This window comes from Nitrospirota bacterium, assembly GCA_013388455.1.
Classification (GTDB): domain Bacteria; phylum Nitrospirota; class Thermodesulfovibrionia; order Thermodesulfovibrionales; family SM23-35; genus JACAFF01.
Genome location: JACAFF010000005.1, coordinates 57672 through 146178, shown reverse-complemented (window position 1 = coordinate 146178; position 88507 = coordinate 57672). Strand labels below are relative to the sequence as shown.

Below are 88507 nucleotides of genomic sequence, written 5' to 3'. Positions count from 1 at the left end.
AGTGTCGCTGTAATCTTAGGAATTGGAACAATTATTGGGGAAACGATGATTGTGCTTATGGCAGCAGGTGGAGCTGCGGTTGTTCCGCACTGGATTTTTGATGCCGCACGTCCGATGCCAGCAGCAATAGCTGCTGAAATGGCAGAAGCACCATATCAGAGCCTTCATTACCATGCACTATTCGGCGTTGGCGCAATACTTTTTCTTATTACATTTGTTCTAAGTTTAATATCAGATTTTATTTCCAGAAAGTATCGCAGTGTAAGGATTGGAGAGAAAGTATAATGTATGATATTGAGACAACGAAAGAATCTTTCAAAAAAGTCCGTAAGAAAAAAAGAAATATAAAACATGGTATTTTTCTTTCTTTAATTAGAATGTTCGGGTTTTCTGGTGCGATAACACTATTTGTAATACTATTCTTTGTGTTCTATAACGGTTTTCAAGTTTTAAGCTGGAACTTCATTACACAGCCTCCTTTAGATGCTATGACCAAAGGAGGTATCTTTCCTGTTATAATGGGAACAATTTTACTTACTACTTTGTGCATGATTATTGTTGTCCCTATAGGTGTGACAACTGCAATCTTTCTCGCCGAATATTCAAAACCTGGATATATGCTTAAATCAGTAATGATGTCAATTTACACACTTGCAGGGGTACCATCAGTTGTTTTCGGATTGTTTGGGCTTGGAGTGTTTGTCGTGATGTTTAATTTTGGAATGAGTTTACTCGCTGGTTCAATGACTCTCGCAATAATGATTCTGCCATATATTATCTCGACTTCTGAAGAAGCTCTAAAGGCAGTACCATACAGTTTCAAAGAAGCATCTTTTGCATGTGGGGCAACTAAATGGCAGACTATAAGAAAAATAGTTCTTCCAACTGCAATGCCTGGAATTTTAACTGGTGCAATTCTTGGCACTGCCAAAGTTTCTGGTGAAACAGCTCCAATTATGTTTACTGCTGCTGCCTTTTTTACACCAGGGGTGCCGAGATCATTATTTGAGCCGGTTATGGCGCTCCCCTATCACATTTATGTCTTAGCTACAGCAGGCACACATATAGAAGAGACAAGACCTATTCAATACGGAACTGCATTATCGTTGATCGTTCTGGTTTTGGGAATGAACCTCCTCGGGATTATATTCAGGTCAAGACAAAGGAAGAAAAAGGCATGGTAAGTAATGAACACATATTTGAGATAAATGATTTCAACATTTTTTATGGAGATTTTAAAGCAGTTTCCAATGTCAACCTAAATATAAGAATAAATAAGATTACAGCTATCATTGGACCTTCGGGATGTGGAAAATCTACTCTTTTGCGGTCTCTTAACAGAATGAATGACCTTATTATAAATTCACGGGTTGAAGGCAAGGCATTTTTTAAAGGAATAGATATTTATCACCGGGATACAGATGTAATCGAACTAAGAAAAAAAATCGGGATGGTTTTCCAAAAACCAAATCCATTCCCGAGTTCTATTTATGAAAATGTTGCTTATGGACCTAAAATTAGAGGTATTAAAAAGAAAAGCCAGCTTGATGAGATAGTTGAAAATGCTCTGGTAAAAGCTGATTTATGGAAAGAGGTTAAGGATAAGCTTAATGAATCTGGAATGAGTCTTTCAGGTGGACAGATGCAAAGACTTTGTATTGCAAGATCACTTGCACAGGAGCCCGAGGTTATTCTTTTCGATGAGCCAACATCTGCACTGGATCCTATATCAACTGCCAATATAGAAAATTTATTACAGGAATTACAAAAAACTATTACCATAATCATAGTAACCCATAATATGCAGCAGGCTGCAAGGATATCAAATTATACTGCTTTCATGTATCTTGGTGAATTGATAGAGTTCGCAGAGACTGATACAATATTTGTGAATCCATCAAATAAGCTTACAGAAGAATATATTACAGGAAGGTTCGGATAATGACTATCTTTGATGATGAATTAAATGCTTTGAAACAAAAAGTTTTAAAACTTGGTCTGATGGTTGAAGACGCAATAAGGGATTCAGTAAAGTCTCTTGTTGACAGGGATAGTAATCTTGCTCAGGAAACAATAAAAAAGGATCATCTGATTAATGCACTTGATGTAGAAATAGACGAAGAATGCGTGCGACTTATTGCTTTAAGACAGCCTATGGCGAGAGATTTGCGATTCATAACAACCACCATGAAAATAACTACTGATCTCGAAAGGATGGGTGACCTTGCTGTAAATATTGCTGAAAGGGCGATTGAATTGAATAAAGTTCCACTGCTGAAGCCTTTTGAAAATATTCCCAAGATTGCAGAAATTACACAGGGAATGGTCAAGGATTCTCTTGATGCTTTTGTTACTGGATGTTCAAGGCTACCCTACGAAGTTTTAAAGAAGGATGATGAAGTTGATGCTCTAACTGTGAAAAATTTTGAAGAACTTATGGCACTTATGATAAAGGACCCAAAAATCATTCCTCTGGCTGTTAAAAGAACCTATGTTGCAAAATATCTTGAAAGAATCGCAGATCATGCAACAAATATTGCAGAGATGACTATATATATGTGCAAGGGAAAGATTATCAGACATACGGTTTTACCGTCTAATGAAGAGTTATAAGTTTGTTTTTAAAACTTTTTTCTTGACAAAATAACATGATTTTAGCTTAAAATTTAACTGTTATGATTTGCTTTAGGCAATTTATAGCAGTTTTTATTGTTTTGTTATTTATTTCCCCAGTTTTTGCATCAGAAATAAATCAAACAATATCTATAGAAAAGCCACTGGTTATTTCTATACCTCCAGATGAGACAGTATACAACGTACCATCTATAATAGACGACTACAGTTATAATGAAATGGCTGTAAATGCAATTAAGAATCATATAACCCTATTTACTGAAAAAATCAAAGAAAAATTTTCTCTCTGGCTTAAAAGATCAGGAAAATATATGGAATTGATGCGCAACATTTTAACAGAAAACAATGTGCCTGAAGAGATTGTTTTTATACCGCTGATAGAAAGTGGATTTAATGCCAATGCTTACTCACCTGCACGGGCGGTAGGATACTGGCAGTTTATTGCGTCAACTGCAAAAAGATATGGTCTTGAAATTAGCTGGTGGAAGGATGAAAGGAAAGATCCTGTCAAATCAACAAGGGCTGCTGCAAATTATCTGAAAGATCTTTATGAGATGTTTGGTTCATGGAATCTTGCAATGGCTGCATATAATGCTGGAGAAGGGAAAATCCTCAAGGCATTAAACAAATCAAAAGCAGAGGATTACTGGACATTGCTCGATACAAATTACATCAAAGCAGAAACAAAAAACTATGTTCCCAAATTTATTGCAGCAAGTATGATTGCTAACAGACCAGAAGACTTTGGTTTTGAAAATCTTGAGTACTATCCTCCCCTTAATTATGACGAGGTGTTAATAAATCATCCCCTTGACCTTGATGTTGCTGCTGAATGTGCAGGTACCAGTTTAAAAGAAATAAAAGAGTTAAATCCTGAGTTGAGGAGATGGTGCACACCACCTGATATATCTGAATATACTTTAAGGATTCCAGCAGGCACAAAAGATTTATTTATTGAGAACCTTGCCAAGGTTCCTGAAGAAAAACGCTTTACAATTCATAAATATACTGTGAAGAAGGGAGATACATTTAAGAAAATCTCAAATAAGACTGGAATCCCAGTACAGGTAATTCTTGATTTAAATGACCTCGAAAAGATAATACCTTTAAAAGCAGGAATGAAACTCTATCTTCCCCCAAAAGGGAAATTTGAGTTAGACAGGGATGATAAAATTATCAAAAAAAATAAATCTATAAAAAAGGCATCATATAAACATAAAAAGAAAAATCATAAATCCAGAAAGAGAAGGATTTAACCTTCTTTCTTATCAGACTTATTAGAGATTTTTGATTTTGCCTCTTCAAGAAAAGGTGAAGTAGGGTATTTATTTACAAGTTCTTCATATTTTTTCTTAGCTTCTTCATTTTTACCAGATTTTTCGAGAAGCCTTCCATATTCTATTAGTGCAAGGTCTTTGTATATATCAGATTTGAGATTTGAGAGTGAGTCTAAAGTCTTCATTGCTTCATTTACATCACCTTTCTCTATATAGATCATTGCCATTTTGTGGTATACAAGAGGAATAAACTTATCTTCATCTGAGTACTTCTTAATAAATTCTTTGAGGGTCTTTAAGGCTTCATCATAATTTCTGAGCTCAGAATAACTTGCAGCAATGTAAAAAAGGGTTATTGGAGACTTTCTTGTTTCATATGCCTTTTTGAATGTTTCAAGAGCTTTTTTCAATTGTTCATCTTTATTGGTAGCTTCAATTCTTTGAGCACTATGGTATATCTTATAAGCTTCATATTGCAATGATAGTGCTTTTTTTTCTGATGTGTATGAATAAATTAAATATATTACTAAAGTAATGAGTATAATAAGAAAGATACCAATATATTTTAAGGCAGTCTTCTGCCTTTCTTTTAAGGTATTTTTAAAACTCGAAATTTTTTCTTTTACGTCAGCCTCAGTATCGAGAGACTTTTTCGGTATTTTCTTTTTTATAGCCTTTGGCATCAATCCCTCCTGCGGATTTTTTCTACAAATGCCTGTGAATTTTCAAATACCTGGTTAATGCGATTTTCTTCTATTCCTGAAGCACGCAGAATTTTTCTTGCGAACTCTTCTGTTATTAAGTCAGATGGGCAGTGTGTATCTGTATTGATGCAAAGAGGAACTCCAAATTTAACAGCTTCTTTTGCAACATAGCCATTGGATAGTGAATGACCTTTCCGGGAGGTAATCTCAAGCATAACATTCTTCTCTTTTGCAAAAAGGAGGTCTTCTTCAGAAATTATTCCTGGGTGGGCAAGAATATCAGCGTTTGCCTCGATTGCAGCTTTGTTTGTGCCTGGTAAAACCGGCTCGACTAATGTTTCACCATGGACGATTACTATTTTTGCACCAAGGTGCCTTGCCTCTTTTACGAGCTCCGGTATCATGTGCGGAGGGACATGTGTAATCTCAGCACCCGGAATAACATCTATTGAAACATGTCCTTTTAATTTCTTTAATACACTTACTATTCGTGGTATAACAAGATCGATATTTGAAGCATCAACATGATCTGTTATGGCAATTGCCTTATATCCGATTGCTTCAGCCCTTCTGACCAACTCCGAAGGAATCAGTTCGCCATCACTAAAAAAACTATGTGTATGAAGGTCAATCATTATTTTGTTCGCTATTTCACAAGAAGTATAAATATTCTATCAAAAATTTTTTCAATTCACCATCTTTTATTTTTTAAATATCTCAATCAAAATATCGATGCAATTTATTTAAATGTAGAAATTACATTATCCCTGCTCGTGCAAGAGTAAGAACGACTACTTCTGCTGCTCCTGATTTCAAAAGTTCTTTTGAGCATTCTGTTACTGTTGCTCCAGTTGTCATCACATCATCTATCAACAGCAGATGCATTCCTTTTACATAACCCTTCACCTCGAAGGCATTTCTTAAATTGACTAATCTATCATGAGCAGATAATCCAACCTGCGGCAGAGTTTCTCTTTTTTTCAAGAGTATATTCATTAAGAGAGGGATTCCAGTTTTTTTTGCTACGATTCTTGAAATGAGGAGTGACTGATTGAAACCTCTCTTGAGTAAACCTTTTCTGCTCAAGGGGACAGGGATAATTCCATCATTATCCGGGATATCGAGATCAAGCAACAATTTACCAAGAGGTTGTGATAATCTTTTGACCCCGCTAAATTTTAACTGGTTGATTGCTTCTGCAAGAACTCCTTCATACAGGCCGTAACTTATAACTTTAGAAAATGGAGGCATCTGCTTCAGACACTGACCACATACATTAGAGTATGCTGAAGACAATGGAAGAGCGCAAATTCTGCATGACGCGCCAGCATATCGCTTAATCTGGTTCCAGCATGATTTACATATTGGTGCGTAATGGAATGAATCTGTAAAGTTTCCGCACAGAGGACATCTGGAAGGATAAAGTATATTTGTGAGTTTTGAAGTCAGGAATTGGAAATATTTAAGGGTATTCCACATTTACCACATTTTGGTCCGAGAGAAAGTTTGCTGGTTAAAACTTTATTCTTTATGTTGCAATTTGGACAGATTATTATCTGATATTCAGGTTCAGTTGCTCTCAACTCTATATTTTGACTGCTTTCAGAGGTTTCTCCATCTTCAGAATGATCTTGAAAAAATTGGATATAAGTAGGGTCTTTTTCTATAAGTTCGATACCCATGCCGTTTTTCTGGGTTAACATAGGGGTCTTTATTGTTCTTCGGACTATCCCCTTGAGATAAGATATCCTGCCATCGGGTAGTAAAATTTCTATGTTCAATATTGTATTTGGAGCAAAACCGCGATTTGTTCTGATAAATAGTCCATTTATTGAAAAATTACTTAGAATACCTCTATAGCTTAAACCTCCGGAACTGAAAGTAACCTCAAGCCTCTTTGTATATCTTTTATGTCTGCTATATCCTCTTTCTCGTTCCATTAGAATAACCCTTTAATCTGAATGAGTTCTTCTCTTCTCTGACCTGTTGAGATGAGGTGCACTTTAACTTTGAGCATGCGCTCAATTTTTTTTATATATTTTTTTGCTGCTTCTGGAAGCTTGGTAAAATCCTGAATACCGAGTGTGCTTACATTCCAACCTTTAACCTCTTCATATTCTGGTACACACTCTTCAAATATATTTATCTCTTTCGGAAACTCATCAAAAATTTTATTTTTATATTTGTAAGATGTGCAAATTTTTATCCGATCTAATCCATCAAGGATGTCAAGTTTTGTTATAGCTATTCCCGTAACGCCATTGATCCTTACCGAGTGTCTAAGAATTACCATATCAAGCCATCCGCATCTACGTGGCCTTCCTGTTGTTGCCCCATATTCACCGCCTTTTTCCCTGATCTTTTCTCCAAGATCATCTTTGATTTCTGTAGGGAATGGGCCACTTCCAACACGTGTTGTGTAGGCCTTAACAACACCGAGGACCTTGTTAATCTTTGTAGGTCCGACACCAAGTCCGGTGCATGCACCACCTGCAATAGAATTCGAAGATGTTACATAAGGATATGTCCCATGATCGATATCGAGGAGAGTGCCCTGTGCTCCTTCAAACAATAAGTTTTTCTTTTTAGAGATCATATCATTAGCAATTGTATCAGTATCAGCAATATAGGGAGCTAACTTATCTGCGTAACCCATGTATTCATTATATATATCTTCAAGATTCAGAGGATTAATCTTATAAAGATTTTCAAGTAGAAAATTGACATGAAAAAGGTTAGCTCTTAGCTTCTCTTTGAATACCTCAGGTTGAAGAAGGTCTGCTACCCTTATGCCTGATCTGCCAATTTTATCACAATAAGCTGGACCTATTCCTCGACCTGTTGTGCCTATACTCTTTGCACCTCTCAACCTTTCATTCTCTCTGTCAATTATTAAATGATAAGGCATGATAAGATGGGCATTTTTGCTTAAATATAAATTCTTTTTTACTTCTATACCCCTTTGTTTAAGCCCGTTTATTTCCTCTATAAGTGCAGCAGGATCTACAACAACACCATTTCCTATAAGGCATAATTTGTCCTTATAAAGAATTCCTGATGGAATTAGATGTAGGATGAATTTTTCATTATTAATGACAACGGTATGACCTGCATTATGGCCTCCTTGATATCTTGCTACTAAGTCTGCCTTACTTGAAAGATAATCAACAATTTTACCTTTCCCTTCGTCTCCCCATTGTAATCCTACAACTATAACATTAGGCATTTTATATAACCTCTCTTTATAGACTTATTTGTTTGATTGAAAGAATATTCGGAAGTCTTTTAATCTTATCTATAATTTCAGGTGAAGCAGGGGTATCAATTGTAACAACAGAAATAGCAGTGCCACCCGGCGTTTCCCTACCAAAGTGCATTCTTGCTATATTGATAGCATTATCTCCAAGAATTTTTCCGATATTACCTATTACACCTGGTTTATCATTATTGAACATAAACAATAATTCCCCATCAGGGATGATCTCTACCTTGAAGTTATCAATCATCACAATACGAGGGTCCCTTTTACTGAAAAGAGTACCAGCAACATAACTCTCCTTGTCTTTTGCTTTCAGCCTCATTGCAACCATACTCTGATAATCACCTTCATCTGTGGACTTTGTCTCCTTTACTTCAATCCCGCGCTCCTTTGCAATAACAAGAGCATTTACGAAATTAACCGTTTCTTCAAGAATCGGTGCAAGAAATCCCTTGACTGCTGCTATTGATACAGGCGCTGTGTTTATAGAAGATGCATCTCCATGATATTCGATTGTTATCTCCGTAACACCACCTTCAAATATCTGTGAAGAGAAACCGCCGAGTTTCTCAGCAAGATTTATATATGGTTGTAACCTTGCTATCTGGTCAGATGGGATAGATGGGAAATTCACTGCGTTTCTTATAGTATTGAAAACGAGATAATCAACTATCTGTTCAGCAATAGCAATTGCAACATTTTCTTGTGCCTCTTTTGTTGATGCACCAAGATGAGGAGTAGTAATGACATTATCAAGAGTAAGGAGAGGATTGTTTTCCGGTGGTTCTTTCTCAAATACGTCAAGAGCAGCACCGGCAACTTTACCTTCCACAAGTGCATCATAGAGGTCTTTTTCATTAATAATGCCACCTCTTGCACAGTTGATTATTCGAACTCCAGTTTTCATCATTTTTATCGTATCTTTATTAATTAGATATTTTGTTTCCGGAGTTAGAGGAGTATGAACTGTTATGAAATCAGAGCGTCTGAATAATTCTTCAAGTCCTACCTTTTCAACACCCATAGTTGTTGCCTTTTCTTCACTCAGGAAGGGATCATATGAAATTACATTCATTGAGAAAGATTGCATTCTTTTTGCCACCTGACTGCCTATATTACCGATACCGATAATTCCTAATGTTTTATTGTATAATTCAACACCCATGAATTTTTTCTTCTCCCACTTGCCCGATTTCATTGATATTGTTGCCTGCGGTATCATTCTCGCAAGTGCTACCATAAGCGCAATCGTATGTTCTGCTGTGGTTATGGTATTCCCGCCTGGAGTATTCATCACGACTATACCTTTTTTTGTAGCTGCAACCCGATCAACATTATCCAGACCCGACCCAGCCCTTCCGATTACTTTTAAATTTTTTGCATTATCGATAATATCAGCAGTTACCCTGGTTGCTGATCTTATTATGAGTCCTTGGTATTCGCCGATGCAGTTTTTCAGTTCATCTTGTGTCATCCCAGTTTTTACAGTAACATCAATGCCGGATTTCTGAAGTATTTCAATACACTTTGGTGAGATATTGTCACTGATCAGTACCTTCATTAATCCTCCTTAACCATGAGAAGTTCTTGAGCAACAGATACACCGGTCCCAAGTTTAACAGGATAGCCCATGCCTTTCAATACCATTTCGATTCCTGCAATAGCTGTTATAATGTCAAATCTATCAGCATATCCTAAATGAGCTATTCTGAAAATTTTGCCTTTTGCCTTATCCTGTCCCCCTGCTGCTGTAATACCATATTTTTCTCTGAGATTTTTATACACAGCCTGACCATCTATCCCCTTAGGTGCTTCTATAGCAGTTACTGCATTCGAAGGTGATTCTTTTGGATAAAGTTCCAATCCGAGTGCAAGAACTGCCCTTCTCATAGCATTCGCAAGCGTTGAATGTCTATTAAAGATGTTCTGTAATCCCTCGGACTGCAATATTTTCAGGCTTTCATTTAGTCCAACGATCAATGTAACAGGAGATGTAAAGTTAGTCTGATTTTTAGAAAGATTTTCTCTCTCTTTTTTAAAATTAAAATAAAATCTGGGCATTTTTGAAGTTTCTGCTTTAGCCCATGCTTTTTCACTAACACTGACAAATGCTATGCCTGGAGGCAGCATTACACCCTTTTGTGACCCTCCTACCATAATGTCAATTCCCCACTCATCTGTTCTTAGGTCATGAGCAACAAGTGCGCTTATAGCATCTACAATAAATAATGTATCATCATTTTTTCTGACTATTTTACTGAGTGCCTCTATATCATGATAAACACCTGTTGATGTTTCAGAAGCCTGGACAAAAACACCTTTTATTTTCTTATTTTTTCTGAGCCGTTCCTCTACTGCCTCAGGCTTTACTGAATATCCCCACTCGACTATTAATTCATCAACCTTAAGTCCATAAGACTGGCATATCTTTGTCCATCTCTCACCGAATTTACCGCCGTTTATTACAAGAACTGAATCTCCTTTATTAAAAAAATTATTTACTGCTCCAACCATTCCTCCAGTGCCTGTTGAACATAAGATGAGCACATCGTTTTTTGTCTGGTATAACCACTGTAGTCCTTTCTTTGCTGCATCAAGTACGGGTAGAAAGTCTGGTGAACGGTGATGTATTATTGGTGCTGCCATTGAGAGAAGAACCTCAGATGGAACTGGTGTTGGTCCAGGTGCTAAAAGATAACGTTTAAGCATTAAATCCCTCCTGAAAAGCAGATTGCTTTATTTTGGAAATAAACAGAATCCAGATTTGAAAATTAGCACAATATAGCTTATTTGGTCAAGGTGTTATACTTTACAATATTCCGAGTTGATTATTATAATTTAATATATGAGAAAAAAGGTCATATTTTTAATAGCTATTCTAATGATTGCTTTTCTGTTAGGAGGCATATCTTTTTACGCACTTGGAAAGTTTACAGGCAGATATACGAATGTGCCTTATACACATACGCCAAGCGTTCCACAACAGATGATGGAGACAGGGAGGGCATTTTCAGATATTGTAAATGCAGTTTCACCGGCTGTTGTTAACATATCCACAACAAAGACAATAAGACGAGAAACAAATAGATTTTTTGAAGATCCATTCTTTGACTTTTTTGATCCATTTCATGAATTTACTGTCCCAAAGAAATGGAAAGAAAGAAGTCTTGGTTCAGGAGTAGTGATTTCTTCTGATGGGTATATAATCACAAATAATCATGTTGTTGAAAAGGCAGATGAAATACGAGTGACCTTGCTGGACAAGAGGACATTCAAAGGTACTATTATTGGTGCTGATCCAAAAACAGATATTGCCATTGTAAAGATAGATGCAAATAATCTTCCTACCTTATCTCTTGGAGATTCTGATAATCTCCAGGTTGGTGAATTTGTTCTTGCTATAGGTAACCCTTATGGTCTTAGCCATACAGTTACCATGGGTATCATCAGTGCAGTTGGAAGGGCAAATGTCGGGATTGCTGATTATGAAGACTTTATTCAGACTGATGCTGCAATAAACCCGGGGAATTCTGGCGGGCCTCTTGTGAATATTAAAGGAGAAATGATTGGTATAAATACCGCTATATTTTCGCGGACCGGTGGTTATCAGGGGATTGGATTTGCTGTGCCAAGCAATATGGTAAAACTTGTTATGGACCAATTGATACAAAAAGGAAAAGTAGTTAGAGGATGGATAGGAGTGACTATTCAAGAACTTACGCCTGAATTATCTCAGAAATTCGGATTAAAAAGCACAAAGGGTGCACTTGTAAGTGATGTAATGAAAGATAGCCCTGCTGCCAAAGCTGGAATAAAGCGGGGTGATATTATTGTTGAGTTTAACGGAAAGGACGTAAGAGATGTAAGTAGTCTGAGGAATATGGTTGCACAGAGTAAAACTGGCAATGAGATTACTTTGAAAATTATCCGATCAGGCAGGGAATTAACTTTAAATGTGTTAATTATGGAGTTGCCGAGGGAAATTGCTGCAATTAAAGAAGATAGCGAGTCAGATACTTCAGAAACACAGGTGCTTTCAGGAATTACTGTTATGGATCTAACAAGGGAAATGCTAAGGCAACTCGGTTTTAATAAAGATGAGAAAGGAGTGGTGGTAGTCAGGGTAGAACGCGGAAGTCCTGCTGATGAGGCAGAGATTAAAAAAGGGGATATTATTAAAGAGATAAATAAAAGAGAGATAAATAATCTTGAAGACTTCAACAGAGTTGCTGGAACAGTGAAAGATAATGACTCAGTTCTTCTTTTTATCAACAGAGGTGGTAACAAATTTTATGTTATTCTTAAGGCGTCTTAATAAAATCATACCCCTGTAATTTTCCCCCATTTACTTCTTCAGTGAGGATTTTTTGCATTTTCATATTTAAAAGGATATTATCAATAAATGAAAGGAGGTGATTAGGGTTGTTAATTATAAGGTTAATTGTTTTATTGCTGTTTTCAATTTCAGGATATATCATAGGTCTTAAATATAATTACGGTAACTATGGTATCCTGATTGGTACATTCTTAGGTCTCTTCGCATTAATAACTGAAATAGTCTTCAGAAAAATTGAATTAGGGGTATTGATAGGAGGATTAACAGGTATCACAGGTGGCTTATTATTTGCTTATCTTCTCATGCTTCCTCTTAAAATATTTTTAAAAGAGGATGCAGGAATTCTATACTTTGGGTTAATGGCTATTTTTGGTTATGGTGGTTTACTACTCGGCCTCAGCAGAGGAAAGGCACTTTCAATATCAGAGATTTTGAGGATTTTCAGAGGAAGAGGTATCCTTCAAGAAAATCTTAAAGTTCTTGATACGAGTGTTATTATAGATGGACGGATTGCAGACGTATGTGAGACTGGTTTCCTTGAAGGAGGGTTTATTATTCCACAGTTTGTTCTTCAGGAGTTACAACATATAGCAGATTCTTCTGAGCCAATGAAACGCGCCAGAGGAAGACGCGGACTTGATATACTCCATAAAATGCAGAAGATGTCAAATATTACAGTAAAAATAGTTGATGAAGATTTTCCGAATATTAAAGAAGTTGATGCAAAGCTTGTTGCTTTATCAAAGTTGTTACATGCAAAGGTAGTTACGAATGATTTTAATCTTAACAAGGTTGCTGAGCTTCAGGGGGTATCCGTTCTTAATATCAATGAGCTGGCTAATTCATTAAAACCTGTTGTTTTACCAGGTGAGACAATGAGGATTTTTGTATTGAAAGAGGGGAAGGAATATAATCAAGGAGTTGCATATCTTGATGATGGCACGATGGTTGTTATTGAAAATGGCAGAAGATTGATCGGAAAAAACGCAGATGTTACTGTTACAAGTGTATTACAAACAACAGCCGGCAGGATGATATTTTCAAAACTCAAGGATGATTATGAGAGAGAAGAATTAAGGGTAGCGAAATAAGGTGTGAAAAGGAATGCAAAACACTTAATTGCAGTTGTCCCGGCTGCCGGTCTGGGTAAGAGGTTTGGCCAGGGGTTAAATAAGCCATTTCTGAAACTCGGAGGCAAACCTCTTCTCATATGGCCGCTTGAAATTATGGAAGCGATTCCTGCGATAAAAGAGATAATCCCTGTGCTTAAAAAAGAAGACATGGATAAAGGTAGAGAAATATTCAAACGATACGGGATTAAAAAAATAAAAAAAATAGCTGTTGGTGGCAAAGAGAGGCAGGATTCTGTTTATAATGGTCTCAAGTTAGTAGATGACAGAAACAGTATCGTAATAATACATGATGGGGTGAGACCTCTTATAGAAAAGGATTTGATTGAAAAGGCGATACAGGAATTCCTGGATGCGAATAAAGAAAGTGAAAAAAATATTGATGGTCTTATTTTTGCAGTGCCTCCAAAAGATACAATAAAAGAGGTAAAAAATGGAATCATTAAAAAAACATTAAAGCGGGATTCGTTATGGGCTATTCAGACGCCACAAATATTCCATTACAAAACTATTTTTTTGGCATATAAAAAGGCATTAAAAGAAGGTTTCTACTCAACAGATGATGCTGCTTTAATAGAACGATCTGGCGGAAAAGTAAAAATTATTATGGGTGCATATGAAAATATTAAAATTACTACTCCAGAAGATCTTTATTTCGCAGAATTTCTTGTTTCGAGAAAACATTCATGAGCATGCGAATAGGTATTGGATATGATTCTCACAGGCTTGCCAAAGGCAGAAAACTTATAATAGGGGGAGTGCAAATCCCTTTTGAAAAAGGACTGCTTGGTCATTCAGACGCAGATGTCCTGGGCCATGCTATTATAGATGCCATTGTCGGGGCTCTCGGTCTCGGTGATATAGGAAAACACTTCCCTGATACAGACCCCGAATGGAAAGATGCTTCAACAATGGAACTTTTAGCATACATTGTTGAACTTGCACGCATAAACGGATATGAAATCTCGTGGATAGATTCAATTATCATCGCAGAAAGCCCAAGGGTTTCTTTATATATAGAATCCATGAAAGAGTCTCTCTCGCAATCAGGAATACCTCCAGGTGCAATAAATATCAAGGCAAAGACGAATGAGGGGATGGGATTTATAGGCCGTGGCGAGGGGATTGCTGCTTATGCTGTATGTTTACTTCAGCGTTTCGAGTGAGAAAAATAAAGAGATTCTATCTTTCTTTAAAATTTCGGAGGAATAAAATAATACCCTTATCTCGTCAGCGAGCTATGGATTTAATTATTGCCTTTTTGTATTTTTCAAAATCTTCCAGATTTTTATGAAGTATTGAGACAACTATAGAGGGTTCTATTTTTTCATACTGGTGTACAACTACATTCCTGAATTTTGCCATCTTTTCCATTGATTTAAATAAGTTTTTGTTTAAGATTCTGTTTTCTGCAAGAACTTTAAAGGTATCAGCATAACTTGTTGGCAATCTCATGCCCTTATCAGAAATCAAATGATTGGCGATATCTATGCATAATTCAATCAGTATTTGTAAGGTTCTTTCAACAATCCTCTGTACTTTCCAGTCATTTTTATATGCATTAACTGAGATTTTAGAATACTCTCTGATCTGTCCTAAATAAGTCTCTATCTGTGCAAGCTTTCTTCCTAACAGAAGTTTATCAACCAATTCCGTACCTTCTTTTCAGAATATCTCTTTCTTTTATTTTGAAATCAAAAAATTCTCTCAGGACTGTTGATTCATATTTGTGCCTCAGAAATGGGTCCTTATCAACAAGAACTTTTCTGGCCTGTAGAATTCTCCCGGCAAGACTGAGCTGAGCGGTGTTCAAAATCACCATGTCAATCTCATCTGTACCAAGGACATTTGCAATATCGCCAAATAACTGAAGGTAGTCCATTTTTTTAACATTTTTTACATAAACAGCCACGTCAACATCACTTAAAGGATTTGGGTTATCTTTTAACAGCCCCCCAAAGAGATAGGAAAAGATGATATTGGGATCCTTTGAAAGAATTCCTGCGAGGAAAGCGATTTTTTTATGAATATCTTCTGGAATCATTTTATACCGTATCATTGCAAATAGTTTAACCCAATTTATTTAAATTATCTATTCTTCTTTCATTACTCTTTCAGCAATAATTTCCTTATATCCCCGACCCTTAATGTAATCTTATTTGAATCAAGGTATTCGAGGAATGGCAGGGCGTATTTTCTTGTTGTGTTGAGTATGTCCCTGAACTCTGCTACGGTCATTTCAGGCTTTTTGCTAAAAAAAGCCTTCAGTTTCTCAATCATGTTTTTAAATACTGTTGAAGGAATATATAATGATTCATTGATCCTGATAATGCTCCCCTCTTTTGCCATGAGATTAAGGATATCTGTTAGTTTCTTTTGTTCCATCTGGAGAGATTGATATAATTCTTCTCTTGTTAGTGGCTGGAACCCACTTTTTTCTAACATCCCTAAAATTTTTGCTTTGAGGGTTTCGTCAACCTGTGATAGTGCAACACGGAAAGAAGCTTGTCTAACCAGTTCTTTCTCTATTACAATCTCTTTGATCGATGTCAGCAGATTCCCGAAAAGTCTTGGTTCAATATTAATCTGTGCTCTGAGCTCTTCTTTTGTCATCCCTGGTTTTAAGGGATTTTTTTTATGAAAGTCGTTCAGAGACTTCATGACATTTTCTTTAAAGGTTTCATAGATATCGCTGTGAATCAGGATGTCTTCAAACTGCAAAATGATTCCTTTTTCTTTCAATGAATTTATTGCTTTTCTTATGGATGGGATTTCTTCCTTGATCCATCCCTCAAGTAATGATAAGGTTTTTCCGTAAATACCTGCCTTTTGTATTTTGATTGCTATCTTTTCTTCGAGAGTTCCTTTTTCAAAAATCTGTAAATCATCCGTCCCTTCCTTCTGACCCCGACGTGAAGGCATTGAATCAAGAATTTCACCACCGCCTATAGTATCCACAGGTGAAAATCTTCTTATTATATATCTATCGCCGGATACCGCAATAACCGGTTCTCTTAGTCTGAACTGGCAATAGCAATTTTCACCTGCCTTAATCTCATTCCTGCCATATAGAATGATCCTCGCTATTGTTTCTGATGTGCCTAAATGAAAATGAACAAGACTTTTATTCTTAAGGACAGGGGCAGATAAAAGCATTTCCACTTTGGCATCAATCTTCTTTGTCGGAATGAATTTCCCTGGTATTACTACAGCATCTCCTCGTTTCAATGCCTCCTTGTCAACCCCCTGAAGATTGATTGCCACCCTCTGTCCGGCAAGTGCGGTCTGAAGTGGTTTCCCGTGGCTGTGCAGTCCCCTGACCTTGCTCTGAATATTACTTGGAAGTATCTCAACAGCATCATCAACAGAAAGAGTCCCTGAGACAGCAGTGCCTGTTACAACTGTCCCGAACCCTTTCAAAGTAAATACTCTATCAATGGGCAGCCTGAAGAGACCTTTAATTGGTTTTGCTTCAACTTTTAATGCTACCTCATGGATCTTGTCTTTCAAGAGGCCAATATTTAACATGGTCTTTGAAGACACAGTAACTATTTCTGCTTCTTCAAGAAAAGTGCCTTTTACAAAACTCCGTACTTCATCCAAAACAAGATCAAGCCAGTCCTTTTCAACAAGGTCTGCCTTTGTGATTGCAATGACTCCTGATTTAATCTTGAGTAAATTGCAAATTGAGAGATGCTCACGGCTCTGGGGCATGATGCCTTCATCTGCAGCGATGACAAGTAGAACCAGATCTATACCACCGGCTCCTGCAAGCATATTCTTTACGAGTCTTTCGTGACCCGGGACATCTACTATGCCGATGGTAAGTCCATCAGGATAACGGAGGTCTGCAAACCCAAGATCAATGGTTATCCCTCTTTCCTTCTCCTCTTTCAGCCTGTCAGGGTCTATCCCTGTCAAAGCTTTTACAACAGAGCTTTTACCATGATCTATATGACCTGCTGTTCCGAGTATTACGTTACGCATATCAACAGAATAATCTGCCTCTTTTAAGTATATCTCTCCTGCTGCCGTCTTTATTAATAAGTGTCACAGTCGGTTTGAAGAACACAAAGTCCTGATGAAATGGAGTTTTAACCCTGCCGCCAAAAGAGCTGTTATCGCCGAGAGCAATATGGATTGTCCCGAGAATCTTCTCTGATTCAAGGATATTATCAGGTCTTCTTGCAGCTTCATTCGTGCCGATCCCAAGCTCTGCAATATTTGCATTCTCTTTTCTTTCAGCCAGCTTAGATTTGAGATATTCTGCATAGATATCACTGCCTGAAATATCAACGACTGATCCATTTTTAACAATAAGTGTTATCGGTGACTCCAATTGTCTTGTTGGTGCCCACTCGATAATAAGTCTTCCATGTGCTGTCCCCTCGAGAGGAGCCAGAAAAGCCTCGCCTGCTGGAAGATTTCCAAAAGAGCCAGGCTTGCTGAGAATCCCGGTATCTGCTAAAGCCTTTCTCCCTTTTTTTGAAAAAGAGAGAAAGGTGCCATTTGGAGTTCTTATCTGAATAACCTCGGCTAAACTGACAATTTTTGAGACCTTTTTTGTCCTCTTTGCTAATTCATTCCAGTCTACATTCATAGAACCTTCAAGCATGGATATATCAAAAAGGGGCATACTTGCATACCTGCATCCACATATCCTTGTCAGAAAATCCCTGAATCTCGTATGGCTTGTAGAATAATTGGATAAAGCTATAACACAGTCTACGGCATTAGTTCTCTGTTTTGCAATGATTTCTTCTACTTTTTTGAGATCATTATCATGTATGGTTTTTTTCAGGAGGGGATTATACAGATTTTTTTTCTTTAAAGTCTCTATTGCCTTTTCTCCAAAAGCAAGCCTCCATAATTCTTCAGGGGGTTCAGCACCATGACTGCCTGTAGCTAAATATTCGCAAGTTATTATTGATTTACAAAGATTCTTCCCGATCTCTGATAAAAAAAATACAAGACAGCTGAGCTTTAATCTTCTGTTAATATCAACCTCGCTTATATCTTCTTTATCCGAGACCCTATCATTGAATAAAAGAACATTTTCATGTTTTTTTACACCGAGATTGACTCTGAAGATGTCTCTAAGAACATTTATCACGGTCTATCTGAAAAGAAATTCCATCTGTTTTAAGTGTTCTCCAGGAAAACTGATCGGGTAATTAAAGTCAAAACATGCAGTGCAATAATTATGAGATTCTGGGACTATTTTCTTCAGTCCCTCGAGACTTAAATAAGCAAGTGAGTCAGCAGTTACATATTTCCTGATCTCTTCTAAGAGATGAGTAGAAGCGATGAGTTCTTGCCTTGTAGGTGTGTCAATGCCGTAAAAGCAAGGTCCTATAGTAGGTGGAGAGCTTATTTTGAGATGTACTTCTTTTGCACCCCCTCCTTCCCTGAGCATCTTTACTATCTTCTTGCTGGTAGTTCCCCTGACAATAGAATCATCTATGACTATCAGCCTTTTACCCTCGAGGAGTTTTCTTACAGGATTAAGTTTAATCTTAACTCCAAAATGTCTGATACTATGCTTGGGCTCTATGAACGTCCTTCCAACATAATGATTTCTTATAAGCCCAAAGTCCAGCGGGATTTTGCTTACTTCTGAAAATCCGATGGCTGCAGGAACACCTGAATCAGGGACAGGAATAACAAGATCTGCACTGACATTAGATTCTCGTGCAAGTTGCCTCCCGAATTCCTTTCTCATCTCATTAACATTCAGTCCTCCAAAAATATTGCTGTCAGGTCTTGAAAAATAGATGAACTCGAATATACAGAATGCTTTTCTGAAGTTGTTAAATATCTTCATTGATTGAAGACCTTCATTATTTATTATAAGTAATTCTCCAGGTTCAATATCTCTTATATAAGTTGCACCAATGAGGTCAAAAGCACAAGTCTCTGATGCCAGAACATAAGCACCGTTTTTCATACCAAGACTGAATGGCCTTACACCATAAGGGTCACGAACTGCAATGATTTCTTTCTCTCTTAGAATAAGCAGACTAAAAGAACCATTTACCTGAGTGACAGCATTAGCCACCCGTTCATAAAAATCATTACCCTTTGAATGTGCGATAAGATGAACTATTACTTCGCTATCTGAAGAAGATTGAAATATGGCACCTTCTTCTTCAAGTGAACTTCTGATATCTACTGCATCTACAAGGTTTCCATTATGTGCGATTGCAAGTGTCCCGAGTGAGAAATTGGCAACTATAGGCTGAACGTTTTTAAGGACACTGGTTCCAGCGGTAGAATAACGATTATGCCCTATTGCTATATTTCCGGGTAGTCTTCTTAATCTTTTCTCTGTGAATATATCAGCTACGAGCCCCATTGATTTTTCAATAAAGAGTTGTTTTCCATCAGAGGAGCAAATACCTGCTCCTTCCTGCCCGCGGTGTTGAAGTGCATAGAGTCCTAAATAGGTGATATTCGATGCCTCAGGATGTCCATATATCCCAAAGATTCCACACTCTTCATGGATATCATGAAAAAAGTGCTTTTTGTTAAAAATATTCTTCACCCCTCCTTTTTTTAAAAAGGGACTGAGGAGAGTGCACTTTTTCAAATTGCACGACTCGTGGGACATAGGTTATTTATATTTTAACATATATTGTTTTTTCAAGAACTGGGAAAATCAATCTACAAATTGCATTTTCGGGTTGACCTTATTACAATTCTATGGTAGAAAAATACATGAATGAAAATCAGAAATTGCTCGCCACTTTACCCTCTGTTGACGAAATACTGAAAAGTAATCAGGGGGTCGAATTATTAAATGCCTATCCACGGAGATATGTTATTCAAGCTATTCAGAAGGCAATTGATATAAGAAGAAAAAAAATCCTTAAGGGAGAACCTGTTGATCTCTCAGAAGAAATGTTAACCGCTGATATAGAGGTCATTGTTAAAAGACTTTCTTCATTTAGTCTTATCCCCCTTATCAACGCAACCGGTGTGGTGATTCACACAAACCTTGGCCGTTCACTCCTCTCTCGAAGTGCACTCGAAAATATCAGAATTGTTTCAGAGAGCTATTCAAACCTTGAATACGATATTGAAGAAGGTAAAAGAGGAAAGAGATACACCCATGTTAAAAGAATTCTTAAAGAGGTCACTGGAGCTGAGGATGCGCTTGTAGTTAACAATAACGCTGCGGCAGTTATGCTCTGTCTTAATACCATTGCAAAAGGTAAAGAGGTCATCGTATCACGTGGAGAACTTGTAGAGATAGGTGGCTCGTTCAGGATACCTGATGTAATGAAATCAAGTGGTGCGACACTGCATGAAGTCGGAACTACAAATAAAACACATCTTTCTGACTATGAAAAAGCTATAAATGAAAACACTGCACTTATTCTTAAAGTGCATAAATCTAATTACAGAATAATCGGGTTTTCGGGTGAAGTGCCAATTGAAGATCTTGTAGGACTTGGTCAAAGATATCATATTCCGGTTATGTTCGACCTCGGCAGTGGATGTATTCTTGATTTAAGAAATTATGGAATATACGATGAACCTGCAGTAAAAGACATTATAAAGTCAGGTGTTGATTTGACAACATTCAGTGGAGATAAGCTTCTCGGCGGGCCTCAGGGTGGTGTTATTGTTGGAAGAAAAAAATATATTGAAGAGATCCAGAAAAACCCTATAACAAGAGCTGTTCGTATAGATAAGTTAACCCTTGCCGGGTTTGAAGCAACACTAATGGGCTATGTTGATGAAGAAAAAGCTATAAAGAATATCCCGACTCTCAGGATGTTGCTTCAGAAGCCTGAACAGATAAAAGCAAGGGCTAATAAAATTGCAAAAAAGCTGAAGAAAGAAATAAATAAAGCTAAAATAAGTGTCATAGCAGATACATCGAGAGCTGGGGGTGGTTCACTTCCTGAGAAGGATTTCCCAACATATGCAGTTGCCATAAAACCTTTAGAATTAGAAATATCTGTGAATGAGCTTGAAGAGAGACTTAGAAAAGGAAATCCTCCTATCATTGCTCGCATCAGGGAAGACATACTGATACTTGATGCAAGGACAATACAGGATAAAGAAATCCCTTTTCTTGTTAAGGGAATTAAGACTGTCCTATCAGAATAACTCCAATAACCTAAATCAAGCGATAAAATTCCTCGCTCCGCTCGGAATGGCATTTACTTTTCTCTTGATTTCATAATTGATTCAGATATAATTAATTTTACGGATAGAATTTAGGAGGTTATAATATGGGGATACCGCTTAATGTATTAATAGTTGAAGATTCAGAAGAGGATGGCCTGCTAATTCTACATGAATTGAAAAACGGAGGCTATGATACCTTATATAAGAGAGTTTATACTCTTGAAGCAATGTCAAATGCACTTGATGCACAGTCCTGGGATATTATTCTATCTGATTATCAGATGCCGAATTTCAATGGGTTAAATGCCTTAACCCTTGTGAAGGAGAAAGGAATTGATATACCTTTTATTCTTGTATCAGGGGCTATTAGCGAAGAGATGGCAATAGAGGCTATGAAAGCCGGGGCACATGATTTTGTCCTGAAAAATGATCTTTCCCGTCTTGTTCCTGCTATAAAAAGAGAATTAAAAGAAGCAAAGATACGAGAGGAACGAAGACAAACAATAAAAGCGCTGAAAGAGTCTGAAAACCTATATCGTACTATTTTTGAAAATACAGGAACAGCAATGGTAATTATAAATGAAGATACAAGAATAGCACTATCTAACATAGAAGTTGAAAAGATATTTGGATATAAAAAAGATGAACTGGAAGGTAAGAAGTCCTGGACAGAGATTGTGGTAAAAGAGGATATTGACAGATTAATGGAATATCATCGTTTAAGGAGAATAAAAAGTGATCTTGCACCAAGGTCTTATGAAACAAAGATAATTGACAAGCATGGTAATATCCGAGATGTCTATGTAAATGCAACTCTGATTCCCGAGACAAAGCAGACCTTAGCATCACTTATAGATATCACAGAGAGAAAGAAAATGGAAGACGAACTGAAGAGAAGAGTGAAAGAACTTGAAGATTTTTATGAGATGGCTATAGGAAGGGAATTGAGGATGATAGAATTGAAGGAAGAGATAGAGAGACTGAAAGAGGAATTAGAAAAATATAAAAAATAATTTTGAGGTTATTTTTGATATGACTGATATGAAAAAAGGACGGATTTTAATTGTTGATGATGAACCCGAAGTTCTTAACCCTTTGAATGAATTCTTGATAAAATCAGGATACAAGGTATCAGCATTTTCATCAGTCAAAGAAGCCCTTGAAGCATTAAAAGCACACGAATTTGACCTGCTTCTGACTGACCTCATCATGCCTGAAATGACCGGTATAGATTTTCTTAAAGCTGCTTTTGAAATAGACCCTTTGCTCGTTGGAATTGTAATAACTGGAAAAGGGACGGTCAAGACTGCTGTAGAAGCAATGAAGACAGGTGCATTCGATTACATCATGAAACCTGTGGAATGGAAAATACTAATACCGGTTATATCTCGTGCATTGGAAGTTCGCTTTTTACGAGTCAGAGAAAAAAGATATCGCTCAATTGTTGAGGATCAGGTAGAGCTAATCTGTCGTTTTCTTCCCGATGGAACGGTAACATATGTGAATGAAGCTATCTGCCGTTATTTCGGGAAAAAACATGAGGAACTTATCGGACACAGTTTTATGCCTTTTATCCCGGTAGAAGATCATGAATTTGTAAAGAAACAGATATATTCTCTCAACAAGGATAATTCTGTCATAACAATCGAACACCGCGTTATAGCACCTAATGGAGAAATCCGCTGGCAAAGATGGACAAATCGTGCATTATTCGATGAGCATAGCAGGATTATCGAATACCAAGCAGTAGGTCATGATATTACAGACAGGAAGAAGATAGAGGAATCGCTCAAGCTGTCAGAAGAAAAGTATAGATTACTCATTGAAAATGCTAATGAGATAATAGTCGTTGCTCAGGACAATATGCTTAAGTTTGTTAATCCAAAAGCAATAAAAATCATGGGATTTTCAGAGCAGGAACTTATGTCCAGACCGTTCATAGATTTTATTCATCCTGATGATAAAGAGATGGTATTGAACAATCATCTTAAAAGACTCAAAGGAGAGAAGATTCCTGAAGTCTATCCTTTCAGGATTATTGACAAGAACGGAAATACTAAATGGCTTGAGATAAGTGCTGTATTGATTATATGGGAAGGAAGACCGGCAACGCTAAACTTTTTGAGTGATATAACCGAGCGTAAACTGGCTGAGGAAAAACTGAAAAATTCCTATATGCAGTTACGGTCTCTTTCTATACGACTCAGTGAAGTTGAAGAAGCTGAAAAGCAAGCACTGGCAAGTGAATTACACGATCAGATAGGACAGAATCTCACAGTATTAGGTATAAATCTAAATATTATTAAATCATTATTAGGCAATAAAGAGAATGCGGAAATTCTGTCACGGATTGATGATTCACTTGCTTTGTTAAATCAGACAAACGAACAGATACGGGATATAATGTCAAATCTAAGGCCGTCACTAATCGATGATTATGGTCTCCTGGCAGGATTACGTTGGTATAGTGAACAATTTTCAAAACGGACAGGCATAAGAGTAGAAGTAACAGGAGAAGAATTCGATCAACGACTTGCAAAAAACATCGAAACTATACTATTTCGCATTGCACAGGAAGCGCTCACTAATATAGCAAAGCATTCCAGAGCAGACAGTGTAACAATTAAATTGCAGGAGACAGATGGTATAGAACAGCTCATTATCGCCGATAATGGAGTTGGTTTTGACCCAAACGCTGTCAGGCAATCAAAGGAACCTAAATGGGGTATTATCACAATGAAAGAAAGGGTTCAGGCTATAGGAGGCAATTTCCAGATTAAGACTAAGCAAGGAGATGGTACAACACTAATCGTAGAGATAAAAAAATGAAAAATAAAACTTTGATTAAAGATTTACTATTGATAGTTGAAGATCACGATGCGTTACGTGAATCATTACAAAAGTGGTTAAGCACATTTTTCCCTGAACTTGATTTCTTAGAAGCAGGCTCAGGCGAAGATGCATTGAATCTGGTGAAAGAACATAAACCAGGTATTGTTTTAATGGATATTAAATTGCCCCAGATGAGCGGGATAGAAGCGACCAGACAGATAAAAGAGATGCTGCCGGATACCAACATTGTTATTCTTTCAATGTATGATTTCATTGACTATAAAACTGAAGCATTAGCTGCAGGAGCAAGTGCTTATGTTGCCAAAAACAGAATGTATTCTGAACTCGTCCCTATTATCAAAAAGTTTTTATCTTCATGAAGACATCTAAAAAGGCAATTAAAAACAAAAAAATTCAGCAGGAAAAAATTAAAAAGATAAAATGCTGGGAATTCTATAAATGCACAGAGAAAGAATGCCCTGCCTACAAATCAAAAAATCTCAAATGCTGGCTTTTTACAGGAACATTGTGCCGAAATGAAATCCAGGGGAAATTTATTGAAAAGATGGAGATGTGTGTAGATTGTAAGGTTTTCAAGAAAAATATGGATTCAGCAGCAATCAGAGAAAGCTGTAAGGTTTTTAATAAACAGTTAAAAAATTTTAGAGAAATTATTAATAAGAAAGAGAATAAGAGAGAAATGGAACTGGAGAACATCAGTTTAGAATTAGCAATAGGTTTGTCAGAAGTTTTTGAAGCATTGAAAAAGATTGCAAAAGGAGATCCAGCAGTAAGAATCTCTGAGGCATCAAATCTTGAACTGATTTCCATTCTTAAGCATCTAATAAATATTACAGCAGAGAACATTGGAGAAATAGTTGAACAATCTCATGAAATTGTCATTGGTATTACAGAGCTTTTCGATGTAATGCACAGGGTTTCAAAAGGAGATTTAAAATCAAGAGTAACCGGACAATCTCAAGTAGAGATTCTTGAAGCGGTTAAGAATGTAACAAACCACATGATTGAAGAAATCGATAGAGCGATTAAACAACTAAAAGCATCTGAAGAAGCAATTCGGAACTTAGAAGAAATCGAGGCATCAATACTGGATGCTATTCCACACGCAGTTATAGGGCTGAAAGAACGAAAAATATTTTTTGCGAATAAAGCAGTGGAAAAAGTATTTGGCTGGCAACCAGAAGAATTAATCGGTAAAAAAACAAAGGTATTATATAGAAATGATGATGAGTTTGAGGAAATCGGGAAAAAGTTCTATCCAGTTCTGGAAAAACAAAGAATTTTTAGTAGTGAATTTCCTTGCCGTAGAAAAGATGGAAAAGATATTTTATGTATGGTAAGCACCTCTGTGATTGGTAAAGAAATGCAAGAAAAAGGTATTGTTGTGCTTTATGAAGATATTACAAATCAAAAAATTATGCAGAAAAAACTTGAAGAAAGCGAGAAAAAATATATTGATCTTTACCAGAATGCACCAGATGGGTATCATTCATTAGGACCTGATGGAACTATTCTTGAAGTAAATGAAACATGGTTAAAAATTCTCGGTTATGATAGAGAAGAGGTTGTAGGTAAAATGAACATAAAAGACCTTCTCACAGTTGAAGGCAAGCAAATATTTCAAAGAACATTTCCTCTTCTGAAAGAGAAAGGTTTTATAGAAAATATTGACTACCATTACAAAAAAAAGGACGGGACATTAATCCCTGTCATAATCAATGCGACTGCCATATATGATGATAATGGTAAATTCTTGAAGAGTAGAACTGCCGTTAGAGACAACAGCGAAAAAAAGGCATTTGAACAAAAACTAAAATATGCAGCAGAAGAGTGGAGGGCTACTTTTGATGCAATGCCATATAGTATATTGCTACTTGATAACGACTTATCTGTTATAAGGACAAATATTAATGCTTCTTCTCTTTTCAATATGCCTTTTAAAGATATAATCGGGAAAAAGTGTTATGAGTTATTTCCCGAAAATAATGAGCTTGGAGATTTTTTGAAAAGCATTATCTTAGAGAATGATATACAAACAAAAACATTTGAATACTATGATCAAAGATCAAATAAACACCTGCTGGTTCAAAGCACGCCAATTAAATATTCGGAAATTACACCACATTTATATATACTCTCCCTGATTGATATATCAGAACTGAAAAATAAAGAAAAGAAACTTATACAAAGCCGAGATGCATTCCTGAATATGCTTAAAGAAATCGATTTTTCGTATAAAGAACTTCAGCAAATTTATAACGGTCTTATTCATGCCTTTGTAAACGCAATAGATGCAAAAAGTCCCTGGACTAAGGGTCATTCTGAACGTGTTACAAAATATGCTTTAGCAATAGCCAGAGAGATGGGAATTCATAGAAAGGATATTGAGAATCTTAGGATAGCTGCACTTCTTCATGATATAGGTAAGATAGGAACATATGATATTATTCTTGATAAGCCCGGGAGACTGACTGATGAAGAATTTGCACTTATCAGAATGCATCCCTCAAAAGGAGCTGAAATACTCAAGCCTATAACACAACTTAAGAATTTATTACCTGTAATTAAATATCATCATGAAAGACTGGACGGTAAAGGATACCCTGATGGGCTTCATGGTGATGAAATCCCTTTGCTATCAAAGATTATTTGTGTGGCTGATTCCTATGACTCTATGACATCTGAAAGACCATACAGGCCTGCCCCATCAAAAGAATATGCTATCTTAGAGTTGGAACGTTGTAGTGGCACCCAATTTGATCCTGAGGTAGTCAAGGCATTTCTAAAAATTCTGAAAAAATAAAAGAAAAAATACAGATATTGCAAAAAAGAGATTCATGTGATGACTATCTAATGGCGGGAGCGTGTGGGAATCGAACCCACCCTGCCCGTTTGTAACAGGCAACACTGGATTTGAAGTCCAGGAGGGACACCAGAACCCTATACACTCCCAAAATATAAATGTATATTAGAACAATTAAAGAATCATGTCATCAGAGAGCTTCTTCAGGATCACAGAGATAAATGATTTTATTAGTTTTCTGTCAAGGCCTCTGTCAAATGTATCGATGAATGTATCAGATAGCGCTGACCAGATTAGTTTATCATTCTTAGCATTATAAAGATTTGTTTCAAGAACAACTATTTCATCTTCAACCTTATAGCCAGGTGTTGATATACAGTCATAACAATCATGATAATATCTATACCAATCGTAGTAATATACAGGCGGATAGTAATAATAATCAGTTGTATTATCATCGGATGGATATGGTGGAGGTAGAGGCGGTGGTGGAGAAGATATTCTTTCTGGTGGATAATATGTTTCAACTCTCTTTTTATCTATGAGTCTTGTAATTATAATTCCATCTATATTTAATTCTTTAACTTTTGCCTGGATAATATCTTTATCCTGAGGGCCCTCAGATGGAAGAATGGTATAGCTTGAAATCCCTTCGACCCCTTTTGCTTGTAATTGTCTGACAAATTCATCTTCAAAAAGTCTCTTTATTGCTGGCTTGTCCGAAACTCCGATAACAAGGACTTTTCTTATTTGTTCACCCTGATAAGCCGGGTCTCTCCATACTGATGTTAAAGTCGTTGTTGCGCAGGACATCAGCGCAAAGAGGGTTATAAATACAAATACAGATAAGATTTTTCCCCCGTGTTTCATTTTTGCCTCCAGAGTTTTACTGTTAAATCTTCCTTTTTTTCAGCTTCAATCATGGATATTAGTTTAAATAATATAAAGGCATTATTTATTAAAAATACTATAAATAAAATTATAAAAAATTACAAATACAAGCTATATCAGGCTGTTATTGTTTATAATATAAGGAAAAATATGAATATCGAAAATTATTCATTTGGCAAAATAACGATTGATGGTAGACAGTATAAGTCAGATGTAATTATCTATCCGGATAAGGTCGATTCATCATGGTGGAGGAAGGAAGGCCACAAGCTTCAGATTGCTGATCTAACAGAGGTAGTCAATTCAAGACCTGAAGTGCTTATAATTGGTACAGGTTATTCAGGAGTTATGGTAGTCCCGGAAGAAACAATATCATACCTCGAATCAAAAGGCATTAAAGTATATATCGAACGAACGACAAAGGCGGTTGAATTGTTCAATAAGCTACAAAAGAATAGAAAAGTAGTGGCAGCATTACATTTGACATGCTGAAACAAATTATTTAACTCGATATATCCCCCCTTAGTCCCCTCTCATTTTTAATTCTTTTCGATAAAATATCCGCTCTTCTCAAAGGTTCAGGTATCCTAAATTCTCCTGTGCATTCGAGAACTATTTTAATTGATGTATTTAAATCAACTCTGTGCCCAGGAGAGACAAATACAGGGTTTACATTATCTCTCGTTCTGAGGACTGCTCCTTTAATCTCTCCTTTGAACATCAGAAGAGATAAATCGCCCTTTGTCTGCCCTGGTTCTTTATAGTAACCAATTAATTTAGACTTTGCACATCCTACAGAAGGCATATCAAGAAGAACTCCAATATGGGATGCAATACCCAGACCTTTAGGGTGTGCAATTCCCTGACCATCAAAGATTACTACATCAGGCTGTGTCTTTAGACTTTTAAGAACATCTATAATCGCGGGTCCTTCTCTGAATGAAAGAAACCCCGGGATATAAGGAAATATCAACTTATCAATTATGAATTTATCTTCAACTGGAAGAAGCTGTGGGAATTTAAAAACACAGGCAACACCGATAACCATATCATTAATAAAAGCTGCGTCAACTCCTGCAACGAATTCAGGCTTTTTTCTTAAGGGAGTAATTTTTACTTTATCTCTAAGTGCTATCTGTATATTTTTAGCTTCTTGAATATTTTTTGGCCAACTGAATGATTTCTGGCCGTTATAGTATTTAAATCCTTTCATTTCAGGCTGTTCGAAACTCTTTCAGAAGAAGATCAATTTTTATATAATTTGGGTCTTCTGTCTTCAAATAGATTGTTGAAAGGATTCAGTGCCTTATCTCTTGCCAGCTTATGGTCAATTTCTGCACTTAATAAGACTTCCTGATTTTCTGATGCTTTGACAAGAATTTTTCCTTCCGGTGTAACAATAAGGCTCTGCCCGATGAATTTAAGTGTCTGTCCACTTTTCCTGCTTTCTATACCGATCCTGTTTGAGGTAATTGAATAGACTCTGTTTTCAAGACATCTGATAGGCATGGCAGTCGGACAAAATGGTAAAATAAGATTCGAGGGGTGTGCTACTATATCCGCGCCTATAATTGCAAGGGTTCTCATTGATTCAGGGAAAAACCAGTCAAAACAGATCATTATGCCGATTCTTCCTATCTCCGTATCCCATACCTTAAAGCCGGTATCCCCAGGTTCAAAAAAGAGTTTTTCTTCAAAAAAGAGATGTGTTTTACGATAAACCCCTATAAACCCATCTGGCCCTGTAAAAATTGCACTGTTAAAAAATTTATCTCCTTTTTTTTCAGGTAGTCCTGCAATAATATAAAATCCTTTTTGATGTGAAAGTTGTAAAAGGCTTTCTGTTGTTACACCATCAGGTATATTCTCTGAAAGCTCTGCAACCTCATCTTTTGAAATAAACTGGTATCCTGTTGCAAAAAACTCTGGGAGAACAAGAAGATCAATGTCAGCATCTTTTGTAAATAAAAAAACCTTTTGTATATTTTTATCTTTTTTACCAAATACAGGATCAAATTGAAAAAAGCCAGCTTTCATATAAATTTATTAGTCAGTTACATCCTTTAACCACTTCAGATAATCCTCAGACCCTGCAATAATTGGAATCGCAATGATCTCTGGAACTGTATAACTATGAAGTTCTTTAACCTTTTTAACGAGTGAATCAAAAATATGCTTTTGAGTCTTTGCTATCATCAATACTTCAGAATCGTCCTGAATTTTCCCCTCCCACCTGTAAATAGAGCGAATATCTTTTATAATATTCACACAACCTGCAAGTTTATTTCCGATTAGCTCTTTCGCAATTTTCACAGCTTCATCCTGATTTGAAGCAGTTATGAAGATAAGAAGTTCATCCATCAGCACTACTCTCCATTTTGGCAAGCTTCACATAATACTCAATATCCAGCAATCTCCTTTTTATATCAACTCCTGCTGAATACCCGCCTATTGAACCGTCAGATTCTATTATACGGTGGCAGGGAAGAATTATAGGGAGGGGATTTCTGCTTAAAGACTGACCAACTGCACGTGATGCGGTTGGTTTTCCTATCTTTTCAGCAAGCCATTTGTAGGTTCTCGTTTCTCCATAGGGAATGTTTTTTAGAGCGAGCCATACCTTTCGATCAAACTCTGAACCGGTTAAAAAAGTTATCCTCTGTGTAAATTCTTCATTGCCCTGGCAAAAATATTCCTTAAGCTCTTTTTTTATTTGATATGGGGCATTAGATTTTCTCATTGATTGTTTGGGTTTCTGGAATTCAATGCCTATGAGATTTTTTCCATTAAAAATAAGATAAAGTGTACCTACAGGGCTTTCAAATTTATCGTAGTAAACATCAGTATTGCTCGACCTTTTCTTTTTCATCCTGCTCTTTAGAATACACCTCGACCCTGTCTCCGCCTTTATTAAAAGCGCGTGCAAGGGCTTTTTCGGCATTTAAAATTAGTTCTTCAGTTGTCTGCCCATCGATAAAAGTAATACCAATACTTGCTGTTAGATGTCCTTTGGGTTGTGAATCTTCAAAAACAAAGGGGTAATTTTTTATAATGGCATTAAATCTGTTGCCCATGGAAAGAGCTGCTGAAACAACTGTGTTGGGAAGTATAATTGCAAAAGAATCTGCACCATAGCGGACGACAACATCAGAACCCCTTATATTTTTTCTAAGAAGTTCAGCCACCTTTTTAAGTGCAAGATTGCTATAATACTCTCCATATTTTTTCACATAATGGTCAAAGAAATCGAGATCGAGAATAAGCAGGTTCAAAGGTAATTTATATCTCGTTGCTCTTTCCACTTCCTGTGCAAGCCTTATTTGGAAATATCTGTGGCTGAATACTCCAGTCAAGCCGTCTATCAGGCCAGCCCTTCTCGGATAGAGTATCTCAAGTTCTTTTATGTGTCCTACAAGTTCTTTTGTATCAAAGGCATATTTCTGAACAATCCTCTCTATCTTTCCAACAAGTGAAATTCTGTCCTCGACAGATATATCCCTCTCAGTTAGTATAAATATAGGGATATCCTTAGTAGAAGGATTTTCTTTTATTTCATTAACAACATCGAAACTTAATTTGTCAGGCAGACTGAAATCAAGGAGTATAACCGCAGGTCTTAATGCTGTAGCCAACTCAACGCCTCTTTTGCCATTTGATGCTGTATAAATTAAAAAGCCTTGAGGCTCAAAAACTTCTTTAATATAGTTTGTTACTTCGTCTTCTGATTCTATAATGAGAACAGAAAGAGGAAGGACCTTTTTGCCTTTAGAAACGTTTATCTCCTCAAGCTTCGAAATAAGGACGTCTTTATCTAAAGGTTTTATAAGGTAATCTGTTGCACCAAGTGCAAAAGCGAGGTCTTTATTATCAACAATAGAATGAATTATTACTGGAATATCTGAAGTTAGTGGGTCACTTTTAAGTTCCTGTAAGACCTCCCATCCGTCTTTTTTAGGTAACAGTACATCCAGTGTTATAGCAAAAGGCTGTAATTTTCTTGCCTTCTCAATCGCTTCTTCGCCGTCGAACGCATGTGCTATTTTATATCCTGCCTGAGTGAGGTGCAGGGTTAAGAGTTCTGAGGTTGAGAAATCATCTTCAACAATAAGGATAAGTGGTGCTTCTTGTTTCATCCATGGGAAGTTCAGGTTTATTGCTTCGACAGGTTGTATATCTATTGACGCAACAGGAGATGTAATAGGAATGATAAAGCTGAAATTACTGCCTTCACCAAGTCTGCTTTCAACACTGATGGTGCCTCCATGTAGTTCAACAAGTTTTTTCGTGAGCGCAAGTCCAAGTCCCACGCCGCCGAGTTTCTTAGCGAATGTTGAATTTGCCTGTCCGAACTCATCGAAGATCTTTTCTCTATCTTCAGGGCTTATCCCAATACCTGTATCCTTTACTGAAAACCTTATGAACTCGAGAGCAGCAGGTGCACCCTGTATGCGTCCATTTGTATTCTGTTCTTTCGTTACAGATACACTGATCATACCTCCCTCAGGTGTGAATTTAATCGCATTCGAAATAAGATTATAGAGGATTTGTTTCAATTTTACTCTATCAGCTGTTATTGTATTAATGTCTTCACCAATTGATAGCGTTATTTCTATAAATTTGTTTTCTGCAAGTGGATTCATAATATTAATAACCTCGTAAAGCACTTCATCAACTGGAAAAGTCTCATATATCATTTCACATTTGCCAGCTTCTATTTTGGAGATATCGAGGATATTATTTATGAGTTCAAGAAGATGTTTCCCGGACATATGAATATTTTTTATATAACGTTCCTGTGTTTCAGTAAGTTCTCCAAATGTTCTATCGAGAATTACATCTGAAAATCCGAGAATTGAATTTAACGGCGTCCTTAGTTCATGGCTCATGTTTGCTATAAATCTGCTCTTAATCTGATTTGCATATTCAAGCTGTTTGTTGATTTTTTCAAGTTCTTCGGTTCGATCAATTACCTTTTTCTCAAGATTACCTTTTAGTTCTTCCAGTTCCTTCGTTCTCTCAGTGACAGCCTTCTGCAAATCCTGCACCATGCTATTTTTATCAACAGAAACGCCAGCAAGGCCAGCTAAGATATTTAGAATAGATTGTTGTCTGTCAGTGAATCGTCTGGGTTTGAAATCATCTATATAGATTATGCCAATGACTTTTTCCCTCAGTATAATAGGACATGCATACACTGCTCGTATCTTTTCGCTAATCAATGCAGGATTATTTTTCGTGAAATCATCTTTCAAGGTATCATAAATAGATACAGGTTTTTTATTTCTTAAAATCTCATCCGTCAGACCTCCTGGCAATACAGTCCATGATTTAATTTCATTAAACTTTTTGCTGAGTCCTTTTGATGCAATTAAATTTATTGTGCCATTTTGATACAGGACTATGCTTCCTGCCGGTGCTTCTATTAACTGTAGGGCATTGTCAAGGATTTTTTGAAGGAAAAAATAATTATTATCAGATAAACCTAACCTTGAAATCAGGTTGGTAACCGCATTAAGATTCTCTATCGTTTTTTGAATCTCGATTCGTGCTTTTTTCTGTTTCTCTATGATCTCCCAGATAAGACGTGCTCCAACCCCTTCAATTACCTCTATTTTGTACCCGGAAAGTTCACGTATTTCTTTGCTGAGTTTAACATCTCCCGATATATTAATGACTATTTCAGGATTTATGGATAAAATGGATTTGATATCATCAAATACGGGAATGTCCCATTTGTTGGCAAGAATTACACCTGGTGACTCCTTATTCTTTTCGTATATTCCTACGATTTCTGCGTTAGGTTCACCACGAATTAGCGAAATTAAGGCGCTTGCCCCTATATTACCTCCTATTATTGCTAATTTAACCATCGAATCTATATCCTTTTTCAATCAAGGAATCCATCATTTCAAAAAAATACTTAAGAAGTTCTGTGTCCCATTGTCCAAGATGTTTTTCATCTTTTATTGTCTGCAGGGCTGCTTTTGGTGATTTCCTGCCACGATATGGTCGTACAGAGACCATGGCATCAAAGGTATCAACAATTGATAATATCCTCGCCATTAAGGGTATTTCCTGTCCAGCAAGTCTATCAGGAAAACCTTTTCCATCCCATCTCTCATGATGATGTCTTATTGCCGGTAGTATTTTTTTCATTGAAACAAGAGGTCTGCAAAGCTCTTCACCTAAAATTGTATGTCTTTTTATGGCTTCAACCTCTTCTACAGATAAAGGACCAGGTTTACGTAGTAGAGATTCACTCAAGCAGATCTTGCCTATATCATGAAGTATACCAGCTTTTTTAATAAGCTCTTTGTCTTTTTCGGGAAATCCAAGAAATGAAACAAATTCAACTGAGAGTTTACTGACTCTTGTTGAATGCCCCTGTGTATAAGGATCTCTTGCTTCCATAGCAACAGCAAGAGTCAAAATAATATTCTCTGAGTGGTCAAGTTCTTCCTGGAGGCTCTTTAATTTCAATAAAGATTTTATCTTTATTACAAGTTCTGTTGTATCAAAAGGTTTACTGATAAAATCATCTGCGCCTGATTCAATACCTTTTATCCGGCTTTTCTTATCAGAAAGAGCTGTTAATAATATAATGGGGAAAAATCTTTTACCAGAAATATTTTTAAGTCTGCTACATAGTTCGAAACCATCTATCCCTGGCATCATAACATCGAGCACTGCAATGTCAATCCCTTGATTTATAAATATTTCTATAGCTTCAGAAGCACCGAGTGCTGTGTAAACTTTGAATCCTTCTTTTATGAAGATAGCTTCAAGAAGTTCAAGATTGGATGAAACATCATCCACTACCAGGATAGATGGTCTCTCCTTTTCAATAAGACAAGTAAAAGAACTCATTAAAAAAATTTAACCATTAGTGGAGAAATTTGTCAAGAAAATTAAATTAAAATGATGTGTTACGTTAAATACTTAACCTTATTCTTAAAATCTTGTGATTCTCAGACCAGCATAATAACAACAACACTCATGATCGAGGTCATTAATAAAAGTTCTTTCGATTCCATCCTGAAACAGCACCTTAACAATACAAATTCCACCAGGCAGAGAAGAATGTTTTTCTTCGATAACTTCACCATCACCCCACACACTGTAACGCAGGTGTGTGACGATATCACCAACTTTCAGATATAATCTCGGTTTCATTAATATATAAATAAATAAAAAATTAACCCGAAAAATGCGTTTAAAATATAATGCAGATGTTGTGAAGAGTTAAATAAATTTTTGCGCTATATCTTTATTTTTCAGGTTAACGGATAAAATATCCGTAAATAGTATAAATAAAATGACCTACTATTGTATAGGTTTCTATTCCCCAGTCATCAGGTAATGGCCAATATGGTGCTCCATCTTTTAGCGCTTTTAAAGCAGCATCATCAAGGTTTTTATGTCCTGATGTCCTTATGATTTCTATTGATTCTAACCCACCATTTTTTTTGATGCTGAATTTTATTAGAAGATCTCCATATATTCCTTTAGCTGCAGCATCTGGAGGATAGACCCATATGCTTTCAATTCTTTCTTTTAATTTTTTATTGTAGAGTAGGAATTTATATTCTTTTGTATCAAAGGTAAAGGTTTTCTTAGTATTTTCCATTTCTTCTTTTTTTGTATCTCTCTTTGCAATATCTCCGATGATATTCTTATCAAAGAGTTTTTCCTTGCTTAGTGGTCTTGAATGTTCTTTAACCGTTTGAGATTGGTCTAAGCTATCAGCAGGTTTTTCCTTTTTTAAAGAATAAGGTGTTTCAGAAGGCCCTACCATTTTTGTAATCGGTTTTAGAATTTCAGGAGCAGGTTGTTGAAAACGATGGGACTTTTTTTCTGGTGTTACAGGAATAATTGGTGTGTATGTTAAAAGTTCATCCGGAGACACAAGCCTCGTGAAGAATTCTTCCGGCAATTTTTTTGTTTTTGTTGTAGGAATGTAAAAGATTATGGCAAGTATGATTAGAGAATGGAGAGCAAATGAATAAGCAAAGAATCTTTTTAAACTCAACTCAAAAATTTTCCAAAAAGATTGATATAACTCAGAAGGCTTCTTTTGCTTGAATCCTTATTAATCCAGAGTTTTAAGGATGCCTTCTGTATTTTGGCATCTTTATGTATTTTAAACATTCTTTCTGCTGAAGCATCGTCTTTGAGAAAGTATGATTTTAACCTGTCCATAAGAACAAATCTCTTATAGAATTTAGATTTCCATATTTTCTTATAATTTTCAACCCTACCCTCTATAATTGCTCTGGCAGCAAGCTCACCTGATTTCATTGCATAATATATACCTTCGTAAGTTAGCGGTAATACCTGGCCGGCTGAATCGCCAACAAACAAAACTTTACCAACATTGTATACATCACCTTTCCAGATAGGTATTCTGTATATCATTTCAGAGCCTTTATATTTAATACCAGTTCGTTCCTTAAATCTTTCGAAAAAAACTTTAATCTTTTTTTGTTCTAAACAGCCAGTCCCTAAAGATATTCCATCAGCAGCAGGAAATATCCAGGAATAAAAATTAGGAGCATGAGAGGCGCTAAACCAGAACTCACAATTTTCAGTCTGTAATCCCTTTATGTGTTCAACTATTGCATACATACATAAGGGCGGTTTCATTCCGGTTGATCTTCTTACCTTTGAATTGATTCCATCTGCTGCTATCAAATATTCTGATTCAATCTGATATTGAACCCCTCCTATTGTTATTTCAGATCTGTAAGGGTTTTCTTCTTTAAGTGAAATAAATTCTCCTTCTATAACGCGTGCTCCATATTTTTCTGCCTGTTTCCGCAGGATATTGTCAAATTCACCTCTTTTAACTATAGCAAGGTTTTCACCTCCCAGAGAAATTTCAAGAGTTTCACCTTTTGGGGAGACAATCTTTATTTTCCCCACCTTTTTCTTTATTGCTGTCTCCGGGATATTGAATTCATTGAATGCAATTGCTGGCATACCTCCACCGCAAGGTTTTTGGAAAGAGAAATTCTTTTCGAGTAAAATGACTTCTAATCCATTTTCAGATAGAACCTTTGCTGTAGTAGCTCCTGCAGGACCTCCACCAACAACAAGCACCTTTGTTTTGAAGACCATACTTTTCTTAGAAACCAGGGGGAAAAGGACAATGAATTTTTGCCCTTTTTACAGTATTTTCACCATTAAGATAATGCGCTGATATTTTAAAGAAGAAATCAGAAATAGAACCAGAAATAGTTCCATCCCTGTTTTCACCCCATTGGAGAGTCTTTTCATTATTATTAATGGCAATTATTAAGTAGATGTGACCAGGTGACATGCTTTTAATATCTACTTCACTTGGTATTGGTAATCCTTTTGTGGAACCAAATTGTGTATGCGAATGGAAATCGCCAATTCGTTGAAGCTTATTAAATCGTGCAATAATAGGTTCTATTTTCTTATGATTTTTTCGATTATATATTACTCCCCTGTGTTTTCTGTTTGCTGTTTGTGCACTGAAAGCATGTTCAATGATAAATCTATCTTCAAGCTTATAACCGAGGAGAAAGCCAAGACATTCCTTTTTAAAGACCTCAGCAGAACTGAGTAAAAGGTCAATAAATGCATTTTCTGAGATATAAACACGCATAATTCTTACTCCCTGTGTTTAGGTACCCTCACTGTAAGGACAGGGCATGGCGCAAACCTGACAACATTTGCAGCAGTACTACCAAAGAGTATTCTGTCAATACCTTTTCTTCCATGAGTGCCCATGACAATGAGATCAATGTTATGTTTATTAACAAAATGTATTATTTCTTCATGTGGGATTCCTGTTATAACTATTCTTTCAATGTCAGTAAGGCTTGTCAGTCCGTCATAGCTAAATTTTTCAATCTCCTCTTTTGCCCTCAGGGTAATATCTTTATACATCTCTTCTACAGCGAGTGGAGAGACATACTGGTCTACTGCTTTAGATATATCGTAAACCACATGAAGTATGTAAACCCTTGATCCGTAGCGTTTAGCTATATCAACAGCATACAGCAAAGCCTGGCTTGAACATTCAGAAAAGTCTGTAGGGAAAAGGATACTTTTTATTTCTATCATTCAGCCTCCCTTAGATATTTTGCCGACTCTTCTGGTGATGTAGCCAGAATATAGAATCCTGAACCCCATTCAAAACCACTTGTTCGCAAAATGCGGGGTATTATTTCCAAATGCCAGTGATAATCCTCTCCAAGTGTATGCCAGTGATTTCTTCTTGGCACCATATTGGGAGCAGTATGAATAAAATAGTTAAACGGTGGTTCATTAAATACTTTTCTTAATTTTTTCAGTATACTTGTCAGCATAACTGCCATATCTTCTATCTCTTCATGCGATATTTCCTGGAACGAACAACTATGTCTTTTGGGAATTATCCAGGATTCAAAAGGGAATTGGGCAGCATAAGGACAAAAGGCTAAGAAACTCCGATTCTCAAGAATTACTCTTTCTCCGACCCGCAATTCTTCCCTGATGATATCACAGAATATACATCTTTCTTTATATGCAAAATATTGTTTTGCATTATCGAGTTCATCTTTTACAGTCTTTGGTATAACAGGGGTTGCCATTAAATAAGATACTGGGTGTGAAAAAACTTCCCCTGCTTCCTTACCTGAGTTCTTATAAATCAGTATGTATCTCATTCTTGGATCTTTTTCAAGGTCTGCTATTCTGTCTCTATAAAGTGTAATAACTCTTTTCATTTGCTCAGGACCCATATCTTCAGGTCTCAGGGTATGTTCAGGAGATTCAACAAAAATCTCATTAGCACCAATACTGTTCATCCTATCGTAAATGCCTACACCTTTCCTCCCTAAGTCACCCTCTATCTGAAATAATGGTTTAAAACTTGGTAGAACCCTTACCCACCAGCCAGAAGTATTTGGAGATGTTCCTGGTATTCGAATAGATGTAATCTCTGCCGGTGTTTCACGCTCCCTATCAGGACAGAGAAGACATCTTTGATTTTCTTCATGTTTGCTGGCAGGAGTAAAATTATAATCTCCTGGAGCTTTTGATTCAGAAAGAACAGCTACCCATCTCCCTAGCAGGATATCTCTTCTGAGTTCATGCATATTTGTTTCTTAAATATATAATCCTTAAACCCTGGAGGGTAAGATGAGGCATTAAATAAGCATCTTTTTTAAAAAATTTAGCAAGAATATTGCTATACCCTCCTGTCAGGATAATTTTAAGCTTTGAACCAATTTCTTTTTCTATCTCATTCAAAATCCTGTCCACAGCACCTGCTGTGCCAAAGAAAATTCCTGATTGAATACATTTATCAGTATCACTCCCCAGTGCTGAAATAGATTGTTCTATCAGGGAAACTTCAGATAATTGAGCGGTTCCTTTACTAAGAGATTCATTCATTAATCTGATCCCAGGCAATATAGCACCTCCAAGAAAAACAGCATTATTCCCGACAACACTGATCGTTGTTGCTGTACCAAAATCAACAACAGCAACAGCACAATGACAGGTTTCGTATGCTGCAACAGCATTTGCAATCCTGTCTGAACCAAGCTTTTCAGGATTCCGTATATTGAATGTTAGACCTGTTTTAATTTTATCACTCACTATTAATGGTTCCATTGAAAGTAAGTCCATAAGGGTTCTTCCCATGACCCCGGTATGCTCTGGAACAACAGAAGATATTATAACGCCTTCGGGTCTTTTGTCTATATTTTTTTCATTCATCACTTTATTTATTATTGAGCTATATTCTCTGGCATTCATTATTGGCCAGGTATTTATCTGCTTTATAAAAAGTTCGGAATCTACAAAAAAACCTATATTTATCGAGGAGTTACCAATATCTATGGCAAGCAATACCATCTTAAAATTCTCCATGAGGATTAAATGTTAGAATGCTGAAACCACTAAATAAAGAATACTGAAAATATAGACTTTTTACTTCTATATTAATATTTTAGTTATGGATTTAGATCTATAAAAATAGAAAATATTTATAATAAAAATAGTAATTATCAATTGAATGATTTATCATCAAATCTTAAAATTGTCAAATCTCCAGAACTTATTCTCTTCAACTGTCCTGATTCGAGCCTTAAAAGCAACCTTCCTTTCTCATCTATAGATTCAGCAATCCCCTTTAAAATCTTTTTGTTAACAGTAACAATAACTTCTGTTCCTAAGAAAAAAGAGAACTGTTTCCATTCGGAGAGAATCGGCATACCACCAGCTTCTTGAAGGACCTGATACCATGTATCAATTTCATTTAAAACCCCGGCAATTATATCTGTCCTTGAATATGCACGGCCAGTTTCATATTTTAATGAAGTGGCTATTTTTCTTAAATTTAGAGGAAATTCTTTCATATCTATATTAATATTTATTCCAATCCCTACAATTGCATTTAGAATTTTTCCTTTTTCTATTTTTATCTCTGTGAGAATCCCTCCTACTTTTTTATTAGAGATCATAAGGTCATTTGGCCATTTTATAAAAACTTTAAGACCTGTGAGATTTTTGAGTGCTTTTGCACATGCTACAGCAGACATAAGGGTCAATAGTGTTGCATCCTGAGTATCTAAACGTGGTTTCAGAATAATACTCATGTAAATATTACTTTTTGAAGGTGATACCCATAACCTGCCAAGCCTACCTTTTCCCTTTTTCTGGCTATCAGCAATAATCACAGTCCCTTCTTCAGCATTATCTGCCAAGTCTGCTGCTAAAGTGTTTGTTGAGTCGACTGTCTGATAAAATAGAATTTTTTTGCCAATGCAGCCTTTGATCATTGATCTGAGCTTTTTTATTGATATATCGTATAACTCAGAAACAATTCCATTTTTATCCATACGAGATGAATTTAATAAAGTGGTAAGCACTTAAGAAGTGCTATTCTTCCTGAAGAATTATTACCTCTATCTTGCCTTTAAGGCCGTTAGCAAATTTCTTAGCATCATCCTTTGTGCCTACAATCGAATCATAATGCATTGGTATCGCCACTTTCGGCTTTATGTCAAGGGCAGCCTTAACAGCCTCTTCAGCAGTCATAACATAAGTTCCTGACACAGGAAGAAGAGCTATATCTGCTTTAATAGTCTTCATTTCAGGGATATAGTCAGTATCTCCGGCTATATAAATCCTCTGTCCTTTTGAAGTAAAAATATATCCAACCCAGCCTTTATCTTTTGTATGAAATTTTTTATTCGTGTTGTAAGCGGGGACTACCTCGATATCAACACCTTCTACTGTTATCTTATCGCCAGGTTTGACTATTTTTATCTTCCCTGACAACTTCTTAGCACAGTCTGCAGTTGTTACAATAAATGTGTTGGGGCCTTGAAGCTTTGCAACATCTTCAGGAGAACAGTGGTCAAAATGTTCATGGGTTATAAGAATGATGTCCGCTATGTCTCTCTTTTTAACTTTAAAAGGGTCTGTATAAATGACTTTTTCCCCGGTAATCTTGAAAGTATCATGCCCAAGCCAGTGTATATCTTTTGTCATTGTTTTTACCTCCCTAATTTCTGCCCTGCTCGAATATGGCAGAATATTGAAAATAAGGGTGAAAATAACTCCCAGAACAAACATTTCCGTTTTCTTAGTCGTAGTGAATTATATCATAAATACATATTTGTTAAAAATAGATGTTTCAATCCAGAAGAAAGCAAAGTTATTTTAAACAGCCATGTCATATATTATTTCTTCAAGTATTTATTTTGAATAACTTTGATTGCTATAATAACTTAAATTTATTCCAAGTAGACCAATGGGAAAGGTCATTGCCATAGCTAATCAAAAAGGAGGGGTAGGAAAAACTACTACTGCAATAAATCTCGCTGCATCCCTTGCTCTTGCTGAAAAAGATATACTTATTATTGATACTGACCCACAGGGAAATTCTACAACAGGGCTGGGGATTTCAAGGGAGACCATCGAGAAAAGTCTATATGATGTATATGCTGGAAAATGCAGAATTCTTGATGCTATAAATTCAACTCAAATAGAACATCTCAATATACTTCCATCTACAATAGATTTATTAGGTGTTGAGGTCGAGCTAGTTGGGAAAGAAAGGCGTGAAAGTATTTTGTCATCTGAAATAACTAAAATTAAAGAAAAATATCGTTATATATTGATTGATTGCCCTCCTTCATTGGGAATCCTTACTTTAAATGCACTTGTTGCTGCCGACTCATTAATAATACCTGTCCAGTGCGAATATTATGCACTTGAAGGATTGGGGCTTTTAATAAACACTTTGCGGCGTGTAAGGGCATCCTTTAATCCTGATCTTGAGATTGAGGGAATTTTGCTGACTATGTTTGATGCAAGAAATAATCTGTCACACGAAGTAGCTGAAGAAGTAAGAAAACATTTTGGTGATAAAGTTTATAATACCGTAATTCCGAGAAATGTAACACTCGGAGAAGCCCCTAGTCACGGGAAGCCAGCAATTCTGTATGATATTAAGTCAAAAGGAGCACAGACTTATTTAGCCCTCGCAAAGGAGGTTCTTAGTGAAAACGGCATTAGGTAAGGGCATTGAGGCATTGATACCCGAAAAAGGGGAAGAGGTCTCGTATATCGATATTGAACGTATTTTCCCTGGTGAACAACAGCCGAGAAAGACATTCAAAGATGAATCACTCAAAGAACTTGCTGCATCAATAAATGAAAAGGGGGTTTTACAGCCTATTATTGTTACTCGGGTGGGCGATGGCACATTCCGATTGATTACAGGAGAACGAAGGTGGCGTGCTGCATCTCTTGCAGGTTTAAAAAAGATTCCTGCCCTGATAAAAAATTTTGCCTCCAGAGATTCACTCGAAATAGCACTTATTGAAAATATCCAGCGTGAGGATTTAAACCCCATGGAGACTGCTGAAGCTTTTAATAAATTGCTAACAGATTTTCAACTTACTCAGGAGGAACTTTCCCAAAGGGTTGGCAAAGACAGGGCAACAATAGCAAATTATCTGAGACTTTTAAAGTTACCTGATGAGGTCAAATATCTTGTCTATGATGGTGCTTTAAGCATAGGACATGCAAAGGCATTGTTGACAATCGATAGCAAGAATACACAGATAGAGGCAGCGAGAAAGATTGTCAGGAAAGGGCTGAGTGTCCGAGAGGCTGAGAAGTTATCCAAAACAATAGTAAAGCCGAAAAGGAAACGTTTATCAATAGATCCGCAGATCGCCTCACTGGAAGAAAAATTGATAAAGAGTCTCGGGACGAAGGTCAGAATAATCAACAGGGGGAAGAAGGGAAAGATAGAGATAGAATATTATTCCCTCGAGGAGCTTGATAGGCTTCTGGAGATTTTACTAGTATAGATAGACTTGAGAGAATTTAACCACCTGTGTTTTTATTTTATTAGTTAGTTTTTATGGCGGAGGTTTGTCATGCCTATTTATGAATTCTATTGTTCTGAGTGCAATACTATTTTCAATTTCTTCTCAAGACGCGTAAATACAGAAAAAAGACCTTTCTGCCCCAAGTGTAGCAGAGGCCCTATAGAGCGTGTTATATCTAAGTTTGCTGTCATGCGAGGGGCAAAAGAAAAAGACAATTCATGTATACCCGAGCTAAATGAATCAAAGCTGGAAAATGCCATGTCAATGATAGAGAGGGAGGCTAATACCCTTAAAGAAGACAATCCCAAACAAGCTGCTAAGCTCATGAGGAAGCTATGTGATATATCAGGGCTGAACTTAGGCTCTGGGATGGAAGAGGCATTGAGACGAATGGAAGCTGGTGAAGACCCTGACAAAATAGAACAGGATATGGGTGATATATTGAATGAGGAAGAACCTTTTAAACTTTCGCAAAAAACGCTCCATAAATTAAGAAAAAAGCCTGTTGAGCGCGATGAAACTCTATACTATTTATAATCTTTTAAGGGACCTTTGATGAAACTCACTTGGGCAGATTATTCTTTTGACTTCTCTCAGAAAACTTATATTATGGGAATACTGAACGTAACTCCTGACTCCTTTTCAGATGGCGGACAATTCTTTGATAAAAGCTCTGCTATCAAAAGGGCTTTACAGATGGTCAAAGAAGGTGCTGATATAATTGATATCGGCGGTGAATCTACAAGGCCAGGCTCTGATCCAGTTCCATTGGAAGAGGAATTGCAAAGAACAATACCTCTGATTGAAGTGCTTATCAAAGAAAGCAATATTCCGATATCAATTGATACATACAAGTCTGAAGTCGCAAAAAGGGCTCTTGATGCAGGTGCTTCTATGGTAAATGATATAAGCGGTTTAAGGTTTGATCCGCTCATGAAATCTGTTGTAGCTCAATATAAAGTCCCTGTGGTAATTATGCATATCAAGGGCAAACCTAAAGATATGCAGAAAGATACTGTATATGAAGATTTATTGTCAGAGATCATAACTTACTTGAAGAATAGTATAGATATAGCAATCAAAGCAGGCATTTCAGAAGATAAGATAATCATCGACCCAGGTATCGGCTTTGGGAAGACATTTGAGCACAATCTGGAAATAATACATAATCTTCAGGAATTTACTGTTTTAAAAAAACCTATACTTATCGGCCCATCAAGAAAGGCATTCATCGGAAAGATTCTTGGAGATGCACCACCTGGAGAAAGACTTGAGGGAACTGCTGCAGCGGTAGCAATTTCAATCATGAATGGTGCAAATATTATCCGTGTGCATGATGTCAAAGAGATGGCAAGGGTTGCAAAAATGTCCGATGCAATAAAATTAATGAAAATTCAATAGCCCATTCCAAACACCCTCTTAAAAATATAATCTACATATTTAAGGTAATATTTAAGATCGAAAATTTTATCAATATCTTTTGTTGTAAGATATTTCTTAATCTCCTTATCTTTTAATAGCAATTTCTTGAAAGCAATGCCCTTTTTCCAGCTCAACATTGCTTTTTTTTGAACAATCTCGTATGCATCCTCACGTTTAAGACCCTTATCAATAAGTGCAAGCATAACACGCTGTGAGTTATATAGCCCATAGCTCTTCTCCAGGTTATATCTCATTCTCTTTGGATAAACACGGAGTTTTTCAACAATTCCTTTTAATCTATCGAGCATGTAATCAACGAGTATTGTGCTATCAGGAATGATTATTCGTTCAACAGAAGAGTGTGATATGTCTCTTTCATGCCACAAAGCAATATTCTCAAGACTTGCAAGGGCATTTGTCCTTATAATTCGTGCAAGACCTGTAAGATTTTCACATCCAACAGGATTCCTCTTGTGTGGCATAGCAGAGGAACCCTTTTGTCCTGCCATAAAAGGTTCTTCTGCCTCGAGAACCTCTGTTCTTTGAAGATGTCTTATTTCAACCGCTATTTTTTCTATAGAAGCTGCTATCAAAGCAAGTGTAGTAAGATATTCAGCATGTCTGTCTCTCTGAACTACCTGTGTTGCAACAGGTTCGGGTTTAAGGCCAAGCTTCTTGCAAACTTTTTCTTCGACTTCAGGCGGAATATTGGAGAATGTGCCAACAGCACCTGATAATTTACCAATACTTATAATATCTCTGGCATGTTTCATCCTCAAGAGGTTTCTTTTCATATCTTCATACCAGAGTGCACACTTTAGGCCGAAGGTTATTGGTTCGGCATGAACACCATGACTTCTACCTATCATCGGAATTTCTTTATATTTATAAGCCTGTTTTTTAAGTATTTCCATCAACTCTTTGATATCAGTAGTAATAATATCAGCAGCAGTTTTCATCTGTAATGCCAATGCTGTATCGAGGATATCAGATGATGTTAATCCTTTATGAATAAATCTCGACTCGGGCCCAATATGATGCGCTACTGAAGTGAGAAATGCTATCACATCATGCTTCACAACCTTTTCTATATCATCAATTTCTTTGATATCAAAAGTTGCCTTTTTCTTTATGACTTTCAATGCATCTAAAGGGATATCACCAATTTCTGCCCATGCCTCACAGACAGCAATCTCAACATCGAGCCATTTCTGATATTTGGTCTCGATTTTCCATAATTTCCCCATTTCCGGACGTGTATATCTTGCTATCATAAATTCTATTCTCCTTAAAAGTTCCTCTATTTTACCAGAGCATTATCAGAAATTCCTCTGGAAATTGCTTTAAGTACACCTTTAACAGATGATTTCACGAATATTTTTATTCATTGAACATATATCTGCATCATTTGGGTTTAACTTGACAGTATAAAACTTAAAATTGTAACTTAAAAAACGTGGGCAGTTAGCTCAGTCGGTAGAGCAGAGGCCTGAAAAGCCTCGTGTCCGCAGTTCGATTCTGCGACTGCCCACCATAATCTACTTTGAAGAATCTTCTTTTGCAGATAGCAAGCCTTCTTTGAGTATCAGGATAAAAATCACAGTAAAGCCTATAAGTATTCCGAGTAGATTAATAAGTTTGAGCACAGCAAGTATTATAAGAATACAGGTAAGGATAAACAGTCTGACAATACTGAGAAAAATAATCTTCCCGCTTGGTTTATACGGTCCAAAGAATTTTTCCAGTCCCCATGAAAGACCTTTTAGATTCGCAAAACCGAGTAAACCACCGATAAGTATGCTTATTGGAAGCTTTTTCCATTCTATAATTGCAGAAACAATAGCAAGGGGTAACAGGATGATAATCCCCTGCTTATAAATTCTTTTTATCAGATTCATTCCCAGATTTTTTTGCCAATCTTGCTAATTCTCTATAACCAGCAATAATTCCAAAAAGAGTGAAAATACAAAGAAGCCATGGATATGTTTTAAAATTAAACCATCTCTCCATCAGATAATCAAGTCCGTATCCCATCATTCCGCCAACAACTGTAGAAAATACGAAATAAAGACCGACTGTGCTTGCTCTGAAAAGCTGATTGAGGATTGTTTTATCAAGCATAAAAATCCTTTTTTAAATTTTAACATATCAGAGTGATAAATGTTTGGAAATGATTATTTGATCTCTAAAAAAGTCTCGTAAGCTGCCTTTATTGTTTTCTCGATGTCATTTTCTGTATGTGCTAATGATAGAAACCCTGCTTCAAACTGAGAAGGCGCTATATAAATTCCCCTCTGTAACATGCCCGAAAAGAATTTCGAAAATAGAACTGTATCAGATGTCTTTGCAGTCTTGTAATCAATAACATCTTTATTGGTAAAATAATTGCAGAACATTGTCCCAGCCCTGTAAAACTGTGTCTTTATACCAGCAGCCCTCGAAGCATCAACAAGACCTTTTTCAAGATTCTCGGCAGTCTTTTCGAGTTTCTCATAAACATCTTTTCTTGAAAGGATCTTGAGAGTTTCTATCCCTGCTGTCATAGCAATTGGATTACCTGATAATGTCCCAGCCTGATAAACTGGCCCTTCAGGTGATACCATAGACATTATATCTTTTTTCCCTCCATAAGCACCTACGGGAAGACCACCACCAATAACTTTGCCAAGACAAGTCATATCTGGACTTATACCATAATATGCCTGCGCACCTCCATAGGAAACCCTGAAGCCTGTCATTACTTCATCAAATATTAAAACAATACCGTACTGTTCAGAAAGTTTTCTTAATGATTCAAGAAAGCCCTTTTTTGGTAAAACACAGCCTATATTTCCTGCAACTGGCTCTACAATTATACATGCTATAGATCTCCAATTGTTTCTTATTGTGTGTTTTAATGATATTAAATCATTAAATGGAAGTGTTATAGTGTCTCTTGCATAGGATTTTGGTACACCAGGGCTGTCAGGGACGCCAAAGGTAGTTGCTCCAGAACCAGCTTTAACAAGGAGACAATCAGCATGGCCATGATAAGCTCCTTCAAATTTTATAATCTTATCTCTTCCTGTAAATCCACGCGCAACCCTTATAGCGCTCATAGTAGCCTCTGTGCCGGAATTAACCATTCTTACTTTATCCATTGATGGATAGGCTTTTAAAATAAGCTCTGCAAGCTGAACTTCGAGTGCTGTAGGCGCTCCGTAACTTGTCCCATTTTCAATAGCTTTTTTAAGTGCAGTTACAACTTTTGGATGTGCATGCCCAAGTATTAGAGGTCCCCAGGAAAGAACATAATCAATATATACATTGCCATCTACATCGAAAATCTTAGAGCCTTTCGCCTTATTAATAAATAAGGGATTACCACCGACAGCTTTAAAAGCCCGAACTGGACTATTAACTCCTCCTGGTATGAATCTACAAGCTTTTTGAAATAACTTTTTTGAATTTTCTATACTCATATCATGAAAAAACTATGTTACTCTATCATAAAAATTTTTATGTGTCAAAAAGAAACCCTCTTATGCTATAAAAGTAAAATCTCAGTTGGAGGAGGAAACAATGAAAAAATTTTTCGTAGTCATGATGTCGGTTTTTCTATTTTATGCTTTTTTGTCCTGCGCACAGAAGGAAGAAAAAAAAGGTCCTTATCTTGCGAAGGTTGGTAATGTAAAAATAACACAGGCTGATCTGGATAGAGAGCTTAAGAGCATTCCTGAGTTTGCTCAAAAACTTTTTGAGGGTGCTAATGGAAAAGAGAGGTTTCTTGATGAAATCATCAAGAAAGAACTTCTTTATCAGGAGGCTTTAAAGAAAGGATTTGATAAGAATGAAGAATTTAAGAAAAAAGTCGAGGATTTTAAAAAGATTACCTTAATAAGCCTTTTACTTGAAAAAGAGATAGATGCAAAGGCAGAGATTACTGATCAGGATGTTAAAGATTACTATGAAAAAAATAAAAATGAATTTGCACAAATAAGTCAGATAAGAGCAAGGCATATTCTCGTAAAAACAGAAGATGAAGCGAAGAAGATACTTGAGAGGATTAAAAAAGGAGAGGACTTTGCAAAGATTGCACAGACCACTTCAATTGATACCGGCACTGCAAAGAATGGAGGAGACCTCGGGTATTTTTCTCCTGGGCAGCTTGTTCCTGAATTTGAGGAAGCTGCTGCAAGATTAAAAACTGGGGAAATCAGCCAACCTGTAAAGACAAAGTTCGGATTCCATATTATCGAAGTAATCGATAAGAAGATGGGCAAGCCAGTTGAATTTGAACGAGTTAAAAACCTTATCTTTCAGCGCCTCTCTGCAGCAAAACAGAAAGAGGCTTTTGATACATATATCGAAAACCTGAAAAAGAACTATAAAGTTGAGATAAATAAAGATGCACTTAATCAAATCTCAGGTGAAACAGAACAGAAAAAAGAGGTGCCGGAAAAACAAGGACCAGAAGGAAAACCAGATGAACAGACAACAAAAAAGAAAAAGGATTAATGTGCGATGAGACTCTGAATCAATGAAACAATTTGAAGTTCTCGATATTTCTGGTGACATAGGTCTGAAGGCTTTTGGTAAGAGCCTTAAAGAAGCATTTATTAATGTTGCTTCTGGCATGTATAGTCTCATTACAAAGCTTGATGCAATAGAAAAAAAGAAAACTATCAATATCTCATTAGAAAAACATTCACTCGATGCATTACTCGTTTCATGGCTGAATGAACTAATTTTCTATTTTGACGCTTATGGATTTATAGGTAAAAAGATTGTCATTGAAGAAGCGAGTTTCAACACAGAGGAATTCAAGCTTAAAGCTAAAATCTCTGGTGAGGAAATTGACCCTGAGCGCCATGAAAGAAAACTACTTATTAAGGCAGCAACATATCACAGACTGAGAATCGAAAAAAGAAACAATTTCTGGGAGATTGATGTTATATTTGATATATAGGAATAATATTTTCCAAATTAAAGGCAGATAATAACTAATGTTAAGCGACAAAATCAGAAGAATTGATGATACAAAAATAGAAATTCCAGTTGATTATAAAGAAGGAATGCGTGTTAATGGAATAATCTATGTTGATAAAATTTTAGAAAATGAACTGGAATTTCAGTCAATAGATCAGGTAGCGAATGTAGCGACATTACCAGGAATTATTCGCTCATCTATGGCCATGCCTGATGTGCATACAGGATATGGATTTGCTATTGGAGGCGTAGCTGCATTTGATTTAAAGGAAGGGATCGTTTCCCCTGGTGGTGTAGGATATGACATAAACTGTGGTGTTCGTCTTTTGAAAAGCAATCTGATGAAAAACGAGGTTATTCCTAAAATACATGACTTAGTTAATATCCTATACAATGAGATACCAACAGGAGTAGGGTCAAAAGGAAAAATACGCCTTAACCCTGAAGATGAGAAACAAATATTAATAAAAGGGGCACGATGGACTGTAGAACAAGGCTTTGGTGATAAAGATGATCTTGAAAAAACAGAGTCAGGTGGCTGCATGGAAGGTGCAGACCCGTCTATAATAAGCAATAAGGCATATGAGCGAGGAAGGTCACAACAGGGGACTCTCGGTTCCGGCAACCATTTTCTTGAAGTTCAATATGTTGATGAAATCTACGATGAAAAAGCAGCAAACATTATGGGTCTCTTCAAAGACCAGATTACAGTAATGATTCATACTGGTTCGCGTGGATTCGGGCATCAGGTCTGTAGTGATTTCCTCGAAGTAATGGAAAGGGCTGCAAATAAATATAAGATCGCACTGCCTGATAAAGAACTTGCATGTGCACCATATAACACCAAAGAGGCACAGGAATATCTTTCTGCTATGCGTGCAGCAGCAAACTATGCATGGGCTAATAGACAGTGTATTATGCATTGGACACGCGAGACATTTTTAAAAGTATTCGGTATCTCTCCCAAAAATCTTGGCATGAGCCTTATTTACGACGTTGCACACAATATAGCTAAAATCGAAGAGCATGAAGTTAATGGAAAAAATTTGAAGCTAATAGTACATCGAAAAGGCGCAACAAGGGCATTCCCACCTCAGCATCCCGAACTCCCTATAATTTATAGACCAATCGGTCAGCCTGTATTGATTCCGGGAGATATGGGAAGGGTATCATTTGTACTTCTTGGGACTGAAAAATCCATGAAAGAAACTTTTGGCTCTACATGTCATGGTTCTGGCAGATTGCTATCCAGACATCAAGCTATCAAGAAAGCAAAGGGGCGTTCTATAAAAAGAGAAATGGAAGACAAAGGAATAGTTGTCAGATCTGCAGGACGTGAAACCCTTGCAGAGGAAATGTCTGATGCATATAAAGATATATCGAATGTTGTAGATGTTGTTCATAAAGCAGGTATTTCAAAGAAAGTTGCAAGATTGAAACCAATCGGGGTGATAAAAGGATAATAATTTTATTTCAATAATAGATATTTAATAATTGCTGCACAGAAAATAATTAAACAGCCTGGCAATATCTTTTTATACATTCCCCATAAGTCAGCCTTGAAATATTCCCTCGTCAGTATTAGACAAACATGGACAGGCGACAGAAGAACCCCTATGAAACCAGAAGCAAATGCGAACGATATTATCCCTGTTGAATAACTTCCAGTAAGGCTTGCTATAAAAGGGAAAGTGCTTCCCACAAAGCCAACTGTAATTCCTGTTAACAGTCCGGTAATAAATGGCAGGATGAAAAGAATAGGGAATAGAGGAATTCCCTCCTTAATAAAGAATTCACTAAGGTTTTTTACTGCACCTGAACTTTCCATTGCCTCTTTGAAAAGCATGACACCAAGTATTAATATTATTACATCAGGAGAAAAACCATGTTTCAATGCCTTGATGACATATTTAAGTTTATATTTAAAGAAAACGAGTAAAAATATGACTACAGCAGATAATGCATAATGCAATTCTATATGCAATACCGCTACAAGGAGAAGCACGCTGAGAATCGGCACAAAACTCCATAGACCTTTCTTTGAAAGGTTCTTTTCGATATCTATATCTATATTTCCTTTGATATTTCGCATGCTTAAGAAAAAGCCTGTTATTAAAATAAGTATCGCAAAAGTAATATTCACTGAAATAAGATTATGAAGTTCTATTTTTGATAGAGCAGAAGCAAGGAGAATTCCTGGATATAAAGGCAATATAAATTCCCAAGGATGTCTGTACCAGTAATTGATAAAACCTTTTTCTTCCGGGCTTATATTTAAGTCTTTTGTAGTTTCTGCTACCATTGGTGCTGAAAAATATGCACCTCCTACAGAAGGGATAATACCTATAAGCAAAGGCATTGATATTATTACGAGTTTTTTGTTCCGGATGAGTGCCTTCACAGAGTTCATCATCTCATTAAGTATGGCATGTTCACGTAATATCATCTCAAAAACTCTGATAAAAGATAAGGCAAGGACGAGTTTAATTGTCACCGGATTCATGACTGTATCTTTACATGTTTCCCCTATAAAACTCAGAGACATCTGATAAAGCATAAATAAAGCAGATGCAGCAATGAGCATGACAAAACCTATGTTAAGTTTTTTTTTCAGTAAGAATACTATCAGCAGGAAAATGAGAAAGATTTTTATTAAATCAGGCATTCAACATTGTATCACATTTCATTAATTTTAGAGCTAAAGTAAACTATATAATTGCAACATATAATCTACACTAATGTAGTAAAAAAACAACATAAAATAACGCTATAAATATTGAATAAAATGGTTCGGTTCTTTTTCAAGATTAATTTTTATAACAATTTTGATATATTTAAAATTTTCTTATAATTGGCCTTGTTTTTGCTTTAATTAATTCTTCAGCTTGACAAAAATAGTTAAGAATGATATAAATTTTGCAGAAAAATTCTTGACAAAATTGATTAACTAATGATATAAAGTTGTCATATTTTAAGGAGATATTGAGAGTATTTGTTTAAATGGAAGGTCTCCATTGGAGGCTAATACTTATTGAAGAGGAGGTGATAAATTAAGAATTTAAAAATATAGAATCATGGAGGACCGTCATTGGCGGTCAGATTAAGAAATTTTGTAAAAACTTTGTAACAAGGAGGGTTAGCAAGTGAAAAAATATTTGGCGATACTTTCAGCCATAATTTTTGTTTTATGTTTTTCAATTGCCGCCTATGCCATGGATGCACCAGAAATAACACTTGGCGGAAAGATAATTACAAAAGGCTGGTATATTAAGAATGCTGATCCAGCCAATGACTTTATGCCAGTTGATACAGATTCTGAGGCATTCTGGCATTCAAATGTAAACCTTACTGTTGATGCAAAAGTTGATGACAACGTGCGTGGTATGGTTGAGATTGAAACAGCTTCTGGAACCAGCAGAAATAGCGGACTCTGGTACTGGGGTAATTACGATACTAAACCAGATACACATCTCCGCATAAGACAGGCATGGATACAATACATTGGTTCAGGCTTGTTTGGTGTTCCAGCAGGATTAAAGATTGGTCATATGCCAATCTCGCTTGGAGAGAAAATATTCTTGAATAATGAAAGATTCGGAAATGATGCACTTCTGGTGTGGATTGACCCTGTTAAAGAACTTCATCTGGCAGCAGGTGTAACAAAGCTAAATGAAGGTGATATTTACAATCATTTTGACGACCTTGATGGATATGTTTTGATCGGCACATACAAACTTAGCCAAGATATCACATTCGGTATTAATTATTTATGGGCTCATAGTGATGGCAATTGTCCTTCAACATCGGCCGTAAATAATTTGGATTCACTCGACTTCCATAATGTAGGTCTTCACGCAAATGGTAAAGTTGCAGGACTATCCTTTGCAACAGAACTTGACTATCAGTTCGGTGAAATAGAAAATTATAATTTTTCTGGCAGTGATGTAGACCCAAAAGGATGGGCAATCTTTGCAAAATTAGGATATACAATTGATCCTGTGACTATTAGAGGAGCTTTTGCTATGGGTAGCGGTGATGATGATGCCGACGATAACGACTGTGAAGAATTCCAGACCCTTCAGGGCCCTGACTATGGACCAACAGCAAGGCTTGTGCATTATACACAGATTTATGAGCGCACAGTTCGTACAGCCTCATGGAATGCAGTAATGACAACAGAATCAGGTGGTAATGCAAGAAACACCAGTATTGCAAACACTACATACATCAACCTCGGGGTTGATGTATCACCAATGAAGGACCTCAGCTTATCACTCGATGGTTACTACCTCTGGGCAACAGAGACCGGAGCATGGGAAGATACAGTTGGTGATGACGTTGACAGCACTGTTGGATGGGAAGTTGATGCAAAGCTTAATTACAAACTTGCAAAGAACCTCAGCTATTTTGTAGAAGCAGGGTATTTCGATTCAGGCGAGTTCTACCATGATGCTTTTGGTGTTGACGAAGAACAAGTAACACAGTTAATTCATGGACTGGCACTCTCATTTTAATAAATAATATACTGAAGCAAAAAAAGCGGGTCTTTTATGAGACCCGCTTTTTTATTGAGCAACGAAAGCTCTTCCTGTTAAAATATATTTAAATATTCAATTCTATTAACCTTATTTTATAAAAAGGCGTATGGACATCAAAGCCTATATAAAATAAATTCAATGTTTTAAGTTATCGATCTATGTTAAATAAAATAATGCATGCATTATTAGGGTTAAGGAAGTGGATTTTTCATGAAGTACACCAAAATATTCAGCGAGATTAAGACAAAAAAGATACTCGTTATTGGAGATCTGATTCTCGATCGCTATATCTGGGGAAAGGTGAATAGAATTTCCCCGGAAGCGCCTGTTCCTGTTGTTGAGGTCAGCCATGAGAATTTTCTTTTAGGAGGTGCTACAAATGTTGCACATAACATTGTTTCTCTCGGAGCAATAGCCACTTTAATAGGCGTTATTGGAAAAGATAGGGCAGGTGAAGTAATGATGGAGATGCTCGCTGAAAAAGGAATAATCAACAGAGGAGTGCTATTTGCAAATAGACCCACTACTGTTAAGACTCGTGTAATAGCCCATAATCAACAGGTTGTCAGATTTGACAGAGAAGATAAAAATAAAGTTGAAGGAAAGACGCTGAAAGGTTTATTGGAATCAATTCGCCGTGAAATATATGAACATGATGCGGTAATCATATCTGATTATAAAAAAGGGGTAGTATCAACTGAACTGGTTAAAGAAATTCTAAAATATGCAAAGCCTAAAAAGATTTTTGTGGCTGTTGATCCAAAGGTGGGTCATTTCCACTGTTATAGAAATGTTTCATTAATAACACCAAATGTCTCTGAAGCTTCTCATGCTTCAGGAATAGAAATAAAAGATGAAAAAACACTTACAAAAGCAGGGAGAATATTATTGAAAAAGATCTCTTGCAATGCTGTCTTGATCACACGCGGGGAACAGGGCATGAGTCTTTTTGAAAAAGATAATATTGTTCATATCCCTACTGTTGCGCGAAATGTGTATGATGTAACTGGTGCAGGGGATACTGTTATTGCTGCTTTTACTCTGTCGCTTGTTTCAGGAGCCAGAATAGAAGATGCAGCTATTATTGCAAATCATGCAGCAGGTATAGTTGTAGGTGAGGTTGGCACAGCAGTTGCAACAATTGAGCAATTAAGTAAGTCGTTACGCATGTAGCCAAGTTTCAAACACCAATAATCAAAATTTAATAAGCATTATAAACCCAGATCCAGCGATGAGACGACAAGAAGACTTGTCCACTATGTCATTGCGAGCACCTGAAAGGTGCGTGGCAATCTTACTATAAGAGGTGAGATTGCTTCGTTTAACTCGCAATGACGGCCTCTTATCCCTGTATTATGGTTATTAAAATTAAATTAATATGTCTAAAGCAATAGCATTGTTTTCAGGCGGACTTGATAGCACACTCGCAATTCTTGCGGTTCTCAAGCAAGAAGTTGAGGTGGTAGCTGTGCAATTCATCACGGGGTTCGAACATGATAATCATTCGAATATCTTCAGAAAAAAAGAATTCTCCTCTCTTGCTGAGCAGTTTGGTTTTACCCTGAAATTGGATTATCTTGGAAACAGATTTATAGATATCATTATGAATCCTAAGCATGGTTATGGGAAAAATATGAATCCATGTATTGATTGCAGAATTCTTATGCTCAGGCAGGCAAAAGATTTAATGAGTGAAATGGGTGCTACTTTTATCGTGACAGGTGAAGTTTTAGGGCAACGACCAATGAGTCAGAGAAAAGAGATACTCTATCATATTGACAAAAAGGCTGGGCTTTCAGGATATGTTTTAAGACCGCTTAGTGCAAAGCTCCTCAATATTACATTTCCTGAAGAGCAGGGATTAATTAACAGGGAAAAACTTTATGACTTCAGAGGCAGGCCGAGAAAACCTCAGATCGCCCTTGCTGAAGAATTAGGACTAAAGTATTATCCTGCACCCGCAGGCGGTTGTCTTCTGACAGATCCAATCTTTTCATATAAAATTGTTGATCTACTGAAGTATAATCCTTCGCCAACCATCAGGGATTTTGAACTTCTAAAAGTTGGCAGACACTTCAGGATATCATCCTCTGCAAAAATTATCGTGGGAAGAAATAAGATTGAAAACGAGATCATTGAGTCACTTATGATCGAAGGGGACAGTTTGTTAAAAGCAGAAGGCTTTGGTAGCCCATCAACTTTGTTAACAGGAGAAATTAATGATAATAACCTCAAAATCTCTGCTTCACTCTGTGCACGTTACTCTGACGCAAAGAATATGCCTGAAGTTGCGGTAAGTATTTTCAAAAACGGGATCAAATATGAAATGATTGTAAAGCCGGCAGATAGAGATACTCTTGAAAATTATAGGATAAAATAAAAAATTTTTTCTATTTACAGCCTTACAGGCACTCCCTTAGATTTCAAATACTCTTTTGCATCCACGATGCTATATTCCCTGTAATGGAATATTGATGCTGCAAGGACTGCATCAGCCTTACCTTCTGAAAGAGCTTCATAGAGATGTTCAAGTGTGCCGGCTCCACCAGAAGCTATAACAGGAATCGTTACTGCCTCCGAGATAGTCCGTGTAAGCTCAATATCATAGCCATCCTTTGTTCCATCCTTATCCATGCTGGTAAGCATAATCTCACCTGCTCCAAGTTCTTCAACTTTTTTTGCCCATTTCACTGCATCAATAAGCTTCATCTGCCTACCACCATGTGTTGAGATAGCCCATACTAAATTGTTCTCAACAGCTCTTAATCCCTCTGTGTCGCTTGCTGAGGGAGGAATTATATTCAGACAGACTTCTTTTAAAGATGGGTCATCAAACCACGGTTCGACCGTTGCACTGGACATATCAATGTTAACCCGTTTTGCATCAATTGCTATCACTATACACTGACTACCAAATTTCTCAGCAGCCCTGCTTATAAAATATGGATCTTTAACAGCAGTTGTATTGATTGAGACCTTATCACATCCAGCATTAAGTAAATCCCTTATATCATCAATGGTTTTAATCCCTCCACCGACAGTAAGAGGCATGAATACATCTTCTGCAGTCTTCATAACAACGTTTAAAATTATATTTCTTTTTTCGTGAGATGCTGTAATATCAAGAAAAATAAGCTCATCTGCACCCTGTTCATCATAAAACTTTGCATTCAAAACAGGGTCGCCAGCGTCACGTAGATTTACGAAACTTACTCCCTTTACCACCCTGCCATCTTTTACATCAAGGCATGGTATGATACGTTTAGCTAACATCGTACCTCTCTGTTAATTGAATTGCTTCTTTGAGGCTCAGAGTGTTTGAATAAAGTGCTTTGCCTGTTATAACACCCCAGAGATTCTTTATCTCAAGTAATTTTTTTATGTCCTCTATTGATGCTACACCACCAGATGCGATTACTGGAATTGCGATGCTTTTAACCATTTCTCGTGTAGCTTCAATGTTTGGTCCTGTAAGCATTCCATCTCTGTTAATATCTGTATATATAATACCAGTTACTCCAAGAAGCTCAAGCCTTCTTGCTAAATCTTTTGCACGAATTGATGTAACTTCTTCCCATCCTTTGATAGCGACCATTCCATCTTTTGCATCAATTCCGACAAGTATTCTTCCCGGATATTTGCGGCAGCATTCTGTAAGAAACTCTGTATCTTCTATTGCTGCAGTACCAAGAATTATCCTTTCAATCCCTACTGAGAATAGATTAATGACGTCCCCAATTCTCCTGATACCACCACCAACCTGTATCGGGATTCTAACTGAACGTCTTATTGCTATAATAGCATCTAAGTTTTTCTGGCTTCCTGTAAATGCTCCATCAAGGTCTACAATATGGAGGAGTTTCGCTCCATAAGATTCCCATTTCAATGCTGTCTTTGAAGGATTATCAGAATATATTGTAACTTTGTCTTTTTTGCCCTGTAAAAGTCTTACACATTTTCCGTTTTTTAAATCAATGGCTGGAATTACTATCATAAAGTAATATAACATATGATAAAGACTAAAACTTGGAAAGGTTAAAAAAATGAAACTAAAAAAATATAAAATATTTTTATATACTTGCATTCTTATTCTTTTCTGTGGATTCGCTATAATTTCAACGCTATTTATTTTACTTGAATCTACTACTCACGGAGCTTCTTTCAGAGTCCCTGAAAGGTTTGTCTATGATTTAACATGGGCAGGGATAAAAGCAGGCACTGCAACACTTGAAATTGTACCTTACGAAAACAGGTTGAAAATTATATCTACTGCACAATCTGCCAATTGGGTATCCGTATTTTATACTGTAGATGACAGGATAGAAAGCATTCTTACGGGACATGCCTCTTCTGCCACAATAACACACCCTGAAAAATATAGAGTCAAACTACGTGAAGGAAGGCACAGGAGAGACAAAGAGGTTATTTTTGACCACTCAAACAGCAAAGCACTATATATAGATTATCTTAAGAATGAAAAGAAGGAGTTCACTCTACCTTCGTCTGTTTTTGACCCTATATCAAGTTTTTTTTATCTAAGAACACGCCAACTTGTTGTTGGTGAATCCACTTTTATCTCGATGTTCGACAGTAAGAAGGTATGGAATGTAGAGGTTCAGGCTTTACGTAAAGAAAAGGTCTCTATCCCTCTGGGAACCTTTAATACAATTGTGATTAAACCATTAATGAAATCGGAAGGAATATTTTATAGTAAAGGTGAAATATTCATCTGGCTTACTGATGATGAGAAACATATTCCTGTTAAGTTGCAATCAAAAGTAGCAGTAGGACATATTACAGCTACCCTCGTTTCAGGTTATTATTGAAAATCCAGTACGCTTTTTTCTCCCTTAACAATCGTTTATACTATGAAAAGCTATGCATACCATAAAAAAGATAATTGATATTACGAAACCCTACTGGCCAAGAATATTTGCAGGAATTATTCTGAGCATCCTGGTATCTGCTATAACAGGTGCAATAGCATGGGCTGTAAAACCTGCTCTTGATGAAATACTGGTTGCAAAAAAATATCAGTATTTAATATTCATGCCTGTTGGAATTTTTCTGCTATTTACAATAAGGGGCATTTTAAGTTTTGGACAGAATTATCTGATGAGGTCAGCAGGGATGAAACTTGTTAGAGAAACAAGGAATAAACTCTACAATCATGTTCTTTATCTGCCAATTGGTTATTTTAATAGAGAATCTTCTGGGGTTATTATCTCAAGAATTATTAATGATGTAGATGCATTGAGCCGATTGATTGCAGATGTTATAAAAACCTTTATTGTCGAGGTGCCAACAGTTATTTTTCTTGTTGGTGTCGCACTCTATCGAAGATGGGATCTTGCTTTGTTGAGTCTGATGCTTTTACCTTTTATAGCATACAGCACAAGAAAATTAGGGAAAGGAGTTAAGAGAAAAAGAAAAGAGGCACAGAAAAAGCTTTCTGTTTTAACTCATCGAATAGGCGAGAGTATCTTTGGAAACAGGATAATTAAAATTTTCAATCGTGAAAAGTTTACAGATGAAAAATTCAGGAACGAAAATCAGAAATATTACAGAGAGCACCTCAGAGTAATACGGCTGAAGGAGTTTACCAAACTCATTATTGATGTCATGACAGGACTCGCAGTTGCAATTGTTTTATGGTATGGCGGGTCTCTTGTGATGAAAGATATTATATCTGCGGGGAGTTTTGCATCAATCCTCGTTGCTATATATATGATGTTTCCACCTGTAAAAAGGATAGGCGAAGCATATGGTATTTTGCAGGAGACAAGGGCATCGATAGAAAGAATAGATACCCTTATGAATGTAAAACAGGAAGAGACAGGTCATATAAAAATAGAAGCGTTTCAGAAATCGATCACATTTGAACATGTTTCCTTTACATTTCCAGGCAATACTATTCCGGTTTTGCAGGACGTAAACCTAAAGATTAAATCAGGGGAAGTCATCGCTATTGTTGGACGCAGTGGGGTTGGTAAAACAACACTCGTTGACCTGATTCCTAAATTTTATCTTCCTTCACATGGCAAACTGACAATAGATGACATAGATGTATGCGATATAGAAACACATTCTCTCCGAGAACTAATAGGAATAGTCAGTCAGGATGTCATTCTCTTCAATGATACTGTTAGAGAAAATATTGCATTCGGGAAAAAAGATGTCTCGGATAAAGATATCTTTGAAGCAGCCAGAATGGCATATGCAGATGAATTCATACAGGAATTGCCAGAAAAATATAATACTTTTATCGGAGATAGAGGTGTAAGACTTTCAGGTGGGCAGAGGCAGCGAATAGCAATAGCAAGAGCAATACTTAAAAATCCTCCGATACTCATACTTGATGAAGCAACTTCTTCTCTGGATTCAGTATCAGAGGCATTAGTCCAGAAGGCACTCGATCAACTGATGAAAGGAAGAACAACAATCGTTGTAGCGCATAGATTGTCAACCATTAAGAATGCAGACCGGATTCTTATTATAGAAAACGGAGAGATAACCGATACCGGAAAACATGAAGAACTCATTATAAAAAACCAGGCATACCGTGAACTCTATAATGCTTTTTTATAATATTCAAACCTGAGGAAATAGAATGCTGCCGATTTCTGTTGCAATAATTACAAAAAATGAAGAGAAAAATATTAGAGCAGCACTTGAGAGTATAAGAAATGGGACTGAAATTATAATTGTTGATGCATTCAGTAAAGACAGGACCGTCGAGATATGCAGAGAATATACGAATAAGATATACCAGCAAGAATGGCAGGGGTATGCAAAGCAGAAACAAATGGCAATTGAATTTGCTGAAAGACAGTGGGTTTTTATTCTTGATTCTGACGAGCGATTTACCACTGCCCTATGGGATGAGATTCAGGGAATTATAAAAAATGGAAACACTTATAGTGGATTTTATGTGCCAAGAAAAAATATTTTTCTTGGGAAATGGATAAAACATGGAGGTTGGTGGCCTGATTATACCCTCAGACTTTTTCTAAAGGAAAAAGCAACAATACAAGAGCGAAAAGTTCATGAAAAAGTCATTGTTGAGGGAAAGATTGGATATTTAAGAAATCATATAGAACATTATTCATACAGAACGATTTCAGATTATCTCAAAAAGATGGATATATATTCAACCCTTTCTGCTGAAGAGCTTCAGAAGAAAAACATTAAACCTTGTTTATTTAACCTGATTACACATCCTGTAGCAACTTTTTTAAAAATGTTTTTTCTAAAATTCGGATTCCTCGATGGCAAACAAGGATTAATACTCGCCATTTTATACAGCCAGTATACTTTTCTTAAATATCTTAGGCTCTGGGAAATGTCACATCAAAATAATACCCAAATACAGTAATACAGACTCTGCGCGAAATTTTTATTTCTCTTCAGCAAGATTTTCATATAATTTTAAAATTTTATTCATGAATCTTTCATAAGAGTATTCCTCAGCCTGTTTCCTTGCATTAAAACCTATGGATTCCCGCTGTTCAGGATTTTTTATAAGAAATATTATTCTTTCTGCGATAGCTATGAAATCCTCAGGAGAAGGAATGACAAAACCATGAACATTGTTTTCAATTATCTCAGCAGCACCGCTTTGATTTGTTGTAATAACAGGTAGTCCTGATGCAAGTGCCTCAAGGTGCACATTCCCAAAAGGCTCATAGATAGTCGGGAAAACAAATATATCAGCAGCAGCATAATATTTGTGAATATCTTTTTGAGGACCACAAAAAATAATATTTTGTTTTTTCTCTTTTAAATTATATATTTTTTCAGATCCTCTACCCGCTATAAGAACAGTAACTCGTTCTGGAATAATCTCAACAGCTTTTAAAAGAAACCTGAGTCCTTTTCTCTCAAAACCTGAACCAACAAATAATATCACAAAGTCACTTTCCGATATACCATGCTTCTCTCTGATTTCTTGACGAAAAAAATCTCTATTTTGGGGGTGAAACCTTATAAGATCAACACCATTATAAATTACCTCTATGTCACTTTCAGGGATATGGTAATGAGTAAGGATATTCTTTTTCACGAGTTCTGATATTGCTATAATCTTTTTATACCTTCGGCCTTGAAAGATTATTCTTTCCAATATCAGAATAAGCCAGTGATATGGATTAAGAATAATCGAGAACTTCCCTGTTATACCTGTCCTCTTCCAGCGTTGTTTTAACCATTCGATATGACAGCCATCACCTGCACGATAGATATCTTGATAAAGAGTTTTGTCATGGCTTTGAATAATATCAATCTCTTTTCTCTTGAGTTTTAAAGAGAAAAAGGAAGATATAGCAAATGTGAAATCTCTAAAAAAAGAATTAAATGTTAATGCAGGTATTTTATGAATAAAGACATTATTCAATCTTTCTGATATTTCCCACTTGAGCGTAAAAATATGTATTTCGTGTCCCTGTTCAGATAGTTCTCTTATCATAAAATCTGAAAAGCTCTCTGACCCTCCATGAAAAATATACTTTTTTCTTACTATTGCAATTTTCATAATATGAGATAGAAGCTTACTTTTTCACATTCTGTGTTGCGATACCGATTCCTATGATAAGGGCAAGGTATCTGAATTTTAACACCTCTAATAATGCGTGTATAACATAAGTCCCTACCAAAATACTGACACAGGAAATAAGGATATAACTATTCAGACCTTCATTACTGATTCCATTACCCCAGAACGTTTTAATCGCAAGAACAAGCATAGTAAGATATAAAATAAATCCAACAATTCCCTGGTGAAAAAGCGTGCCCAAGAAGGCATTGTGGGGGTCTCTCACATCAGGGTCATTTTTATATGGAGATACTTTGTAGGGTGTCTGTTCGAAAGGTTTATCCGTTCTGAAGATTTCGATTCCATATCCCCATCCGAAAATAGGACGATCTTTTACTGCTTCTAAAAGTGGTGCCCATGCGTTCAATCTCTTATTTATGGTAAATACATCATACTTTGTTTGCTGAATACGCTTCTGCACATCAGGAATATAAAAATAGGAAATGATACCCAAAACTATAAAAGAAAGTGCTATACCTGCTAAGAAAGGCTTTAATCGAAAAAGCTTTTTATGTAAACTATATAATAACCAGATTAAAATTGTGATTATAAAAGCTGCAGCGCCTCCTCTTGATGCACTCATGATAATTGCAAAGATTGTTGCAAATATCATGATGATTATAAATATCTTTGTGGCTGTCTTTCTTGCAATCAGAAGAAGCACAAAGGAAAAAGGCAGGAGCGTGTTTAAATCTCTTGCAAATCTGTTATGCAGGGCATACTTAAGGGATGTTTTTGCCATCATACATGGCAGGTCATATTTCAAGTAGCTATAAAAACCAACTGAAACAATCAGGATTAATGTAAAAAATGAAATAAATAAAAATCTCTTTAATCTTTTTTCGTCAGAGAGCACTGTTGAGATGACAGGGAAAAATAAAAGCGATTTCAAAAAGTCATCATCAAGTTCTGTTAATGAATAATTTCTATCGATCGAAACAAAGATCGAAATAAGAATACTTATCATGTAGCCCCAGAATAACAGGGCAACAGGACTGTATAGATTGCTTAAATTTTTTCTGTATTTGATTGTTATAAGCCATAGAAAGAAGTTTAAAAATAGAAGAACATTCCTGACACCTTCTCCTTTACTCAAAAATAAAAAAATAAATAAAAGATATGCTCCTATCTCTATTATGTTTTCTATAATTTCATATCTTCTGTTCACAAATATATTTTTTGCCTCCCCAGACCTTTTTTTATTCTTATCCAGTGAGCAAATTTATTGATAATATTCTTTCTATAAATTTCATATAGAACTGATTGTATTTTTTCGAAATATGTCATCTTTTGTGCATTATCTCCATATTTCAAAGAATACCCAAGTGTTTTCAGTATCTCACCGCTTATACTCTCAAAAATTTCTATCTGGCGGGGTTTTAATGTTCTTTCCCAAGCATTGACACGTCTTATATCCGGTTCTTTACCAATCAGGGCATGTTGCTGTGATGAGTAAATTGGAACCCTGAAATCCGTTCCTTTAATCATTGCAGGTTGAAAGTCAATATTAAGAAAAGAACAGATGTATTTCAGAATTTTTTCAGTATCATGAATAAAATCTTCATATCTCACACGAATAACTTTTTCTTGCCATTTACTCTCTGCTTCAAGACCAAGAAGTATTTTTTTCTTCCAGAATTTTGCAGCATTATCAATTGTATTTGGGCCCCAATCCAGAGGAATCATTGATGCAGCAACCGCTCTTCCATCCCTTACGAGATGTATAAGTCTTGCATCAGGAAAGAGTTCAAAAATTATCTTTGAATGTCTGATATTTGCAGGTGTGTGGTCAACCCAGATTCTTGGATTCCTCTTCCCAGCCTTTTCCGCATATCTCTTTACAATCCATAAAAGCAGTTCGGAATATGTCGAAATATTTTCAGATTGGAATGATTTCTGATCAATATCAAAACCCCAGAACCTGAAACGACGGAGTTTTGTTATTCTGTTCAATACATCCATAAAATCAGGATTTCTGGATTGCTTAACAAAATGGTACATATCAACCTTGAACTGTGACTCAGGAGTACATATGCACTCAGTATGAGTCCCGAGTATGGCACCCATAAGTGTTGTCCCGCTACGCCCGCATCCACCGATAAATACAGGCATCATCGTATGGTCTTCTTTTTTATTTTTTAAAAAAGTATTTTTATTATCCACATCTGTTAGAAATCTTATGATTTATTATCTTTATCTTTATACATGTAATAATCATCAAGTCTATTAAGAGCATTATCAAGATATTTAAGATCAGCTTCCTGGAAATATTGCTTATATCCTCCAACTTCTCCTTTTCTTACCTTGAAAGAATCAGGGTCGGATACATCAACTGGACGAAGGATCGAAACCCCAAATTCTCCCTGAGCTTCCATTCTTTTCATATTCGTAAAGTCTCCAAAAGTAACAGCTTCTTCTATCTTCTGTATGTCAATATTTTTTATACCGATGAATTCCATCAGCCGGATCAATTCAGATAATGGATTCCGTTTGAAATCCTCATAATGCGTTAACAAGCAAGCTGGATGATTTTTCAATCTCCTGTGCCATAAGTTCATTACAAAGATAATATTATTAATGCCAAACTTTCTATGTTTTATAAATTCATTCATTGAACATTGCACCCTTTTTCTCGCCCTTTTTGTCTTATGATAGTAAAGTGAAACAACCACATCCCTGGGATCACGTGCATGCAATATAATTCTTTTTTTTGACAGGATCTTATCCGGTATTATGTATTTTCCAGCAGCTCTCTGCAACCACGTTGCCTCACTGAAATGCATCCATGCTTCGTGACTATAACTTATAGATGGAATATCACTGTTCAGCATACTAAAATCATTTAATCCAAAAGGTAAATTATAATGTAAAGAGAGGTATTTATTGATCATTACCCTCAGCCATGTCCTTCCACTTTTCCCTATAGAGAGAAATATGATATCTGCATTTTTGTATTCCTTCAATTCATCCGTTATGTTCCAGTTCACAATCATTTTAAATTAGCTATTGTTCAATACATTTTTGCTTTTGAGAATATTTTCAAATAAGGATGTATACTGTTGTATCGTATTTTCAATCGTAAATGATGAGAATGCTTTTTCTTTTGCAGCATTGCCAGATGCTTCTGAACGAGTCTTGTTTTTTAGTAAGAGTTCCAGAGCATCAGCAATGGCGTCACTATTCTCAGGAGGTATAAGTACCCCTAATTCTTCAGAATTAATTATCTCTTTTATTGGTGAGATATCAGTAACGATTACAGGTTTTCCTGACGCCATTGCTTCAATTAATGCATTGCTCAAACCCTCCCACAATGAAGGCAGCACAAAAATATCTATTGATGAAAGAAAATTCGGGATATCCCTTCGTAAGCCTAAAAAAATAACTTTGTCATCAATATTAAGTGTTTGCACGTATTTCTTAAGTTCATTTTTCAACGGACCATCTCCAACAATTAAAAGTTTTATTTCGGGAAATTTGAATTTTAATTTTTTGATAGCATCAAGTAGAAATTTATGGCCTTTCTGTGGTGTGAGCCTTCCAACAGTACCTATTAAAGGTATATTTTTAGGAATTCTGAGTTCATCCCTGATATTGCCATGTATATTTATAAAACTTCTCATTTCAATTCCATTGTAAATTACACATAACTTGTCATGAGAGATACGATCATATATGAGGATATCATGCATAACTGCCTTTGAAACAGCCACTATCCTGTCAGTATAGCGTGCCAGAAAATGATTTATAATTCTTCTATGTATTTTTTTATCAATAGTATATACATTGTGTACTGAGGCTACTATACAGGGAACCTTCGCCAGAAGCCCTGCAATCCTTCCATATAAATTTGCGTGATACTGATGTGTGCGAATTATTTTTATGGAATTCTGTTTTATTAATTTATAGATATCCCTTATGATAGTCCAGTCGAATGTGTGTTTTAGCTTGTTAAGACAGATGAGTTTGACTCCATAAGATTCGATTTCAGCACCAAGATCACCCTTGTCTGAAAGACAACAGACGATTGGGAAATAAATATTTTTATTATAATTTTTCAGGACCATCAGAAGCTGATTTTCAACTCCCCCGATAGTCAGTTTAGGAATAACATGAAGAATCTTTAGCGGTTCCATAATTAACTAAGAACCTCAAGAAAAACATTTTTCATTTTTTGAATATGTTTCTCCATATTAAATTTATCTACAGCTTTTAAACGTCCATTTTCACCCATTTTCCGCCTCAACTCATGATTACTGATTAATTTTATGATAGCTTGAGCAATCTGTTTTTCATTCTCAGGTTCCACAAGAATACCATTTACTCCATCTTCTACAATTTCCGGATTTCCACCAACCTTTGTGGCAATTACTGCTTTAGCACATGCAAGAGACTCCAGTAAACTTCTGCTGCATCTCTCTTCAAGAGATGGCAGAATAACCAGATCAAGGCTGCAAAGTGCATCCCTTACATCTGTTAGAAGACCTGTAAAATATACCTCATTCTCTAAGGAAAGTTCTTTTATAATAGTCTTGATTTCTTCAAAATATGATTCATCACTTTTTTTATACTCACCTATAATTATTAATTTAATATTGTCAGTTTTTTCTTTAATAAGACCAAATGCCCTGATTAGATATTCAATCCCTTTTCGCTTTGTGATAAGACCTATATAACCTATTAATTGTTTGTCAGATTCTATATTAAACTTTTCGAATAAAAAATTACTCTCAGCAGGCTTAAATACATTGATATCAACCCCATTATATATTACATCTACATTATGCCTGCTATTTTGAAAGAGCTTCTCCTTCGTATCTCTATCGACAAAAATAATTTTAGATGCAAGGGATGTCAACCAGAATCTGAGCCTTCTACTCCTTGAAATAAGGGGATTTTCTCTAACCACCCATACGATAGGGATTCTACACAAATAACCTGCAATGGCTGCATACTTGCAAAATGGTGTGAGTGTATTTAGATGAATAAGTGTAACATTATGTTTTTTCAGAATCTTAAGAAAGCTCAGGATATAATGGAAACCGAGAAATCCCTTTTTTTCTATGATATAAGTATTTATACCTGATTTGTTTAAATTTTCTATAATCGGGCCATATTCTCTGGTAGCAAATACTGGCACAAAATCATTCTTAAGCCCCATCATTAAATGATAACAGCTAATAGTTGCTCCCGTAAGTGAAGATGAATGATTAACAAAAAGTATATTCACTTTAAAATATGGATTTTATATAGAATCTCCTGATTACTAACCCAATCATTTTATCATAAAATAATAGTATTTATGGTTTAACCATATATACAAACCTAACTCCCCATGTAATTTTTGCTATTTTACTTGAGAATTCTTATTAATTAAGTATATCTTTTTAGAATGATTAAAACTATTAAAGAAGATTCTCACATACTGAGGATAATTGTCCTCTTTCTGTGGGTTCTGTGCACTCTTTGGGTCAGACCCTGGACAGGCGATCTGAGAAGCGATCCATTGACATATGCGTGCATTGCCAAGGATATGGTTGAACACAACAACTGGTTTTCTCCAATGCTGGATGGACAACCCTATTTGAATAAACCCCCATTATATTTCTGGCTGGTTGCATTATCTTTTAAGACATTAGGGTTTTCTGTATATGCTGCTAAGTTACCTTCTCTTATTTTTGCAACAATAAATGTCCTGTTACTTTACTGGATTGTTTACAGATTCTTCAAAGATTATGATCTTGCATTTTTTTCAGCTTTTACATTTGAGACGACAAGATGGATTATCAGAAATTTTGCAACAAACAGACCTGAAAGCCTACTCGTTTTTTCGTTTTTACTCGGCTGGCTTGCATTGATTCTAATACAGGAAAGGAACAGAACAGGTCCTTATCTTCTGGGAATTTCCTTTGCTATAGGTATCATGAGTAAGATTTTTTTTGCACTCTTCCCCTCTCTGCTTTTCCTTTTTTATGGCATTGTAACAAAGAAAATATATCAATGGCTCAGGTGGAAACACTTTTATTACGGATGTCTTATCGGTATTATTCTGTCTTTGCCGTGGTTTATCTATTTCGAAAAATTACATCCAGGGTATATTTTTTACCTGATTCAAGAACAAACATTAAATAGAATAACCGAAGGTACGGATGTGAGCAAAGATAAACTTATGTATCTGAAAGAGTTCGTGATGTATTATCAGCCTTATTTAATATTTTTTCTAATTGGCTTCTTCTTGCTTCTGAGGAAGCTAAGGATTGAACAATATTTGTTTATCTTTATAGCAATAATGCTATTTTTTTTACCCCTTCAGCTTTCTGAAGGAAAGTCTGACAGATATCTGACACTTGTAACACCTTTCTTCTCTTTTGTTACAGCTATGGGGATTGTTCATTTCGAAAAAATAAAGAAAATAGCCAAAGGGGTTACAATATATGGAGTTATACCTGTTTTTATATTTTTCTGGATAACTCCTGTTGTGACAACTTCTGAAAAATATCAGGTTATAAACCTTGCAGAGAGACTAAGTAAGAGTGACTTGAGGGATTATACAGATGCATTCTCTTTCATTAGAACAGCGGAAGGAAATAAATCTGCAGATATCCAGTTTATTGAATGGTCTATCCGGCCACGTGGTCAGGAACACAGATGCGCTTTATATTTTTATCTCGCTGATTCATACGTGCACTGGGACAATGAGACATTCATGAGATGGGTAAAAGAGGGGAATAAACCTGTAGTATTAATTACCTCAAAAAGATCAGTAAAAAAGCTGCCACAAGAAAATGTGCACTGGGTAGAACTAAAAAGGGATAAATACGATGTTCTTTTAATCGGAATAAAAAAATAGATTCAGAACTTTATTGAACACATTTAGTATAACATTCTATAATTTCAATGTATTTAATTTTCTTAATACCAAGCATTTGGGAGGAATTATGCATATTGCCATTGTCGGAACTGGATATGTCGGACTTGTAACAGGTGCATGTTTTGCTGAATTTGGTCTTTTTGTTACCTGTATTGATAAGGATGAGAAGAAAATACACTCGTTAAAGAAAGGTTTAATCCCATTCTATGAACCAGGACTTGAAGAGCTTGTCAAGAGAAATGTGCAGCAAGGAAGACTTGAATTTACAACCAAGATAGCCAAGGCTGTAGAATCTTCTCTTGTAATCTTTATAGCTGTTGGAACCCCAAGAAGAGGTGACGGGTCAGCTGATTTAAAATATGTTGAAGAGGTAGCACATGAAATCGCAAAAAATATGAATGGTTATAAAGTCATAGTAACTAAGAGCACTGTACCTGTAGGAACAGGAAAAAAATTACAGGAGATAATATCTAATAATCTTAAAGAGAAGACAGACTTTGATATTGTTTCAAATCCTGAGTTTTTACGGGAAGGCTCTGCAATAGAAGATTTCATGAGACCTAACAGAGTTGTAATAGGTGCGAAAAGTCAGCAAGCTATCGCAATCATGAGGGATCTATATAAACCACTATATCTAATAGAAACACCGTTTGTTATAACAAATATTGAAACAGCAGAGTTAATAAAGTATGCTTCGAATTCTTTTCTCGCAACAAAAATTTCTTTTATAAATGAGATTGCAAAGCTATGTGAAAAGGTAGGTGCAGACGTTCATATGGTAGCAAAAGGAATGGGTCTTGACCAGAGGATCGGTCCAAAATTCCTTCACCCTGGACCTGGATACGGCGGCTCCTGTCTTCCAAAGGATACCAATGCACTTCTTAGAATGGCTGAAGAGCATAATGTAAAGTTGAATATCGTTGATGCTGTAGTCAGAGTTAATGAAGAACAGAGGCAACACATGGTAAAAAAGATAAAAGAAGCAATGACAGACTTGAAAGGTAAAACTATTGCTATACTTGGCCTTTCATTTAAGCCGAATACTGATGATATTCGAGATGCTCCTTCCCTGTATATACTCAAGGAACTGATAAAAGAAGATGCTTACATAAGGGTTTATGATCCTGTAGTAAAAGACAATGATAAGAGAATAAAAGACAGAAAACTACAAAACAAAAATGCTGAATATTCTATTTTAAACCATAAAAATATTAAATTCTGTAAGGATCCATATGATGCAATAAAAGGTGCAATTGCACTTATTATTGTTACAGAATGGAATCAGTTCCGAAATCTGGACCTTGAGAGAATAAAAAATCTAATGAGAGGACCTTTTTTCTTTGACCTGCGTAATATATATGAACCTCAGAGGGTAAAAGATAAGGGATTTGAATACTATTCAGTTGGAAGGGTTTAAATGGTTCTGAAAATGTTAAAATCAATTCATGAAGATTGTATGTCAGAACAGGAAGGCTTATCATGATTATCATATTGAGGAGACCATAGAGGCTGGCATATCTTTATTGGGAACAGAAGTAAAATCTCTCAGGGAAGGAAGGGCAAATCTTAGAGACAGTTATGTACTCATAAAAAACGGCGAAGCCTTTCTTATTAACTGCCATATAAGTCCTTACAGTCATGGTAATATTATGAACCATGACCCTCTACGAACAAGAAAACTCCTGCTTCATAAGAAACAGATAAATAGTCTTGCAGGGAAGACACTTATAAAAGGATACACTCTGGTGCCTCTAAAGCTCTATTTTACAGATTCATTTGCTAAGATAGAGATTGGGCTTGCAAAAGGCAAGAGACTTTTTGAGAAAAGGGAAACGATTAAGGAGAGGGAAGCAAAAAGAGAGATAGAAAAAAGGATGAAAAATAGGTGATAATATATAAAAGAGAAAGGGGGCGAAAGGGCTCGACGGGGGTTACGAGGATCAGGTTGCATGTCGTGGCTCCGTCACCACGTAAAAAGGCGGAAACAAACACAAACGCCAATAACGAACTGGCACTTGCTGCTTAAATAACTAAGCAGCACGCTGCCCTGAAATTGTCTGTGTTTCAGGTGTCAGTGTCATAAAGCAGGCTGGCCTTAAGAGACTTCTCTTTATCTTAAGGCAAGATTTAAAGAGATGGGATGGTGAAAAGCCTTTCTGCTGGCGGTTCATCATCCGAGATTGAAAAAGCAGGATAAACATGTAGAAGCCTGAGAGTAGTACTTTCGGACGCGGGTTCAATTCCCGCCGCCTCCACCAACAGAACAAAACTGACAAGTTTACCTCTTCTTACTTAGAGAATATTGTATGACTTTCTATGGCCTTATCTCAACAATCGTACCATTCGGCACTAACTTGTCAATTTCCTCTATTTCTTCGTCCGTAACTGCAATACACCCATTTGTCCAGTCAATTCTTGTGTGAAAATCACCAACCCACGAGAAACCATTCTTGATGCCATGGATCATTATGTCTCCGCCAGGAGAAACACCAAGTTCTTTTGCTCGCTTTTTGTCTTTCTCATTTGGATAGGAAATATGAAGAGACAGGTGATAATGACTGTCTCTGTTTCTTGAATCGATAATGTAGGTCCCCTCTGGGGTCTTGTTATCACCTTGCCTTTCTTTTGGACCTACCGGGTTTCCTCCAATTGATATTCTGTATGTTTTTATTACCTTTCCCTTTGATAACAACGTCAATCGCCGTTCTTTCTTTTCTATCAGAACCTTGTCTGCCTGTCCTTTCTTTAGTATAAAAACCTCTTTTTGCAATTTAGTAATCTCATCCTCTTTGCTTTTAACTTCTTGTTCAAGTGCTCTAATCTTGTCCTGCAGTATAGTAATTTCATTTTCTTTGTTTTTAACTTCTTGCTGGAACGTCTCAATCTGTTTTTTCAGTGTAACAATTGTTTTATCCTTAATTGTGACATTATGGATTTGAAATATCATCATCTCACTGTCACGCTTATATTCACTTGTCGGGTAATCCTTTATTATTTTCTGAAAACATTCCAGAGATTTCTGGTAATCTTTTTGTTCATTTCGTGGGTAAGCATAAATAATACCCATTTCGAAAAGAACTCTGTCTTCAACCGAAGGATATTTTTCAATAATCTGCTCATATTTGCTCAAAGCTGCTTTGTAGTTCCCCTGGTTAAAAAAATCATTCGCTTCTTTGAAGATTTCTCTGGAATGACTACATCCGCACATGAGAATTGGTGTTATTATGATGCAGATAATAAAAAAGTAAAGAGGCTCACTTAATCTACTTTGCTTTTTGTTCAAATAAGCCTTCACGTTTTTCAATAATATTTTTTAATGATTGCAAAACAATTCTTCTCACTCATATATATCCGAATTATATAGTATATTAAACTTATGGAAATACAGGAAGTGGCAGTGTCTTCAAAACCCTTCCACTTCCTTTCTATACCGATAAAGATAGAATTAAAATCTCATAAGATTGCTTTATTTCTTCATTGATTTTTGGAAAACGGCTTCAGCCTGTTTTGCCTTTTCTTCAGCGATCTTAGCCTTCTCCTCTGCAATCCTCTCTTTTTCCTCTGCGATTCTTTCTCTTTCCTCTGCCCTCCTTATGGCTTCTTCTACGCGGGCTGCAGCTTCATTTGCCTTTAACGTTGCGGCATCGGCTGCAGTCTTGGCAGCCTGCGCATCCTGAACTGCCTGATCAGCTTTAGCATCAATCAGCTTTTCCTGTGACTCTACCCGTGCAAGGTCACCTTTTGTTGCACAACCCACTACAGCAATAGCAATAATAATCATTATTGAGAACATCAATAGACTCTTCTTCATCTTTAATCACCTCCTTTCTGCTAAGTTTATCTTATTATAGCAGGGTTGACTATGGCAATTATCTATCACTCCTTGATAGGTTCAACCAAGATGCCATCAATTTCCAAATCAACTTTCAAGCGTTTGACTACATCTTTTGCCTCACTGATATCATCGAACGGGCCAGTAATTACACGATAGCTGTCACTCGTTGATAATACCCTTGCAGGTATTTGAGGGCCCTGATGGTTGATAATAGCTGCAATCCTCATAGCATCAATCTTGTCAGACATCTTAGCAGCTAAAACATACCATGCGTCTGTTTTAAGTTCTGGTATCTCTGGTTTACCATACAATTTATCAGGATGCTTGACTTCTATAGTTTCTTGAAATCCTTTTTCACTTCCTTGATGGATCTTGAAAATGGGGACAGGAATTCCCCGAGCTTCGGCTATTACTTGCTCAACTTTGCTCCAGTCAATCGGACGCCCAGATTCCTTTTCAATATTTCTCAATTTCCTGTATATCTTTTTTAACTCTTCAGCATTTGATTTTTCAAAGGGCACATGAACTTCCATATAAACTACTCCATTACGTTGGCCTAAGAGATATGGCTGGTTAACGATATGTACAGGTGTCTTAATAGGGGTGCTTTCGAATAGCCTTTTTATGTCTTCCGGATATAGTCTTATACAGCCGTTAGTTGCCCTAAGACCAATGCTGGACGGTTTATTAGTGCCATGGATCAAATAAGTCGGTTTACTTAAATATAGAGCGTACTCTCCCAGAGGATTCTTAGGTCCAGGTGGAACTTCAGAGGGAAGAGGATCGCCTTTTTTTCGATGATCTTCAGCTATTGAGGCAGGCACATACCACGTCGGCTGTATAACCTTACGCTCCACATGCATTTTACCTAAGGGTGTGGGTCGCTCTTCAGTTCCGATGCCAACAGGATAAGTCGATACTGCTAATGACTTATTATTACCTTTAAATTGAAAAAGCCTCATTGTGGCTAAGTTGATCACAATACCTTTTCTTGGAACATCAGGCAAAATAAAACTTAGTGGCAAAATGATCTTCTCTCCGGCTTCAGGCACCCATATATCTATGCCTGGATTTGCTGCAGTAATAGCATTTATTCCAAGGCTGAAGTGTCTTGCAATATCAGGCAGTGTATCACCCTCTTCAAGCCTTATAACTGCCAAACGGCCAATGACATCATCTCCTTGTTCAATCGAAAACTCATTTCGTTCTAAATAATTATCCGAATAAATTGGAGAAGGTAACGGTGCTTCCTGAATGCTTTTCATTGTAGCACATCCATTGAGGGATAAGATTGATATCAATAGAAATATAATATGACGCCAATTGTGTAAGAATAACTGCTCAATAACTCGACACATGGGTTAAATAATATTATACTCTCTTGGAATTTTCTTATATACCACCTCAATATTAGCATATCATTAACAATGGCAACTTGCGAAAACAAAGAAGCAAAACCTTCTTTTTGGTGGCGGTGCAGGGATTTGAACCCCGGACACTGCGGATATGAGCCGCATGCTCTAACCAACTGAGCTACACCGCCCATCAAGAAAGAAAGTAATCTGTAAGAGGTATTATGCAGTATGTAGTAATATAAACAGAAAATTATAACAGATATAATACTGCTAATGAAAGAGTTCGAACCTTCGTGTCCTTATGTTTATTAAAATTCCTATACCGATAAAATTTGATAGAAGAGCTGTACCCCCATAGCTCATAAATGGCAACGGGATGCCAACAACAGGCATTAACCCCAATGTCATCCCAATATTAACAAAAAAATAAAATAAAAACATAAAAGTAATTCCTGTTGCGAGAAGCCTGCCGAACTCGTCTCTTGCTTTCCTTGCAGTATCAAGTCCGCGCAATATCAAAATAAGATAAAGCATAAGAAGTGCTGTGCTTCCTAAAAAACCCCATTCTTCTGCAAAAACTGCAAAAATAAAATCCGTATGTTTTTCAGGTAAAAATCTGAAAGGTCCTTGAGTTCCATGTAAAAAACCCTTTCCTAAAAACTTACCTGAACCAATTGTAATTTTTGACTGATTCAGATGATAACCAATCCCTGTCCGATCTACTTCAGGTTCAATAAAAGCAACTATCCTGTTCTTCTGGTAATCCTTCAACCCCCCCCATAATATATTTCCGAGAAAAGGCAAGGATATTAAACCGATGATAATTAACAATATCGCAATCTTTTTCGAAATACCTTTTGCAAGTATAACCGCTGTAAAAATTGCCATAATTATAAGAGTGGTTCCGAGATCTGGCTGTTTTATGAGGAGTATAATAGGAATAAAAGTGATAAAAAAGAATATACGAAAAAGAGTTTTAGCTTCTACAGAACCTTTTATCTGACTTAAATAATTAGAAAGCATCACGACGAATAGAATTTTATAAATTTCAGAAGGCTGGAAAGAGAGTGGTCCAAGACTTATCCATCTTTTAGCACCCATCCCGATATTACCCATTATAAATACGATTAATAGTAGGATAATCCCGATAACATAAAGAGGCATAGAAAATCTGCCAAGCCAGATATAGTCAAAGCTTACAATAAAAAACATTGCAATAACACTTATTATCAGCCATATTATCTGTTTTATATAAAAACCTGAATATTCTTCTTCTGACAAAGGGCGGGTCGCACTGTAAATAGTCATTATTCCAACGAAAACTATTATTAATGTAATAGTAAAAGTAACCCAGTCAAAATTTTGGATAAGTCTTCGGTCTATTCGAAACATTACTAAAGAATTATGGAGGACATTTGGCACATACTGAAGTGAATAAGGCAGTAGAAAGATATCTGTCTCCTCTGTCAGGCAGAATAACCACTATAGTCCCTTCTTTGAGTTCACTTGATTTCCTCAGTGCGATATGAACTGCAGCTCCACTCGACATCCCTGCAAAAATCCCCTCTTTTACTGCCAGCATGCGTGTAGTATCGAATGCCTCGTCATCATTCACAAAATAATGTTCATCAAGTCTTGAGGGATCGAAAATCTTAGGGACGATCGATTCTTTCATGTTTTTTAGTCCCTGTATCCTGTGGTGTTGAACAGGCTCAACGCCAATGACTTTTATATCCTTGTTGTATTCCTTCAATCTCTTACTGACACCCATAAGTGTTCCTGTTGTTCCCATACCAGCAACAAAGTGTGTGATCTTACCGTTTGTCTGCTCCCATATTTCCTTGCCCGTTGTTTCATAATGTGCAAGTATATTTGCAAGATTATCAAATTGATTTGGCATAAAATATTTATCAGGTTCTTCTGAGAGTATACTATGAGCCAACCTTATTGCACCATCTGTCCCCTCATCGGGTGGACTTAGAATAAGTTCCGCTCCGAATGCCTCAAGAATTCTCCTCCTTTCAATGCTTACACATGCAGGCATAGTAAGCTTCACGCGATATTTCTTTGCTGATGCAACCATAGCAAGCCCTATGCCTGTATTTCCGGAAGTTGCCTCGAGCACGATTTGATCTCTTGTCAGTCTTCCTTCTTTTTCTGCTGTTTCTAACATATAAAGAGCGATTCTGTCTTTAACAGACCCGCCAGGATTATTTCCCTCGAGCTTTGCATAAAGTTTAACCTTAGGGTTAGGATTTATGCTATCAATACTTGCAATAGGTGTATTTCCAATGCATTGAATTATACTCATTATTTTCATTATAAATGAAAATGATGTTAAATGGTCAAGTTTTTATGGCTCTTACATAATTATGTTAAAGTATGAATGTGATTATTGAATCCATGTCTTTCTTCATTTCTGGTGCTGTTTTTGGCTTAGTAGCAGGAATTTCACCAGGACCCCTACTAACATTAGTTATCTCTGAAACACTCAAACACAATAAAAAAGAGGGCTTTAAAATTGCCTGTGTCCCTCTTCTTACGGATTTTCCAGTAATCTTTGTTTCACTTGTTTTTCTTATAAAAATTTATGCTTCGAAACTTATTTTAGGAATAATATCTCTCGCAGGTGCTTTTTTTCTTTTCTATCTCGCTTATGAAGTTTTTAAGGTAAAAGGTCTATCTTTAGAGTTACCCAAAATTAAGTCCAAATCTTTGAGAAAAGGTGTAATTACAAATATTCTGAACCCACATCCATATCTTTTCTGGATGACCATTGGCACCCCGATCATTATTAAGGCATTAAATATAAATATTCTGTCTGCATGCATGTTTATTTCAGGTTTTTATCTTCTTCTAATTGGCTCTAAAATAGTCATTGTAATATTAATAAGCAGGTCAAAAATCTTTCTGAATAGTACATTGTATATTCATATACTTAGATTTCTTGGATTGATTTTATTCTTTTTTGCAATAATTTTTATCCGAGAAGCACTGATATTTTTCGATATTGTATGATTAAAAATTATTATTAATTCTTGTTTAAATTATTTTTCTCCTTCAGGTAAACTTCTATTGCCCTTTTTGCAATTGGTGCAGCTGCACCACCACCATGTCCACCGTGCTCTACTAATACCGCAAGAGCTATTTCCGGTCTTTCATCTGGTGCGTAGGCTACAAACCATGCGTGATCTCTAAACGCTTCTCCAGCATATCTCATTCCTCTTCTCATTGCAACAACCTGAGCTGTTCCTGTCTTCCCGCTTATATTTGCTATCTGTGATCGTGCTGCCCATCCTGTTCCACCATTATCGTTAACCACACCCATGAGTGCTCTCTTTAACGTCTTGATCGTCTCAGGTTTTAAGGTTATTTTTCTTAATAAAATAGGCTTTGCGTCTTTCAAGAGTATAGGCTTATAAAGATTCCCCTCATTTGCAACAGAACCTATTAAAGAAGCCATTTGAATAGGAGTTGCTGCAACATATCCTTGCCCTATGGCTGAAATAAATGTTTCACCTAAAAACCACGGCAGGTTTTTTTCTTTAAGCTTCCATTCTGTATTAGGGATTAAACCTTCACGTTCAATCCCAAGCTCGATGCCGGTTTTACTACCCAGACCAAAGCTTATTGCATATTTGTATATCTTATCAATTCCAAGACGCTGCCCTACCTCATAGAAATAGACATCACATGATTCTACAAGTGCTCTATGAAAAGAAACTACGCCGTGACCTCTCTTCTGCCAACAACCAAAACGCCATTTCCCGTACTGTATACCTCCCTTACAATTTATTTTTGTATCAGGTGTAATCACTCCCTCTTCGAGACCTGCTATCGCAGTTATAATCTTAAATGTTGAACCAGGTGGATATTGACTCTGCAATGCTCTGTTTATTAAAGGCTTTTTTTTGTCTTTTATGAGAGTAAGCCAATTATTATAGTCTATTCCTTTTACAAAAAGATTGGGATCAAATGACGGTTTGCTCACAAGGCCGAGTATCTCCCCTGTATTTGGTAAAATCGCTACAAGAGCTCCTGCCCTATTACCAAAAGCTTGTTCCGCTTCTTTTTGAAGATTTATATCAATACTTATTGAAATATCTTTCCCTTTCACTGGAGGAATTTCCTGCAATAATCTAATTTCATTCCCAAGTGCATCTATCTCAATAACACGTTTCCCGTTTTTTCCCCTGAGTGTTTCATCATAAAGTTTTTCGATCCCCCATTGTCCAATAAAACTATCAGGCGGTATATTTTTAAATGAAGGTTCTCTTGTTTGTTCTGAGCTGATTTTACCAAGATATCCGATCAGGTGCGACCCTATATCTGCGTAAAGATATTCTCTGCTAATCTCGATCTCAATAATCAAACCAGGAAAATCAGATCGCCTTGCTTCAATAAATGCTACTTCCTGAAATGAGAGCCCTTCTTTAAGTTTAACGGATGTAAAAGGGCTTATTTCTTTTGCTTTCAGCTTTTTTTGTATTTCTTCAGATGAAACCTTAATTAATTTAGACAGACTTTCGATATTACAGCTATGAAATTCATTCGGTATTACTGAAACAGAAAAAAAAGGAGTATTTCGTACAAGTGGTATTCCATTTCTGTCAAAAATAATTCCCCTCGGTGCATGTATATTTATAATCCTCAATCGGTTAGCTTCAGATAACTTCAGGTATTCGTCACCCTGCAAAACTTGCAACTGCCATAGCCTGATTATAATGAGTGCAAAAGCTGCGATAACGATATAGCCTATTTTTATAATTTTTTTAAAGTCTTCTTCGTTTCTCATATCTCACCGTGTTTCGGTTTAATAAAAGCCCCAAATGCCGCATTTATAATTGATTGAATAAAAATTATAAAAATCGCATTGCTGATATTTACTGGTGCTTTATCAAAGATGCTTTTTGATAGAAAAACAACAAGGCTGTCTGTTAGGGTCATCGCTGAAATACTTATAACACCTAAAAGAGGTGTCCAGATAAAAATTCTATGTGAAATAAAAGAAGAGAGATATCCTATAATCCCTTTACTTAGGAGATTTGGACCGAGAAAAGATCCTGAAATACTGTCTTCAACAAATCCAATCAACGAACCAATAAACATACCCTTAATCTCCTTCTTTTTAACACCAGCATAATATGCTAAAACAGCAGTAAAATTAGGTGTAATATGGAATAACGAGACTGTGCCCTGTATAATGAAAGTAATAATAATAGCCAATGTCCAGAGAAGGTATTTCATTCCTTTGTTACTATTGCAACGAACTCAATCTTTGTGCTGTCAACAAATGGAATAACTTCTATATCCTGGAAAATATCAGTTTCTTTTTTATTAACTTTAGATACAAAACCAATAGGAATCCCAGGAGGATAAAAGTCATCAAGTCCTGAGGTTTTTACAATATCTCCTTCTTTAATCTCTTCTTCAGCCGGGATATATTTCAATTTGCATGTTTTGAATCCAGTGCCTGAAATGATACCCTCAGTTCTGTTTTCCTGTAGACGGGATGCAGCAGAGAAATTAATATCAGTGAGCAATAACAGACTTGAATAGGATTCATAAACCTCTGTAATTTTTCCTGCTAATCCTTTCTCTGTAATAACTATCATATCTTTTTTGACCATATCTAAACTTCCTTTATCAAGGATCAGGATGTTAGACCATTGATCAACACTCTTACCAATAACACATGCGGCAGTAATATATTTCTGCTCTCTTCCTTTGATGGTAAGTATTTCCCTCAGTTGTTTATTCTCTTGTAATGCATCCTGATATCTCTCTCGCTCCTTAAGCAATCTTGAAATTTCTTCCTTAAGCCGTCTATTCTCTTCTTCTCTTATAAACATCTTCTTAAAAGGAGAAGCAATAAAATTTGTTATAGAATCTTTCACGTATAGAAAATTGTTCAATGTATTATTAAGGAATTTTAAAGGCAGGAAATGAGCTACATTACTCTCATAGGTCATGAGACCCAGTGTTATAACAATAAAAAGAAAAAGCAGAAGCCTTTTCTTAGGCATTATAAGGTAATAGCCACTCTTCTCAAAAGATCTATTTCATCAAGCATTTTACCAACGCCTCGTACCACTGCCGTAAGAGGATCCTCAGCAACAATAACAGGCAATCCAGTCTCTTCACGTATGAGCAAGTCAAGGCCTCTTAAAAGAGCACCTCCACCGGCCAAAATAATACCTCTGTCCACAATATCTGATGCAAGTTCAGGCGGTGTGTTTTCAAGTATTACCTTTATCGTATCGAGGATTATATTCACCGGCTCTGTAAGTGCCTCACGAATTTCATCTTCATTAATAGTTAGCGTTTTTGGAATTCCTGATATAAGATCTCTTCCTTTTATTTCCATTGTTCTCTTTTCGCTTCCTTCTGAAGGATAAGCGGATCCGATATTGATTTTAATCTGCTCAGCGGTCATATCACCTATCATAAGATTATATCTTCTCTTGATGAATGCCATAATTGAGTCGTCCATCTTGTCACCACCTACCCTGACAGCTTTACTGTATACAACTCCATCAAGTGATATAACGGCAACATCAGTCGTTCCACCGCCTATATCGACTATCATATTGCCAGATGGTTCACCAACTGGCAGACCCACACCAACTGCTGCTGCCATTGGCTCTCCAATAAGATACACTTCCCTTGCACCAGATACCTGAGCAGCATCTTTAACAGCACGCTGTTCTACCTGTGTAATACCTGAGGGGACCCCAATAATTACCCTTGGGGAAACAAAACTTCTCCTGTTATGTACCTTTGTGATAAAGTATTTCAACATTTCTCCTGTAGCATCAAAATCAGCGATAACACCGTCTTTCATCGGTCTTATAGCAATGATATTAGCAGGGGTTTTTCCAAGCATCCTTTTTGCTTCAGCTCCAACAGCTACTGGTTTCTTATCATCTCTCCTCAAGACAACAACTGAAGGTTCGTTACATACAATGCCCTTTCCTTTTACAAAAACAAGTGTATTTGCTGTGCCAAGATCTATTGCGAGATCATTTGAGAACAATCCAAGAATTTTATTAAAAAACATCATCCCTCCCCTTCCTGTGGACGGGGTTGCTCAATAACAATTGTCTTTGCTATCTCGTCTCCAATACGCATTCCGTCTTTACTTCCTATCAGTATGATAAATTCAAAAATAATGGCGAACAAAATGAAAATCCAACCAATCCATATCACTTTATAAAATAAGTAACCTACAGCTAAAGTGCTATTTCTGAGTATGGATTCCTTGAAAGAACAAGGTTTATAAGTTTCTAAAGAGATAACCCTTAGCCCTATCAGTTTTTTCCCTAAACTTCTACCTCCAAAAAGGCCATCCCCGACTAAAAGATAGGTAAGACCTGCGAGGAATCCCGCTTTCGGCAAAATTTCTATTGCTGCTGCTATAATAATAAAATCGAGGATTTTAGCGACAGAACGAACAAGCAATCCTGCCCTTTGAATTTCCTCAGACATCTAACATCTTAACAGAAAATTTGTCAGTTTTTCAAGGTATTTGAACGATTCAAAGATTTTTTGAAAAGCTTATGTAGCTATTTATTCAATTTTATACAGTTTATTTTTAAATGAAGTAAAATAGATACTGGATTTTGAAATATATATTACAGAGTGTTTTTAAAAATGAAATTGTTTTTAAAAAATTATATACCTGCTTTTCTTTCAGGGACAATCCTCATATTCTGTTTCCCTTTTTTTGATATATTTTACCTTGCATGGATAGCCATAGTACCTTTTTTACTATCACTATACAAAAAGAATCCAAGGGAATCTTTTATAGCAGGTTTTGTTTTTGGTCTTCCATATTTCTTCGGAACACTTTACTGGATATATCATTCAATAAATCACTATGGTAATATTCCTTTTCTGATAAGCATTATGATCGTTATATTACTCTGTGCCTATCTCTGCCTATATACAGGCATTTTTGCAATACTTTTTTCAATCAGCATCAATCATACAAAACTACCAGCTTTATTAATTGCGCCTTTATTCTGGACGGTATTAGAATTTCTGCGTTCTTATATATTTACAGGCTTTCCATGGTCAAGCATTGGATACAGCCAATATAAGTTTCTAACTGCCATTCAGATAGCTGATATAACTGGTATATATGGAGTATCGTTCCTTATTCTGTCCGTTAATGGTGCATTTGCTGATATTTTTCTACTTAAGAACCGCTTGAAAGACGTGCCTCTTTTTCCTCTTTCATATTCGGTAATCGGATTTGCTATCCTCTGCTTGGTAACAATTTCAGTATTTATTTATGGGTATATGAGATTAAATGAAGAGAGACAGGGCAAATTTTTTAAGGCGAGTATAATTCAAGGAAATATAGAACAGGATAAAAAATGGGACTCTTATTATCAAAATAAGGTTATAGAGACATATAAGGAACTATCAATCAGGGCATCGCTTGCCTCTCCCTCAATCATAATATGGCCAGAGACTGCTTTACCTTTTATATTCGAAGAAGATAAAGAATATTCTTCTGAACTTATTGATTTTCATAAACAATTAAATACTTATCTTCTTTTTGGAAGTATACTGGTTAAAGAAAAAAATAATGAACAATATCTATTTTCAAACAGCGCTGTAATGCTTGATCCATATGGAAAGGTAACTTATATATATGATAAAATACATTTAGTGCCTTTTGGGGAATATATACCACTACAAAAAATCCTTTTTTTTATTAATAAACTTGTTGTTGGTATTGGGGATTATGTGCAAGGTGAAAGGTATATTAAAGCCGAAACCCCTTTTGGAGATTTTTCAACCATTATTTGTTACGAGGTTATTTTTCCTGGTCTTGTCAGAAAGTTTTTTTTACATGGAGGAGATTTTATAGTGAATATAACAAATGACGCTTGGTTTGGGAGGACTACCGGACCATTTCAGCATTTTAGCATGGCAACTTTTCGCGCAATAGAGAACAGAAAACCTATAATCAGGGCTGCAAATACAGGGATTTCAGGTTTTATAGATAGCAATGGAAGAATATTATCTAAAACGGCTCTTTTTCAAAAAACATTTTTAACAGAAAATCTAAAAACTGATTCTACAATAAGTTTTTATTCTAAATATGGAGATCTTTTCATTTATATATGCATTATACTGTCAGTATTATTATTGTCAAATGTATCAAGCAAATATAAAAAATTTAAATTATAAAGGAGGTTTTATGCTTTTACAGAATGAATTAAAAGAAGAACTAATAAATCTTAGGGAAAAAATAGAATCTTTAAGAGGTTATCTTTGATTTAACAAATCTTAAAGAAGAAATTAAAACAATAAAGGCTAAACTCTCTAATAACAAAGTGTGGTCATCTCCGCAGATGACACGTGAACTTCTTAAAAGACAATCTCAACTCGAAGATATTGTTTCACATTTTGAGTCTCTATCTAACAGGTTATCATACCTGGAAGATTCGATAGACATACTCGAGGAAGAAAGTGGCGAGCTCTTTCTTAATGAATTACATAATGATATTAAAGGTCTGAAAGAAGATTTAGATTCTCTTGAAATTGAATATCTTCTTTCAGGTCAGATGGATAAAAATAATGCTATTCTCACTATTCATCCTGGAGCAGGTGGAACAGAAAGTCAGGATTGGGCTCAGATGCTTATGAGAATGTATCTTAGGTGGGCTGAACGACATAAATTTTCAACTCAGATTGTTGATCTAATTATAGGTGATGAAGCAGGTATAAAAAGTGCAACCATAACAATAACAGGACGATTTGCATATGGATATCTAAAATCAGAAGCTGGTGTTCACAGGCTTGTGAGAATATCACCTTATGATGCTAATAAAAGAAGACATACTTCTTTTGCAGCGGTACTCGTATATCCTGAGATTGAAGACGATGTTGATATTGATATAAAGGAAGAAGATATCAAAATGGATACTTTCAGGTCATCTGGTGCAGGTGGACAACATGTCAATAAGACATCATCTGCTGTAAGGCTAACTCATATACCAACAGGAATTGTTGTAAGTTGTCAGAATGAACGCTCACAGTATAAGAACAGAACTATTGCTCTGAAGATTCTAAAAGCTCGTCTTTACGACCTTAAAATTAGAGAAAAGGAAAAGAAGCTTGAGGAATTTGTAGGGGATAAAAAAGGCATTGCTTGGGGGAGTCAGATAAGGTCTTATATTCTTCAACCTTATAGAGTGGTAAAGGATCACCGGACTAATATGGAAACAGGAAATGTAGAGTCAGTACTGGATGGAGAAATAGATAGTTTTATAAAAGAATATTTAAAGAAAAAATAATTTTGTCTCTACTACTAATAAAATATATTATTTAAGAATAGTTGTTGTAGTAGTAAGAGTGGATATGTTGAATAATAAAATTAATTATGATAAATAAACTTTTTTAATTGTGAATAAATGGTTTAAAAAAGAACTATAATTTAAAGAAAAAATTTAAAATAAAGAAAAAATAATTTTATCAACAAAAACATAACAGATTTTCTTGTCTTGAATGTTAGTATTTGGATATAATGATATACCTCTCAAATTTAGAAAAATAAAAGTTATTAACACTTGTTAATAAAATGTTAATAAATAAAGTTGAAGGACGGAATTAAGTATTTTCAAAATACCTGGATAGGCTGGTCAATATAAGAAAATTTACATATAGGGGTATGTTTTAATGACAGTTGAGGAAATATGGTCAAATAGTCTTTCAAAAATAGAAAAAAAAGTTGGAAGCAGTATAATTGAACTGTGGTTCAGGCCAATTAAACTCACGCAGATTAAAGAACAGCAGTTAACAATTGATATCCCCAACCGTTTTTTTAAAGACTGGATAGAAGATAACTACCCTGAAATAATATCAGAAACAATAAGTAGTATTCTGGGACATCCAGTTAATATTAGATACAGAATTGCGGAGAAAATAGACCCTAATGTAAAAAAAATGGATATGTTATTGGAAAACCGACGACAGAAACTTGTAAGTAGAGGAATCTATTTAAACCCAAAGTATACATTTGATAATTTTGTTACAGGCCCATCTAATCAATTTGCCCAGGCAGCAGCAAAGAAAGTTGCAGAGGCTTTAGGAAAGACATATAATCCCTTTTTTGTTTATGGAGGAGTTGGACTGGGTAAAACACATCTGATTAATGCGGTTGGAAATGCGGTATTTGATAAAAGGCCAGATTTAATAGTAATTTATGTCTCTGCAGAACAGTTTACTAATGAAGTGGTATCTGCAATAAGGCATGAAAAAATGAGTGAACTTAAAGAAAAATATAGAAATGTTGACCTTTTGCTTCTTGACGATATACATTTTATTGCAAATAAAACACAGACACAGGAAGAATTCTTTCATACTTTTAATGCTATATACGATAGGCAGAGACAGATCGTGATATCGAGTGACAGACCTCCTAAAGAAATAGGTGCTGTTACGGACAGATTGAGATCAAGATTCAGCATGGGTCTTATTGCGGATATTCAACCACCTGAACTTGAAACAAAGATTGCAATTATTCAAAAAAAGGCAGAAATAGAACGGATTAATATATCTGATGATGTTGCTTATTATCTTGCCTCAAGAGTAAAGTCTAATATTCGTGAACTTGAAGGCTGTCTGATACGGCTCGGCGCTCAATCTTCTCTTACCGGAAAGCCTATAGATAAAGAAATGGCAAAACAGATACTTCGTGATCTCATTGATGATGAAGAAAAACCTGTAACAACTGATTTAATTCAGCGAATTGTAAGTGATCATTTTGGCGTTAAATTACTTGAATTAAAAGCACGTAAGAGAACCAAAGAAGTTGCTTTACCAAGACAAATAGCAATGTATCTTACCAAGCAATTAACTAACCTATCTCTGAATGATATCGGGAAGAATTTTGGTGGTAAAGATCATGCAACAGTCTTATATGCCTGTAGACAGATTGATGATAAAAGAACAAAAGATGAAACATTTAACCGATTAATTGAGAGTTTTATTCGAAAATTAAAAGGTTGAAAACAGAGCTTTTAGCTTAAAGGGAGGAATTATGAAATTAACTATATCTAAGGACGAGATGCTTGAAAAGCTTGCGAATATTCAGAATATTATTGAAAAGAAGAATACAATGCCTATACTGAGCCACTTTCTTCTCCATGCATCCAAGAAGGGTTCGTATATAATTGCAACAGATATTGAAACTGCTATAAAAGAACCTTTAGAAGCTAATATAGAAAAAGAGGGAAAGCTCTGTATTCCTGCAAGAAAACTTTTTGAGATTGTAAGGGAAGTTGAGGGAGATTTATATTTTGAAAGCCTTGAAGAAACTACAGCCGAAGGCTGGTTGAAGATTAGATCGGGTGCAAGTAATTTTAAGATTGCTACGCTTCCATCATCTGATTTTCCTGCATGGCCAAACCTGGGTGATGTTGAAGAATTATTGATTGACGCCGAAGTTCTACTGGAAATGATTGAGAAAACGCTATATTCTGCAGGGGAAAGTGATACAAGATATACACTGAATGGCCTTCTTTTCCATATGAAGCCTCAGGATAAAAATTTTATAGTTGTAGGAACAGATGGCCACAGACTGGCATTAATCAAAAGAGATATGGAAAGTGAAATGAAAAGTGAAAAGAAAATTATTGTTCCAAGGAAGGGTGTATCTGAGCTAAGAAAATTTCTTGCAGATTCTGATGGAAGCGAGGAGAAAAAGAAGGTAAAAATATCTATTGGAGAAAAACATCTTCTTTTCTCTATAGACAAGATACAATTCCTGACAAGACTAATAGAAGGCTCTTATCCAAACTATGAAAATGTCATCCCACAGTCTAATGAGAAAAAGATGTTCATTGGAAGAGAGCCTTTTATCAGGGTATTAAGAAGGGTATCTGTTATGTCCAAGGAGAGAGCAAGTGCGGTGAAGTTTGACCTTGATAAAGATACCCTCACCGTCTCATCATCAAGCCCTGACATCGGTGAGGCAAAAGAAGAAGTTGCAATAGAATATAAATTTGATAAACTTTCACTCGGTTTCAATGCGCGATATGTGCTGGATGTACTTGGAGGTATGTCAGATGAAAAAGTTGTTTTTGAATTTCAGGACCCACTTAGTCCAGTTCTTGTAAAAGAAGCCGGAAATGAATTTTATCAATGCGTTATTATGCCAATGAGGATATAGAATAGAAATAATTATGGGATAAGGAAAAAAAATGGAAGAACAGACAAATCAGCAAGAATCTTATACCGCAGAAGATATAAAAATACTAAAAGGACTTGAAGGCGTCAGAAAAAGACCTGCTATGTATATAGGCACAACAGGTATTGAAGGTCTCCATCACCTTGTCTATGAAGTTGTTGACAACAGTGTTGACGAATATCTCGCAGGATATTGCAAGAGCATTGAAGTAATAATACACCTTGATGGAAGCTGTACAGTTATAGATGATGGAAGGGGTATTCCTGCAGGTCCTCATCCAGGAGATCCTAAAGGACGTTCTGCAGCAGAGATAGCACTTACAGAATTACATGC

General features: G+C 36.1%; 88 protein-coding genes, 3 tRNA genes and 1 other RNA gene (1 of these 92 running past the window's edge). 39 read left to right on the top strand and 53 right to left on the bottom strand.

What is annotated here, in order from left to right; translation table 11 throughout:
• Positions 1 to 45 precede the first annotated feature (45 nt).
• The 5 genes from HXY53_02600 to HXY53_02580 all read left to right on the top strand — a co-directional run bounded on the left by HXY53_02600 (position 46) and on the right by HXY53_02580 (position 3890).
• Entirely contained in the window at positions 46 to 285 is a 240-nt protein-coding gene (locus HXY53_02600; GenBank protein NWF75454.1) for a hypothetical protein, read from the top strand.
• Entirely contained in the window at positions 285 to 1184 is a 900-nt protein-coding gene (gene pstA / locus HXY53_02595) for a phosphate ABC transporter permease PstA (protein ID NWF75453.1), read from the top strand. Before HXY53_02600 ends, pstA begins: the two co-directional genes overlap by 1 nt.
• Positions 1178 to 1942, top strand: coding sequence for a phosphate ABC transporter ATP-binding protein (pstB, locus tag HXY53_02590; protein NWF75452.1), 765 nt, complete (start codon positions 1178 to 1180; stop codon positions 1940 to 1942). The genes pstA and pstB overlap by 7 nt, the downstream gene beginning before the upstream one ends.
• Entirely contained in the window at positions 1942 to 2613 is a 672-nt protein-coding gene (gene phoU, locus HXY53_02585; GenBank protein ID NWF75451.1) for a phosphate signaling complex protein PhoU, read from the top strand. The genes pstB and phoU overlap by 1 nt, the downstream gene beginning before the upstream one ends.
• A gap of 101 nt (positions 2614 to 2714) precedes the next feature.
• Positions 2715 to 3890, top strand: a complete 1176-nt coding sequence (locus tag HXY53_02580; GenBank protein ID NWF75450.1) for a transglycosylase SLT domain-containing protein — start codon at positions 2715 to 2717, stop codon at positions 3888 to 3890.
• Here HXY53_02580 and HXY53_02575 read toward each other — a convergent pair.
• The 7 genes from HXY53_02575 to HXY53_02545 form a co-directional block, all read right to left on the bottom strand.
• Complete coding sequence (locus tag HXY53_02575) at positions 3887 to 4594, bottom strand: tetratricopeptide repeat protein (GenBank protein NWF75449.1); 708 nt, start codon at positions 4592 to 4594, stop codon at positions 3887 to 3889. The two genes, HXY53_02580 and HXY53_02575, sit on opposite strands and share 4 nt — an antisense overlap.
• A complete protein-coding gene (locus HXY53_02570; GenBank protein ID NWF75448.1) occupies positions 4594 to 5250 on the bottom strand; it encodes a histidinol phosphate phosphatase domain-containing protein in 657 nt (218 codons plus the stop codon). The genes HXY53_02575 and HXY53_02570 overlap by 1 nt, the downstream gene beginning before the upstream one ends.
• Before the next feature lie 121 nt (positions 5251 to 5371).
• Positions 5372 to 6094 (bottom strand): ComF family protein, encoded by a 723-nt coding sequence (locus HXY53_02565; protein ID NWF75447.1) that lies wholly within the window; start codon positions 6092 to 6094, stop codon positions 5372 to 5374.
• Entirely contained in the window at positions 6061 to 6555 is a 495-nt protein-coding gene (locus tag HXY53_02560; GenBank protein NWF75446.1) for a PilZ domain-containing protein, read from the bottom strand. The genes HXY53_02565 and HXY53_02560 overlap by 34 nt, the downstream gene beginning before the upstream one ends.
• Positions 6555 to 7841: an adenylosuccinate synthase gene (locus HXY53_02555; protein ID NWF75445.1), complete on the bottom strand. Its 1287-nt coding sequence runs from the start codon at positions 7839 to 7841 to the stop codon at positions 6555 to 6557. The genes HXY53_02560 and HXY53_02555 overlap by 1 nt, the downstream gene beginning before the upstream one ends.
• Before the next feature lie 16 nt (positions 7842 to 7857).
• Entirely contained in the window at positions 7858 to 9435 is a 1578-nt protein-coding gene (locus HXY53_02550) for a phosphoglycerate dehydrogenase (protein NWF75444.1), read from the bottom strand.
• The gene (locus HXY53_02545) at positions 9435 to 10583 is read right to left on the bottom strand and encodes an alanine--glyoxylate aminotransferase family protein (GenBank protein ID NWF75443.1); all 1149 of its coding nucleotides are present in this window, start codon (positions 10581 to 10583) and stop codon (positions 9435 to 9437) included. Before HXY53_02545 ends, HXY53_02550 begins: the two co-directional genes overlap by 1 nt.
• Positions 10584 to 10719: 136 nt before the next feature.
• On the opposite strand from HXY53_02545, the gene HXY53_02540 reads away from it, so the two are divergent.
• From HXY53_02540 to HXY53_02525, 4 genes are all read left to right on the top strand, one after another.
• Positions 10720 to 12189, top strand: a complete 1470-nt coding sequence (locus tag HXY53_02540) for a DegQ family serine endoprotease (protein NWF75442.1) — start codon at positions 10720 to 10722, stop codon at positions 12187 to 12189.
• Positions 12190 to 12512: 323 nt separating this feature from the next.
• Entirely contained in the window at positions 12513 to 13301 is a 789-nt protein-coding gene (locus tag HXY53_02535) for a TRAM domain-containing protein (protein ID NWF75441.1), read from the top strand.
• A gap of 3 nt (positions 13302 to 13304) precedes the next feature.
• Complete coding sequence (gene ispD / locus HXY53_02530; GenBank protein NWF75440.1) at positions 13305 to 14030, top strand: 2-C-methyl-D-erythritol 4-phosphate cytidylyltransferase; 726 nt, start codon at positions 13305 to 13307, stop codon at positions 14028 to 14030.
• Between the two features lie 2 nt (positions 14031 to 14032).
• Positions 14033 to 14506: a 2-C-methyl-D-erythritol 2,4-cyclodiphosphate synthase gene (locus HXY53_02525; protein NWF75439.1), complete on the top strand. Its 474-nt coding sequence runs from the start codon at positions 14033 to 14035 to the stop codon at positions 14504 to 14506.
• Between the two features lie 64 nt (positions 14507 to 14570).
• Here the strand turns inward: HXY53_02525 and HXY53_02520 are convergent, their stop codons facing one another.
• The 5 genes from HXY53_02520 to HXY53_02500 are packed head-to-tail and all read right to left on the bottom strand — an operon-like array spanning position 14571 to position 19950.
• Positions 14571 to 14990: a DUF86 domain-containing protein gene (locus HXY53_02520; protein NWF75438.1), complete on the bottom strand. Its 420-nt coding sequence runs from the start codon at positions 14988 to 14990 to the stop codon at positions 14571 to 14573.
• Entirely contained in the window at positions 14983 to 15399 is a 417-nt protein-coding gene (locus HXY53_02515; GenBank protein ID NWF75437.1) for a nucleotidyltransferase domain-containing protein, read from the bottom strand. Before HXY53_02515 ends, HXY53_02520 begins: the two co-directional genes overlap by 8 nt.
• 47 nt (positions 15400 to 15446) lie before the next feature.
• A complete protein-coding gene (gene selB / locus HXY53_02510) occupies positions 15447 to 17327 on the bottom strand; it encodes a selenocysteine-specific translation elongation factor (GenBank protein NWF75436.1) in 1881 nt (626 codons plus the stop codon).
• Position 17328: 1 nt separating this feature from the next.
• Positions 17329 to 18453, bottom strand: coding sequence for an aminopeptidase (locus HXY53_02505; protein NWF75435.1), 1125 nt, complete (start codon positions 18451 to 18453; stop codon positions 17329 to 17331).
• Between the two features lie 3 nt (positions 18454 to 18456).
• The gene (locus HXY53_02500; protein NWF75434.1) at positions 18457 to 19950 is read right to left on the bottom strand and encodes an amidophosphoribosyltransferase; all 1494 of its coding nucleotides are present in this window, start codon (positions 19948 to 19950) and stop codon (positions 18457 to 18459) included.
• Positions 19951 to 20057: 107 nt separating this feature from the next.
• Between HXY53_02500 and HXY53_02495 the strand changes: the two genes are divergently transcribed.
• From HXY53_02495 to HXY53_02475, 5 genes are all read left to right on the top strand, one after another.
• Positions 20058 to 21458 (top strand): L-seryl-tRNA(Sec) selenium transferase, encoded by a 1401-nt coding sequence (locus HXY53_02495; protein ID NWF75433.1) that lies wholly within the window; start codon positions 20058 to 20060, stop codon positions 21456 to 21458.
• 125 nt (positions 21459 to 21583) lie between these two features.
• Positions 21584 to 22492: a PAS domain S-box protein gene (locus HXY53_02490; GenBank protein NWF75432.1), complete on the top strand. Its 909-nt coding sequence runs from the start codon at positions 21584 to 21586 to the stop codon at positions 22490 to 22492.
• A gap of 19 nt (positions 22493 to 22511) precedes the next feature.
• Positions 22512 to 24308: a PAS domain S-box protein gene (locus HXY53_02485; GenBank protein NWF75431.1), complete on the top strand. Its 1797-nt coding sequence runs from the start codon at positions 22512 to 22514 to the stop codon at positions 24306 to 24308.
• Positions 24305 to 24691: a response regulator transcription factor gene (locus tag HXY53_02480; protein NWF75430.1), complete on the top strand. Its 387-nt coding sequence runs from the start codon at positions 24305 to 24307 to the stop codon at positions 24689 to 24691. The genes HXY53_02485 and HXY53_02480 overlap by 4 nt, the downstream gene beginning before the upstream one ends.
• Entirely contained in the window at positions 24688 to 27135 is a 2448-nt protein-coding gene (locus HXY53_02475; GenBank protein ID NWF75429.1) for a PAS domain S-box protein, read from the top strand. The genes HXY53_02480 and HXY53_02475 overlap by 4 nt, the downstream gene beginning before the upstream one ends.
• A 51-nt stretch (positions 27136 to 27186) precedes the next feature.
• Here HXY53_02475 and HXY53_02470 read toward each other — a convergent pair.
• Positions 27187 to 27284: transfer RNA gene (locus HXY53_02470), tRNA-Sec, on the bottom strand.
• 25 nt (positions 27285 to 27309) lie between these two features.
• On the bottom strand, positions 27310 to 28005 hold the full coding sequence (locus HXY53_02465) for a hypothetical protein (protein NWF75428.1): 696 nt from the start codon (positions 28003 to 28005) through the stop codon (positions 27310 to 27312).
• A 171-nt stretch (positions 28006 to 28176) separates the two neighbouring features.
• On the opposite strand from HXY53_02465, the gene HXY53_02460 reads away from it, so the two are divergent.
• Entirely contained in the window at positions 28177 to 28518 is a 342-nt protein-coding gene (locus HXY53_02460; protein NWF75427.1) for a hypothetical protein, read from the top strand.
• Positions 28519 to 28528: 10 nt separating this feature from the next.
• Here the strand turns inward: HXY53_02460 and HXY53_02455 are convergent, their stop codons facing one another.
• From HXY53_02455 to HXY53_02385, 15 genes are all read right to left on the bottom strand, one after another.
• A complete protein-coding gene (locus HXY53_02455) occupies positions 28529 to 29239 on the bottom strand; it encodes an endonuclease V (protein NWF75426.1) in 711 nt (236 codons plus the stop codon).
• A gap of 32 nt (positions 29240 to 29271) precedes the next feature.
• On the bottom strand, positions 29272 to 30063 hold the full coding sequence (locus HXY53_02450; GenBank protein NWF75425.1) for an acyltransferase: 792 nt from the start codon (positions 30061 to 30063) through the stop codon (positions 29272 to 29274).
• A 9-nt stretch (positions 30064 to 30072) separates the two neighbouring features.
• Positions 30073 to 30387, bottom strand: coding sequence for a divalent-cation tolerance protein CutA (locus HXY53_02445; GenBank protein NWF75424.1), 315 nt, complete (start codon positions 30385 to 30387; stop codon positions 30073 to 30075).
• A complete protein-coding gene (locus HXY53_02440; GenBank protein NWF75423.1) occupies positions 30380 to 30895 on the bottom strand; it encodes a methylated-DNA--[protein]-cysteine S-methyltransferase in 516 nt (171 codons plus the stop codon). The genes HXY53_02445 and HXY53_02440 overlap by 8 nt, the downstream gene beginning before the upstream one ends.
• Entirely contained in the window at positions 30867 to 33917 is a 3051-nt protein-coding gene (locus HXY53_02435) for a diguanylate cyclase (GenBank protein NWF75422.1), read from the bottom strand. The genes HXY53_02440 and HXY53_02435 overlap by 29 nt, the downstream gene beginning before the upstream one ends.
• Entirely contained in the window at positions 33889 to 34893 is a 1005-nt protein-coding gene (locus HXY53_02430) for a response regulator (protein NWF75421.1), read from the bottom strand. Before HXY53_02430 ends, HXY53_02435 begins: the two co-directional genes overlap by 29 nt.
• 84 nt (positions 34894 to 34977) lie before the next feature.
• Positions 34978 to 35199, bottom strand: a complete 222-nt coding sequence (locus tag HXY53_02425; protein ID NWF75420.1) for a DUF3553 domain-containing protein — start codon at positions 35197 to 35199, stop codon at positions 34978 to 34980.
• Between the two features lie 106 nt (positions 35200 to 35305).
• Positions 35306 to 36055 carry an energy transducer TonB gene (locus HXY53_02420; GenBank protein ID NWF75419.1) on the bottom strand — a complete coding sequence of 250 codons (750 nt, stop codon included), beginning with the start codon at positions 36053 to 36055 and terminating at the stop codon, positions 35306 to 35308.
• On the bottom strand, positions 36052 to 37143 hold the full coding sequence (locus HXY53_02415) for a geranylgeranyl reductase family protein (GenBank protein ID NWF75418.1): 1092 nt from the start codon (positions 37141 to 37143) through the stop codon (positions 36052 to 36054). The genes HXY53_02420 and HXY53_02415 overlap by 4 nt, the downstream gene beginning before the upstream one ends.
• 7 nt (positions 37144 to 37150) lie before the next feature.
• The gene (locus HXY53_02410) at positions 37151 to 37657 is read right to left on the bottom strand and encodes a Mov34/MPN/PAD-1 family protein (protein ID NWF75417.1); all 507 of its coding nucleotides are present in this window, start codon (positions 37655 to 37657) and stop codon (positions 37151 to 37153) included.
• A 5-nt stretch (positions 37658 to 37662) separates the two neighbouring features.
• A complete protein-coding gene (locus HXY53_02405; protein NWF75416.1) occupies positions 37663 to 38118 on the bottom strand; it encodes a universal stress protein in 456 nt (151 codons plus the stop codon).
• Positions 38115 to 39134, bottom strand: a complete 1020-nt coding sequence (locus HXY53_02400) for an HIT domain-containing protein (GenBank protein NWF75415.1) — start codon at positions 39132 to 39134, stop codon at positions 38115 to 38117. The genes HXY53_02405 and HXY53_02400 overlap by 4 nt, the downstream gene beginning before the upstream one ends.
• On the bottom strand, positions 39127 to 39897 hold the full coding sequence (locus HXY53_02395) for a type III pantothenate kinase (GenBank protein NWF75414.1): 771 nt from the start codon (positions 39895 to 39897) through the stop codon (positions 39127 to 39129). Before HXY53_02395 ends, HXY53_02400 begins: the two co-directional genes overlap by 8 nt.
• Positions 39898 to 40049: 152 nt before the next feature.
• Positions 40050 to 40913 carry a biotin--[acetyl-CoA-carboxylase] ligase gene (locus HXY53_02390; GenBank protein NWF75413.1) on the bottom strand — a complete coding sequence of 288 codons (864 nt, stop codon included), beginning with the start codon at positions 40911 to 40913 and terminating at the stop codon, positions 40050 to 40052.
• A 10-nt stretch (positions 40914 to 40923) separates the two neighbouring features.
• Positions 40924 to 41538 (bottom strand): MBL fold metallo-hydrolase, encoded by a 615-nt coding sequence (locus HXY53_02385; GenBank protein NWF75412.1) that lies wholly within the window; start codon positions 41536 to 41538, stop codon positions 40924 to 40926.
• 262 nt (positions 41539 to 41800) lie between these two features.
• On the opposite strand from HXY53_02385, the gene HXY53_02380 reads away from it, so the two are divergent.
• From HXY53_02380 to folP, 4 genes are all read left to right on the top strand, one after another.
• Positions 41801 to 42571 (top strand): ParA family protein, encoded by a 771-nt coding sequence (locus HXY53_02380; GenBank protein NWF75411.1) that lies wholly within the window; start codon positions 41801 to 41803, stop codon positions 42569 to 42571.
• Complete coding sequence (locus HXY53_02375) at positions 42552 to 43370, top strand: ParB/RepB/Spo0J family partition protein (protein NWF75410.1); 819 nt, start codon at positions 42552 to 42554, stop codon at positions 43368 to 43370. The genes HXY53_02380 and HXY53_02375 overlap by 20 nt, the downstream gene beginning before the upstream one ends.
• A gap of 69 nt (positions 43371 to 43439) precedes the next feature.
• The gene (locus HXY53_02370; protein ID NWF75409.1) at positions 43440 to 43928 is read left to right on the top strand and encodes a zinc ribbon domain-containing protein; all 489 of its coding nucleotides are present in this window, start codon (positions 43440 to 43442) and stop codon (positions 43926 to 43928) included.
• Between the two features lie 18 nt (positions 43929 to 43946).
• Entirely contained in the window at positions 43947 to 44792 is an 846-nt protein-coding gene (gene folP, locus HXY53_02365) for a dihydropteroate synthase (protein NWF75408.1), read from the top strand.
• On the opposite strand, the gene HXY53_02360 is transcribed toward folP, so the two are convergent.
• Positions 44786 to 46087 carry an adenylosuccinate lyase gene (locus HXY53_02360; protein NWF75407.1) on the bottom strand — a complete coding sequence of 434 codons (1302 nt, stop codon included), beginning with the start codon at positions 46085 to 46087 and terminating at the stop codon, positions 44786 to 44788. The genes folP and HXY53_02360 overlap by 7 nt on opposite strands.
• 184 nt (positions 46088 to 46271) lie before the next feature.
• On the opposite strand from HXY53_02360, the gene HXY53_02355 reads away from it, so the two are divergent.
• Positions 46272 to 46347 (top strand) — tRNA-Phe (locus HXY53_02355).
• Between the two features lie 4 nt (positions 46348 to 46351).
• Here the strand turns inward: HXY53_02355 and HXY53_02350 are convergent.
• From HXY53_02350 to hemL, 3 genes are read right to left on the bottom strand one after another with little or no spacing between them, the layout of a single operon-like run.
• Positions 46352 to 46711 carry a hypothetical protein gene (locus HXY53_02350; protein ID NWF75406.1) on the bottom strand — a complete coding sequence of 120 codons (360 nt, stop codon included), beginning with the start codon at positions 46709 to 46711 and terminating at the stop codon, positions 46352 to 46354.
• Positions 46686 to 46934: an AtpZ/AtpI family protein gene (locus HXY53_02345; protein NWF75405.1), complete on the bottom strand. Its 249-nt coding sequence runs from the start codon at positions 46932 to 46934 to the stop codon at positions 46686 to 46688. The genes HXY53_02350 and HXY53_02345 overlap by 26 nt, the downstream gene beginning before the upstream one ends.
• Positions 46935 to 46987: 53 nt before the next feature.
• Entirely contained in the window at positions 46988 to 48274 is a 1287-nt protein-coding gene (gene hemL, locus HXY53_02340) for a glutamate-1-semialdehyde 2,1-aminomutase (GenBank protein NWF75404.1), read from the bottom strand.
• 100 nt (positions 48275 to 48374) lie between these two features.
• On the opposite strand from hemL, the gene HXY53_02335 reads away from it, so the two are divergent.
• Genes HXY53_02335 through HXY53_02325 form a run of 3 tightly spaced genes read left to right on the top strand, consistent with a single transcriptional unit; the run spans position 48375 to position 51244 of the window.
• Positions 48375 to 49310, top strand: coding sequence for a peptidylprolyl isomerase (locus tag HXY53_02335; protein ID NWF75403.1), 936 nt, complete (start codon positions 48375 to 48377; stop codon positions 49308 to 49310).
• A 22-nt stretch (positions 49311 to 49332) separates the two neighbouring features.
• Positions 49333 to 49761: an archease gene (locus HXY53_02330; GenBank protein NWF75402.1), complete on the top strand. Its 429-nt coding sequence runs from the start codon at positions 49333 to 49335 to the stop codon at positions 49759 to 49761.
• Between the two features lie 37 nt (positions 49762 to 49798).
• A complete protein-coding gene (locus HXY53_02325; protein NWF75401.1) occupies positions 49799 to 51244 on the top strand; it encodes an RtcB family protein in 1446 nt (481 codons plus the stop codon).
• A gap of 5 nt (positions 51245 to 51249) precedes the next feature.
• Here the strand turns inward: HXY53_02325 and HXY53_02320 are convergent, their stop codons facing one another.
• On the bottom strand, positions 51250 to 52446 hold the full coding sequence (locus tag HXY53_02320) for a DUF401 family protein (GenBank protein NWF75400.1): 1197 nt from the start codon (positions 52444 to 52446) through the stop codon (positions 51250 to 51252).
• A gap of 478 nt (positions 52447 to 52924) precedes the next feature.
• Between HXY53_02320 and HXY53_02315 the strand changes: the two genes are divergently transcribed.
• From HXY53_02315 to HXY53_02305, 3 genes are all read left to right on the top strand, one after another.
• Positions 52925 to 54295, top strand: a complete 1371-nt coding sequence (locus HXY53_02315; protein NWF75399.1) for an alginate export family protein — start codon at positions 52925 to 52927, stop codon at positions 54293 to 54295.
• A 234-nt stretch (positions 54296 to 54529) separates the two neighbouring features.
• Positions 54530 to 55492, top strand: coding sequence for a D-glycero-beta-D-manno-heptose-7-phosphate kinase (rfaE1, locus tag HXY53_02310; protein NWF75398.1), 963 nt, complete (start codon positions 54530 to 54532; stop codon positions 55490 to 55492).
• 205 nt (positions 55493 to 55697) lie between these two features.
• Positions 55698 to 56699, top strand: coding sequence for a 7-cyano-7-deazaguanine synthase (locus HXY53_02305; GenBank protein ID NWF75397.1), 1002 nt, complete (start codon positions 55698 to 55700; stop codon positions 56697 to 56699).
• Between the two features lie 14 nt (positions 56700 to 56713).
• On the opposite strand, the gene hisF is transcribed toward HXY53_02305, so the two are convergent.
• Together hisF and hisA are read right to left on the bottom strand one after the other, a co-directional pair.
• Complete coding sequence (gene hisF, locus HXY53_02300; protein NWF75396.1) at positions 56714 to 57592, bottom strand: imidazole glycerol phosphate synthase subunit HisF; 879 nt, start codon at positions 57590 to 57592, stop codon at positions 56714 to 56716.
• Positions 57582 to 58313: a 1-(5-phosphoribosyl)-5-[(5-phosphoribosylamino)methylideneamino]imidazole-4-carboxamide isomerase gene (hisA, locus tag HXY53_02295; GenBank protein NWF75395.1), complete on the bottom strand. Its 732-nt coding sequence runs from the start codon at positions 58311 to 58313 to the stop codon at positions 57582 to 57584. Before hisA ends, hisF begins: the two co-directional genes overlap by 11 nt.
• Positions 58314 to 58362: 49 nt before the next feature.
• Here hisA and HXY53_02290 point away from each other — a divergent pair, with 49 nt between their 5' ends.
• The 3 genes from HXY53_02290 to HXY53_02280 are packed head-to-tail and all read left to right on the top strand — an operon-like array spanning position 58363 to position 61694.
• On the top strand, positions 58363 to 59145 hold the full coding sequence (locus tag HXY53_02290; protein ID NWF75394.1) for a DUF3108 domain-containing protein: 783 nt from the start codon (positions 58363 to 58365) through the stop codon (positions 59143 to 59145).
• A gap of 52 nt (positions 59146 to 59197) precedes the next feature.
• Positions 59198 to 60907, top strand: coding sequence for an ABC transporter ATP-binding protein (locus tag HXY53_02285; protein ID NWF75393.1), 1710 nt, complete (start codon positions 59198 to 59200; stop codon positions 60905 to 60907).
• A 22-nt stretch (positions 60908 to 60929) separates the two neighbouring features.
• Positions 60930 to 61694, top strand: a complete 765-nt coding sequence (locus tag HXY53_02280) for a glycosyltransferase family 2 protein (protein ID NWF75392.1) — start codon at positions 60930 to 60932, stop codon at positions 61692 to 61694.
• Between the two features lie 21 nt (positions 61695 to 61715).
• Here the strand turns inward: HXY53_02280 and HXY53_02275 are convergent, their stop codons facing one another.
• From HXY53_02275 to HXY53_02250, 6 genes are read right to left on the bottom strand one after another with little or no spacing between them, the layout of a single operon-like run.
• On the bottom strand, positions 61716 to 62849 hold the full coding sequence (locus tag HXY53_02275) for a glycosyltransferase family 4 protein (protein NWF75391.1): 1134 nt from the start codon (positions 62847 to 62849) through the stop codon (positions 61716 to 61718).
• A gap of 16 nt (positions 62850 to 62865) precedes the next feature.
• Positions 62866 to 64077: an O-antigen ligase family protein gene (locus HXY53_02270; GenBank protein ID NWF75390.1), complete on the bottom strand. Its 1212-nt coding sequence runs from the start codon at positions 64075 to 64077 to the stop codon at positions 62866 to 62868.
• Entirely contained in the window at positions 64074 to 65072 is a 999-nt protein-coding gene (locus HXY53_02265) for a sulfotransferase (protein ID NWF75389.1), read from the bottom strand. Before HXY53_02265 ends, HXY53_02270 begins: the two co-directional genes overlap by 4 nt.
• A gap of 14 nt (positions 65073 to 65086) precedes the next feature.
• Entirely contained in the window at positions 65087 to 65902 is an 816-nt protein-coding gene (locus tag HXY53_02260; protein NWF75388.1) for a sulfotransferase domain-containing protein, read from the bottom strand.
• A 6-nt stretch (positions 65903 to 65908) separates the two neighbouring features.
• Entirely contained in the window at positions 65909 to 67042 is a 1134-nt protein-coding gene (locus HXY53_02255; protein NWF75387.1) for a glycosyltransferase, read from the bottom strand.
• 2 nt (positions 67043 to 67044) lie between these two features.
• Positions 67045 to 68136, bottom strand: a complete 1092-nt coding sequence (locus HXY53_02250) for a glycosyltransferase family 4 protein (GenBank protein NWF75386.1) — start codon at positions 68134 to 68136, stop codon at positions 67045 to 67047.
• A gap of 162 nt (positions 68137 to 68298) precedes the next feature.
• Between HXY53_02250 and HXY53_02245 the strand changes: the two genes are divergently transcribed.
• The 4 genes from HXY53_02245 (at position 68299) to ssrA (ending at position 72035) form a co-directional block, all read left to right on the top strand.
• On the top strand, positions 68299 to 69756 hold the full coding sequence (locus tag HXY53_02245; GenBank protein ID NWF75385.1) for a glycosyltransferase family 39 protein: 1458 nt from the start codon (positions 68299 to 68301) through the stop codon (positions 69754 to 69756).
• Positions 69757 to 69844: 88 nt separating this feature from the next.
• Positions 69845 to 71194 (top strand): UDP-glucose/GDP-mannose dehydrogenase family protein, encoded by a 1350-nt coding sequence (locus HXY53_02240; protein ID NWF75384.1) that lies wholly within the window; start codon positions 69845 to 69847, stop codon positions 71192 to 71194.
• A gap of 28 nt (positions 71195 to 71222) precedes the next feature.
• Entirely contained in the window at positions 71223 to 71666 is a 444-nt protein-coding gene (smpB, locus tag HXY53_02235; protein ID NWF75383.1) for an SsrA-binding protein SmpB, read from the top strand.
• A gap of 18 nt (positions 71667 to 71684) precedes the next feature.
• Positions 71685 to 72035: a transfer-messenger RNA gene (ssrA, locus tag HXY53_02230) on the top strand.
• Between the two features lie 56 nt (positions 72036 to 72091).
• Here the strand turns inward: ssrA and HXY53_02225 are convergent.
• The 6 genes from HXY53_02225 to HXY53_02200 form a co-directional block, all read right to left on the bottom strand.
• Positions 72092 to 72985, bottom strand: a complete 894-nt coding sequence (locus HXY53_02225) for a L,D-transpeptidase family protein (GenBank protein NWF75382.1) — start codon at positions 72983 to 72985, stop codon at positions 72092 to 72094.
• A 258-nt stretch (positions 72986 to 73243) separates the two neighbouring features.
• Positions 73244 to 73588, bottom strand: a complete 345-nt coding sequence (locus HXY53_02220; protein ID NWF75381.1) for a hypothetical protein — start codon at positions 73586 to 73588, stop codon at positions 73244 to 73246.
• Positions 73589 to 73653: 65 nt separating this feature from the next.
• Positions 73654 to 74970, bottom strand: coding sequence for a L,D-transpeptidase family protein (locus HXY53_02215; GenBank protein NWF75380.1), 1317 nt, complete (start codon positions 74968 to 74970; stop codon positions 73654 to 73656).
• Between the two features lie 108 nt (positions 74971 to 75078).
• Positions 75079 to 75155 (bottom strand) — tRNA-Met (locus tag HXY53_02210).
• An 82-nt stretch (positions 75156 to 75237) separates the two neighbouring features.
• Positions 75238 to 76359, bottom strand: coding sequence for a rod shape-determining protein RodA (rodA, locus tag HXY53_02205; protein ID NWF75379.1), 1122 nt, complete (start codon positions 76357 to 76359; stop codon positions 75238 to 75240).
• Positions 76360 to 76369: 10 nt separating this feature from the next.
• Positions 76370 to 77278 (bottom strand): cysteine synthase family protein, encoded by a 909-nt coding sequence (locus HXY53_02200; protein NWF75378.1) that lies wholly within the window; start codon positions 77276 to 77278, stop codon positions 76370 to 76372.
• Positions 77279 to 77349: 71 nt separating this feature from the next.
• Here HXY53_02200 and HXY53_02195 point away from each other — a divergent pair, with 71 nt between their 5' ends.
• Positions 77350 to 77985, top strand: coding sequence for a LysE family translocator (locus tag HXY53_02195; protein ID NWF75377.1), 636 nt, complete (start codon positions 77350 to 77352; stop codon positions 77983 to 77985).
• Between the two features lie 13 nt (positions 77986 to 77998).
• On the opposite strand, the gene mrdA is transcribed toward HXY53_02195, so the two are convergent.
• Genes mrdA through HXY53_02170 form a run of 5 tightly spaced genes read right to left on the bottom strand, consistent with a single transcriptional unit; the run spans position 77999 to position 82455 of the window.
• Positions 77999 to 79762 carry a penicillin-binding protein 2 gene (mrdA, locus tag HXY53_02190; protein ID NWF75376.1) on the bottom strand — a complete coding sequence of 588 codons (1764 nt, stop codon included), beginning with the start codon at positions 79760 to 79762 and terminating at the stop codon, positions 77999 to 78001.
• Complete coding sequence (mreD, locus tag HXY53_02185) at positions 79759 to 80214, bottom strand: rod shape-determining protein MreD (GenBank protein ID NWF75375.1); 456 nt, start codon at positions 80212 to 80214, stop codon at positions 79759 to 79761. Before mreD ends, mrdA begins: the two co-directional genes overlap by 4 nt.
• Entirely contained in the window at positions 80211 to 80993 is a 783-nt protein-coding gene (gene mreC, locus HXY53_02180) for a rod shape-determining protein MreC (GenBank protein ID NWF75374.1), read from the bottom strand. Before mreC ends, mreD begins: the two co-directional genes overlap by 4 nt.
• The gene (locus HXY53_02175; protein NWF75373.1) at positions 80993 to 82027 is read right to left on the bottom strand and encodes a rod shape-determining protein; all 1035 of its coding nucleotides are present in this window, start codon (positions 82025 to 82027) and stop codon (positions 80993 to 80995) included. Before HXY53_02175 ends, mreC begins: the two co-directional genes overlap by 1 nt.
• The gene (locus HXY53_02170; GenBank protein NWF75372.1) at positions 82027 to 82455 is read right to left on the bottom strand and encodes an RDD family protein; all 429 of its coding nucleotides are present in this window, start codon (positions 82453 to 82455) and stop codon (positions 82027 to 82029) included. Before HXY53_02170 ends, HXY53_02175 begins: the two co-directional genes overlap by 1 nt.
• A gap of 165 nt (positions 82456 to 82620) precedes the next feature.
• Between HXY53_02170 and lnt the strand changes: the two genes are divergently transcribed.
• From lnt to gyrB, 5 genes are all read left to right on the top strand, one after another.
• Entirely contained in the window at positions 82621 to 84171 is a 1551-nt protein-coding gene (lnt, locus tag HXY53_02165) for an apolipoprotein N-acyltransferase (protein NWF75371.1), read from the top strand.
• 10 nt (positions 84172 to 84181) lie between these two features.
• Positions 84182 to 85280, top strand: a protein-coding gene (gene prfB, locus HXY53_02160) for a peptide chain release factor 2 (protein ID NWF75370.1) whose coding sequence is annotated in 2 segments (ribosomal slippage) — positions 84182 to 84247 and positions 84249 to 85280 — 1098 coding nt in all. Because the reading frame shifts where the segments join, the coding sequence is not laid out codon by codon here.
• Between the two features lie 382 nt (positions 85281 to 85662).
• Entirely contained in the window at positions 85663 to 86994 is a 1332-nt protein-coding gene (dnaA, locus tag HXY53_02155) for a chromosomal replication initiator protein DnaA (GenBank protein NWF75369.1), read from the top strand.
• Between the two features lie 31 nt (positions 86995 to 87025).
• Complete coding sequence (gene dnaN, locus HXY53_02150) at positions 87026 to 88156, top strand: DNA polymerase III subunit beta (GenBank protein ID NWF75368.1); 1131 nt, start codon at positions 87026 to 87028, stop codon at positions 88154 to 88156.
• Between the two features lie 31 nt (positions 88157 to 88187).
• Positions 88188 to 88507, top strand: the 5' portion of a protein-coding gene (gene gyrB / locus HXY53_02145) for a DNA topoisomerase (ATP-hydrolyzing) subunit B (GenBank protein ID NWF75367.1). 2074 nt of this gene lie beyond the right edge of the window; only the first 320 of its 2394 coding nucleotides appear in the window; it begins with the start codon at positions 88188 to 88190; its stop codon lies beyond the right edge, outside the window.

What these genes read in the sequence shown, in the direction of transcription:
- HXY53_02600 (NWF75454.1), top strand. Translation starts at nt 46, where the DNA reads ATGATTGTGCTTATGGCAGCAGGTGGAGCTGCGGTTGTTCCGCACTGG.
- pstA (NWF75453.1), top strand. Translation starts at nt 285, where the DNA reads ATGTATGATATTGAGACAACGAAAGAATCTTTCAAAAAAGTCCGTAAG.
- pstB (NWF75452.1), top strand. Translation starts at nt 1,178, where the DNA reads ATGGTAAGTAATGAACACATATTTGAGATAAATGATTTCAACATTTTT.
- phoU (NWF75451.1), top strand. Translation starts at nt 1,942, where the DNA reads ATGACTATCTTTGATGATGAATTAAATGCTTTGAAACAAAAAGTTTTA.
- HXY53_02575 (NWF75449.1), bottom strand. Translation starts at nt 4,594, where the DNA reads ATGCCAAAGGCTATAAAAAAGAAAATACCGAAAAAGTCTCTCGATACT.
- HXY53_02570 (NWF75448.1), bottom strand. Translation starts at nt 5,250, where the DNA reads ATGATTGACCTTCATACACATAGTTTTTTTAGTGATGGCGAACTGATT.
- HXY53_02565 (NWF75447.1), bottom strand. Translation starts at nt 6,094, where the DNA reads ATGTGGAATACCCTTAAATATTTCCAATTCCTGACTTCAAAACTCACA.
- HXY53_02560 (NWF75446.1), bottom strand. Translation starts at nt 6,555, where the DNA reads ATGGAACGAGAAAGAGGATATAGCAGACATAAAAGATATACAAAGAGG.
- HXY53_02555 (NWF75445.1), bottom strand. Translation starts at nt 7,841, where the DNA reads ATGCCTAATGTTATAGTTGTAGGATTACAATGGGGAGACGAAGGGAAA.
- HXY53_02550 (NWF75444.1), bottom strand. Translation starts at nt 9,435, where the DNA reads ATGAAGGTACTGATCAGTGACAATATCTCACCAAAGTGTATTGAAATA.
- HXY53_02545 (NWF75443.1), bottom strand. Translation starts at nt 10,583, where the DNA reads ATGCTTAAACGTTATCTTTTAGCACCTGGACCAACACCAGTTCCATCT.
- HXY53_02540 (NWF75442.1), top strand. Translation starts at nt 10,720, where the DNA reads ATGAGAAAAAAGGTCATATTTTTAATAGCTATTCTAATGATTGCTTTT.
- HXY53_02535 (NWF75441.1), top strand. Translation starts at nt 12,513, where the DNA reads ATGCTTCCTCTTAAAATATTTTTAAAAGAGGATGCAGGAATTCTATAC.
- HXY53_02525 (NWF75439.1), top strand. Translation starts at nt 14,033, where the DNA reads ATGCGAATAGGTATTGGATATGATTCTCACAGGCTTGCCAAAGGCAGA.
- HXY53_02515 (NWF75437.1), bottom strand. Translation starts at nt 15,399, where the DNA reads ATGATACGGTATAAAATGATTCCAGAAGATATTCATAAAAAAATCGCT.
- selB (NWF75436.1), bottom strand. Translation starts at nt 17,327, where the DNA reads ATGCGTAACGTAATACTCGGAACAGCAGGTCATATAGATCATGGTAAA.
- HXY53_02500 (NWF75434.1), bottom strand. Translation starts at nt 19,950, where the DNA reads ATGTCCCACGAGTCGTGCAATTTGAAAAAGTGCACTCTCCTCAGTCCC.
- HXY53_02495 (NWF75433.1), top strand. Translation starts at nt 20,058, where the DNA reads ATGAATGAAAATCAGAAATTGCTCGCCACTTTACCCTCTGTTGACGAA.
- HXY53_02490 (NWF75432.1), top strand. Translation starts at nt 21,584, where the DNA reads ATGGGGATACCGCTTAATGTATTAATAGTTGAAGATTCAGAAGAGGAT.
- HXY53_02485 (NWF75431.1), top strand. Translation starts at nt 22,512, where the DNA reads ATGACTGATATGAAAAAAGGACGGATTTTAATTGTTGATGATGAACCC.
- HXY53_02480 (NWF75430.1), top strand. Translation starts at nt 24,305, where the DNA reads ATGAAAAATAAAACTTTGATTAAAGATTTACTATTGATAGTTGAAGAT.
- HXY53_02475 (NWF75429.1), top strand. Translation starts at nt 24,688, where the DNA reads ATGAAGACATCTAAAAAGGCAATTAAAAACAAAAAAATTCAGCAGGAA.
- HXY53_02465 (NWF75428.1), bottom strand. Translation starts at nt 28,005, where the DNA reads ATGAAACACGGGGGAAAAATCTTATCTGTATTTGTATTTATAACCCTC.
- HXY53_02460 (NWF75427.1), top strand. Translation starts at nt 28,177, where the DNA reads ATGAATATCGAAAATTATTCATTTGGCAAAATAACGATTGATGGTAGA.
- HXY53_02455 (NWF75426.1), bottom strand. Translation starts at nt 29,239, where the DNA reads ATGAAAGGATTTAAATACTATAACGGCCAGAAATCATTCAGTTGGCCA.
- HXY53_02450 (NWF75425.1), bottom strand. Translation starts at nt 30,063, where the DNA reads ATGAAAGCTGGCTTTTTTCAATTTGATCCTGTATTTGGTAAAAAAGAT.
- HXY53_02445 (NWF75424.1), bottom strand. Translation starts at nt 30,387, where the DNA reads ATGGATGAACTTCTTATCTTCATAACTGCTTCAAATCAGGATGAAGCT.
- HXY53_02440 (NWF75423.1), bottom strand. Translation starts at nt 30,895, where the DNA reads ATGAAAAAGAAAAGGTCGAGCAATACTGATGTTTACTACGATAAATTT.
- HXY53_02430 (NWF75421.1), bottom strand. Translation starts at nt 34,893, where the DNA reads ATGAGTTCTTTTACTTGTCTTATTGAAAAGGAGAGACCATCTATCCTG.
- HXY53_02425 (NWF75420.1), bottom strand. Translation starts at nt 35,199, where the DNA reads ATGAAACCGAGATTATATCTGAAAGTTGGTGATATCGTCACACACCTG.
- HXY53_02415 (NWF75418.1), bottom strand. Translation starts at nt 37,143, where the DNA reads ATGGTCTTCAAAACAAAGGTGCTTGTTGTTGGTGGAGGTCCTGCAGGA.
- HXY53_02410 (NWF75417.1), bottom strand. Translation starts at nt 37,657, where the DNA reads ATGCGTGTTTATATCTCAGAAAATGCATTTATTGACCTTTTACTCAGT.
- HXY53_02405 (NWF75416.1), bottom strand. Translation starts at nt 38,118, where the DNA reads ATGATAGAAATAAAAAGTATCCTTTTCCCTACAGACTTTTCTGAATGT.
- HXY53_02400 (NWF75415.1), bottom strand. Translation starts at nt 39,134, where the DNA reads ATGCATGAACTCAGAAGAGATATCCTGCTAGGGAGATGGGTAGCTGTT.
- HXY53_02395 (NWF75414.1), bottom strand. Translation starts at nt 39,897, where the DNA reads ATGGTATTGCTTGCCATAGATATTGGTAACTCCTCGATAAATATAGGT.
- HXY53_02385 (NWF75412.1), bottom strand. Translation starts at nt 41,538, where the DNA reads ATGACAAAAGATATACACTGGCTTGGGCATGATACTTTCAAGATTACC.
- HXY53_02380 (NWF75411.1), top strand. Translation starts at nt 41,801, where the DNA reads ATGGGAAAGGTCATTGCCATAGCTAATCAAAAAGGAGGGGTAGGAAAA.
- HXY53_02370 (NWF75409.1), top strand. Translation starts at nt 43,440, where the DNA reads ATGCCTATTTATGAATTCTATTGTTCTGAGTGCAATACTATTTTCAAT.
- folP (NWF75408.1), top strand. Translation starts at nt 43,947, where the DNA reads ATGAAACTCACTTGGGCAGATTATTCTTTTGACTTCTCTCAGAAAACT.
- HXY53_02360 (NWF75407.1), bottom strand. Translation starts at nt 46,087, where the DNA reads ATGATAGCAAGATATACACGTCCGGAAATGGGGAAATTATGGAAAATC.
- HXY53_02350 (NWF75406.1), bottom strand. Translation starts at nt 46,711, where the DNA reads ATGAATCTGATAAAAAGAATTTATAAGCAGGGGATTATCATCCTGTTA.
- HXY53_02345 (NWF75405.1), bottom strand. Translation starts at nt 46,934, where the DNA reads ATGCTTGATAAAACAATCCTCAATCAGCTTTTCAGAGCAAGCACAGTC.
- hemL (NWF75404.1), bottom strand. Translation starts at nt 48,274, where the DNA reads ATGAGTATAGAAAATTCAAAAAAGTTATTTCAAAAAGCTTGTAGATTC.
- HXY53_02335 (NWF75403.1), top strand. Translation starts at nt 48,375, where the DNA reads ATGAAAAAATTTTTCGTAGTCATGATGTCGGTTTTTCTATTTTATGCT.
- HXY53_02330 (NWF75402.1), top strand. Translation starts at nt 49,333, where the DNA reads ATGAAACAATTTGAAGTTCTCGATATTTCTGGTGACATAGGTCTGAAG.
- HXY53_02325 (NWF75401.1), top strand. Translation starts at nt 49,799, where the DNA reads ATGTTAAGCGACAAAATCAGAAGAATTGATGATACAAAAATAGAAATT.
- HXY53_02320 (NWF75400.1), bottom strand. Translation starts at nt 52,446, where the DNA reads ATGCCTGATTTAATAAAAATCTTTCTCATTTTCCTGCTGATAGTATTC.
- rfaE1 (NWF75398.1), top strand. Translation starts at nt 54,530, where the DNA reads ATGAAGTACACCAAAATATTCAGCGAGATTAAGACAAAAAAGATACTC.
- HXY53_02305 (NWF75397.1), top strand. Translation starts at nt 55,698, where the DNA reads ATGTCTAAAGCAATAGCATTGTTTTCAGGCGGACTTGATAGCACACTC.
- hisF (NWF75396.1), bottom strand. Translation starts at nt 57,592, where the DNA reads ATGTTAGCTAAACGTATCATACCATGCCTTGATGTAAAAGATGGCAGG.
- hisA (NWF75395.1), bottom strand. Translation starts at nt 58,313, where the DNA reads ATGATAGTAATTCCAGCCATTGATTTAAAAAACGGAAAATGTGTAAGA.
- HXY53_02290 (NWF75394.1), top strand. Translation starts at nt 58,363, where the DNA reads ATGAAACTAAAAAAATATAAAATATTTTTATATACTTGCATTCTTATT.
- HXY53_02285 (NWF75393.1), top strand. Translation starts at nt 59,198, where the DNA reads ATGCATACCATAAAAAAGATAATTGATATTACGAAACCCTACTGGCCA.
- HXY53_02280 (NWF75392.1), top strand. Translation starts at nt 60,930, where the DNA reads ATGCTGCCGATTTCTGTTGCAATAATTACAAAAAATGAAGAGAAAAAT.
- HXY53_02275 (NWF75391.1), bottom strand. Translation starts at nt 62,849, where the DNA reads ATGAAAATTGCAATAGTAAGAAAAAAGTATATTTTTCATGGAGGGTCA.
- HXY53_02260 (NWF75388.1), bottom strand. Translation starts at nt 65,902, where the DNA reads ATGATTGTGAACTGGAACATAACGGATGAATTGAAGGAATACAAAAAT.
- HXY53_02255 (NWF75387.1), bottom strand. Translation starts at nt 67,042, where the DNA reads ATGGAACCGCTAAAGATTCTTCATGTTATTCCTAAACTGACTATCGGG.
- HXY53_02245 (NWF75385.1), top strand. Translation starts at nt 68,299, where the DNA reads ATGATTAAAACTATTAAAGAAGATTCTCACATACTGAGGATAATTGTC.
- HXY53_02240 (NWF75384.1), top strand. Translation starts at nt 69,845, where the DNA reads ATGCATATTGCCATTGTCGGAACTGGATATGTCGGACTTGTAACAGGT.
- smpB (NWF75383.1), top strand. Translation starts at nt 71,223, where the DNA reads ATGAAGATTGTATGTCAGAACAGGAAGGCTTATCATGATTATCATATT.
- HXY53_02225 (NWF75382.1), bottom strand. Translation starts at nt 72,985, where the DNA reads ATGTGCGGATGTAGTCATTCCAGAGAAATCTTCAAAGAAGCGAATGAT.
- HXY53_02220 (NWF75381.1), bottom strand. Translation starts at nt 73,588, where the DNA reads ATGAAGAAGAGTCTATTGATGTTCTCAATAATGATTATTATTGCTATT.
- HXY53_02215 (NWF75380.1), bottom strand. Translation starts at nt 74,970, where the DNA reads ATGTGTCGAGTTATTGAGCAGTTATTCTTACACAATTGGCGTCATATT.
- rodA (NWF75379.1), bottom strand. Translation starts at nt 76,359, where the DNA reads ATGTTTCGAATAGACCGAAGACTTATCCAAAATTTTGACTGGGTTACT.
- HXY53_02200 (NWF75378.1), bottom strand. Translation starts at nt 77,278, where the DNA reads ATGAGTATAATTCAATGCATTGGAAATACACCTATTGCAAGTATTGAT.
- HXY53_02195 (NWF75377.1), top strand. Translation starts at nt 77,350, where the DNA reads ATGAATGTGATTATTGAATCCATGTCTTTCTTCATTTCTGGTGCTGTT.
- mrdA (NWF75376.1), bottom strand. Translation starts at nt 79,762, where the DNA reads ATGAGAAACGAAGAAGACTTTAAAAAAATTATAAAAATAGGCTATATC.
- mreD (NWF75375.1), bottom strand. Translation starts at nt 80,214, where the DNA reads ATGAAATACCTTCTCTGGACATTGGCTATTATTATTACTTTCATTATA.
- mreC (NWF75374.1), bottom strand. Translation starts at nt 80,993, where the DNA reads ATGCCTAAGAAAAGGCTTCTGCTTTTTCTTTTTATTGTTATAACACTG.
- HXY53_02175 (NWF75373.1), bottom strand. Translation starts at nt 82,027, where the DNA reads ATGTTTTTTAATAAAATTCTTGGATTGTTCTCAAATGATCTCGCAATA.
- HXY53_02170 (NWF75372.1), bottom strand. Translation starts at nt 82,455, where the DNA reads ATGTCTGAGGAAATTCAAAGGGCAGGATTGCTTGTTCGTTCTGTCGCT.
- lnt (NWF75371.1), top strand. Translation starts at nt 82,621, where the DNA reads ATGAAATTGTTTTTAAAAAATTATATACCTGCTTTTCTTTCAGGGACA.
- dnaA (NWF75369.1), top strand. Translation starts at nt 85,663, where the DNA reads ATGACAGTTGAGGAAATATGGTCAAATAGTCTTTCAAAAATAGAAAAA.
- dnaN (NWF75368.1), top strand. Translation starts at nt 87,026, where the DNA reads ATGAAATTAACTATATCTAAGGACGAGATGCTTGAAAAGCTTGCGAAT.